Below are 113875 nucleotides of genomic sequence, written 5' to 3' on the forward strand. Positions count from 1 at the left end.
CGACGGCGACGGTCTCGTGCGTCAGGTCGAGGTACGCGGGACAGGGCAGCCCGTCCCGATGGCGGCGGGCGAGGGACTCCCACACCGGGGCCCACTCGGACCCCGACGAGCAGAAGAGGTGGTCGGCGCCGGCGGCGGCGAAGGCGGTGACGAGAGCGTCTCCGCCGTCGGCTCCCGGGGGACCGGTCGTGCCGGTCTTCTCCGAGGGCGCCTCTGAAGGCGTCTTCGAAGGCGTCTCTGATGACATCTCCGGTGGCATCTCTGACATCTCTGGTGACATCTCCGGTGGTTCCTCAGCCCTCGATCGGCCAGTTCAGGACCTCGGAGATACCTCGACCCATGATCCATTCGAGCTCTTCGGGCGTGAAGTCCCAGTGCTTGGTGAACTGCTCGATGGTGTCGGTGTAGGTGATGCCGTGGCCGAGCAGCCGCGTGATGTCGGTGCCGTAGAAGCAGCGCTGCGGCCCCATCCTGTCGACCATCTCGCGTACGTACTTCTGGATGTTGTTGTTCGGGAAGGGCTGCGTGGAGTAGCCCGGGAGCGCCGAGAGCTTCACGTGGATGTTCGGGTGGGCGGCGAGGTCGGCGGTCTCCTGGACCCAGTAGCCGATCGCGTCGTCGACGCAGCGGGCCATGATGCCCATGTGATCGATGATGATCTTCAACTCGGGGTGCTTGGCGGCGATCTCGCCGAGTTCGCGCTTCCAGATCGGGGCGTGGACCATCGTCGGGATGCGCAGCTCCTCGGCGATCGGCCAGTACCAGTCGTTGGTGCCGTCGATCATCCAGTTGCGGTCGATCGGCCGGTGGAAGGTGAGCCGGGTGCCCTTCACATGCGGGTTCTGCGCGAAGTCGGCCAGCAGCGCCTTGCCCTCCTCGGGCTTGTTCTGCGGGATGCGGGCCATGATGCCGAAGCGGTCCGGGTGCGCCTCGCACGCCTCCAGCGCGTAGTCGATGCGGTCGCCCTCCCAGGACGGCGGCAGGATCAGCGCCCGGTTGACGCCGGCCTCGTCCATCAGCTCCAGGGCCTCCTCGTACGAGAAGGGGTCCTCGCGGTGGCCGTTGAGGCGGATGCGCTCACGCGCGCCGGGGACCCAGGGGCGGTCCGGGGTCTCTTCCTTCCAGATGTGGATCTGTGTGTCGACGACGAACATGGCTTCAACTCCTGCGCTTGTACGGGCTGTTGACAGGCTGCCGAGCGGGTCGGCGAGGTGGTGCGGGAGGAACGCTAGGCGGGAGGTGAGGCCCTGCGGAGAGCTGGGGACGCAAGCTGTTGTTGCGCGAAAAGCCCCTCTGCGCAGGGCGTTCAGCGGTTGCTCCGGGCGTCGGTCGGACATCGGTCAAGCACTGGCGGTCAGGAATTGGTCGGCCGTCGCTCAGGCGCTGGTCCGCCATGGGTCAGGCATCGGTGTCGTCGGCGAAGACGGCGTCGGCGATGTGTCCGGCGATCGCCATGGAGGCGGTCGCGGCCGGTGAGGGGGCGTTGCGGACGGCGGTGACCCGGCCCGCCCGGTGGACGCGGAAGTCGTCGACGAGCGTGCCGTCCCGGTCCAGGGCCTGGGCGCGGACACCGGCTCCGCCGCGCACGACGTCACGGACACCGACGCCCGGGACGTACGCCTGCGCGTCCTTCATGAAGGCCGCCGTGGAGAGGGAGCCGCGGTACTCCCGGACGCCTGTCCGCCAGTGCCGGGCGGCCATCCGCCAGGCGCCGGGGTAGGCGGCGAGTCCCGCGAGGTCCCTCGCCGAGATCCTGCCGCGCGTGTATCCCTCTCTGGCCAGGGCCAGGACGGCGTTCGGGCCGACCTCGACCGAGCCGTCGACACGCGGGGTGAAGTGCACGCCGAGGAAGGGGTAACGCGGGTCGGGCACCGGGTAGATCAGGCCTCGTACGAGATCGGTCCTGTCCGGCTTCAGGAGCATGTACTCGCCGCGGAACGGGACGATCCGCGGCTCCGGCCTGCCCTGGGCCAGCCTCGCCACGGTGTCCGAGTGCAGCCCCGCGCACAGGACCAGCCGGTCGACGCGGATCGGGCCCCGACCCAACCGTTCCTTGTCCTGCTCCTGGGCTGAGGTCACCTCGATACCGCCCGGGACGCCGGTGATCGAGGTGACGGGGTAACCCAGCCGGATCTCGCCGCCCGAGGACTCGATGTCCTCGGCGAACCTCCGGGCGATCGCCCGGTAGTCGGTGATCGCGGTGCGCGGGGAGTACAGGGCCGCGATGCCGCCCGCGTTGGGCTCGATCTCCCTGATCTCCTTCTCGGAGACCTTCCGCAGCTCGGGCACGTGGTTGTTCCCGGCCCGCTCGTAGAGGTTCTCCATCCGGCCCAGCTCGTCCTCGCGCACGGCCAGGACGAGCTTGCCGATCTCCTCGTACGGGAGCCTGTGCTCCTGGCAGTACTCGCGCAGCAGGGAGACACCGCGCACGCACAGTTCGGCCTTGAGACTGCCCGGTGCGTAGTAGATCCCGGCGTGTACGACGCCCGAGTTGTGCCCGGTCTGGTGGGCGGCGACCTCGGGCTCCTTCTCCAGTACGACCACCCGGGTGCCGGGGCGGCGCAGGGCGATCTCGCGGCCCGTGGCCAGGCCCACGATGCCGGCCCCGACGACGCCGACGGTCTCGTCAGCCACGGGACTCACGGATCCGCTCCGCGGCATCGGGCGCGCCGATGTGGACGGCGACCGTCTTCACGCGCGTCGAGAAGCGCAGGACCTCCTCGCCCTGCTCCTTGTAGGCCGTTCCGGAGTCGTGGAAGCCGCCGAAGGGCAGATGGACGTCCCAGCCGGTGGTCGTGGTGTTGACCGCGATCTGCCCGCACTCGGCCTCGTCCGCGAAGCGGTACGCCGAGGCGAGGTCACGGGTGAAGACGGCCGCGGCGAGGCCGAGGTCCGAGTCGTTGACCGCGTCGACGGCCTGCGTGAAGTCGTCGACCGCGAGGACCACGAGGACCGGTCCGAAGACCTCCTCGCGCCAGATCGCCGTGCCGGGGGTGACGTCGGTGAGCACGGTCGGCTGTACGTAGCAGCCGTGCGCCCGCTCCCCCGCGGTGTCGGGCCCGCCGCCCGTGAGGACCGCGGCGCCCTCCTCGACGGCCCTGCCCAGGTCCGCGAGGACGCTGTCGCGCCGTTCGGGGCTCGACAGCGGGCACAGGGTGGTGGCGGGGTCGCCGCCCGGCCCGATCCTGAGTTGCTCCACCTCGACGACCAGCAGCCGGGTGAACTCCTCGTACACGGGCCGTTCGACGACGACCCGGCTGGTCGCGGTGCAACGCTGCCCGGCCTGTCCGAAGGAGGCGGCGACGACCGTCTTCGCGGCGGCCGGCAGGTCGGCGTCCCGCAGGACCACGGAGGCGTTCTTGCCGCCCAGCTCACCCTGGAAGCGGACGTTGCGGTCGGCGAGCCTGTGGCGGATGCGGGCCCCGACGGCGTTGGAGCCGGTGAAGGTGATGCCGACGATCCGCGGGTCGTCGAGGAGCGCCTCCTCGATCTCGGCCGTTCGGCCCGTGACCACGTTCAGGACACCGGCGGGCAGCCCCGCCTCGTGCAGGGCGCGGGCGAAGTGCAGTCCCGCCAGCGGGGTTTCGGTGGCCGGTTTGAACACGGCCGTGTTGCCGGCCGCGAGCAGCGGGGCGAGCTTGCGGGCCGGGGTGATCAGCGGGTCGTTCCAGGGACTGATCACGAGGATCACGCCGATGGGTTCGCGCTGGGTGTGGGTGCGGTGGTTCGGCCGTGCGTCGTGCAGGAGGGTGCCGTAGCCCTGGCGGGCGAGCCCGGCGTAGTACTCCAGGAAGTCGGCGGACTTGAGGGTCTCGCCGGTCGCCTCGGCCAGGGTCTTGCCGTTCTCGGCGGTGACGTCGGCGGCGATCTCCTCGACCCGGTCGCGGATCAGCCGGGCCGCGCCGGTGAGGATCCGGGCCCGTTCGAAGGGGCTGGTGCGCTTCCAGCCGGCGAAGGCCCGTTCGGCGTGGTCGTAGGCCCGGGTGACGTCCTTGGCGGCGAGGGCGGGGACGCGGGCGATCGGCGCTCGGACGTCGGCCGGGTCGTGGACGTCGATCCACTCGCCGGTCGCCACCCACTCCCCGCCGGAGAGGACTTCGACAGTACGCATGAGGTTCACTTCCTTGGTCGCGGGCCGGATGCGACAACACACCATGGCGGGAGGTGCCACCAGTCCCGTGGCGGCAGTCATTGCTTGCGCCTCGCGCGGGTCGGCGGGCGGTTGATCCATGCTGGAATCAGCAGGCCGGAGGGCATGCGTGACGCCCTCCGGCCGCCGTGACACACCGAGGAGAGAGACCGACATGGCCTACGCAGTCATCGCCCGCTACCGCTGCGAGCCCGCCGACGAGGCCGCGGTGCGTGCCGCCCTGTTGCAGGTGCGCGGGCTCACGCGTGCGGAACCCGCCAACGAGGTGTACGAGGTGCACTCCGTGGTGGACGAGCCCGGCGGCCTTCTGTTGTACGAGAGGTACGCCGACCGGGACGGGTTCGAGGCGCACAAGGCGGCGGACCACTTCCAGGAGCTGATCGTCCGGACGGTGTGGCCGCTGCTGACGGACCGGTCGGTCACCTTTGCGGAGGTGCTGTAGCGGCTGCTGCAGCGACCGGCCGGGGGCGCCCGGGGCTGCTAGAACTCGTTGCCCCAGCAGTAACGGGCCAGGGTTTCCACCAGGACCAGTTTTCGGCGCTGTTCCTCGGCGCTGAGCAGTGGCCTGCTCGCCACGTCCGCGAAGCCCCGGGACGGGGACAGGGCCGCGTCCTCAAGGTCCTTCACCTCGGCCGCCGCGTCGATGCGGGCCAGCACCGTGTCGAGGTCCTCCAGTTCGGGCACGGTCGCGTCCACCACTCCCAGGCAGACGTCCCGGTCCTCCGGCAGCGCCCTGAGCAGGTCGAGTTCGGCCGCGGTCCCCTGGTCGAACGGCAGGATCCAGCGGTCGGCCGCGACCTCGCCGTACAGGCGCTCGGCGCGGGCCCGGTCCACCGCCGCGGGTGCGGTCCAGCCGGGTGCCACACCGATGCGTACGCCTTCGGGGCGCTCGTCCAGCCGTACCGCCGACGCCTCCACCGCGAGGGCGTCCTCGAAGGACAGGGCTCCGGGGTCGGCGGGTTCTGTCGCCAACTGGGTCAGCAGGAGTGGGTTGTTGAGCTGGATCAGGCGGACGCCCCGGGAGACCAGCAGGGCAATCTCCGCCCGGATGATCTCAGCGAGCGCCTCGCCCAACTCACGGGCGGAGGAGGGGCCGAGGCCCGGCCGGTACGTGGTGGCGGCGAGGTACGCCGCAGAGGGCAGCGTCACCTTCGGCGCGATAACCGTCAGCCCGGCGAGCCGTCCGGCCCAGTCCGCGACCAGCGGACCGTTCGGCTTGGGGAGGGATTCGGCGACCCAGCGGACCAGACCGTCGGAGCCCGTCCCGTCCGTACGCCGGAATCCTGAGACGGTGTCAAGAACCGCGCTGCGGAAGTCCTCCCGCGGGAAGTCGCCGTCGGTCACGACGGTGGAGCGCAGCCGGCGCTGGAGGGCGACCACGTCCTCGACCGCCTGCTGTACGCCGATCGCGGCGAGGTCGGGCGGCCGGACCAGGCTGCCGTGGTGGTCGATGCGGTAGTTGTACGTGTCGGCCATGGTTCACGCCTCCTTTCCGGACGGCGCGGGCGTGCCCGCGACGCCCCAGGCGGCGAACTCCAGCTCGTAGCCGAGGGATCGGAGGACCTCCTCGGCGATCCGCTGGTCCTCGTCCGCCGTACCGCCCGCGATGCCGAGGCCGCCGATGATCTCGCCGGCCCTCTTGATGGCGAGGCTGCCCTCGGTGGCCATGATCGGCAGGGCGGCACCCGGGAGTTGGGAGAGCTGGGCGAAGAAGACCGGCTGGCTCTCCTGCCATTTCTTCAGCATCGTGCCGGGGCGCTGCATGATCGCCGCGGTGTAGGCCTTGGCGCGTGCGATGTCCGGGGTGAGGGGGCGGGCGCCGTCCGGGCGGCGGATGGCGATGGGGAATCCGCCCGCGTCCACCACGGCGACACTCACCGCTTTCCCGATCGCCTGGGCGCGCTGGTGGGCGGCGTCGATGATCTCCTCGGCGGCGTCCAGGGTCAGGGGGTTCATTCGGCTTCTTTCTGTGTGGCGGGGGCCTGTGCGGTGAGGGTGCGGCGCAGGCGGGCGACGGCCGCGTTGTACGTGTCGGGCGCCTCCCAGTACATGGAGTGCGGGGCTCCCTCGACGATCTCCAGGTGGGAGCCGGGCAGCAGTTCATGGGCGCGGGTCACGGTCTTCACGCCGAGCACCGCGTCCTGCTCGCCGGCCAGGAAGGCGACCTTGACGCCCGAGTTCTGGATGTCCTCCAGCGACGGGCCGTCGGTGTCGAGGTTGCGCAGGTCCTGCATCCTGGCGATGTTGAAGGTGCCCATCTGCTGGAACAGGAAGGTCAGATCGGCGCGCTCCCGCTGGAAGCGCCGGGTGAGCAGACGGTCGATGACCGGCAGCTTGACGGCCTCGGCGCGGTCGGCGGCGGCCAGCTCCTTCAGCTCGGGGTGCGCGATGCCGCCGAGGGAGTGGCCGAGAACGACCGAGCCGACCCGCCCGGGGCGCAGCAGCGCCGCCCGCAACGCGGCGACGGAGCCGATGGACTGGCCCACGAGCATCACGTCGGTGAGGTCCTCCTGGTCGAGGACCGCGACGACGTCACCGGGAAAGTCCTGGCCGTCGAACTCGCGCCTCGCTGAGCCGGTGCCTGAGCCGGAGCCGGTGCCGGTGCCGCTGTCGGAGCCGGTGCCGCTGTCGGAGCCCGAGCCGGTGTCCAGGCGGGGGCGGTCACGGGGGTCGGACGAGCCGAAGCCGCGCAGATCCACGGTGAGCACCGTGAACTCGGCGCGCAGCGCGGCCACTTGCTGCCACCAGGCGGCGTGGTGTCCGCCGCTGCCGTGGACGAACAGGATCGCCGGGCCGCTGCCGTGGCGCTCGTAGAAGACGGCGGTGCCGTCGGAGTCCGCAAAGGGCATAGGGGTCAACTCTCTTGTCTACAACGCTAGTTGGGGCGCTTGCCGTGCCAGACCAGCTCGATCATCGTGTGGTCGGGGTCGTGGATGTAGCAGAACTTCGACTGGTTCTCGGGGCGCTGGATCGGGCGGGTGTGGCGGATGCCCAACTCCCCCAGGTGCTCAAGGAAGTCGTCCCAGTCGTCGACCTCGACGGCGAAGTGGTAGGGCGCCATGCGCTCCATCTCCTCGACCGGGGTGAAGTGCAGGTCGAAGTTGCCGCGTGTCATCAGCACCACTCGGGTGTTGGACTTGGGCATGATCCGCTTCATCCCGAAGACCTTGGTGTACCAGTCGGCGGTCCGGTCGGGGTCCGTGGTGGGGAAGTTGACGTGGTGGATGTACCGGGGTTCCTTGCTCATGGTCGATTCCCTTCGGCGCTCACTCGGTTCCTTGCGGCGGCGCTCATGCGCGATTCCCTTCGAGGTGTACGGGGTTGGACAGCACACCGATGCCGCTGATCTCGATGTCCACGGTGTCGCCCGGCTCGATCCGGCAGGCCGACTCGGCGCCCATCCACAGCACGTCGCCCGGGTGCAGGGTGATGTGCCTGGTGATCTCGACGATGTGGTCGAAGGGGTCGAAGACCATGTCGCCGGTGGGGAACTCCGCGCGGACCTCGCCGTTCACGCGCAGGGTGGTGGTCTGGGCGAGCGCGTCGACGTCCGTCTCGATCCACGGGCCCATCGGCTTGAACGTGTCGCTGTTCTTGGCGCGCCAGAACGTGCGGTCCTGGTGCTGCCAGGTGCGGGCGCTGACGTCGTTGCCGATGGTCCAGCCGAAGACGGACTTGCGCGCCTCCTCCCGGGTGGCGCGGCGGACCGTACGGCCGATGACGGCGACGAGTTCGGGTTCCGCCTCGAAGCGGCCCTCGACCTCGGCCGGTCTCACGATGGCCGAACCGTGCCCGGTCAGCGCGTTGTTGGCGCGGTAGCCGACTTCGGGACGGTCCGGGGTGGTGGCCCCGGCGTGTGCGATGTGCCGTGCGTAGTTCATGCCGACGGCGTAGAAGACCGGGGGCACGACCGGGGGCAGCCACACGGCGGTCGCCCGCGGGATCGTGCCGATGGCATCGGGAGGGTTCTCGCCGGGCGTCTGCCCGTTCTCGCTGTGCGGCTGCCGCCGCGTGGCCTCGATCGGCGAGTCCGACAGCAGCGCGATGTCCTGCTCCCCCACCACGCCCCACACCGCCCGGCCGCCGACCGACACCCGTGCGTACCTCATGGCACCAGCAGGTGGGAGACGCGCTTGGTGATCAGGTAGGCGTCGAGGGCCTCGGGTCCGCCCTCCCGGCCGTATCCGCTGTCCTTCACCCCGCCGGACGGGGCCTCGGGGACCGAGCCGCCGCAGTGGTTGACCGACAGGATCCCGGCCTCCAGCTCGTCGGAGAGCCGTTCGGCGGTGGCGGCGGACCGCGTGAAGCCGTAGGCGGCGAGGCCGTACGGGAGGGCGTTCGCGGTGGCGAGCGCCTCGTCGAGGCCGGTGAAGGCGGTGATGGGGGCGAGCGGTCCGAACGGTTCCTCGTGCATCAGGTCCGCGTCCGCCGGTACGCCGGTCAGGACGGTCGGCGCGAAGAAGTACCCGGCGCGGTCGAGCCGTTCGCCACCGGTCAGCACCTTGGCGCCGCGGGCGACGGCGTCCGCGGTGAGGCGCTCCATCGCTTCGAGCCGGCGTTCGTTGGCGAGCGGGCCCATCGTGGTGCCCTCGCTCAGACCGTCCCCGACGACGACCGCCTCGGCGGCCTTCACGAACTCGGCGGTGAAGTCCTCGGCCAGGCTCTCGTGGACCAGGAAGCGGCTCGGCGAGGTGCACACCTGGCCGGCGTTGGCGAACTTGGCCTGCGCGGCCCTGCGGGCGGCCTGTACGGGATCGGCGTCGGCGCAGACGATCACCGGGGCATGGCCGCCCAGTTCCATCAGGGACGGCTTCATGGCCCTGCCCGCCTCGGCGGCGAGCAGTCTGCCCACGGGGACCGAGCCGGTGAAGGCGATCAGACGGGTCACGGGCGAGGCGATGAGGTGCGCGGACACCTCGGCGGGCTCGCCGAAGACGAGGTTGAGGACACCGGGCGGCAGGCCCGCGTCCAGGTAGCACCGGACCAGCGCGGCGGCCGTCGCGGGGGTCTCCTCCGAGGCCTTGATGACGAGGGAGCAGCCGGCCGAGAGCGCCGAGGAGATCTTGCGATTGGGGCCGCCGACCGGGAAGTTCCACGGAACGAAGGCGGCGACCGGTCCGACGGGCTCACGTCGTACGGTCAGCACGGTGCCGGGGGCCGAGGGGATGACGCGGCCGTACGCGCGGCGGGCGTCGTCGGCGTGCCAGCGCAGGGTGTCGGCGGTGCGGTGGGCCTCGCCGGTCGACTCAGCGAGCGGCTTGCCCTGCTCCCGTGTCATGACGCGGCCGATCTCGGCGGCTCGCTCGTCGATCAGGCCCGCGGCGGCGTGCAGGATGGCGGTGCGCCGGGCGACGGGCGTCCCGCGCCAGACACGGAAGCCTTCGTCGGCGGCGCCGAGGGCGCGGTCGAGGTCGGCGGTCGTGGCCAGCGGTACCTCTCCGATCACCTCCTCGGTGGCCGGGTTCACGATCGGGGCGGTACGTCCGGTGCCGCCCTGGCACCACTCGCCCGCGATGTGCATGCGGACGGCGGGGTGGCCGTGCTCGGTGGTCATGGGTGGATGCCTCTCGGGCTGGAGCTCGGGCGAGCGAGCGGAGCGAGACGGGAGTGGCGAGGAGGGGTCGCGGAAGTGACGGGGGTCGGTTCAGGAGGCCGGGAGCTCAGGAGGCTGGGGCGTCCTGGTCGCGGTTGGAGCGCAGCGCCCAGATGTGGTGGGGCGGGGTGGTCTCGTGGACGCGGGTCTCGTAGGAGTCGTCGACCCGGTCCATGTCGGCGGCGTACTCGACGCGGCCTCCGCACGGGGCGTGCACGAAGCGGAAGACGTTGGAGCCGACCGTGTGCCGGCCGAGCCGACGGGCCTCCCGCCAGCCCCGCTCGATCATGTGGTTGCCGCCCTCGATCACGTCGTCGAAGCCCGGCACCTCGTACGCGATGTGGTTGACCCCGGCCTTGTCCGGGCGGTGGCACAGCAGCATGGTGTGCTGGTCGTCGTCGCCCGGGGCCTGCATGAACACCCCCATGGGCTCGACCACGTCGGTGGGCCGGAAGCCGAGGCGCCGCGTGTAGAACGCGACCGCCGCCTCCTTGCCCGGCTTCGGGATGTTGAGGGCCACGTGGCACATGCGCAGCGGGCGGACCCGCTCGATCGGCTCCAGAGGCGTGTTCCAGCGGCGCAGGCTGCCGAGCGCGTTGACGGGGCGCGGGGTGACGACGGCGGGCCTGGGCCGGGCCAGGGACAGCCCCACTCCGAAACCCGTCTCGTCCACGGTGTGGTGGACGCCGTCGGCGCTCGCGCGGACCGCCCGGTCCTGGCCGGCCGCGGCCACCAGCCGCTCCAACTCCTCGCGGGTGTCGACGCCCCACACCACTTCACGCAGGGTCGGGCCCGCCTCCACGGGGGCGGGCAGCCGCGGGTCGGCCCCGGTGTCCAGGTGCAGGGTCTGGCCGGTGAGCGTCTCGAACACGGCGTGCTCGCGGGTCTTCTCCACCAGGAAAAGCCCGAAGTCCTCGAAGAACCGGACGCATTCGCCGAGATCATCGATGCTGTAGGTGACCGATTCGATTCGCTGAATTCCCATGGATACCTCGTTTCCGGGTCGCCTGGCGAGCGTAGATTCCGGGCCACGAATTCCTCAACGGCCCGACCCCCGCGGAATGCGCAATCGTTTCTTGCGGCTCGGTCGGTCTTCGGCTGCGCGCAGTCCTTATGGCCGGATCGCGCGCATGGGGTTCTGCGAGAACCACTGGGCGAGGAACTCCAGGAACACGCTGACCTTGCGCGGGGTGTCGTGGCCCGGGCCGTAGATCGCGTACAGGGGGCGGTCAGGTACCGCCAGTTCCGGCAGCAGGACCTGGAGGGCGCCGGAGACGAGATCGTCGTACGCCGGACGCTGTGGGAGCAGGGCGATGCCCCGGCCGTGGACGGCCGCCTTCTGCAGGGCGATGTAGGAGTTGGACGAGAAGGCGATGTTGCGGATCTTGTGCAGGGTGCTCGCGTGTCCGTGGCCGATGCGCCAGACGGGGTCGTTCGTGTGCACCAGGCAGTCGTGGCCCGCCAGGTCGTTCGGGTGGGCGAGGGCACCGTGCCGGTCGATGTACGCCTTCGACGCGCACAGGACGAACGGCAGCGACGATATCTTCTTGAGCCGCACGCTGGAGTCGCGCAGATCCCGGGTGTGGAAAGCGATGTCGAATCCACTGTCCAGGAAGTCGTAGGTCCGGTCGGACATTCCGCCGAGTTCGAAGCGGATCTGGATTTTCGGATGGGCCGCGGAGAAGGCCGCGATGGCGTCACCGAGGTCGAGACTGCCTATCCACTTGGGGCAGATGATGCTCAGCGCTCCCTCGGCGCGGTCGTGGAGCTGGGCTATGCCGGCGTCCTCGGCGTCGATCTCGTCCAGAATGCGTGCGGCGAATTCCGCGTACCGCTGCCCCGGTTCGGTGAGGCTGACGGAACGGGCGGTGCGGTTGACCAGGCGGACGCCCACCTGCCGTTCCAGTTCGGCGACGTGCCGTGACACCAGCGAGCCCGAGGAGCCCAGCTTCTTGGCGGCTCCGCTGAAGCTGCCGACCTGTGCGACGGTGACGAAGCTGTGCATGAGGAGCAAGCGATCCATGGTTCCCTCCGGGGGCTCCCGCCCGCTCGCTACTCGGGGCAGTACTGGGGTGCTTCGCTCACGTTTTCCTTGGTGACCAAGACAAGAGGAATGTTGGCAATTTTGTCAACGGTCTTGTCCTTGTCGAGCAGACCGATCGTGTTCTTCACCGCGGTCCGCCCGATCACCATGGCCGAGTTCGCCACGGTGGCGGACAGTTGGCCGCTCTTGACGGCGGCCACCCCGTCCTCGGTGCCGTTCACGGAGACGATCTTGACGTTCTCGGCGCCGGCCGCGTCGAAGGCCTTGCGTACGGAGAAGGCCATCTCCTCGTTGGCGACGAAGGCGTAGTCCAGGTCCGGGTGGGCCTGGATCATGTTCTCGGCGACTTCCTGCGCCTTGGCGGGGTTGAACATGCCGGGTTGATCGGCCACGACCTTCGCGGTCGCGGGCAGGCCGCTCTTGAAGCCGCCGACCAGCAGATCGGAGGCGGCGCCCGGCGCGCCCGCGACGATGCCGACCTGCACGTCCTTGCCCGCGGCGTCCTTCTCGATCCAGCCGGCGTCCAGGCTGCCGACCTTCTTCAGGTCGACCTTGGCGACACCGAGGACGTCCGACATGTCCGAGGTGGCGACGGAGGTCAGATAGATCGGGATGCCCGCGCGCTCGGCCTTGGCTATGTCGCCTTCGAGGGCGTCGACGTTCACGGTCTGGACGATCAGCGCGTCCACATTGCGGGAGATCATGTCCTCGATGTTGGACAGCTCGGTCCCGGCGTCCTGCTTGGAGTTGGCCGAGTAGATCTCGGCCCCCTCCGCCTCGGCCGTCCGCTCGACGGCCTTGAGGAGACAGGTGTGGAAATGCGTATTGGACCCGTTCACGAACCCGAGACTGACGGAGCCGGAACTCCCCGCCTCGTCCTCGGCCCCGCACCCGGCGAGCACGAGGGCGGCAACACCGACCATCGAAACGGCGGCAACTCCACGACGACGACTGATGAGCATGACGATCAGACCTTTCCTGCACCGTTGAAGAAAAGAAGGGCGCCACGAGGGCATGCGCGCGCCCTGAGCAGGGCGCCCCGGAGGGGCCGCCCTCAAGGGGCGCGGGGAACTGCGCGACCAGCCCCCACCGGCCCGCGGAAAAACGAACTACACCCCCGCGGAGCGACTTCGCTGAACCTCGTTCACCACAGCGGCGACCAGCAGCACACCTCCGGTCACCACGAACTGGTAATTACTGTTGACCTGCAACAGATTGAGCGCGTTGGCCACAACACCCAGCAGCACGACCCCCAACACGGTGCCCACCACACTCCCGTGGCCCCCGGCCAGAGAGGTCCCGCCGATGACCACCGCGGCCACAGCCGTCAACTGGGTCAGCAGACCGGCGGTGTTGGGCGCCGCGGCCCCGACACGGGACAGCAGCATCAGCCCCGCAAGCCCGGCAAGGGCCCCCGCGAGCGCGTACAACGTGAGCTTGCGCCCGGCCACACTGATCCCGCTGAGCCGCGCGACGTGCTCGTTGCCGCCCATGGCGAAGGCGTCCCGGCCGAAGGTCGTGAACCGCATGGTCAGGCCGATCGCGACGAGCACCAGCACGGCGACGACGGTCAGGTAGGGGATGCCGAGGAGGTCGGAGTTGCCGAGCGCGGACATCTTGTCGCCGATGGTGACGCTCATGCCGTCGATGACGAGCAGGGCCACCCCGTCCAGCAGCATCGCGGTGGCCAGGGTGGCGACGAACGGGGCGACCCTGGTGAAGGTCACCACCACCCCGTTCACCAGCCCGATCAGGGTGGCGAGGAACAGGGCGACGGCCACCGTGGCGGGCGTGGACCAGCCGTCGTGCAGCAGCTGCGCGGCCACCGACAGGGTGACGGCGGCGTTGCTGCCCATGGAGAAGTCCATGCCGCCGGAGGTCATCAGCAGGGTCAGCCCGGCCGCGAGGACGGCGTTCACGCTGATCTGCCGCAGCACGTTGAGCAGGTTCTGCGAGGTGGTGAACGAGTCGGCCTGGACGGCGGTGAACACCGCGACCAGCACGAGGACCAGGATCAGTCCGCCGTGCGGCGCCCGCACCAGGGACCGGACGGAAAGGCGGGAGGAGGTGCGCTCGGACGGGCCGGCCGCGACGTCGGGCGAGGCGGAGGGGGTCTTGAGGCTCACTGCGGCTGACCTCCGAGTGCGGTGGCGACGAGCTCGTCGCGGGTGATGTCGGTGATGTCGTGGTGGGCGACCGTGCGGCCGGCGCTGACGACGACGACCCGGTCGGCGAGGCGCATGACCTCTTCGGCGGAGGAGGAGGCGAGCAGTACGGCCACGCCGTTCGAGGCGAGGTCGTCGACCAGGGTGTGGATGTCGGCCATGGCCGCCACGTCCACACCGTTGGTGGGGTCTTCGAGAAAGCAGGCGACAGGCTCGGTCTCCAGCCACTTGCCCAGCAGGACCTTCTGCTGGTTGCCGCCGGACAGTTGGCCCACCGGCGGATTGCCGGTCAGGGCGACCACGCCGTATGCGCTGCGCAACGGCGCGGCGCGGCGGGCCAGTTCGCCGCGCCGGTGGAGCCGGCGGCGGGCGAGACGGTCGCCGGCGAGCAGCAGATTCTCGTCCAGGGCCATTCCCTGGACCAGTCCGAGGGTCCGGCGGTCGCCCGTGACGCAGCGCAGACCGCCGGCGAGGGAGGCGGAGACCCGGCCGAGGGGTACGGTCCGGCCGTCGACGAGCAGTTCCCCGCTGTCGGGGCGCCGCCGCCCGGACAGCAGGTCGAAGAGTCTCGACTGGGCGTCGCCCGCGGGTCCGAGCACGGCGACGATCTCGCCCTTGCGCACCTCGACGGTGAAGTCCCGGACGGCCCGGCCGTGACTCAGGCCGCGTACGGTCAGGCCGCTCTCGTGCTTGGGCGCGGGGCGCTCGGGTCGCCGCGAGACCACGTCCCGGCCGACCATGCCGCGGACCAGCGAGGCGGTGTCCATCTCGGTGGCCGGGGCGCTGGTCACCACCTTCCCGTCGCGCAGGACGGTGAGCCGGTCGGCGACGGACATGACCTCGTCGATGTAGTGCGAGATGTAGACGACGGCGACACCGTCGTCCCGCAGGGTCCGCACCAACTCCCGTATCCGGCCCGCGTCCTTGGCGCTCAGACAGGCGGTCGGTTCGTCGAGGACCAGGATCCGGCCGCCTCGGCGGACCTCCCGGGCCACCTCGACCATGGTCTGCTCGGCGACGGTGAGCGTACCGGCGACGCGTTGGACGTCGATGTCGATCCCGAGTGCGTACAGAGCCTCGCGCGCCCGGTCGCGTACGGCAGCCCAGTCGACCACGGGACCACGGGTGGGCAGGTCGCCGAGCAGTACGTTCTCGGCGACGGTCAGTCCCATCGCCAGTTCACGGCGCTGCGGCACACAGGCGATCCCGAGCCGGCGGGCCCTGCGCACGCTCAGTCCGGAGTGCGACCGGCCGCCCACCTCGATGGTGCCGCCGTCGGCCTGGTGGACCCCGGACAGGACCTGTACGAGCGTCGACTTGCCGGCTCCGTTCATGCCCATCAACGCGTGGATCTCACCGGGGTACAGGTCGAGATCGACGCCTTTCAGCGCGGCTGCTCCGCCGAAGCTCTTGGTGACGCCTCGCACGCGGACCACGGGTGTCACGGCCGCGGCCCGTCGCCGGCGAGGTCCGCGTCCTCGGGGTGTACGGCGTCGGGGTGTACGCGCCCGTAGCCGCGGATGTCCGGGAACGGTGGCGCCTTGTCGGCCTGCAGGTCCACCTGGAAGGTGTTCAGGCACATGCCGAGCATGGTGAAGTTGCCGAGGGCTCCGACGGTGTCGACCAGGCCCTTGGACCCGAAGTGCGCGAGGGCGCGGGCGAAGGTCTCGTCGGTGACGAAGTGCTCGTCGAGGATCTCGCGGCAGAACTGGTAGAAGGCCTGGTCCGCCTCGTCGTCGAAGCGGGCCTCCCGCTTCTCGGCGACGGCCTTGACGGCGGCCTCCGGGATGCCTGCCTCGACCGCCTGGCGCACATGCGCGTTCCAGGAGTACTGGGCGTCCCAGTTCCGGGCGGCCAGCAGCAGCGCGAGTTCGCGCAGATGCTCGGGCAGGCCGCAGTCGAAGCGGGCGAACGCGCCCAGGGACTCGGCCCGTTCGCACATGTCCGGGCTGTGCAGCCAGACCCTGAACGGTCCACGGACGGCACCACGGCGGCCGGCGATACGGGCGGCCAACTCCTGCTGCCGCGGATTCATTTCCTCATCGCTGAGAACGGGGAGCCTCATCTGGCCGATACCTGCCTTTTCTTTCCGGCGCGTCTCGTACGCGGATCGACAAGCCGTGCGATGGCAGCCGACGGTACAGCCGGGTCCGAGAAGCTCACCCCTCCTGGAACGCAAGGTAAAACTGCACGCCGGAGGGCACCCATTCGCGGAAACGCGACCTAACGTCGGTCGACGCAGCATCGGAGGAAGCGAGAGAACGGTGAGGTGGAATCCCGGATGACCACGATCATCAAGGCCGCGTCGGTACCCCTGCTCGACCGCGGCGGCGCCGTGGTGACGACCCCGCTGATCACGACGCCGTCGGCGGGCGGGGAGAACAGGATCACCAGCGGGATGAGCGTGTATCCGGTCGGCTCCGGGGCGCCGCTGCACTCACACAACTGCGACGAGCACGTGACGGTCCTTGAGGGCGAGGCGGAGGTGTGGGTCGACGGGGAGGTGACCAGGCTGGAGCGGTTCGACACCACCTACGTCCCGGCCCCCGTCCCCCACCTGTTCCGCAACGTCGGGGACACCCCGCTGCGCATCCTGTGGGTCTACTCCTCGGGCCACGTCACCCGCACGTTCACCGAGACGGGCCGGACGGTGGAACACCTGTCGGCGGAGGACCTGATGGGCAGGGACTGACTCCTGCCGACCCGTTCCGGCCCGCGGAGCCGCGCCTACCCGTTGTGCAGCCGCTGGTACTCGTCGAGCAGGCGCCGCAACTCCCGCACCATGAAGTCGTAATAGGTGTGCATGTCCCGCAGTCGCGCCCGCTGAGCCTCCGGCAGGTGTGGTCCCCGCTCCTGCGCGTTCCGCGCGAGTTCGAACAATTCCTCGGTCTGGTGGAGCTGGTGCTGGAGGCAGCCGCTCCACGCGTCGTCGCGCCACACGTAACCGGCCTGGCGCACGCCCGGCACCTTGACCCGTTCGACCGTGCCGTTCGTGATGAGCAGGCGGGTCATCTCCGACGCCGAGCCCTTGCTGGCCCCCAGGGCCGCCTGCAGTTCCGACAGCGTCATGGGGGCCGGGCTGAGCATCAGGACGCCCGCGAGCCGCCCCGCCATCGGCGGCCATCCCATCGCGCGCCCGATCCGCTGCCCGAAGTCCTCGATCAGCGGCCCGTCGCCCATGGCCGGGCTGCCGTCACCCATGACTGAGCCGTTGTCGGCGGCTGGCGACACCGATCCCCCTGTATGGAAAAAAATGAATATTCATTCTTGACTGAACTTTCCCGGTACGTCAGATTACCAGCATCCGCGCAGGAGTCACCGGCACGGGACGCTCCCACATCAAGGATGTAGAGATGGCACAGCACGATCATGACCTGATCGTCGTCGGCGCGGGCTCCGCGGGTGCGGCGATCGCCGCCCGCGCCGCCGCTCGCGGCCGACGGGTCCTCCTGCTGGAGGCGGGCCCCGACTACCGCTCGGCGCAGCTGCCGGAGGTGTGGCGCTCGCCCAATCCCGTGGTGGCCCTCATGGACCCCACCGCCTCGGAACACCTCGTGTGGACCGGCCTGAACTCCTCGCGCACCGAGAAGCAGCAGCAGGCGCCGTACTGGCGCGGCCGGGGCGTGGGCGGCAGCTCGTCCGTCAACGGCCAGATCGCGATCCGGCCGCCGGTGGAGGACTTCGAGGAGTGGGCCCGGCTCGGCTGTACCGGCTGGGCGCCCGAGGACGTGCTGCCGTACTTCGCCAAGCTGGAGGACGACGACGAGTTCGGCGACCTGCCCTATCACGGCCGCGGCGGACCGACCCCGATCCACCGGACCCCGAAGGACGCCTGGGGAGGCGCCGACCGGGCCCTGGCCGACTCGGCCCTGGCGGCGGGGTTCGGCTGGGCGCCCGACGTCAACGCGCCCGGCGCCACCGGGGTCTCGCCCTACCCGATCAACTCCCGTGGCTCCCGCCGCGTCAGCGTCAACGACGCCTATCTCGAACCCGCACGTGGGTTGACCGGCCTCACCGTCCGCGGCGACGCGCTGGTGGACAGCGTCGTCTTCGAGAACGACCGCGCGGTCGGTGTCCGGGTGGTGATCGACGGATCCGTCGTCACCGAGTACGCGGACGAGGTGATCCTCAGCGCGGGTGTGATCCACTCCCCGGCGATCCTGCTGCGCTCGGGCATCGGCCCCGCCGCCGGGCTGCGGGCGCTGGGGATCGAGGTCCGCCAGGACCTGCCGGTCGGGCTCGGCATGCAGGACCACGCGATGGCTGTGCTCTCGCTGCCGTTGCGGGCCGAGGCCGCCATCAAGTCACCGCACGACCGGCACACCAACGTCTGTGTGCGCTGGTCCAGCGGGACGGGCACGCACTCCGACGACCTCATGTTCGTCTCGCTCAACCAGAACGTGCTGGCCATGGCCACGGCGAACGCCGAGTCGCACGCCGGTGGTTTCGGTGTCTGGCTGAACCGGACCCACTCGCGCGGTGAGCTGACCCTGGTCTCCACCGACCCCACGGCACACCCGTACGTCGCCCAGCGGATGCTGTCCGCCGAGCGTGATCTCGCCCCGATGCGGGAGGGCGTGCGTGCCCTCGTCGAGTTGAGCGGCCGCGCCGAGACGGCCGCCGTCCTCGGCGGATCGGTCGAAGAGGCGAACCGTCCGCTGTTTCGAGGCCCTCGCGAACGACGGCGACCTCGACGACCACCTGCTGTCCACGGTCCTCGACGCCCAGCACGGCACGAGCACCTGCCGGATGGGCGCTCCCGGGGCCGCCGGAACGGTCGTCGACCCGGCCTGCCGAGTACAGGGTGTCCGGGGTCTGCGGGTCGTGGACGCCTCGATCTTCCCTTCCGTGCCCCGGGCCAACACCAACCTCGCCGCCATCATGACCGGCGAACTCATGGCCGACCGCCTCGACGCCTGATCCCGTCCCGTATCGCGACGCCCGGGCCCGCCCCGTACCGAAGAGAAACGGTCACCACCATGGAAACCCTCCAGAACCTCATCGGCGGCCGGTGGGTAGAGCCGGCCGGCGAGAACATCGTCGCCGTGGTCAACCCCGCCACCGAGGAGGCCTTCGCATCCTTCCGCGCGGGCGACGCCGACGACGTGGACCGCGCCGTCACCGCGGCGGTCGCGGCACAGCCCGCGTGGGCCGCGCTCACCGTGGCGCGGCGCGTGGAACTGATCCACGCCTGGTCCGACACGATCGCCGCGCACGCCGTGGAACTGGCCGAACTGGAATGCCGGGAGATGGGCAAACCGGTCGGTATCGGCAGCTCGTTCATAGCGGGGGCCGTGGCCGGACTGAAGGCCGCCGCGGACCAGGCACTCACCTACCCGTTCAGCGAAACGGTGACCGGTCCGGGTTCGGGAGCAGCTACGGGTACGGGCCCGGCGGCAGCCCGGACCGACATCGTCCGCCACCCGCTCGGCGCGACCGCCGTGATCACTCCCTGGAACTTCCCCGTCGTCATGGTCCTCGGCGCACTCGGCCCGCTGCTCGCCGCCGGGAACACCGTCGTGGCCAAGCCCTCCGAGCACTCCCCGGTCTCCGCGGTGCGGCTGTTCGAGCTGGCAGTCTCCAGCGGGCTGCCGCCGGGCGTACTGAACCTGGTCCTCGGCGACGCCCGCACCGGCGCGGCGCTGACGGAACACGAAGACGTACAGCTCGTCCACTTCACCGGCTCGGTCGGGGCCGGCCGCGCCGTGGGGGCGGCGACCGGGCGCCGCCTGAGGCGCTGCGTGCTGGAACTCGGCGGAAAGGACCCCGTCGTGATCGACGCCGGGGTCGATCCGGTGGCCACCGCGCAGGCCGTCGCGTTCGGCGCGTTCGTCAACACCGGCCAGATCTGCACCTCCATGGAGCGGATCTACGTCCATGAGCGGATCGCGGACGAGTTCGTCGAGGCGCTCGTCGCCGCGGCCCGGACCTTCACCGTCGGCGACGGTCTCGCCCCCGCCACGATGCTGGGACCGCTGGTGGACGCGCGGCAACGCGACACCGTACGACGCCATGTCGAGGACGCCGTCCACAAGGGCGCCACCGTGCGCGCGGGCGGAGCCGTACCGGAACGTCCCGGCTACTTCTACCCGGCGACCGTGCTCACCGGGGTCGACGACTCCATGCTCGTGATGACCGAGGAGACGTTCGGCCCCGTGGCGCCCGTCACCGTCGTGCCGAGCTTCGAGGAGGGCCTCACCCGCGCGGCCGCCTCCCGCTACGGCCTCGCCGCCACCGTCTACACCGACGACCCCGATCACATCGCGGCGGCCGCACAGCTGCCGGTGGGGGTCGTCTGGGTCAACCAGTGGCAGGGCGGCGGCCCCGAGCGCCTGTACGAACCCGCTCGCGACAGCGGTATGGGAGCCACCGGGGCCCGTGCCGCGTTGGACGCGGCGACCCGGCCCGCCGCCGTGCACATCGCCGCCGGCGTCCCGGCGGCCGGCCGGTGACCACCGCGAAGGAAGCCGCGGCACGGCACATCCGTGCCGGGGCGGACGACCTGATCGCCCTGTCCCGCCGGATCCACGCCCACCCCGAATTGGCCTTCGAGGAGCATCTCGCCAGCCGATGGGTCGCCGACGCCCTCAGCGACGCGGGGTTCGAGGTCCGGCACGGGTACTGCGGACTGCCGACCGCCGTGGAGGCGACGGTCGGCACCGGGCCGACCCACATCGCGATCTGCGCGGAGTACGACGCCCTGCCCGACATCGGGCACGCCTGCGGCCACAACGTCATCGCCGCCGCGGCTGTCGGCGCCGGTATCGGCCTGGCCCCCTTGGCGGACGAACTCGGCCTGACCGTACGGGTGCTCGGCACCCCCGCCGAGGAAGGCGGCGGCGGCAAGGCGCTGATGCTGGAACGGGGCGCCTTCGACGGCGTGCACGCGGCCATGATGGTCCATCCGGCCGCGGTCGAGATGGCGGCGATGCCCGGCCTGGCCGTCACCCAGTTCGACGTGACCTACCAAGGCAGGGCGGCCCATGCCGGTGCCTACCCCGAGCTGGGCGTCAACGCGGCGGACGCCATGACCGTCGCCCAGGTGGCCATCGGGCTGCTGCGCCAGCAGACGACCGCCTCCGACCGCGTCCACGGCATCGTCACCCAGGCCGGCTCCGCAGCCAACATCGTCCCCGACGTCAGCAGGGGCCGCTGGATCGTGCGCAGCGACAGCCTGGACGCCCTGCGGCCGTTGTCCGAGCGGGTGCACCGCTGCTTCGAGGCGGGCGCGCTGGCCACCGGCTGCGAGCTGTCCACCACGCCGGTCGGCCCGGACTACGCCGACCTGCGACCGGACCGGGACCTGCTGGAGCTGTGGGTCGCCAACGCGACGGCACTCGGCCGCCGCTTCCCCGAACTGCCGAAGAGCGTCGTGGGCGCCGCCACCGACATGGGGAACGTCTCCCACGCCGTGCCCACCATCCACCCCATGCTCGGCCTCGACTGCGGCCCCGCGGTCAACCACCAACCGGAGTTCACCGCCGCGTGCCGCACCCCGGCAGCGGACCGGGCCGTACTCGACGGGGCGACCGGCATGGCCTGGACGGCCATCGACGTGGCCCTCGCGGCCGACCGGCACTCGGACAAGGCACACACCGGGTGACATGCCCGAACACGAAGTAGGGGCCATCCGAAGATGGCCCCTACCTGCGACGTTCCCGTCGGGACGACAGGATTTGAACCTGCGACCCCTTGACCCCCAGTCAAGTGCGCTACCAAGCTGCGCCACGTCCCGATGCCCGCGGTGACCTGGGGTTTCCCCTGGCCGAACGGACATCGAAACAATACCGCACTCGGGTCGGTGGTCGCGCACTCCTTTTGTCCCGCGGCCTCCGCTTGACCTCAATCTTGCTTGAGGTTGCACGATCGTCCGTATGACGACAACAGCGACGGAACACCGGCACGAACACCGACACGAGCAGGGGTACGAGCACGAGTACGACAGGTACGAGGCGCTGCCCGGCCTGATGGGGCTGATGAGCGGGGACGAGAAGCACGGACCGGCGGCGACGTCCACGCTCGACGTGCTCTGGGTCCTCTACGACCGCGTGCTGCGGGTCGGGCCCGAGCGGGCGGACGACCCCGGGCGGGACAGGTTCCTGCTGTCCAAGGGGCACGGGCCGATGGCGTACTACGCGGTGCTCGCCGCCAAGGGATTCGTCCCGGTCGACCTGCTTCCGGGATTCGGCTCGTACGACTCGCCGCTCGGCCATCATCCGGACCGGGTGCTGGTGGCGGGCGCCGAGATCGGCAGCGGCTCGCTGGGGCACGGGCTGCCGATCGCGGTCGGCACGGCTCTGGGGCTGCGGGCCCAGGGGCTCGACGACCCGCAGGTGTGGGTGCTCGTGGGGGACGCCGAGCTGGACGAGGGCAGCAACCACGAGGCCATCGCCTACGCGGGTCCGGCCGGGCTCGACCGCCTCCACACCGTCGTGATCGACAACTCCTCCGCGAGCTACGCCCGGCCCGGCGGGATCGCGGCACGCTTCGAGGCCGCGGGCTGGTCCGCCACGACCGTCGACGGCCGGGACCACGAGGCCCTGTACGCCGCGTTCACGGCACCTCACCCGGGCCGTCCGCACGTGGTCGTCGCCCAGGTCGAACCGAAGGACGACTGAGACCGACCTCGCCGGACCCGCCGACCTCGGCTCTCCCGCACGCCTGACCCGCACTGCTGACCCGCACTCCTGACCCGTACTCCCGAAAGGTCCCCCCATGGACACCATGCGTGATCGGTTCGCTCCCGTCGTGGCACGGCTGCTCGACGAGGATCCGCGCGTCGCCGTCGTACTCGCCGAGATCGGTGTGGCCGGTTTCGAGGAGGCGCTGCGCCGGCATCCGGACCGGGTGATCAACGTCGGCATCCGCGAGCAACTGCTGGTCGGGGCGGCCGCGGGCCTGGCCCTGACCGGTCTGCGGCCCGTGGTGCACACGTTCGCCAGCTTCCTCGTGGAGCGGCCCTTCGAGCAGATCAAACTGGATCTCGGCCACCAGGACGTGGGCGCGGTCCTGGTCAGCGCGGCCGCGTCGTTCGACTGGCCCGCGGGCGGCTACACCCACATGTCCCCCGGCGACGTGGCCCTCCTCGACACCCTGGACGGCTGGACCGTGCACGTGCCGGGACATCCGGACGAGGCCGAGACGCTGCTGCGGCACGCCGTCGCGGCGGGCGACGACAAGGTGTACGTACGACTGTCCGCGCAGTCGAACGGTCAGGCTCTGGCCGTCGACGGCGCCCGGTTCCACACCGTCCGCGAAGGGCGGGCCGGTGTGGTCGTCGCGGTCGGTCCGATGCTCGACCCGGTGCTCGACGCGACAGAGGGGCTCGATGTCACCGTGCTGTACGCGACGACCGTGCGGCCCTTCGACTCACCGGCGCTGCGCCGCGCCACGGAAGGGGCCGGCGCCGACGTGGTCCTCGTCGAGCCGTATCTGGCCGGGACCTCGGTCTCCGCCGTGAACGACGCCCTGGCAGATCTGCCGCACCGCGTGCTCGGCCTCGGCGTGGGCCGCCGGGAGCTGCGCCGCTACGGTCTCTTCGAGGAGCATGCGGCCGCGCACGGGCTGGACGCGAAGTCCCTGCGGGAGCGGATCGACGGGTTCCTGGGCGGACGGGCGCCGGGTATCCGGGCGCTGGGTGTGCGGGCGCAAGTCTGACCGGCGCCACTTGCCCGGATCCGCCTGACCGGCGCCGCCCGGACCCGCTTCTCAGCCGTCCGCCACGGCCCCCAACTCCGGGTAGGACTCCAGCAGTCGGGGCGGCGCCGCCTGCCGCCAGGAGTCCGCGAGGATGTCACGCAACTCGTCCGCGTCGTCGAGGGCGGCCAGCCGCACACGCACCCACGCGGACCCGGCCTCGTGAGCGGCGATCCAGAACTTCCCGGGCTCGGCGAGGACGAGTTCGTCACGCTCCGGCTTCGGACAGCGCACGGCCATGGAGGTCTCCTCCTCGGGCAGGGTGACGAACATCTTCCCCGCCACCCTGAAGGTGGGCATGCTCCAGGCGATCTTCTCCACCGTGTCGGGCAGAGAGAGACAGATTCGGCGTACGTCATCGGCATCCTGCATGGAACGCACCGTAGCCAATGGCACTGACAACGGCGGTCGGCCCGGTCCGGACAGTGCGGGGCGGCACGGTGACGCCACCCGGTCCGGCGCCGCAACACCACCCCGAGCTCCCGTAGTTCACCGCCTGGAGACAGCTTCCGACGCAACACCAACTACTCTGGCCACAGCTGTACGACCCGCGCCCCCCGCATACCGGGTCGTACCCCGCCCAGACAACAGTTTCCTCTCTTCCCCGTCGGCCCAGAGGAAAGGTATGGAAGTACATGTCCGACCAGCAGCAGGCCTCGGGAGAGTCCTCCGCCCGCTCAGCGGCATCCACCACACCCGACGCCGAGTCCGTCGCGGCCCAGCTCACCGGAACCGGCACCGGCGCCGGGAAGCCCCCGACCGCCTCCACGTCCGAAGGCACCGACGCGGAAAAGGCCACCGCGAGCGAGCCGGAGGCCGGTGCCGACACCACCACCGCCACCGGGGAGGCCGGGGGCACCACGACCGCCGAGGTGACCGCCGGGAAGGCCGAGAAAGCCGCGAGCGACCCCGCGGAGCCCGGCGAGGCGAAGGCAGAAGCAGAAGCAGAAGCAGGCGAGAACGCGAAGGGCACTTCCGGGAGTTCCCCCGCCGAGGAGACCCCGGACCGGAACAGCGCGCGAGCGCTCTCCGCCGCGGCGACCAGGGAGCAGCACGAGGCCATCGCGATCGCCGCCGCCGCCAACGGCGGCACGGCCGTCTCCACCCAGAGCGCGGTCGGGCGGCCCAAGAAGCCGGTGCTCGCCGGTGCCGCCCTGGCGGGCGCCCTCCTGATAGCCGTGCCGCTGCTGATCACGGCGACGGGCAAGGACGACGAGAAGAAGACCGTCGACACGGCGGCCGCCGACACCGTGCTGAACGAGGGCAACGGCCCGGCCGGTGTCTTCGCGACCCAGACGCCCTCCCCCACGAAGACGAAGCCCGAGAAGAAGAAGGCGGAGAAGAAGGCCGCCGCGCCGCCGGTCGCGGAGGAGGCCGCCGCACCCGCCCCGAAACCCAGTCCTTCGCCGAGCAAGAAGGCGAAGAAGAAGGCCGTCACGAAGAAGGCGCCGAGCACTCTGCCGGCCGTCCTGACCAGGGTGCTGATCAAGAACAACACCAACGGCACCTGCGTGGACGTCCCCGGCTTCAGCAGTGGCAAGGCGGACGGGCCGGTGACGCACGCGACGTGCAACAGCAACACCGACGACAACCAGCTGTGGAATGTCGAGAAGCGTTACGACAAGGCCGGACCCGGCGGGGCACCGCTCTTCCAGATCCGCAACGTCATGGACAGCATGTGCCTGGACCTGCCCGGCTACCGGGGCGTCGGAGGTGCCACCAAGGTCACGGAGTTTCCGTGCAACGGCACCACGAACGACAACCAGTTGTGGTGGCTGGACAAGCAGTCCGACGGCAGGTTCTGGATACGCAACGCCGCCAGCAACAACCAGTGCCTGGACTCCTACGCCAACAACGACTCCACGCGCAGCCTGATCATCTGGCCCTGCGCCCCGGAGGGCCAGAACAACCACGAGTGGTTCTTCACCCGTTCATGAACGGGCCGGGGCCCGGTCCCGCACAGCAGGCACGTACTTGTAGAGGATCGTGGTCGGGCGCAGCTCCCCCGAGGGAGTCCTCGCGTAGTCGGGGATGACGCCCGCCCTGGTCCACCCGGCCGACCGGTAGAGCGACTCGGCCGGGCTGTCGGTCTCGGTGTCCAGGCTGAGCAGGGTCACCCCTGCCTCGGCCGCGGCGCGTTCGGCCGTGGCCAGCAGCGCGCGGCCGAGCCCGCGCCCCCGCCCCGCCCTGTGCACCATGAGCTTCACCACCTCGGCCCGGTGACGGCTGTTGGGCTTGTCCGGGAAGACGAGGCTCACCGTGCCGACGATCTCGCCGTCCAGGTACGCGGCCCATACGGCGAGGGAGCCGTCCGCGAGCGAGGGCGCCAGCCTTCGCCACCAGTCGACGGCCGCGGCGCGGTCGAGCGGGGCGAGGAAGCCGATCGACGCGCCTCCGTCGACGGTGTCGGCCAGCAGATCCCCCAACTCGCCGACAGCGGCCAGCAACTGATCAGCCGTCAGCCTTCCGCACGTAACGGTGTCCCTGGCGGTCACGGCAGCACCACCGCCAGTGCGTAGCGCGCGTCCTGCGGTCCGGGGCAGCGGAACCGCGTGGGCCCCCACACCCGCAGCCGCAGGCAGTCGCCGGTGTCGAGCCGGTGTTCGGCGTCCTGGGCGGTGACCTCCAGCCGCCCGTCCAGCACCCAGATGTGCTGTTCGAGGCCGGGTACGGGAGGCCGGTCGTAGGCGATGTCGGCGCCGGCGGCGAGCCGTCCCTCGACGAGTTCGCCGCGCAGCCCCGCGTGCGGCGGGGACACCGAGCGGCGTACGAAACCGGAAGCCCTGTCCTCCCATACGGCCTGGTCGGCGGCGCGCACCAGCGGGACCGGTTCGGCCTCGGCCTCGACCTCGCTGAGCAGTCGCGACATCGTGCGCCCATGGACGGCGCACAAGCGGTTGAGAAGTGCGGCCGTGGGGCTGATCTCGGCGCGTTCGGCCCGTGACAGGGTCGAGCGGCTCACCCCGCTGCGTTCCGCCAACTCGCCCAGTGACCAGCCTCGTTCGGCCCGCAGCTCGGCCAGCCGGGCGCCGAGCCGGACGTCCATGGGGTCGGGCTGGGCGTCTGCGGGGGTCATGCCTCCGTCATCGCGTCTCACATTCGGGATCCTATCCCAAATGCGGGACGCCTGGTGCCACCTCCGCCAGCGCCTCCAGCACCGGCGAGATCAGTGGGTGGGCCTCGGCTCCCCGGCGTACCGCGGCGAAGACCCGGCGGGTGGGGGCGACGCCGTCGACAGGACGCACGACCACTCCCGCGAGGTCCATGCCGTGCAGCGCCGAGCGCGGTACGAGGGCGACCCCCGCGTCCGCCGACGCGAGCGCGACCACCGCCCGGAAGTCGTCCGAGGAGTGTTCGAGCCGGGGCTGGAAACCGGCGTGCTCGCAGGCCAGGACCACCACGTCGTGGCAGGGGTTGCCCGGGTACGGGCCGATCCACGGGTCCTTGGCCAGCTCGGCGAGCGGCACCTCCGTACGGTCGGCGAGGCGGTGGGTCTCCGGCACGACGGCGTCGAACGGTTCGGCGTACAGGGGGATGTGCGCGAGGCGCGGGTCGTCGGCGTCCGGGGCGCCGCGGTACTCGACGGCGACCGCCACGTCGACCTGGCGGTCGAGCACCATCGGCAGGCTGGCGTCGCCCTCGGCGTCCTGGACGCGGATGCGGATGCCGGGGGCCGTGCGCGCGAGCCGGGCCAGCGCGGGCGCGACGACCAGGCCGATACCGGTCGCGAAGGAGGCGACGCTGACCGTACCGGCCGACCCCGAGCTGTACGCGGCGAGTTCGGCCTCGGCCCGCTCCAGCTGCGCGAGGACGGCGTTGGTGTGGCTGAGCAGGATCTCGCCCGCGGGGGTGAGCCGCACGCCCCGGGCGCCGCGCTCGACCAGGCGGTGTCCCGTCTCCTGCTCCAGGGCCGTCAGCTGCTGGGAGACCGCGGAGGGGGTGAGGTAGAGCGCGGCGGCGGCGGCCGTCACCGTACGGTGGTCCGCCACCGCCCGCAGGATGTGCAGCCGCCGTGCTTCGATCATGCGGCTGATTCTCTCAAAGGTTCACAGCACTCGGCCTCCCGCTCGGGCCTCCGCCCCGTCTGCCCTGCGCCGGCGCCTCCACCCCTCCGCGCCGCGCTTGCGCCTACTCCCCCGCCAGCTCCGCGCGGGCGGCCACGAACGCGTCCACGGCGCGGTTCACGTCGTCGGTGGAGTGGGCGGCGGACAGCTGTACGCGGATGCGGGCCTTGTCCTGCGGGACCACGGGGTAGGAGAAGCCGATCACGTACACACCGCGTTCAAGGAGCAGCTCCGCCATCCGCCCGGCGACGGTCGCGTTCCCGATCATCACCGGGGCGATGGCGTGGTCGCCGGGGAGGATGTCGAAGCCCTCCTCGGCCATCCGGGAGCGGAACAGCGCGGTGTTCGCGGCGAGCCGCTCGCGCAGGTCGTCCGCCGCCTCCAGCAGGTCGAGGACCTTGAGCGAGGCGGCGGCGATCACCGGGGCCAGGGTGTTCGAGAAGAGGTACGGGCGGGACCGCTGGCGCAGCAGCGCGACGATCTCGGCGCGGGCGGCGACGTAACCGCCCGAGGCGCCGCCGAGGGCCTTGCCGAGGGTGCCGGTGATGATGTCGACGCGGTCCATGACCCCGTGGAGTTCGGGGGTGCCCCGGCCGCCGGGGCCGACGAAGCCGACGGCGTGCGAGTCGTCGACCATGACCATCGCGTCGTAGCGGTCGGCGAGGTCGCAGATCTCGCGCAGCGGGGCCACGTACCCGTCCATGGAGAAGACGCCGTCGGTGACGATCAGCCTGCGGCGGGCGCCCGAGGCCTCCTTCAACTGCTGTTCCAGATCGGCGAGATCACGGTTCGCGTAGCGGAACCGGCGGGCCTTCGACAGCCGGATGCCGTCGATGATCGACGCGTGGTTGAGGGCGTCGGAGATCACCGCGTCCTCCGCGCCGAGCAGCGTCTCGAACACTCCGCCGTTGGCGTCGAAGCACGACGAGTAGAGGATCGTGTCCTCCTGGCCGAGGAACGCGGACAGGCGCCCCTCCAGTTCCTTGTGCACCTCCTGCGTGCCGCAGATGAAGCGCACGGACGCCATGCCGTAGCCCCAGCGGGCGAGCGCCTCGTGGGCGGCGGCCACGACCTCCGGGTGGTCGGCGAGGCCGAGGTAGTTGTTGGCGCAGAAGTTCAGCACCTCACCGGGGCGGCCGCCCGCGGTGACGGTGACGGTCGCGGACTGCGGGGTGCCGATGACCCGCTCGGGCTTGTGCAGGCCCGCGGCGCGGATCTCGTCGAGGGTGGTGCGGAGGTCGTCGCGTACGGAGTCGAACATCATCAGTCCTTGGAGAGTCCGGAAGACGGTGGAAGCGGTCCGGAGCCCTTAGAGGGTCCAGTCGAGGATGACCTTGCCACCGCGGCCGCTGGCCGCGTCCGCGAAGGCCGCCTCGAAGTCGCGGTGGCCGTAGCGGCCGGTGATCACGGGCGCGAGGTCGAGGCCGCCTTCGAGGAGGACCGACATCGCGTACCAGGTCTCGAACATCTCGCGGCCGTAGATGCCCTTGATCGTGATCATGGAGGTGACGATCCGGGACCAGTCGACGGCGAACTCCTCGGACGGCAGCCCGAGCATGGCGATCTTTCCGCCGTGCGTCATGTTGGCGAGCATGTCCCGCATCGCGACCGGGTTGCCGGACATCTCCAGGCCCACGTCGAAGCCCTCGCGCAGGCCGAGGGCGCGCTGGCCGTCCGCGATGCCGGACTCCGCGACGTTCAGCGCGAGAGTGACACCGATCTTGCGGGCCAGCTCCAGGCGGTCCTCGCTCACGTCGGTGACGACGACGTGCCGGGCGCCGGCGTGCTTGGCGACGGCTGCCGCCATCAGGCCGATGGGGCCCGCGCCGGTGATCAGTACGTCCTCTCCGACCAGCGGGAACGACAGCGCGGTGTGCACGGCGTTGCCGAACGGGTCGAAGATCGCCGCGATGTCGAGGTCGACGGGGACACGGTGCACCCAGACGTTGGTCGCGGGCAGCGCCACGTATTCGGCGAACGCGCCGTCGCGGCCCACGCCGAGTCCCACCGTCGCGCGGCACAGGTGGCGCCGTCCGGCCTGGCAGTTGCGGCACTTCCCGCAGACGAGGTGGCCCTCGCCGCTGACCCGGTCGCCCACCGCGATGTCGCCGACGTCACGGCCCGTCTCCACGACCTCGCCGACGAACTCGTGGCCGAGCACCAGCGGCGCCTTGACGGTCTGCCGCGCCCAGCCGTCCCAGTTGCGGATGTGCAGGTCGGTGCCGCAGATCCCGGTCCGCAGGACCTTGATCAGCACCTCGCCGGGGCCGACGGCCGGCTCCGGTACGTCCATGAGCCGAAGCCCTGGCTCCGCCTTCTCCTTGACCAGCGCCTTCAACGGGGCTCCCGTGCGTGAGGTCCCGGATGCGGGCATGCCGAAGGACACCCGCACCGGGGAGAGGAGTGGATTCGATCAGCAATCTGCCGTACGTCGGCCCTCCGGGTCCATCGAGGTTTTCTTAACCTGTGCCGCAGCTTTCCTTCACACCGGCACCGCGGGGGCCCTCAGGTCACGTCTTCGCGTACGCGTACGGCTCGATTGATCCCTCGGTGGCCACCAGCCGTATCCCTCTTCGGAAAGCTGGATCAGACAGCCGGACCAGCGCTGGATCGGAGAGTCGCGAACGCGCCCGGCGACCGAGGAGTCGGAACCCCGCCATGCCCGCACCGTATGTGTCCCTGCCGCCCGCCGATCACGTCCTGTCACCGCACACCGGCTGGACGCGGGCGCACTGGGAGACGCTCGCCGACCGGCAGTTGGAGGCCCTGGTGCCGTACGCGACGCCGGGGTACGCGCAGTACCGGCTGCCCGGCCGGGCCTCCTCGTCGGGCGTGGTGCCGGACGGGCTCGCAGGGTTCGCGCGGTCATTTCTGCTGGCCTCCTTCCGGATCGCCGGGGCGCAGGGCGATGTCGATCCCCGTCTTGTGGAACGCTACGCGCGGGGTCTGACAACGGGCACCGACCGCGACAGCGGCGAGGCCTGGCCCGAACTCACCGACCTGTCCCGGCAGATGGCGGAGGCCGCCGCGATCTCCGTCGGACTGCACGAGAGCCGCCGCTGGATCTGGGACCGCCTTGACACCGGGACGCGCGAGCGGGTCGTGGACTGGCTGTGGGGAGTCGTGGGCCGCCGCACCCCGGACGACCACAGGCGCCTCCACCAGGTGGTGACCGAGCAGTTCCTCGCCTCGGTCGGCGCGCCGTACCGGCAGGACGACATCGACGCCGGACTCGACCGGCTGGAGGACTGGTACGCGGGCGACGGCTGGTACAGCGACGGTGAGGGCCGGACCTTCGACCACTCCAACGGCTGGGCCCTGCACCTGTATCCGCTGCTGTGGAGCCGGATGACCGGCGGCGGGGGCGGCGGTCGCGGCCAGGTCCACCGCGAACGGCTCGCCCGGTTCCTCACCGTGCACCCGCGGTTCTTCGGCGGTGACGGCGCTCCCGTGCACCACGGCGGCTCCCTGACGTACCGTTTCGCCACCACCGCCCCCGTGTGGCTGGGCGCCCTCGCGGGCTGTACGCCGCTGGCCCCGGGCCTCACCAGACGGCTGGCGTCCGGCGCGGTACGGCACTTCGTCGAGCGCGGGGTGCCCGACGAGCGGGGTCTGCTGCCGCTCGGCTGGTACGACACGTTCCTGCCGGTGGCGCGGGCGCACTCGGGGCCGGCCTCGCCGTACTGGGCGAGCACGGCGTTCCTGGGTCTGCTGCTTCCGCCGGAGCATCCGGTGTGGACGGCACGCGAACTGCCTCTGCCGGTCGAGGAGTCGGACCACTGCACCGCGCTCCCGGCGCCGGGCTGGCTGCTGCACGGCACGAAGCACGACGGCATCGTGCGGCTGATCAACCACGGCAGCGACCGCACCTCGCCGTCCGGGCCCGCCGAGGACGATCCGCACTCCTCGAAGTTCGGCTATTCGACGGCGACGGCACCCGAGGCCGCGGCGCACGCGTGGCGGCGGAACGTCGACGGGCACATCGCACTGGTGGCCCCGGACGGCACCGCGTCACGCAGACGGGCCGTCGTGCCGCTGCACTGCTCCGGGCGGACGGCGGCCTCCCGCCAGGAGGGCGTGCTGCCCGGCGGCGAGGAACGGTTCACGATCGACACCACCAGCGTGCTGCGCGGCCCCTGGGAGATCCGCGTGCACCGGGTGCTCGCCCCGTCCGGCACGACGGTCCGGGAGGGCGGTTACGCGGTCGCGGCCCCGGCCCGGCCCACCGCGGAACGGGGGTACGGCTGGGCGCTGGCCCGCACCGGCGACGGGCTGACCAGCGTGGTCGTCGCGCTGCACGGCTGGGACGAGGACACGGGCATCGCGCGCGAGGCCGAGGCCAACGCCTTCGGGCCCCACTCGGCGACGCCGTACCTCCGGTGCGCCGCGGGCCACCCGGGCGACGGCGGCGTGTACGTCACGCTGCTCGCGCTGACCCGCGACTCCGTGCACCCCCAGGCGTTACGGGAGTCGGTGTCCTGCGAGGTCGAGGGACACGAGGTCCGGATCACCTTCCCGGAGGGCGACACGGTCTCGGTCTGACCCGTCTCGGTCCGACCCGTCTCGGTCCGACTCACGCCCCGACCCATGTCCCAGGGGCCACGGATCGCGTACGAACCATGTGGCGCCGACACACACGAGCGGGCCGGTTCCCGGTCAGAACCCGCCCTCCCGCAGCTCGATCTGCTCGACCAGCTCCGCCGCCATCGCCTTGATGGTGTCCAGACCGGACCTTCCCCACGGCCTGGGCTCGACATCGGTGACGCACACCGTGCCGAGCGCGATGCCCGTGCGGTCGAGGAGCGGGGCGCCGAGGTAGGAGCGGATGCCGAACTCGTCGACGACCGGGTTGCCCGCGAAGCGCGGATAGTCCCGGACGTCCTCCAGGACCAGCGCCTTGCGGCGGACCACCACGTGGGGGCAGAACCCGTAGTCGCGGGCCATGTGGCGGTGGAGTCCGATCGACGGCGGCGCCGAGCCGCGGAGGTCGGCGTCGCCATGGGACTTGGCGCTGCCATTGCCACTCCCACCGACGCCGACGTCGTCGCCTCCACCACCGCCGTGCCGGGTGGCCACGGGCCGGGTGTGCAGGCCCGCGAAGAACTGCCGTTCCTCGCCGATGAAGTTGACCATCGCGTACGGCGCCCCGGCCAGCTCGGCGAGCCGCCGCGCGAACGCGTCGAGAGCCGGTTCCGCGCGTTCGCCCAGGCCCAGCACACGCAGTCGGCGCGTCCGGGCGGGTGCCTCCTTGTCCTCGGGCGTGAGCAGCAGCCGACCGGCCGGACGCGACGGGTCGTAACTCATGTGTGTGCTCCGTGGCTCGGGGCGCGTGTGGGTGCGTGTGCGAGCAGGTGGCGGACGAGGGTGAGCAGGGTCTGCACGCCCGAACTGGAGATCCGCGCGTCGCAGCGCACGACCGGTACGCCCGGGTCGAGGTCGATGGCCGCCCGCACCTCCTCCGGGTCGTAGCGGAAGCCGCCGTCGAACTCGTTGACGGCCACGATGAAGCCGAGGCCACGCTGTTCGAAGAAGTCGACCGCGGCGAAGCAGTCCTCGAGGCGCCGGGTGTCGGCGAGGATCACCGCGCCGAGCGCGCCTTCGGAAAGCTCGTCCCACATGAACCAGAACCGTTCCTGTCCGGGCGTGCCGAACAGGTACAGCACATGTTCCGGGTCGAGGGTGATGCGCCCGAAGTCCATCGCGACGGTCGTCTCGACCTTGTTCTCGATGCCGTCGAGACTGTCGGTCGCGGCGCTGACCGTGGTCAGCAGTTCCTCCGTGCTGAGCGGCGCGATCTCGCTCACCGCGCCGACGAAGGTGGTCTTGCCCACCCCGAAGCCTCCCGCCACCAGGATCTTCAACGCGGTGGGGAAAGGGTCAGAGCTGTCGTCGTAGTCCATCGAGCACTGCCTCCAGAAGAGACCGGTCAGTGGGGTTGTGGTGGAACGTCGGGGCCTTCATGGACAGCGCCCCGCAGTCGACGAGGTCGGACAGCAACACCTTGGTCACTGCTGCCGGCAGCTTCAGATGCGCGGCGACCTCGGCCACCGACACGGGGTCCCGGCACAGTTCGAGTGCCTGGGCGTGCTCGGGGCCGAGGTAACCGAGGGGGGTGACGCCGGTGGACAGCACCTGGGACAGCAGGTCGAGCGCGGTGCTCGGCCGGGTCCGGCCGTTGCTGACCTGATAGGGCCGCACCAGGCGGCCGGCCGCGCCGTCGAGCCAGGGCCCGTCGCCGGCCGCGGCCACGTTCAAGGCCTCATCGCCGACGGTTCGACGCTGTGCTGCCTCGGCGCGGTCATCAGGTACGGGCGGACGCTCTTGACCAGCATCGCCATCTCGTAGCCGAGCACGGCCGCGTCCGCGTCGCGCCCGGCGAGCACGGCCAGACAGGTGCCGGAGCCCGCGGTGGACACGAACAGCAGGGTGGAGTCCAGTTCGACGACGACCTGCCGCACATCGCCGCCGTCGCCGAAACGGACGCCCGCGCTGCGCCCCAGGGAGTACAGCCCGGACGCCAGGGCGGCCATGTGGTCGGCGCTGTCGGGATCGAGCCCGTGCACCGACTTCACGAGGCCGTCGCAGGAGAGCAGCACGGCGCTTCTGGTGTGCGGCACGCGTTGCACCAGGCCGCTCATCAGCCAGTCGAGATCGGATGCGTGGCCGGTCGGCGCATCGCTCACCATGGGGGATCGACTCCTTGAAATACGAAGGTCTTCGGGAGCGGAAGTGTGGGTGGCGGAAGTGTGGGCGGGGGTGGCGTGGTTCATCCGGCCGGTGTGCTCCCGTCGTGCCGGGCGGACGCCTCTGCCGCCTCTGGCACCCCTGCCGGTTCGGGTCGTTCACGCATGGGATGCGCTGTGTGCGTGTCGCCGAAGAGGGATCCGTCCAGGTGGTCGGGCGCCGGGTGAGCGCCCTCGGCAGGGGCGGGTTCCATGGGCGTCGGCTCCATACGGGGCGCCGGGCTCATGGGGTCCGACTCCCTGCACTGGGCCTCGGCGAGTCCGATGCCACGCTGGAACGCCGCCATCAGATTCGGATCGTGCTCCACGTGGAACTCGGACTCGGGCCGGGGCGCGGGCCCGCCGCGCAGTTCGGGCACGATGTGCTCCTGGGCCCGCCGCCTGGGCAGTTGGGGCCGGGTCATGCTGCCGCGCACCGCGCCGTTGCGCGGGGTGGGCGGCGCGGCCATGTTCTCGGCGACGGCCCGCCTGTCGTCGGGGCGGATTCCGGGGACGGCCTCCGAGGGGTTGGCCCTCGTCTCGGCGCCGCGCACCGGGAGCGGGGCGGGGTCGCCGCCACCGCCGTTGACGACCGTCAGCCCGACCGGCGTACCCGTACCGTCCGGCTGCGGGTCCACGGCGGCCCAGTTCATGTGCGCCGGAATGCCCTGCGCCGAGGCTCCATGTCCCGGGGCCCCGTGTGCCGGGGTGCCATGCGCCGACGTGTCCTGACCCGCCACGCCGTGGCCGCGCATGCCCTGCGCATACGTTCCCTGTGCCGACACGCCATGAGGGCCAGGACTCCCGTGAGCGGAGGTCCCACGCGCCGGAGCCGTCCCGCGGGCCGAAACCGGATGAGCCGGAGCCCCTTGAAGCGCAGCCCCCGGAACCGGAGTCCCATGAGCCGAAGTTCCATGTGTCGAAGTCCCATGAGCCGGAGTCCCGTACCCAGGCCCAGGCCCCCCGCGTGCGGCTCCCCCGGGCCCGGCCACCCCCTGGGCAGGCGTCCCGTGTGCGGGCGTCCCGTGTGCGGGCGTGCCCTGGACCGGGGCCCCGGTGCCGGGCGGAGCACCGAGCGCCATGGCACCGCGTACCGGGGAACCGTTCGCCCCGGCCTGCGGCCCCTCCTCGGCCCCCAGCAACGCCTGCGGCACGACCAGTACGGCCTGCACGCCGCCGTAGATGTTGGTCTGCAGCCGGACGGCGATCCCGTGCCGGCGCGCGAGCTGGGAGACCACGAACAGCCCGATCCGGCCGTCCGCCAGCAGGCTCGCCACGTTCACCTGGTCCGGGTCGGCGAGCAGCGCGTTCATCTTGTGCTGCTCGGCCAGCGGCATGCCGAGACCGCGGTCCTCGACCTCGACGGCGAGCCCCGACGTCACCACGTTGGCCCGCAGCAGCACCTGGGTGTGCGGCGCCGAGAACACCGTGGCGTTCTCGACGAGTTCGGCCAGCAGATGGATCACGTCGGCCACGGCGTGCCCGCGCACGGTGCCGTCGATGGGCGGTACGAGCTTGACCCGGGAGTACTGCTCGACCTCCGCGGTCGCGGAGCGCAGCACCTCGGTCATGGAGACCGGATTGCTCCACTGGCGGCGCGAGACGGCGCCGCCGAGCACCGCGAGGTTCTCGGCATGGCGGCGGATACGGGTGGCGAGGTGGTCGACGTGGAAGAGGCCCTTGAGAAGGTCGGGGTCCTCGATCTCGTTCTCCAGCTCGTCGAGGATCGAGATCTCGCGGTGCACGAGGGACTGGAGCCGCCGGGCCAGATTGACGAAGACCTCGACCTTCTGCTCGCTGCCCGCGTGGCTGGAGAGCTGGGAGGCCTGGACGACCGCGCCGACCGCGCCGTCGTGGGCGGACGCCAGGTCCTCGGCGAGCAGGTCGAAGTCGTCGGCGTCCGGGGCGGGCCGGCTGCGCGGCCGGCGGACGGGCGGCCCGTCGCCGCGGCGCAGCGTCTCGACGAGGGTGACCAGATCGGCCTGTCCCCGGGCAGTGGTGCGGCGCAGCGATCCGACGCGGTCGTGCACGGACCGGGCGGCCCGCTCGGCGGCCACGGCGGCGATCACGATGCCGGCGACGGCGACCGCGAGGGCTCCGGAGAGCACGATCCACAGGGTGAGGTCGGGACGTGCGGCGGTCGTGCGGACGGTGAAGAGCACGGCGGCACTCGCGCTGAGCGCCACCGCGATGGGTGGCAGGACGGCGAGGCGGATCAGCTGGGGCCGTATGTGGGTCTCGGGCAGCGTGGGGGTGGTGCGGGCGACCGGTCGCCCGTGCCGTCCGCCCTCGCGGCGGTCTGCGCGTGCGGCCGGTGCGCGAAGGTGAGACATCGACGTCCTCGGACTGGTATGTCGGGGCTGTGGGGATCCCCCGGTCTGCGACCACGGCGTGCGCCGAACGGGGCGTACGCCATCGCTGCGCCGGTCGAGAGAGCCGACGAATTCGGCCCTGCGTCGCTCAGCGGCCACTCACAGTAGTCGCCACCGCATCATGTGCGGTGGGCAGTTGACAAAGTCCGACGGCTGAGGTCCCGCTCTGGTATGAGCGCTCGTACGACAGACCGATAAACCCCTCGAGCACAGGCTGCCGCGCTCCACCGAATCGATCAGACCTGGTCAGAAGTGGTCAGCGAAAAACGGCGAGGGCCGAGGAGCAGTTCGCTCCTCGGCCCTCGCCGACCGCCTTCGGGCACCTTCAGGTCATCCGGTCGGCACCGATTCCGGGTCTCCGGCGCCCTCCGCCTTGTCACGCGGAGTGTCACGGACCGTTTCCGCCGCGGCTGATCCCTCACCGGCCGTCTTCTCGTCGGCCGTCCCCTCGACGGCGGGCCAGCCGCCCTTCGGCTCCATGGCCACACCCCGCCACCAGGGCTCGGAGGGAACGGTCTCGGCCGTGGGTTCGAACGGCTCACCGGGCCGGGGCAGCGCGATCCGGGCGCCGAGCGCGCGGGCGGCGGTGACGGTGCCCTCGCCCGGCTCGGCCCACGGGTGGGTCGCGAGATTGAACGTGGCCCAGTGGATCGGCATCATCACGCCGGTGGGCTTGCCGCCCTGGAGGTCGAGGTGGGCGCGCATGCCCTCCTCCGGCGTCATGTGGATGTCGGGCCAGAACTCGCTGTAGGCGCCGATCTGGATCATCGTCGCGTCGAAGGGGCCGTACTCGGCGCCGATGTCCTTGAAACCGGTGAAGTAGCCGGTGTCCCCGCTGTGGTAGATCCGGTGCTCGTCGCCCGCCACCACCCAGGACGCCCAGAGGGTGTGCTGCGTGTTGCGCAGACCGCGGCCGCAGAAGTGCCGGGCGGGTGTGGCGGTCAGGGAGATGCCCCCGACCTTCGTCGTCTCGTGCCAGTCCAGCTCGCGCAGCCGGTCCGCCGGGACGCCCCAGTGCTCCAGGTGGGCGCCGACGCCGAGGGGCACCGCGAACAGCGTGTCCGTGCCCGCCAGAGCCTTGATCGTGGGCAGGTCGAGGTGGTCGTAGTGGTCGTGCGAGATGACCACCACGTCGACCGGGCCGAGCGTCGCCAGCGGCACGGGCACCGGATGCAGCCGCTTGGGTCCGGCGAAGGCGAACGGCGAGCACCTCTCGCCCCAGACGGGGTCGAAGAGCACCCGGTGTCCGTCGATCTCGGCGAGGACGCTGGAGTGGCCCATCCACGTGAGCCGCAGCCCCGAGGCCGGGGGCGCCGCGAGGTCGGCGAGGGTGGTGGCGTGCACGGGAACGACGCCCGCCGGAGCCGCGCGGGCACGCTCCTCCTTACGGAAGAAGCTGCGCGCGAATTCGAGCATGGCTCCGTCCGGGCGGGGGGCGCCCTCGGGGTTGCGGAAGACACCGTCCGCGTAGTTCGGAGATCTGCGGATGCGTGCCATGCGCTCGCCACTCGGATCCGCGCCGAACGCGGCGGGGCGCAGAGCACGGAGCCCGGAACTCAGGGAACGGGAGCCGGTCACGGCACCTCCAGGTGGGTCGGTCTGAATTTCCATTATGGTCGCCGCCTCTGACAGCGCCGGGTCGGGCGCGTGACAGGGCGGTGTCCGTGCCGAGCACGGCAAGGTCCCACCTCGTACGACGTCGCCCTCACCCAAGGTCCGTCCAGCCGCGTTGACAGATTCGCCCCGCAGTTTCGATACTGACCGATCATTCAGTAGCGAGGGTGCGGGACCGGCACCGGGACGCACTGTGCGCCCGGCTCCCAGCCGGTGAAACGTTCCGAAGCCGATCCCTGTTCCCGAGGAGCCCCCTGTGAACGACCCGGACAGCGCCCCCCTGATGACGCTCACCTGGACCGACCACGTCACCGGCCGTCAGGGCCATCTGGTCGTGGACCGTCTGGTGCGCGGCGTCTCCAGCGGCGGGCTGCGGATGCGGGCGGGGTGCACGCTGGACGAGGTCGCGGGGCTGGCCCGGGGAATGACCATGAAGGAGGCGCTGCACTACAACCCGGAGGGCCGTTACGTCCCGCTGGGCGGCGCCAAGGGCGGCATCGACTGCGACCCCCGGGACCCGGAGGCGTACGGCCTGCTCGTGCGCTATCTACGGGCCATGCGCCCGTACATCGAGAGCCACTGGACCACCGGGGAGGACCTCGGTCTGACCCAGGACCTCGTCGACCGGGCCGCGGCGGAGGCGGGCCTCGTGTCGTCGATCCAGGCGGTGTATCCGCTGCTCGACGACGAGGCGTCGGCGCGTCGGCGGCTGGCGGACGCGTTCGCGGTCGAGGTGGACGGCATCGGTCTGGACGAGCTGGTCGGCGGCTGCGGGGTGGCCGAGTCGGTGCTGGCGACGCTCGACCGGGCCGGGGCGGCGTACGGCGGGACCCGGGTCGCCGTACAGGGTCTTGGCACCATGGGCGGGGCCACGGCGCGGTTCCTCACGCGCGCGGGGCTGAGCGTCGTGGCGGTCGCCGACGTGAAGGGCACGATCGCGAATCCCGAGGGGCTGGACGTCGACGCGCTGCTCGCCGCGCGCGACACGTACGGCACGGTCGACCGCTCGGTGCTGCGCCCCGGCGACCGCGAACTGCCCGGTGACGCCTGGCTGTCCGCCGGGGCCGACGTGCTGGTGCCGGCCGCGGTCTCGTACGCCATCGACACCTTCAACCAGGAGCGGATCACCGCCCGCTGGATCGTGGAGGCGGCCAACATGCCCGTCGTGCCGGAGGCGGAGGAACTGCTCGCCGCGCGCGGGGTCACCGTCCTGCCGGACGTCGTGGTCAACTCCGGGACCAACGCCTGGTGGTGGTGGACGCTGTTCGGTGACATCGGGGCCGACCCGGACGAGGCGTTCGCGTACACGCGGCGCTCGATGCGCGCCCTGATGGACCGGACGCTCGCCCGGGCGGAGGCCGACGGGTCGACGCCGCGGGCGGCCGCGCACGCCATCGTCGCGGAACGGCTGCCGGCGATCGCGGAGCGGTTCGGCTGGTACCGGTGACGGTCCTGGCGCGGCCGGACCTGCGACGGGCCCGGCAAGGCCGCGCCGTTCGGGGTGCCCGCACGGCCGCGCCGGCGGAGGTGTCCGCACGACCGGACCGGTGACGGTTCCGGCAGGGCCGCGCCGGTGGCGGCCCGCACGGCCGGTATCCGACCCTCCGACCGCGTCGTCCCCGGCCAGGCAATAGGGTTGCCCGGTGGCGAGAGTGCGGTTGAGTGTGACGGAGCGGCGCCAGGAATTACTGCTGGCCGCCATCCATCAGATCGAGGAACGCGGTGTGTCCGCGGTACGGATCGCCGATGTGGCGAACGCGCTCGGGGTGAGCAACGCCCTGGTGCTCTATCACTTCTCCACGAAGGAGAAACTGGTCGCCGCCGCGTTCACGTACGCGGCCGGGGACGACCTCGCCCATCTGCGCAAGCTGCTCGGCCGCCGGACGACGGCGCTGCGCCGGCTGCGGGCCGCCGTGAGGTGGTACGCGCCGACCGGGCAGGCCAAGGGCTGGCGGCTGTGGATCGAGGGCTGGGCGGTGGCGCTGCGCGAGCCCGCCCTGCGGGACGTCACCCGTGACCTGGACCGGCAGTGGAAGGCCGCGCTCACCGAGGTCATCGCCGAGGGCGTGGCCGCGGGCGAGTTCCGGTGCCCCGACCCGACGGCCACGGCGCTGCGCCTCACCGCCCTGCTGGACGGGCTTGCCGTGCAGATGACGGCGTACCCGGGCGCGGTGTCGCGCGCCCGCACCCAGCGGTGGGTGGACGAGGCCTTGGCCCGGGAACTGGGGCTCGACCGCGTCGAGCCCCGGACGTCGGTCGAGCCCCAGAATCCAGACGCCTGAGGCAACCATCCCCCCGGCGTCCAGCCCCGCTTCCCTTCGGACCCTCAGCCTCTCGGCCCGTCAGCCGCTCGGACCCTCGACCGTTCAGGCCACGGCGTCGATCCACGTCTTGAGGTCGTCCAGGGACAGGCTCCCCTTCGCCTCCACGCGGTCGCCCGAGGACTCCCCGCGCAGCCGCCGGCCGATCCACGGCACCAGGTACTCGCGCGCCCAGTGGATGTTGTCGCGCCGCATCTCCAGCGTGCCGCGCGGCGGCAGCGGGGGCCACGGCTGGTCCGGGTCCGCGGGCACCTCAAGACCGAGGACCTGCCCGGCGCGCAGGGCGACCCGGGTGTGCCCCTCGGGCGACAGGTGGAGCCGGTCGCCGTCCCAGGCCCGCCGGTCCTGGATGGTCTTGAGGGACCACAGGTCGAGCACCGGACAGTTGTACCGGTCGGCGATGGCCCGCAGATGCAGGTTGTACGTGGCGATCTTGCCGCGCATGTGCCTGAGCACGGGTACGTCACGGGTGTCGAAGCCGGTGGTCACGAGGACCGTGCCGACGGCCGAGGTGAGGTCGGCGACGGCACGCTCGTAGCGTTCCGCGACCTCGTCGGGGTCGGTGCCCGGCCGGATGATGTCGTTGCCGCCCGCACAGAAGGAGACCAGGTCGGGCGCGAGCTCCCTGGCCCGCGTCAACTGGCGCTCGACGATCTGGTCGAGCAGTTTCCCGCGCACCGCGAGGTTGGTGTACTCGAAGTCGCCCTCGGGCCGCCGGTCCGCGAGAAGTACCGCGAACCGGTCGGCCCAGCCTACGTATGCCCCGTCCGGGCCAGGGTCGCCGACGCCCTCGGTGAAGCTGTCCCCCACCGCCACGTACGACCCGATCAGTGATCTGTTGTCGTCTTTCGAATCGTCTGCCACGTCGACCCATGATTCACCTTGAGGTGTGAGCTACGCGACCGTAGGAAGGGGTTGACGCGCGGTGAGATAAGCCACGCGTCAAGTGTTGGTCAATCCCGGAATAAGGGGCGCGTTCAGTGACGTCGCCGCAGCTCCCGGACCTGGAAGTCCTGAATCGCGAAGTGGCTCCAGGTGGTCCGGAAGGCGAAGTGCCCCCGTGTGTACGGCTCCGGGTCGGTGTAGTCGAAGACCAGCCGCCCGTTGTTCCACCACCGGACGGTCGAGCCGTTCGAGACGATCCGGACCCGGTTGGGGCGGTTGGCCGTGAGCAGGGGTTCGGTGTAGTCGAAGATCAGCGGCCGTACGCCCGCCTCGCCGACATAGCGGCGCAGCCTGGTCGTGGTGTTGGTGTTCGCGCCGTATCCGACGTAGTACGTCCTGAGGTGGTCGTACTCGGCGAGCGCGCCGCCGCGGGGCGTGGCGAAGAGGTCGTCGGGTGAGCGGGCGTCGGTGGCGTTCCAGAAGTTGTTGAGGTCGGAGACGCGGTCGTTGGCGCCGCCCGCGGAGATCGGTGTGGCGGTGTACTCGATGACGTACGGCCCGCGGAGCGCGCGCTTGAACCAGACCGTCGCGCCGCTGGGCACGTCGATGTCCAGGACACCCCGGGAGGCGGTGACGCTGCCGCCGTCCTGCAGCTCGGTCACCCACCGGCCGAGGCCGTGCCGGAAGTCGTCGCGGGCGACGACGCGGCCCCCGCCGTGGCGGGCCGTCGCGCCCGCCTGCTGTCCGGGGACGAGCGCGGCGAGGCCGGCACCCGCGGCCAGGGCTCCGAACGCCCTGCGTGTGGTCGTCATGATGCGGTTCCTTCGAAGGTCGTGGCGCTGGGAGACGCGGAACGGGCGGTCGTGATCGACGGCTTCGGCACCCGCCTGGTCTCGAAGCCGAGGTGGTGGTCCGTGTACGTGGGCGCCGGACTCCCGGGACCGGCCAAGGTCGCAGAAAGCGCTTGTGGGGATCACTGTGCCGCCCTCCCGCACCCCTGTCGACGCTTCCCCGGGCCACGCCACGAGACCGCAATACGCCGAACACGTTCCGCCCGACGGCGGGTTGCGCGGGGCGGGTAACGCAGGGTGGGGCACCCGGACATGCCGAAGGCCGGACCCCGGGGATCACAGGGTCCGGCCTTCGGAGACGAGCCGGGCGTACGGCCCGCGGAATGCGGGCGCGGCGCCGGACGGCACAGTTGGATCAGATGGAGACGCCCTTGGCGCGCAGGTACGCCAGCGGGTCCACGTCCGAGCCGTAGTCCGGGGTGGTGCGGATCTCGAAGTGCAGGTGCGGGCCGGTGACGTTGCCCGTCGCGCCGGAGAGACCGACCTGCTGTCCGCCGGTCACGCTCTGGCCGGCCGAGACGGAGAGGGAGGACAGGTGGGCGTACTGGGCGTAGTGGCCGTCGGCGAGCCGGATGACGACCTGGTTGCCGTACGCGCCGCCCCATCCGGCGGAGACGACGGTGCCCGCGCCGACGGACTTGAGCGCGGTGCCGGTGGGCACGGCGAAGTCGACACCGGTGTGGTAGCCGCTCGACCACATGCTGCCCGACATCTTGTACGGGGTGCCGATGGTGGCGCTCCCGACCGGCAGTGAGAAGCCGGTCGCGGTGGCCGCCGCCTTGGACGCCGTGGTCGTCTTCTTGGCGGACGACTTCGCGGCGGAGGACCTGTCCGCCTTGGAGGCACCGGAGTCGGAGCTCGGGGCCGCGGCGGCCTTGCCGCCGATCGTGAGTTTCAGGCCCGGGTGGATGAGCGCCGGGTCGCCGCCGATGGACTTGCGGTTGTCCGAGTACAGCTTCTTCCAGCCGCCGCTGACGTCCTGCGTGTCGGCGATCTTCGAGAGGGAGTCGCCCGAACGCACGGCGTAGGTCTTGGTCGTGACCTTCTTCGCCTCGGCCTTCTTCTCGGCGACCGGGGCGGACGCCGCGCTCTTGCTCGCGACGTTCGAGGCGCTCGACACGGAATCGGCGGCGGACTGCGGAGTCGCGGCGTGCGCTCCGGCCGCGCCGAGCAGCGGGATGGCGAGGGCCGCGCCCCCGGTTCCGGCGACGGCCATGGAGCGCGAGAAACGCTGGGACTTGGGACGGCGGTGCTTACCCTTCGCGGGCATGACGAATTCCTCTCCGGCGCCTGCGAGGTGAGCTGTCGGGTGCGAGCTGGAGATGCCCGGCCGTGCTTTCGCACGACTTAACCCCAAGCCGTTCCGGAGACCGGAACAGGCGTCTTACCTGTGGGTCCCCCGCTCCTGCCACGTACGGGTGAGTGCGGATTCCGGGCGGCGGCAGGATTGGGCGTCCGTCCGGATTTGAGGTGAACGTAAGCGACATGAAGACGCGGGAACAAGCTTGGGGGTTTCCTGTGTGCCCCGTTTTCTTGATCCTCGATCGAAATACCGGTCACCCTGCGTGAATAAGCGCTGCCCCCCGGGTGTTAAACCCCTGAAAACAAAGCGGAATTGCGTGAGCATGGCGACAGCGGACCGTCACGAATATGACGCTGCTCACGGACCACTGCCCCAGGAGCCTTTATTCCAGAGCGAGTTCCAATAAAGGCTCCATTACGGACACAACAGTCACATGCGACGCAGTCGGATAACTGCCGCATCGAGGTCACCGCGCAGCCCCGTCCGCATCCCGTGATGCAGCAGCACCGCACCTCGGTGCACTTCGCCCGTTTCGAGGCATTCGTACGACGCCGACGGGTCGAGGCCCCGCAGCCGCACCGGCGGAACCGGCTCTCCGTAGTGCTGGGCCTGGAGCCAGGCGAGGACGACGACCTCGCCGTCGCGGACGTACTGGACGGCGCTCAGCCCGCCCTCCGGCGCCCGCAGCCGATGGAGCTCACCGCCCTGCACGACGGGCCTGATCTCCTTGTAGAGCTCCACCCAGGTCCGCGCCTCGGCCAGCTCCTCCTCGCTCCAGCGGGTGAGGTCGCCGCCGACGCCGAGCACCCCGGCCATCGCGCTCACGAACCGGAAGCGCAGCGAGCTGACGCGTCCGTTGAGCTGCGTGTTCGGGCTGTCGGTGACCCAGGCGGCCATGGCCCGCGCGGGATGCACCTGGCTGAAGCCGTGCTGGATGGCGAGCCGGTCGAGCGGGTCCGTGTTGTCCGAGGTCCACACCTGGTCCGTACGGGCCATGATCCCGAGGTCGATCCGGCCGCCGCCGCCCGAGCAGGACTCGAAGGCGACGGCCGGGTGGGCCGCCCGCAACCGGTCCAACAGCTTGTACAGGGCGTGCACATGGTCCACCCACAGCCGCTGCGGGTACGCCTCGCCGGGCCAGCCCGCGTCGGTGAAGCAGCGGTTGAAGTCCCACTTCACGTAGTCGATCGGCGCGCTGGAGAGGAGCGCGTCGAGCTGCTCCCACAGGTATTCCTGGACGTCCTCGCGGGCGAGGTTCAGCACGAGCTGATTGCGCAGTTCCGTCCGCTTGCGCCCCGGCTGGAACTGCACCCAGTCCGGGTGCGCGCGGTACAGCTCGCTGTCCGGGTTGACCATCTCGGGCTCGACCCAGATGCCGAACTGCATGCCGAGCCCGTGCACGTAGTCGCTCAGCGGCTTCAGGCCGCCCGGGAAGCGGTCCCGGTTGACCGTCCAGTCGCCGAGTCCCGCCCGGTCGCTGGTGCGCGCCCCGAACCAGCCGTCGTCGACCACGAACAGCTCGACGCCCGCCTCGGCGGCGCGGCGGGCGAGCGCCCGCTGCTGCTCCTCGGAGATGTCGAACTCCGTGGCCTCCCAGGAGTTGTAGAGCACGGGCCGGTCCTGGTCCGCGTCCGGGATCACGTACGCGCGCTGGTACGCGTGCCAGGCGCGGCTCGCCCCGCCGAAGCCGCCGTCGCTCCACAGTCCCGCGAAGACGGGAGTGACGAAGGTCTCCCCCGGTTCCAGGCGCAGCAGACCGGAGTCGTCGTACCCGGCCCCGCCGGTGATCTGCACGCGGGCGTCCGGCAGTTGGGCCACCGCGATCCGCCAGGTCCCCGACCAGGCGAGCGCGCATCCGTAGACCTCGCCCAGCTCCTCGGTCGCCGTGCCGTCCGCGTCCAGGGCCACCCACGGCAGGTGCTGATGCCCGGTGTGCCCGCGCCGACTGCCGATGATCTTCTCGCCGTAGGTCAGCTCGGAGCGCACGAGCCGGGACTCGGCCGCCCACCGCCCGTGCAGCTGGGACAGCCGCCAGCCGTCGCGCCGCGGCAGCGTCCAGGTCGCGGAGTCGGCGCGCAGCACCTCCAGAGCGGGTCCGTCGTTGGCGAGGGTCACCCACCGCTCGACGACGTCGGTACCGGCGCGCATCCGGTAGTGCAGCGTGATGCCGAGCCCGGAGTCGGAGAACCGCAGCCGCAGCTCGTCACCGTCGGCCTCGTACGTCTCGAAGCGCCATTCGGTGCCGCGCCGGTCCGGCGTGCGCACGGACAGCGCGGGCCGTACGAAGCGGGGGCCGCCCTCGACCGGGTACTCCTCGTGGCCGTCGAGGGTGGCCTCGAACGCCCAGTACTCGGGGCCGGGGCCCGCGGCGAGCGCCTCGGCGTCGGCGAGCGCGATCCTCGCGCCCCAGTGCAGATGAAGCAGCTCGTCCTCGTCACCGAGCCGCAGGCCGTAGCTGCTCGTGGCCCCCGAAAGAAGCCACGTACGGCCGTCTGCGCCGATCTCTACCATCAAGCCCTCACATATTCGAACAGGCACGCTCAAGCACCAACATCATCAGGGGCCGCGTGCCCTTCCGGCAACGCCTGTGGACAACTCATTGGCCCACGAACCGATGTCGTATCGTCGGATGCGCACCTCGCCGACGAGCCGCGTCGGCGGCGGATGGGAGGAGCCCCCGTGACGCAGCAGGTCCCGTCGACCGAGCCCGAACTGGCCGGAGTGCGCAACTTCCGCGACGTGGGCGGTCTGCCGACGGTGGACGGACGGCGGGTGGCGTACGGACGGCTGTTCCGCAGCGGCCACCTCGCGCACGCGACGGCGTCGGACGCCGCGTTCCTCGCCTCGCTGGGCCTGCACACGATCTTCGACTTCCGCAACGCTGCGGACCAGAAGCTGGAGGGCGCCGACGTCGAGCTGCCCGGCGTGCGGAACGTGAACCTGCCGCTGACGGACCCCGCCGACGGCGCCGAGTTCTGGAAGATGGTCCGCGACGGGAACCTGGACGAGCTGCGGGTGCTGCTCGCGGACGGCCAGGCGGCGAACCGCATGATCAGGTCCTACCGCACGATCGTCAAGGAGCGCACGGCCGAGCACCGTCAGGTGCTGCACGCGCTGGCCGAGGACAGTGTCCCGGCCCTGATGCACTGCGCGGCCGGCAAGGACCGGGCGGGCCTCTCCGTCGCCGTCACGCTTCTCGCGGTCGGCGTCGAGCGCGAGGCCATCGTGGCGGACTACCTGGAGTCGAACGCGGCGCACCGCCGCTACAAGGTCCACCGCAGCAGCTCCGCCGCCTCGGCCTACACCCCCGAGGTGATGGAGCTGCTCAGCCCGCTCTTCGACGCACGCGCGGAGTACCTGGCGGCGGCGTTCGACACGATCGAGGAGACCTGGGGTGGGGTCGACGCGTATCTGGAGCAGGGTCTCGGCGTGACACCCGAGATACGGGAGCGGCTGCGGGAGCGGTTCCTCGACTGACCGGTCCGGGCGCCGGGCTACTGGTTCTGGGCCCCGAGCGAGAACAGCAGGTAGATGAAGGCGGCGAAGATGTGCCCGACCGCCACGTAGATGATGAGCCGCACCCACAGCGCGCGCGGGAACCGCTCCTCCAAGTCCTTCATGAGCCTTCTCCTGGAATCGTCGTCGGTCCGAGGCACAGGGCGGCCGTCGGACTCTGCAGCAGGGTGTGTACGAACAGGAGCTCGGCCCCGTCCCGGTCCGCGGCGGCGATCCGGTGGGGGGTCAGCGAGTCGAAGTGGGCGCTGTCACCGGGCGCGAGCACGTGGGCGGTGTCCCCGAGGCGCAGCCGCAGCCGCCTCTGGAGGACGTACAGCCACTCCTCGCCGGGGTGGACCCGCACGATGTCACCCTGCGCGCCGTACGGCACGTGCACGCGCAGGGACTGCATACCGCGTCCGGCGGCGCCGGCCTGCCAGTACGTCCAGCCGCCGGCCGTCGTGGGCTCCATGTCGGCGGAGCGCAGGACCGCGTCCCGCTCGGTGACCGTCTCGCCGAGCAGGTCGGAGACGGTGGTGCCGTAGATCCGGGCCAGCGCGAGCAGCATCGGCAGCGAGGGCTGGCGTTGGCCGGTCTCCAGCCGGGAGAGATGGGCGGGCGAGAGTCCGGCGGCGCCGGCCGCGGACTCCAGGGTCAGTGCCGCGCGGCGGCGCAGCGCGCGCAGCGCGGGGGCGACGGCGGGGAGCCGAGGGTCTGCCTCCGGCCCGGGCTCGGGTCTCGTACCCTTGTCAGGGTTCATGTGTCCATTGAGCCGCAGACTTGCCTCAGAGACAAATAACTTGCCTGAGAGGCAAAAGCCGGGCCCCGTCGTGGCCCAGCGCGCCATTCCCCGCGCACCTGAAGACAAAAGATTGCGTCGTTCCCCGCGCCCCTCAAGGCAAAAGACTGCGCCGTTCCCCGCGCCCCTGAGGGGGCGATGGCGCAGCCGAGCCCTCAGGGGCGCGGGGAACGGCGCAGTCTCTCAGGGGCGCGGGGAACTGCGCGAACGGCCCCCACCGGCCCCCAGGGACCCCGGTTCGGCAGGGCCCGGGTTCGGCGGAACGCGACCCGCCCTACCGGTTGGCAACCGCCTGCTTGACCAGCGTCTTGCCGAAGTCCCACATCAGCCCACCCCCACCGTGCGCATCATCCATCACGGCAGTGAACGCGTCCACGAACCGATCCACATCCCCCTCCGTGACCACCAGCGGCGGAATCAGCTTGATCACCTCCAGATGGTCGCCGGAGACCTGCGTGAGAATCCGGTGCCGCTGCAACAGCGGCACGACCACCATCTGCGCGAACAACCCCTTGCGCGCGGCCTGCAGCATCGTCCAGCGACTGCGCAGCTTCAGCGAGGTGGGCCGCCCGAACTCGATGCCGATCATCAGCCCCCGGCCGCGTACGTCGCTCAACAGCTCGTACCTGTCGACGAGCGCCGCCAGCCGGGACTTCAGCCGCTCCCCCGTGGCGCGGGCGTTCGCCACGATCTGCTCGTTCTCCATGACCGACAGCACGGCGAGACCGGCCGCCATGGCCTGCGCGTTGGATCCGAAGCTCGCGGAGTGCACGAGGACCCGGTCCATGGACGAGTAGACCTTCTTGAAGATCCAGTCCTTGCCGAGAGTGGCGCTCACGGGCACATAGCCGCCCGACAGCGCCTTCGCCACACAGACGAGGTCCGGCTCGACCCCGTCCTCGTGCTGGTAGGCGTAGAAGTCCCCGGTCCGGCCGAGCCCGGTCTGCACCTCGTCCGCGATGAGCAGCGCCTTGTGCTTGTGCAGCAGGTCCTGGGCGGCGCGCAGATATCCGGGCGGCGACTCGTGCACGCCCTTGCCCTGGATCGGTTCGACGATCAGCGCGGCGACGTCACCCTTCTTCAGTTCGGCCGCCAGTGCGTCGAGATCGCCGAGCGGGACCGCCGTGTCGGGCAGCAGCGGGGCGAAGCCGTCCCGGAAGCCGTCCTCGCCGTTGACGGACAGGGACCCGGTGGTCAGTCCGTGGAAGGCGTGCGCGCAGTACAGGACGCGCGGCTTCCCGGTGGCGTACCGGGCGAACTTCAGCGCGGTCTCGACGGCCTCCGTACCGCTGTTGCCGAAGAACACCCGGTCCAGGTGCGGGCTGTGCGCGAGCAGCCTCTCCGCCAGCAGTCCGGGCAGTGGCTGGCAGTCGAAGCGGGTGAGGTCGGCGAGGTCTGCGTCGAGTACGTCGTGCAGCGCCTTGCGGACGACGGGGTGATGGCGGCCGAGGCCCATCACCCCGAACCCGGCGAGCATGTCCAGGTACTCGTTGCCGTCCGCGTCCCAGAAGTGGGCGCCCTCGGCCCGCTCGTAGACCTTGTCGAAACCGATGGTGCGCAGCATGCGCGGCAGCTGGTGGTTCAGGTACTTCGCATGCAACTCGTAGCGCTCGGCTCCGCGCTCGGCGAGGAGAGTGCCGAGGTCGAACTCCTGGGACTTGCTGGTCGTCATTCCTGTTTCTCCTTGGACGCGTGCGTCTTCGCGGCCGGCTTGCCGGCGGCACCCTGTTTCCCGGCGACCCCCCGCTTCCCGGCTGCCCGCTTCCCGCCGGCCGTGTCCCGGGACGGCGCGGCCTCCCGGACGGCCAGGCTCGCGCTGATCCGGCTCGCGACCTCCACAGGGGTCAGACCGATGTCGGCCAGTACCTCGCCCCGCTTGGCGTGCGCGAGGAACTGCTCGGGGATGCCGAACCGCCGTACGGGCACGTCGACTTCGGCGTCCGACAGGGCGAGCGCGACCGCCGCGCCGACTCCGGCGGCCCGGCTGTTGTCCTCGACGACCGCGACCATGCGGTGGCCGGCGGCGAGGCCGGGCAGCACGGGATCGACGGGCTTGACCCAGCGCGGGTCCACCACGGTGCAGCCGATACCGCGGGCCTCCAGCAGCTCGGCGGCGTGCAGACAGACCGGTGCCATCACGCCGACGGCGACGAGCAGCACGTCGGACCGCTCGCCCCGGTGCAGTACGTCCACGCCGCCCACCCGGTCGACCGCCGGGATCTCGGGTCCCACCGACTCCTTGGGGAAGCGGATCAGCGTGGGGGCGTCGTCCACGGCGACGGCCTCGCGCAGCTGGGCCCGGAGCTGGTCGGCGTCGCGCGGCGCGGCGATCCGGAGGCCGGGCACGACCTGGAGGATGGACATGTCCCACATGCCGTTGTGCGACGCCCCGTCAACTCCCGTGATTCCGGCGCGGTCCAGTACGAAGGTCACTCCGCAGCGGTGCAGGGCGACATCCATGAGCAGCTGGTCGAAGGCGCGGTTGAGGAAGGTCGCGTACACGGCGACGACCGGGTGCAGCCCGCCGGTGGCGAGACCGGCCGCGGACACCGCGGCATGCTGCTCGGCGATGCCGACGTCCCACACCCGGTCGGGGAACCTCTCGGCGAACTTCGCGAGTCCCACCGGGTGCAGCATGGCCGCCGTGATCGCAACGACGTCCTCGCGTTCCTCGCCGATGCGCACGATCTCCTCGCCGAACACCGAGGTCCAGGAGGGGCCGTTGGAGGGCGCGAGGGGCTCGCAGGTGAGCGGGTCCATCACACCGACCGTGTGGAAGCGGTCCTCCTCGTGCGCGAGCGCGGGCTCGTAACCGCGGCCCTTCTCCGTCAGGCAGTGGATGAGTACGGGGCCGTGGAAGCGTTTCGCCCGGCGCAGGGCCGACTCGACCGCGCCCACGTCGTGGCCGTCGATCGGCCCGACGTACTTCAGCCCCAGGTCCTCGAACATGCCCTGCGGGGCGAAGGCGTCCTTGAACCCCTTCTTGGCGCCGTGCAGCGACTCGTAGAGCGTGCCGCCGACGACGGGGGTGCGCAGCAGGACGTCCTTGCCCCAGGCCAGGACCTTCTCGTAGCTGTCGGTCGTGCGCAGGGTCGCCAGGTGGTTGGCGAGTCCGCCGATGGTCGGCGAGTACGAGCGCTCGTTGTCGTTGACGACGATGATCAGTGGACGGTCCTTGGCGGCGGCGATGTTGTTCAGCGCCTCCCACGCCATGCCGCCGGTGAGCGCGCCGTCGCCGATGACCGCGACGACGTGCCCCTTCTCCCCCTGCACCTGCCGCGCCTTGGCGAGCCCGTCGGCCCAGCCGAGCGCGGTGGACGCGTGGCTGTTCTCGATGACGTCGTGCTCGGACTCCTCCCGCGACGGGTAGCCGGAGAGGCCTCCCTTGCCGCGCAGCTTCGAGAAGTCCTGACGCCCCGTCAGCATCTTGTGCACGTAGCTCTGGTGGCCGGTGTCCCACAGGATGCGGTCGACGGGCGACTCGAACACCCGGTGGAGCGCGATGGACAGTTCCACCACTCCCAGGTTGGGTCCCAGATGCCCGCCGGTCCTGGCCACCGCGTGGACCAGGAACTCCCGGATCTCTTCGGCCACTTGGCCTATCTCGGCCTCGGACAGCGCCTTCAGGTCTCGTGGTCCCCGGATGGTCTCCAGAATCGTCACGCTCGGCCCCCTCTCGGTCCGTTCTGCAGTCAACTCGTGGTGCCGGTGGGTTGCCCCGGCACCGTGACCTCCGGCTCGCCCGACGCGACGCCGTCCGCCTCCATCTGCTCGGCGATCTTCATCGCCTCGTCGATGAGGGTCTCCACGATCTTCGACTCGGGTACGGTCCTGATGACCTCGCCCCTGACGAAGATCTGTCCCTTGCCGTTGCCGGAGGCGACCCCCAGGTCCGCCTCCCGCGCCTCTCCCGGCCCGTTGACGACGCAGCCCATGACCGCGACGCGCAGCGGCACCTCCATGCCCTCCAGACCGGCCGTGACCTCGTCGGCGAGCTTGTACACGTCGACCTGGGCCCGCCCGCAGGACGGGCAGGACACGATCTCCAGCCGCCGCTGCCGCAGCCCCAGCGACTCCAGGATCTGGATGCCGACCTTGCACTCCTCGGCGGGCGGGGCGCTCAGGGACACCCGGATGGTGTCGCCGATGCCCTGGCTGAGCAGCGCCCCGAAAGCCACCGCGGACTTGATGGTCCCCTGGAAGGCGGGCCCCGCCTCGGTCACGCCGAGGTGCAGCGGATAGTCGCACCGGGCCGCCAGCTGCCGGTAGGCGTTGACCATCACGACCGGGTCGTTGTGCTTGACCGAGATCTTGATGTCCCGGAAGCCGTGCTCCTCGAAGAGCGACGCCTCCCACAGCGCCGACTCGACGAGCGCCTCCGGGGTCGCCTTCCCGTACTTCCGGAGCAGCCGCCGGTCCAGTGAGCCGGCGTTGACCCCGATCCGGATCGGCGTGCCGTGGTCCTTCGCGGCCCGCGCGATCTCCTTCACCTTGTCGTCGAACTGCTTGATGTTCCCGGGGTTCACACGCACCGCCGCGCAGCCCGCCTCGATCGCGGCGAACACGTACTTCGGCTGGAAGTGGATGTCCGCGATCACCGGGATCTGCGACTTGCTCGCGATGGTGGCCAGCGCGTCCGCGTCGTCCTGCGTGGGGCAGGCGACGCGGACGATCTGGCAGCCGGACGCGGTGAGTTCGGCGATCTGCTGGAGCGTGGCACCGATGTCCGACGTACGCGTCGTCGTCATCGACTGGACCGAAACGGGCGCGCCGCCTCCGACCGCCACCGGCCCGACCTGGATCCGCCGCGAGACACGGCGCTCCGCGATCGGCCGGACCGGCACCTCGGGGAGGCCCAAGGAGATGGCGGTCATCACGTCACCCGCGGTTTCCCGAGACGGTCTCGCGGGCGGCCCGCAGGGACTCCTTGAGGGAGCCCATGGTGGCCATGACCGCCGTCGGCTCGTAGCCGCAGTGCGCCATGCAGTTGGCGCAGCGCGGGTCCTTGCCGCGGCCGTAGGCGTCCCAGTCGGTCTTCTCGATGAGGTCCTTGTACGTCGTGACGTACCCGTCGCTCATCAGGTAGCAGGGCTTCTGCCAGCCGAAGAGCGAGTAGTTGGGGATCGCCCACGCCGTGCAGGGGAAGTCGACCTTGCCCTCCAGGAAGTCCAGGAAGAGCGGGGAGTGGTTGAGCCGCCAGCGCAGGCGGTTGCCGCCCGCGAAGGCCTTCTTGAACAGTTCGCGGGTCTGTTCCACGCCCAGGAAGTGCTCCTGGTCGGGCGCCTTCTCGTAGGCGTACGCGGGCGAGATCATCATCTCGTCCACCTTCAGGTCGTCATTGAGGTAGTTGAGCACCTCGATGATCGTCTGCGGGGTGTCGGTGTTGAAGAAGGTCGAGTTGGTGGTCACCCGGAAGCCGCGCTTCTTGGCCTCCTTGATGGCCGCGACCGCCTCGTCGAACACCCCTTCCTTGGCGACGGACTCGTCGTGCCGCTCCCGCAGGCCGTCGATGTGCACGGCGAACGCGAAGTACGGCGAGGGCGTGAACTTGTCCATCTTCTTGCGCAGCAGCATGGCGTTGGTGCACAGGAAGATGTACTTCTTCTTGGCCACCAACTGCCGCACGATCTCGTCGATATGAGGGTGCATCAACGGTTCGCCACCGGCGATGGACACCATCGGCGCGCCCGATTCGAGCACCGCGCCCACGGCCTGCGCCACCGGCATGCGCTGCTTGAGCACTCCGGCGGGGTGCTGGATCTTGCCGCAGCCCTCGCACGCGAGATTGCAGGCGTAGAGCGGTTCCAGCTCGACGATCAGCGGGAACTTGTCCCGCCTGCGGAGTTTCTGTTCCATGAGATACGTCGCGACCTTGATGGTCTGGCGGAGCGGCATGGCCATCTGGCTCACCTCCTGGGGAGCAACAAAGAACGGTGCCATTCGAAAAAAACAGGAAGGACGGCACGAAGAACACGGAAGGCTGATATTCCACCGCGTACCGTGCCGATCCGGACGAGTTCATGTTCCGGGGCGTCCACGACCACCCGTACGGCGGCAACCGGGCGCTCACCCGCCCGGACCGCGCTGTGCAGCGTGGCGGCCGACTCCATGTCGACCGCGATCGCGCCGGTCGCGAACAGATCCTGCCGTTCGTGACCGCGGACCACGTGATCGGAACCGGCGAGCGGTCCCGTGTGGACGGCGCGCCCGGGCAGGACCCGTCTCAGTTCCCCGACGAGCAGGCCGGTGCCCACGCACGGCGTGGTGCCGCGCGGGTCCCGGGTCTCCTCGGCGACGACCAGGTCCCCCGGATGCATACCGGGGGCGAGCCCGGCACAGAAACCCGTGGCCAGGACGGCCGCCCCGCTCAGCGCAGGTCCGGCCAGCGCCCTGCCGACCGCCCGTTCGGCGGCCAGCGGTCCCATGCCCGTACGCAGCACGGTGACCGGTCCTCCGGCGCCGCCCCGGTCCCCGCCGGTGCGCAGGGCGAGTTGCTCGATGCCCAGCGCGCAGGCGATGAGCAGCGGGGAGGCGTCCGGTTTCGCGCTCATCAGCTCGCCCTGCCGAAGGAGCCCTGGGAACTCTGGGAACTCTGCAGGTCGGCGAACGGTTCGCCGTTGACGTACCGGCCGAGTGCGGTGAGCGGGAACACCTGCCGGTAGAGGTGGTAGTTGATGGAGAAGTCCCACGGGAACCCGGTGCCGGTGAAGTACGGCTCGTCCCAGGAGCCGTCCGCGAGCTGGGTCTGGGCGAGCCAGGCGATCCCGCGCTCGACGGCCTTGGAGTCCCGCTCCCCGGCCGCGAGCAGCGCCAGCAGCGCCCACGCGGTCTGGGAGGCGGTCGAGGCGCCCCGTCCGCTCCACTCCGCGACGTCGTGGTAGGAGCGCAGGTCCTCGCCCCAGCCTCCGTCCTCGTTCTGTACGGTCTCCAGCCAGGCCACCGCCCGGCGGATCGCGGGATGTGAGCCGGGCAGTCCGGCGGCTACCAGCGCGGGCACCACCGACCCTGTCCCGTATACGTAGTTGACACCCCAGCGGCCGAACCAGGAGCCGTTCGCCTCCTGTTCGGCGAGCAGCCACTCGATGCCCCTGCGGGTGCGCGGGTCGTGGGCCAGGCCCTCGACGGCGAGCATCTCCACGACGTGCGCGGTGACGTCGGCGGACGGCGGGTCGATGACCTCGCCGAAGTCGCAGAACGGCAGCCGGTTGGGGAAGGGACTGGTGTTGTCGACGTCGAAGGCGCCCCACGCGCCGTTCTTCGACTGCATGCCGAGGTTCCAGCGCACCCCGCGCCCGATGGCCTTCTCCACCCGCTCCGGGTCGTGGTGCCTGACCCGGCGCAGCGCGAGGACCACCTCGGCGGTGTCGTCGATGTCGGGGTAGTTGTCGTTGTGGAACTCGAACGCCCAGCCGCCGGGCTGGAGTCCGGGCCTCTTGACCGCCCAGTCGCCGGGGCGGACGATCTCCTCTCCGAGCATCCAGTCCGCGGCCCGCACCATCTGCGGGTGGTCGGCGGGTACGCCCGCGTCGGCGAGCGCGATGGTGGCGAGGCAGGTGTCCCACACCGGGGACTGACAGGCCTCGATCATCCGGGCCCCGTCCTCGCGCCACAGGGCGAAGCGGTCCAGGGAGGCCAGTCCCTCACGCATCACGGGGTGTTCGAGGTCGTAGCCGAGCAGGTAGAGGGCGATGACCGAGTAGACGGCCGGCGGCTGAATGCCTCCCCAGCATCCGTCGTTCTCCTGGCGCTCGATGATCCAGCGGGCCGCGGTGTTCATCGCGGCCCGGCGGAGCCGGCGCGGCGCGACCTTGCGGTAGGAGTGCAGGGCCTTGTCGAGCCGCTGGAACGCTCCGTCCCAACTCGCCACCGGCGCGAAGGGCTTGACCGGGTTGGGATTATGGGGGTCGGCGTGCAGCTCGTCCAGTGCGAAGGGCGCGGGCCGTACCGGGCGCTTCGCGGAGACGACGGTGAGCGGCACGATGGTCTGCCGGGCCCAGCAGCCGAAGTCGTAGATGTTGAGCGGCATCCACTTCGGGAACCAGATGAGCTCCGGCGGGAGTTCGGGGAGGTCGTCCCACTTCCACCAGCCGAACAGGGCCAGCCAGATCCGGGTGAAGACACGGGCCGCGGCGATGCCGCCCCGCTCACGGATCCACGCGGACGCCCTCGCCATGTGCGGATCGTCCGGCGCGTCACCGGCCAGCCGCAGGGCAACGTACGCCTCGATGGTGGTGGAGAGTTCGCCCGGTCCGCCGTAGAAGGAGGCCCAGGTGCCGTCCTCGCGCTGCTCGCCGCGGATGAACAGCGCGGCGGCGTGGGTGGTCTTCTCGTCGTCGATGCCGAGGAACTGACGGAGCAGCAGGTCTTCGGCGTCCATGGTGACGTTGGTCTCCAGGTCGCCCTTCCACCAGCCCTCGGCGTCCTGCGTGCTCAGCAGGAAGTCGGTGGCACGCTGTATCGCGTGCGAGGCGGCGTCTCGAATATCGGCTGTCCCGGCCGCCGCGGGAGTCGATTCTGTCCGGATGTCGCTGGCCGAGGCAGCGCGGGGCGGGAGGGCCCCGGTGCTTCCGTCGGTCGTCGCTGTCATGGCTTCCCCTTCGTGCAGTGGCATGTCTCTGCTGGGTCCGCCGTCGGCCGGTGCTCGTGCTTCCGCAGCACCGGCCGGCGACTACGCGAGGGTTATTCGACCGATAGTGATCATCTCTTCCGTACGACGACGAAGTCTGCGAGCTCCACGAACTGCGCCCGCACCCGGTCCGGCATGTCGATCGTGTCGAGCGCCTCGATGGCTACGGTGTGCTGGCGGCGCGCCTCCTGGGCGGTCCACTCGCGGCCGCCGGCCTCCTCGATGAGCGCGGCGCGCACGGCGAACTCCTCCTCGGAGAAGTTCTCGAAGTCGCTGCTCTTGGCGTCCGCGGCGAGCAGTTCGCCCAGCCGCTCGGAGGCCGGGCCGCCGGCCGCGAGCGCGGCCACGACGGGCAGGGACTTCTTGCGCTGACGCAGGTCGCTCCAGGTCTGCTTGCCGGTGGCCACCGGGTCGCCCCAGATGCCGAGGAGGTCGTCGACGGCCTGGAAGGCGAGGCCGAGGTGGTAGCCGTACTTCTCCAGCGTGTCGGCCGTGCGGTCGTCGGCGCCGCCGAGGACCGCGCCGATGGAGCAGGCGCAGGCGAGCAGGGCGCCGGTCTTGTTGCCCTCCATTTCCAGGCACTCCTCGACGCTGACGCGGTCGCGGTGCTCGTAGGAGATGTCCTGGGCCTGGCCGTCGATCAGCGCGCGGGTGGCGGTGGTGAGGCGGCGGGTGGCGCGGCCCGCCTCGACCGTGCCGAGCTCCAGGAGCAGTTCGTTGGCCAGCGCGAACAGGGCGTCGCCGACGAGGATCGCCTGGGCGGGTCCGTGCACCTTCCAGACGGTGTCACGGTGGCGGCGCTGCTCGTCGCCGTCCATCAGGTCGTCGTGCAGGAGTGAGAAGTTGTGCACCAGTTCAACCGCGACCGCGCCCGGCACGCCCACCTCGGGGGCGGCGCCCGCGGCCTCGGCGGACAGCACGGCGAGGGCGGGGCGCACGGCCTTGCCGCCGTCGCCCTCGGCGGGGTTGCCCTCGGCGTCGATCCAGCCGAAGTGGTAGGCGGCGACGGTGTCCATGGGAGGTGCGAGGCGGTCGATGGCCGCCCGCAGTACCGGTGAGGCCAGGGTCCGGCCGCGCTCCAGGAGCGCGGTCACGTCCACCGCGTCGGCAGCCTTCGATGCCGGGGGCACAGTGGGCACAGTCTCTCCTCTATTTGCGATACGGGGGGTGCGGGAGCCAGTGCCGCGGCGGGCAGCCGCGCTCTGATCGAGCGTCACGCCGCCTCCTCGAAGAGCTCGAAGAGGTGGTCGCGGGGCCGGCCCAGAGCGCCGAGGGCGGCGTCGGCCGCGCTCACGCCGCTGCGGACCGCACTCTCCATGGTCGCGGGCCACCCGGTGGCGGTCCACGCGCCGGCCAGGTACAGGCCGGGTGCCTTGGTGCGGGCGCCGGGCCGCAGCCGTCCGACGCCGGGGGTCGGGGCGAACGTCGCCGTGCGCTCCCTGGTCACGAAGAAGTCGCGGACCCGCGCGTCCCTGGTGTGCGGCAGCAACCGCTCCAGCTCCGGCAGGTAGCGCTTGCGCAGCGCCGCGACGGGTGTGTCGATCTCGTCCTGCGCGGCCGACTGGGACAGCGCGAGGTACTGGCCCTCCTTGAGCCCGGACGCCTCGGTGCGGTCGAAGACCCACTGCACCGGGGAGCCGAGCGCGGCGAAGAACGGTGTGCTCAGCACCTTGCGGTCGTACACGACGTGGATGTTGAGGATGGGCGCCGTACCGATCTCCAGCAGCCGTTCCGGGGCGTCGAGTGCGCCCTCGGGCAGCAGATCGTGGGCCTCGCGCTGCGGCACCGCGAGCACGACCGTGTCGGCGTCGAGCGTCTCACCGGGAACCGATACGCTCCAACGGCCGTTCTCGTGTTGGGAGATGGAGGTGACTCGTGTACGGACTTCGGTACGGACTCCCGCGGAGTCGAGCGCCTTGCGGGCCAGCCGGTCGTGCAGTTCACCCAGCGGGACGCGCGCCCAGCCGATGTCGGCGGCGCCCGGGTCGGACAGCAGACCGGTCTTGAACACCATCGCGGCGAGCCCGAGCGACGTGTCGCCGGCCACCGCGTTGAGGGTGGCGACCCCCACCAGGTCCCACAGTGCCTCGATGGCCCGGTCCGACTGACCGTGCGCGGTCAGCCAGCCGCCGAAGCTCCGCGTGTCGAGCGCCGGATCGGCGAGATCGAGTCCTTTGAGCGCCAGTGCGGCACGGCCGACCTTGGCGCGCTCCGCGAGCGACAGGTGCGGGTAGGTCGCGAGGCTGCGCGCCAGATGCAGCGGGACGGGCAGCGCCGTTCGGCCGATTCTGCCGAGCCGTCGTCCGGGTGGCGCGTCGGCGTCGAGGACGGGCACGTCGAGACGGTCCTGCAGCGGTGCGAGGCGGGCTCCGTCGACGCGGTCGAGGAACCAGCGGTATGCCGTGCAGCAGCGCAGGTACACATGCTGGCCGTTGTCCACGGTGAGTCCGTCGCGCTGGAAGGAGAAGGCGAGGCCGCCCAGCCGGGGCCTGCCTTCGAGCAGCGTCACCCGGAGTCCCGCGTCGGCCAGCGCGAGCGCCGCGGTCGTCCCCGCGAGCCCCCCGCCGACCACTACGGCCGTCGCGGGGCGGCTCGACGCGTCGGCATCGAGCCCCTCGTCCTGCGTCGTGTCGTTCATCGTGCACCTTCCCCCGCGGCCCCGCCGTGCCGGTGGAGCGGGGCACGGGCGGCCGTTGCAGTCAGGGACGCCGCCCTTGACCGGAGGGTTGCGCGCCGTTTCCAGGTACGTGCGTCATCTTGGCCCGGAATGTCCATCAAGCGCGCCTCCTGATGGTCCGGCGGGAGACGTGCCGGGCGTCGAGACCGGAGAGGCCGCGCACGGCGACGTACGCCTTCTCGCGTCCGGGGAGCGAGACCCGGCCGCGCAGGACGGCCTCCGGCTCGCGCTCGATGCGGTCCAGGAGGCGGCGGTAGATGCCGGCCATCGCGGCGACGCAGGCGCCGCTGCGGCGGTCCAGCATGGGCAGCAGCCGGTAGCCCTCCGCGAAGAGCGCGCGGGCCCGGCGCACTTCGAAGTGCACGAGGCCCGCGAAATCGGAGCCCTCGGGTGGCCGCGGCCCGTTGAACCCGGCCGAGCAGCCGAACTTCGCCAGGTCGTCCGCCGGCAGATACGTCCGCCCGTCCTCGGCGTCCTCGCGAACGTCCCTGAGGATGTTGGTCAGTTGCAGCGCGAGCCCGAGGGTGTCCGCGTACTCCGGCGCCCGCTCGGCTCCGCGCGCCCCCGGTTCCGTACCGAAGACGCCGAGCGAGAGCCGGCCGATGGCGCCGGCGACGCAGCGGCAGTAGACCTTCAGGTCGTCCCAGGTCTCGTACGTCTCGCCGCGGACGTCCATGAGCACGCCGTCGATGAGTTCGTCGAGGCCGTCGAGCGGGACCGGGAAGTGGTCCGCCGTGTGGCGCAGGGCGACGGCGACCGGATCGGTGTCGTCCTCGTCCACCGAGCGGTCGCGGACCCGGGCGAGCAGCGCCCGGGTGTCCTCCAGCCGCTTCGCCTTGACCTCGGGCGCGAGCGCGCCGTCACCGATGTCGTCGACGCGCCGTGAGAACGCGTACAGCGCCGACATCGCACGGCGCTTGGGCGTCGGCAGCAGCCGGATGCCGTACGCGAAATTCCGGGCCTGCTGCCCGGTGACCGCCTCGCAGTAGCCGTAAGCGGCGAGTACCGGTGCGGACATGTGTGGTTCCGACTCCACGGTCCGGATCACCCCTCTCCTCGCAGAGTCACTCCCACCTCGCGCAGCAACTGGATCTTGCCGGGCTTCGGCGGGCCGGGAAGTACGTCGTATTCGGCGGCGGCGATCGCACGGATTGCCGCCCTTCCTCCTGCCACGAACCCCGCGAGCAGCAGCTTCAGCCTGCCGTGGACGCTACCCACGAGGGGGGTGCCTTCATTCAGGAGGTTCCGGGCGCGTTCTGCTTCGTATGCAACCAGTGCGCGCGCCGATGCGCCTGCCGTGGGCGCGGCGAGATCCGCCTCCTGGACGTGAAAGCGCTTCATGTCCTCGGCGGGAAGGTAGATGCGGTCGCGGCCGAGGTCCTCGGCGACGTCCTGGAGGTGCTCGACGACCTGCAGGGCCGTGCAGACGGCGTCGGAGCGGCGGACCCGCTCGGGGGTCGAGGTGCCGGTGACGGACAGGACCAGTCGGCCGACCGGGTTGGCGGACAGCTCGCAGTAGGCGAGGAGGTCGTCCCAGGTCTCGTACCGCTTGACGAGCTGGTCCTGGCGGTTCGCCGCGATCAGGCCGAGGAAGGGCTCCGGGGTCAGTCCGGTGCGGCGGACCGTCGGCTGCAGGCGGCGCAGGAGCGGGTGGCCCGGCGTCGAGTCGAAGACCTTGCGCAGATCCGCCTCGAAGGCGTCGAGCAGGACGAGCCGGTCCTTCGCCTCCTCGGGGGACACGCCCAGGAGGCGGGCGTCGGCGCCGCCGGGGGCGAGGTCCCCGTCGCCGATGTCGTCGACGAGCCGGGCGAAGCCGTAGACGGCCATGAGGTCGGCCCGCCAGGCCTTGGGCAGGAAGAACGGCGCCACGGGAAAGTTCTCGTCCGCGGCCTTGTCGAGGGTGCTGCGCTCCGGGTCACCGGCGCGCGCGGTTCCGACTGGCGTCATCACTCGCCGCCCGGGCCGGGAACGGCATACGCGCAGACGGCACACGCACAGCGGAGCTGGAGAGATTCCGTAGCCATTGCCGTCACATCACCCGTTCTACACTGCTGACCCAATGGTGCCTATTTCGGACACGCCGCCCGGCCGTCCGCGCAGCAGACCCTCTGTGGGGGTGTCGCGCTTTTCGCCCCACTTGCCGCGAATCAGCACCGGTACAGCTTACGTTGTACAACCCGCCATGCCCCGCCGGGGTGTCCTGCACATCACAAGAACACACCGATTGGCGTCAAGATTCCTACGGGCGCCCGGAGTTGGCGTTTCCTTTGCAGACGCAGGGCCCCACCGAACCGTTCCGGCGGGGCCCTGCGTGGTTCTTCTACGACTCGGGCTACTTGCCCGTGAACTTCTCGTACTCCCGAAGGACCTCGTCGGTCGGGCCGTCCAGGCGCAGCTCGCCGCGCTCCAGCCACAGGACGCGGTCGCACGTGTCACGGATGGACTTGTTGTTGTGGCTGACGAGGAACACCGTGCCGGCCTCCTTGCGGAGCTCCCGGATCCGGGCCTCGGAGCGCTTCTGGAACTTGCGGTCGCCGGTCGCGAGGGCCTCGTCGATCATGAGGACGTCGTGGTCCTTGGCGGCGGCGATGGAGAAGCGCAGCCGGGCGGCCATGCCGGAGGAGTAGGTGCGCATGGGCAGGGTGATGAAGTCGCCCTTCTCGTTGATCCCCGAGAAGTCGACGATGTCCTGGTAGCGCTCCCTGATCTGCTCGCGGGTCATGCCCATGGCCAGTCCGCCGAGGATGACGTTCCGCTCGCCCGTGAGGTCGTTCATCAGGGCCGCGTTGACGCCGAGGAGCGAGGGCTGGCCGTCGGTGTAGACGTGGCCCTTCTCCGCGGGGAGCAGACCGGCGATGGCCCGCAGCAGGGTGGACTTGCCGGAGCCGTTGGAGCCGATGAGGCCGATGGCCTCACCGCGGTAGGACTTGAAGGAGACACCGCGGACGGCGTGCACCTTGCGCACGCCCCGCTCCTCGCCGCGCTTGATTATGCGGCTGAGGGCGGAGGTCGCGCTGCCCTTGCCGGTCTTGGCACCGTTGACCCGGTAGACGATGTGCAGCTCGTCCGCGATGACGGTCGGGATCAGGGGGGTCCTGTCGTTCTGCTCAGCCACGGCCGTAACGCTCCTCAGCCTTCCAGAAGTACACGAATCCGCCCACGGCGACGAGGACGGCCCAGCCGGCCGCGACCGCCCACACGTGCGGCGGCAGGACCTTCGACGCGGGACCGTAGCCGTCGATCAGCGCGAAGCGCATCAGGTCCATGTAGATGGCGGCCGGGTTCCACTGGAGGACGTCGGCGATCCACTTGGGGTGCTTTTCGAGCATCAGGGGGATCGAGAACATGACACCGGACGCGTACATCCACGTACGCATCACGAACGGCATGAGCTGGGCCAGGTCGGGGGTCTTGGAGCCCATCCTCGCCATGATCATCGCGAGGCCGGTGTTGAAGAGGAACTGCAGCACCAGGATCGGGATGATCAGCAGCCAGGACAGCCGGGGGTAGCTGCCGAAGCCGACCGCCACGACGAACAGCACGATCATCGAGAAGAGCAGCTGCTGGAGCTGCTGCAGCGAGAACGAGATCGGCAGCGCGGCGCGCGGGAAGTGCAGCGCCCGGACCAGTCCCAGGTTCCCGGAGATCGCGCGCACGCCCGCCATCACCGAGCTCTGGGTGAAGGTGAAGACGAAGACGCCCGTCACCAGGAACGGGATGTAGACCTCCCGCTCCATGCCGCGGTCGGCCTCCAGGATCAGGCCGAAGATCAGGAAGTACACGGCCGCGTTCAGCAGCGGTGTGGCCACCTGCCACAGCTGGCCGAGCTTGGCCTGGCTGTACTGGGCGGTGAGCTTCGCCTGCGAGAAGGCGAGGATGAAGTGACGTCGTCCCCAGAGCTGGCTGACGTACTCGACGAGTCCGGGCCGGGCGCCGCTGACGGCCAGCCCGTACTTGGCGGCGAGGTCCGCCGCGGAGAGCCCTTCATCGGGGGACGGAGGGGCGCTCACCGCGACGCCGCCGTCATGCGTTGTCTCACTCACAGTGGAAACTTTCGTCCTCAGGATGCGCGGCCTGGTGGGGCGTAGGCCAAAGACAGGGACCGGGGTACGGCCCGAATGCTCTCAGATATCGAGCTTGTCAGATGACGGGTGGTCGGCCCAGTCGGGTCAGGCGCCACACCGTACGCCACTTCATGGGGCGCCGGGGCCCGCACGGGCTGGTCCAGCCCTCCTTGAAACCGCCGAACCAGGCCTTCAGGGCCGGGCGCGAGGGGCGGCGGGCGAGCGTGAGCAGCATCCACACGCCGAGGTACACCGGGACCAGCGGGGCGGGCAGGTTGCGGCGGGCGAGCCAGACGCGGTTGCGGGCGACCATCCGGTGGTAGACCGCGTGCCGCGAGGGTGCGGTCGTGGGGTGGTTGAGCACCATGTCCGAGCGGTAGTCGATCATCCAGCCCGCGTCGAGGGCCCGCCATGCGAGGTCGGTCTCCTCGTGGGCGTAGAAGAACTCGTCGGGAAGCCCGCCGACCTCGGCGAGCACCTTCGTACGGACGGCGTTGGCACCGCCGAGGAAGGTGGTCACGCGGGAGTTGCGCATCGGGTCGGAGGCGCGCAGCCGTGGCACGTGGCGGCGCTGGGTGATCCCGGTCTCGGGGTCGGCGATGCGGAAGCTGACGATGCCCAGCTCCGGGTCGGCCGCGAAGGCCTGCCGGCAGAGCTCGGCGGTGTCGTGGCGGGCCAGGAGGCCGTCGTCGTCCAGGAAGAGCAGGACGTCCACGTCGGTGCCGCCGGGGCCGAACGCCTCGATGCCGACGTTGCGGCCGCCGGGGATGCCGAGGTTCTCGGGCAGTTCGACCGTGCGGACGCCTGGTATGGAACCGGTGACGTCCGGGACGGGCGAGCCGTTGCCGACCACGACCACCTCGACCGGGTCGCCGTCCTGCTTGGCGACCGAGTCGAGGAGGGCACGGAGCTCGTCGGGTCGGTTGCCCATGGTGATGATCACCGCGCCGACCTTCGTGGCCGTGCTCACTTCAGCCTGCTCGAAGCGAGGATGGACACCAGGTGCAGCACGGTCTGCAGCATGGCGATGCCGGCCAGCACCGCGACGCCGAGCCGCGAGAAGAACAGGTCGTCCCTGACCGTGTCCAGGACCGCGAGGACCAGGATCAGCAGAGAGGCCTCGATACCGAGGACGAGCCGGTGGAACTTCAGCGCGCCCGCGGCCCGACGGGCCAGCGCCATGCCGGAGGAGCGCGGCTCGGACGCCGACTCCTGGACCGGCTCCTTGCCGGTCTGGTGCCGGGCGACACCGACGAGGTCGGTCTCGGACTTGATCAGGACCGCGCCGAGGGCGGCCAGGGTGCCGAGGAACGCCCACAGCCAGTCGATCCGCCCGGTGCCCCACAGGTCCGCGGCACGCAGGCCGAAGCCGACCAGCACCGCGGCGTCGCACAGGTAGGCGGCGACGCGGTCGACGTACACCCCGGTCATCGAGTACTGCTTGCGCCAGCGGGCGATCTCGCCGTCGACGCAGTCGAACAGCAGGTACAGCTGGACCATCAGTACGCCGAGCAGGGCACCCGGGATGCCGGGCACCAGCAGGGCCGGGGCGGCGAGCACGCCGAAGACGGTCATCACGTAGGTCAGCTGGTTGGGCGTGACCTTGGTGTTCACCAGGTGCCGGTCGATGCGCAGCGAGATCTCGCGCATGTAGAGCCGGCCTCCCCAGTGCTCGCCGCTCCGCCGGTCCTTCACACCCGGGGGGTGCACGACCGGGCGGAGTTCAGCTACCGATGGCTTTTGCATAGTCGGCGTATGCGTCCCTGATCTGGTCGGTGGAGAGAGCGAGGTGTTCGAGGATGGTGTAGCGGCCCGGCCTGGTCGACGGAGCGAACTCCACGACCTGGACGAACTCGTCCGGGGTGAAGCCGATCTCCTCCGGCAGCACGGGCAGTCCGTGGCGCTGCAGGACCTCGGCCATGTACGCCGACTCCTCACGGGCACCGCGCAGGTGCATCGCGAAGGCCGCGCCCAGACCGCACTGCTCGCCGTGGCTGGCGGCGCGCTTGGGGAAGAGCAGGTCGAAGGCGTGGTTGATCTCGTGGCAGGCGCCGGACGCCGGACGCGAGTCGCCCGCCACCGACATGGAGATGCCGGTGAGGACCAGGCCCTCGGCGAGCACCTGGAGGAAGGCGTCGTCGCCGACGCCGCCCGGGTGCCGCAGCACGGCCTCGCCGGCCTGGCGGGCCATCGCGGCGGCGAGGCCGTCGATCTGCTCGCCCTTCTCCCGGTTTGCCAGCTCCCAGTCCGCGACCGCGGAGATGTTGGACAGGGCGTCGCCGATGCCGGAGCGCACGAAGCGGACCGGGGCCTCACGGATCACGTCGAGGTCGATGACGACGGCGATCGGGTTCGGCACACCGTACGAGCCGCGGCCCGCGTCGTTGTCGAGGGTCGCGACCGGGGAGCACAGACCGTCGTGCGAGAGGTTCGTCGCGACGGCGACCAGCGGGAGGCCGATCCTGGCCGCGGCGAACTTCGCGCAGTCGATGATCTTGCCGCCGCCGAGGCCCACGACAGCGTCGTAGCGCCCCTTCTTCATGGCGTCGGCGAGCTTGATCGCCTCGTCCAGGGTGCCGCCGCCGACCTCGAACCAGTCGGCGCCCGGCATCGCCGGGGTCAGCCGCTCGCGCAGCTTGGCGCCCGAGCCGCCGCTGATCGCGACGGCCAGCTTGCCGGAGTGCGAGATGCGCTGGTCGGCGAGGACCGCCGACAGGTCGTCCAGGGCACCCGGACGGATGTCGACGACGACCGGCGAGGGGATGAGCCTCGTCAGTACTGGCACGCGATCTCACGTCCCTTGGCGAGGTCTTCGTGGTTGTCGATCTCGACCCACTTGACGTCGCCGATGGGGGCCACGTCGATACGGAAGCCGCGGTTCACGAGCTCCTGGTAGCCGTGCTCGTAGAACTGCTGCGGGTCCGTCTCGAAGACCGTCTTGAGGGCGTCGGCCAGCTCGTCGGCCGCGTCGCCCTCGATGAGGGTCACGCCGATGTACTCACCGGTCGCCTCGGCGGGGTCCATCAGCTTGGTGATCTTCGTCATGTCGCCCTCGGGGCCGACGACGACCTTCATCTCCTCGTCGGCGAGGGACTTCACCGTGTCGAGGGCGAGGATGATCTTCTTGCCGTCGCCGCGGGCGGCGAGCAGGGTCTTCTCGACGGAGACCGGGTGCACGGTGTCGCCGTTGGCGAGGATCACCGAGTGCTTGATCGCGTCACGGCCGCACCACAGGGAGTAGGCGTTGTTCCACTCCTCGGCCTTGTCGTTGTCGATCAGCGTGATCTTGACGCCGTACTTCTGCTCCAGCGCCTCGCGGCGCTCGTAGACGGCTTCCTTGCGGTAACCGACGATGACGGCGACCTCGGTCAGGCCGATCTCGGCGAAGTTGCCGAGGGTGAGGTCGAGAACCGTGATGCTGTCCTCGTCGCCTTCGGGTCCCACCGGCACCAGAGCCTTGGGCAGGGTGTCGGTGTAGGGGCGCAGACGCCGTCCGGCGCCGGCAGCCAGCACGAGGCCGATCATGCGGGTTCTCCTTCATCGTGTACGGCGGGTGCGCCGCGCTTATGGGCGGTCACCCAGTAGCGGATGCTCTCGAAGAGCACCACCAGTGCCACGGCCACGGCGAGAGCCGTGAGCGCGACCTTGAAATCTGAGGCGGTGAGCAGCGCGGCCAGGACGGTGACCAGCAGCGTCCTGCCTTCGTGCCCGCCGATCGCCCGCACCAGCCAGTGCGGGGGCGCGCCGGCGTTGCCGCGGATGCGGTACACCGTGTCGTAGTGATGGTAGGCGACCGCGGCCACCAGCCCGAAAGCTGCCGGAAGGGCGCCGTTCACATCGGCTTTCGCCGCCAGGATCAGTACGGTGCCGTATTCGGCGGCGCGCAGCAGCGGCGGGACCAGCCAGTCCAGGGCCCCTCCCAGGGGCTGCGCGACGGCGGCACCCGAGGTCAGCACGTACAGCGCGGCGGCGAGGACGGGCCACCAGCTGCCGTAGCCGGCGGTCCAGGCCGCGGCGACGAGGAGGGCGGCGCCGGGCAGCACGATCAGCAGACGCGAGCCGGCCGGCGGCCGGGCGGGCAGCTTGCGCAGCACGGTGGCGCACACCTCGGCGAGCGGGCCCGAGTCGGTGAGGTCCGCGAGCGCCCGGGTGGCCCGCTCCGTGCGGGTGGCCCTGCGGGTCAGCGAGCGCAGCACGCGGCCCGCGGTGGTGTAGCACGCGGCGAACGCGCAGCCGATCAGCAGCACGTAGAAGGTGATCCGGGGCGTGGTGAGCGCAGTAAGTACCGCGATCATCGCCCAGCGCTCGCCGATGGGCAGGACGATCATCCGGCGCAGCCACACCGTCCACCCGACACTGTCGAGCTTGCCCGAAAGGGCCGCGGTGGGGCTGGTGTTGGCGGCCGTGCTGTCGACGTTCGCCTCGTTGAAGGAGAAGTCGACGACGTGCCGGCAGGTCTGCAGGACCATCGCGCCGAGGGCCAGCGCCCAGACGTCGTCGCCACCGCGGGCGGCGCCGAGGGCGAGGCCCGCGTAGTAGGCGTACTCCTTGGCGCGGTCGAAGGTCGCGTCGAGCCAGGCGCCGAGCGTGGAGTACTGCAGGGAGTAGCGGGCGAGCTGGCCGTCCGTGCAGTCGAGGACGAAGGAGAGGAGGAGGAGCAGTCCCGCGGCGACGAAGCCGCCCCGGGTGCCCGTCGCCGCGCAGCCGGCCGCGATCAGCGCGGTGACCAGCGACGCCGTGGTGACCTGGTTCGGGGTCATGCCGCGGCGGGCACACCAGCGGGCGAGGTAGCGGGAGTACGGGCTGACGCAGTACGTGGTGAAGAACCCGTCACGGGACTTCACGGCGGTACGCAGCCGGATCGCCTCGTCGTCCACGGAGGCGACGGACTGCCGCGCCTCGTTGCGGGCCTGCGGGTCCCTGGGGACCTCGGCGACGAGTTCGCCCAGCTCGGGGCGGTGCAGATCGGTGTCGAGGGTCTCCGCGACCCGGTCGGCGACGATGCCGACCACCACGGAGCCGTTCGACGCCTCCGAGGAGGCGGTGCGCAGCGCCCGGGCCAGCGCCGGACGCGCCGCGGACTTGGCGGTGACGGCGCCGGGGATCGCGGCGGCGTCGAAGCGGGGGTCGGTCAGGCCGAGTCGCAGCGCGTGGACGTGCCCCACGAAGCGGGCGTCGACGACCGCCACCCGCTGGTCCGCGGGGACGGCGGCGAGGAGCGTCTCGGCGTCGGCCGCGTCGGTGGCGGCCCGCACGTCGAAGCCGAGGGACCGCAGATCGCCTTCGAGCGACGACCCGGGGACCGGCTGACCGGTGAGGATGGCGGTCGACAGACGAACTCACTCCTCTGGGTTCCGGCGTGCACGACGCCGGGCAGGTGCGTGGTGGGGGTGCGGCCCTGGGACGGCCGGGCGGCATGTCGGCAGAGGCTATCGGATGATGGGAAGCGGCCGTTCACCGCCCGTTCACGGTCCGATCAACACGTTCTGATCGGCGCGTCCGCCGCGATCATCATCGTGGATCCGGGCCCCGGCCCACAAACCACGGCCTATTCCGGCGCAATTCAGGGCACGGCCCGCGTCCTGTGTGCGGAGCACATGTGCGTTCCGGCCGGAGCGGACCGGCATAGGGTGGGCGTCCATGACATGGCTGATCACAGGTGGGGCCGGATACATCGGGGCGCATGTGGCGCGCGCCATGGCCGAGGCAGGGGAGCGCGTGCTCGCGCTGGACGACCTCTCGGCCGGGGTTCCCGCGCGGCTGCCCGACGGTATTCCGCTGGTCCAGGGCTCGTCGCTGGACGGGGAGTTGCTCAAGCGGGTCTTCGCCGAGCACGCGGTGACGGGTGTGGTGCACCTGGCCGCGCGCAAGCAGGTCGGTGAGTCGGTGGCCCAGCCCACGCGCTACTACCAGGAGAACCTCGGAGGGCTCGCGACTCTCCTGGACGCGGTCGCCGGGGCGGGGGTGCGGCGGTTCCTCTTCTCCTCGTCCGCGGCCGTGTACGGCAACCCGGATGTGGACCTCATCACGGAGGACACCCCGTGCGCCCCGATGAGTCCCTACGGCGAGACGAAGCTCGCGGGTGAGTGGCTGGTGCGGGCCGCCGGCCGGGCGCACGGCATCGACACGGTGTGCCTGCGCTACTTCAACGTGGCGGGCGCCGCCGCGCCGGAGCTGGCGGACACCGGTGTCTTCAACGTGGTCCCGATGGTCTTCGACCGGCTCACGCGCGACGAGGCGCCCCGGATCTTCGGCGACGACTATCCGACGCCGGACGGCACCTGCGTACGCGACTACATCCATGTCGCCGATCTCGCCGAGGCGCATCTCGCGGCGGCCCGGCGGCTGGCCGCCTCGGACGCCCCGGGCGGGCCGGGCGGGCCGGGCGACGCGGCCGATCTGACGGTGAACATCGGCCGTGGCGAAGGTGTCTCGGTGCGTGAACTGCTGACGCTCATCGGGGAGGTCACCGGCGACACCCGTGAGGTGCTCGTCGAGCCGCGCCGCCCGGGTGACGCGCCGCGCGCGGTCGCCTCGGCCGCGCTGGCCGCCGAGGAACTGGGCTGGAGCGCGCGGCGCGGGGTGCGCGAGATGGTCGAATCGGCATGGCAGGGCTGGCAGCTGCACCACTCGTGACGGTCCTGGCGGCTCCCCGGCCCGGGGAGCTCCGGTACCGGCACGGGCACAGGCGCCTTGGACGGACCGGCGTACGCCCGGTGGCGGAGGCGCCCCGTACGGGTGAGGGCCGGTCGGCGGGCCCGGCGCACCGATGTCGGGCTACGGCGTACGGCCCGGTTTCCCACAGCGGGTGAACAGGCGGGTGAAGTGGCGATGGATCCCGTTCTGGACGGTTCCATGCCGGTAGCGGCGGGAACGATCAGGTGTCCGGCCCCTTTCGGCGTCCGGCCGGTTCGGGGCGCGATGTCCGGTTCGGCCGCGCGGCGGAACCGGACGTGCGGGACCCCGCGTGGTGCCGGGAGTGCCGGTTCGGTACGGCAGACTTGGGGCTTGAAGACCGATGCGAAGGATGGGTATGCCGATCACTCCTGCCACCGCGACGAACAGTTCGTCGAACGGCACCGCTGAAGCCATCTTGCTCGAACTGGTCGACGAGGACGGCACCACGATCGGCACGGCGGAGAAGCTCACGGCCCATCAGCCACCCGGGCAACTGCACCGGGCGTTCTCCGTCTTCCTCTTCGACGAGCGGGGCCGGCTGCTGCTGCAGCAGCGGGCGCTGGGCAAGTACCACTCCCCCGGTGTCTGGTCCAACACGTGCTGTGGCCACCCGTATCCCGGTGAGGCGCCCTTCGCGGCGGCCGCGCGCCGGACGTACGAGGAGCTGGGGGTCTCGCCGTCGCTCCTCGCCGAGGCGGGCACGGTCCGCTACAACCACCCGGACCCGGAGTCGGGTCTCGTGGAGCAGGAGTTCAACCACCTGTTCGTCGGGATGGTGCAGTCGGCTCTGCGGCCGGACCCCGAGGAGGTCGGGTCGACGGTGTTCGTGAGTGCGGGCGAGCTGGCCGAGCGGCATGCGAAGGACCCGTTCTCGGCGTGGTTCATGACCGTGCTGGACTCGGCCCGGCCGGCGATCCGGGAACTGACCGGGGATTCCGCGGGCTGGTGAGAGCCGGTCCGTGATCTCCGGGTGGTGTGGTCCGCGGGTCCGTCGGGACCGGTCGCGCGGTTCCCCGCGCCCCTCCACGGGGCGCGGCTCATTTCCCCGTGGCCGCTCAGAACACTCGCGCGACGGTGAGCGGCAGCGCCGACCAGATCACCTTGCCTCCCGTCGCCGTGTGCTCCACGTCGCACACCCCGCCCGCCTCGCGTGTGATCTCGCGTACGAGGAGGAGGCCACGGCCGCCCGTCTGGCCGTGGTCGGCCTCCAGCGCAGTGGGGCGGTAGGGGTGGTTGTCCTCGACGGAGACCCGCACCCATTCGGCGCCGACGGCGACCTCGACGGCGAGCATCGGGGAGAGCAGGGCCGCGTGCCGGACCGCGTTGGTCACCAGCTCGGAGACGATCAGCAGCAGCCCCTGGACGGTGTCGTCCGAGACCGGTACGCCCTGGCGGGCCAGCAGATCACGGACCGCGTGCCGCGCCTGCGGTACGGAGGCGTCGACGGCCGGAGCGGTGAACCGCCAGACTCCCTCGTAAGGCAGCGGGCCGGGTGGTCTCCCTTCGGGGGGCGCCTCCCCGCTGTCTTCAGGACGTGGGCCGGACCCCCGCCCCTGGTCGTCCATCGTCCGGTCGCCACCCTTGCGCTCGATTGTCACCACACGTCGAGTGTTGGTAACACGCTGGTCCGTACCGGATAACTGAACAGAAGTCAGCGAGTATCGTCCTTTTCTGATCACCTCCGCATGACACGGTCAGCTGCGTGATCGATCCTGTCCGCCCTGTGCCGAATTCGGAACTCTTCGGGTTGTACGGGTTAGGCCCGGGACAAGACCGCCCGGACCGACGACATAGCATCCGGCCATGGAGCCGCAGCTGCTGCACAGCATCGCCGACGGGGTCGCCACCGTCGTGATCCACCACCCCGCCAAGCGCAACGCCATGACGGCGGACATGTGGCGGGCGCTGCCGCCCCTGCTCGACACCCTGGCCCACGACCCTGCCGTACGCGTGCTCGTGCTCACCGGGGAGGGCGGGACGTTCTGCGCCGGGGCCGACATCTCCTCGCTGCGGGGTTCGACCGGGCAGGCGCAGGGCCTCGCCGTGCGGGCGGAGGAAGCACTCGCCGCGTTCCCGAAACCGACACTGGCCGCCGTACGCGGCTACTGCGTGGGCGGCGGATGCCAGCTCGCCGCGGCGTGCGATCTGCGGTTCACGGACGAGCAGGCCGCGTTCGGTATCACTCCGGCGAAGCTGGGGATCGTCTACGCGGCCTCCTCCACCCGGCGGTTGGTGTCCCTGGTGGGGCCGGCGACGGCCAAGTACCTGCTGTTCTCCGGCGAGTTGATCGACGCGGGGCGGGCGCTGCGCACCGGTCTGGTGGACGAGGTGCTGCCCGCCGGCGAACTGGACGCGCGCGTGGCGGAGTTCGCCCGGATCCTCGTGTCCCGTTCGCAGCTGACGCAGGCCGCGGCGAAGGAGTTCGCCGACGGGCGCAGCGACCGGGACGGGTACTGGGCTCGGCAGGCGCGGGAGGGCGACGACACCGCGGAGGGGATCGCCGCCTTCCTGGAGCGCCGCCCGCCGGACTTCACGTGGACCACGTCGGACCGCTGGGCACCGCCGGAGAACGCCGGAAATCGCTAGCCCCGGAGATCGCCGGCCCCGGCGATCACTAGGAGAGGATGAAGCGGCTGCGTGAGCGGAGGCGCTCGACGAGGTGCGCGGGTGCCTTCCGCGGGGAGCCCGCGTCGTAGGGCGGCCGGGGGTCGTACTCCACCGCCAGCTGCACGGTCTGGGCATGTTCGTCGCCCGCGATCCTGCCGAGCAGCGTGAGGCCCATGTCGATGCCGGCCGAGACCCCGGCGGCCGTGACGTACTTGCCGTCGGTCACGACCCGCTCCCCCGTCGGCTCGGCGCCGAAGCGCTTCAGGTGGTCGAGGGCCAGCCAGTGGGAGGTCGCGCGGCGGCCCTCCAGCAGTCCCGCCGCCGCCAGCAGCAGTGAACCGGTGCACACGGAGGTCGTCCAGGTGCTGGTGGCGTCGGCCGTGCGCAGCCAGTCGAGGAGTGCCTCGTTCTCCATCTGCGGGGTCTGCCCGGGGCCTCCCGCGACCACCACGATGTCCGGGCGCGGGACCTCGGCGAGGGTCTTGTCGGCGGTGATGGCGAGGTTGCCGGTGTCGGTGCGGACGGGGCCCCGCTGCTCGGCGACGAAGACCGTCTCCGCGTCGGGGAGGCGGCCCAGGGTCTCGTAGGGGCCGACGGCGTCCAGGGCCGTGAAGCGGTCGAAGATGACGATGGCGATCTGCATGGATGCCCTTCGTTCGTGCGGGTTTTTTGGGGGCTCAGGTTCTTGGCGACGTGCGGGTCCGGTGGGGCTGGTCGCGCCGTTCCCAGCGCCCCTGACGGGGCGCTCGCCTCACCGGGCGGGTGCCGGGCGGAAGCGGCGGCGGTATTCCGCCGGGGCGGTGCCCAAAGCCTTCACGAAGGCTCGGCGCATGGCCTCGGGGGTGCCGTAGCCGCTGGCCCGGGCGATCTCCTCGACCCCGTCGGCGGTGTCCTCCAGGAGGCGGCGGGCGTGTTCCAGGCGGACCGAGTCGACGTAACGCCCTGGGGTCGTGCCCGTCTCGGACTGGAAGGCGCGGGCGAAGTGGCGGGGCGACAGCCGGGCGCGGGCCGCGAGCGTCTCGACGCACAGGTCCTCGCCGGGATGCTCGGTGATCCACTGCTGGACGTCCCGCAGCGGCGCCCGCCGGGCCGTCTGCGCGGACAGCTGGGCGCTGAACTGGGCCTGGTTGCCCGGACGTCTGAGGAAGACGACGAGGTGGCGCGCCACGTCGAGCGCCGCCTCCCGGCCGACGTCCTCCTCGACGAGCGCGAGGGCGAGATCGATCCCGGCGGTGACGCCTGCCGAGGTGGCGACCCGGCCGTCGCGTACGTAGATGGGGTCGGGGTCCACCTCGACGGCCGGGTGGTCGCGGGCGAGCCGCTCGCAGTACGCCCAGTGGGTCGTCACCCGGTGCCCGTCCAGGAGGCCTGCCTCGGCGAGCAGGATCGCCCCGGTGCAGACGGAGACCAGGCGCTCGGCGCGCGGACCGTGCTCGCGCAGCCAGTCCAGCACCCGCGGATGGTGGCCGCGGGTGCCCTGCCCGCCCGGGACGATCAGGGTGTGCGGTGCCGGGGCGTCGACGAGCGCGTGGTCCGGGACCAGGGTCAGACCGCTGGAGGTACGGACCGGCCAGCCGTCCAGGGAGGCCGTGCGGATGCGGTACCTCTCTCCGGGGCCGCCCGCCCGGAGGTCCGCGCCCGCGAAGACCTCCACGGGGCCCGTGACGTCGAGGCTCTGGACGCCGTCGAAGAGGACGACGAGGACTGTTCGGTGCGCCATGTGTCCGATTCTTCGCGGGTGCGCGGATGGCCGCAATGACGAGTACCCCACCTTTTCTGCCATGCGCCCGCCCCGGCCCACGGTGCCGTCCTGCCGCACGGGGACCGGCCCCGCCTCCCGCCGGAACTCCCGTGGGGCCGGATGGACGCCCCGCCATTCCCTGCGTACCAACCAGTCGGTAACGTGCGAGGCATGACGACAGCCCTGCCGGAGCGTGCCGGACGCCGATGCCACAACGTCCTCAACCCGCTGCACTCGTGCCAGTACTTCTCGCCCGAACTGGGTACGGAGCTGGCCGCGGTCGGGGTGACGGACCGCAGCGCCGCCTACTTCGCGGTACGTGCCGCGGCCATGGGGGCGGTGGGCGCGGGCACCGTCACGGCGACGTTCTACAACTTCCGTCATGAACTGGTCGCGCGGCATGTGCCCGAGGTGTGGCGGACCGTCTCTCCGGAGGTGGTGCTCGCCGCACGCCTGCGTATCGCGGACGCCCTGCTGCGACGGCTGCTCGGCGACGAGGTGATCGCCTCCAAGGAGGTCGCCGAGGCGGCGGGGCTCGCACTGCGTGCCGCGGAGGCGTGCACCAGGACCGCCCGCCCGCTGTACGCGGCCCACGCGGACCTGCCGGTGCCCGAGGAGCCGCACCTCGCGCTCTGGCACGCGGCCACACTGCTGCGGGAGCACCGGGGCGACGGGCACCTCGCGGTGCTGCTCGGCGCGGAACTGGACCCCGTGGAGGCGCTGGTCAGCCACACCGCCACCGGCAAGGGCATGGCACCGAAGTGGGTCCTGTCCAGCCGCGGCTGGCACCGTGAGGACTGGAACGCGGCCCGTGAACGGCTGCGGGAGCGGGGACTGCTCACCGCCGAGGGCGAGTTGACGGAGAGCGGTGTCGCCCTCCGCAAGGAGATCGAGGCGAGCACGGACCGCCTCGACGCGGCTCCGTACGAGCATCTGGGCGCCGCCGGTGTCGAGCGCCTCACGGAGCTGGGTACGGGTCTGACGACGACGGCGCTGGCCGCCGGCGCCTTCCCCGAGAGCGCGTTCGGCAAGGGCTGAACCCCTCGTGCCGGACATCCCCCGCCCTTGATCCCCCGTTGTCGGTGCCACCTGCCACAATTGCCGCGCAACCTCAGTCAAGAAGGCGGTACGGGATCGTGACGACACCCCTCGTAGGGTCCATCGAAGGCAGGATCGCCGAGGAACTCGGCGTACGGGAGCGGCAGGTCAAGGCAGCCGTCGACTTGCTCGACGGCGGCTCGACGGTGCCCTTCATCGCCCGCTACCGCAAGGAAGCGACCGAGATGCTCGACGACGCGCAGCTGCGCACGCTCGAAGAGCGGCTGCGCTACCTGCGGGAGCTGGAGGAGCGGCGCTCGGCGATCCTCGACTCGGTGCGTGAGCAGGGCAAGCTCACCGAGGAGCTGGCGGCCCGGATCCAGGGCGCGGAGACCAAGGCGCGGCTGGAGGACATCTACCTGCCGTTCAAGCCGAAGCGGCGCACGAAGGCGCAGATCGCCCGCGAGGCGGGCCTGGAGCCGCTCGCCGAAGGACTCCTCAAGGACCCGTCCGTCGACCCGGTCGCCGCGGCCTCGGCCTTCGTCGACGCCGACAAGGGCGTCGCCGACCCGCAGGCCGCCCTGGACGGCGCCCGCTCGATCCTCACCGAGCGCTTCTCGGAGGACGCCGACCTGATCGGCGAGCTGCGCGAGCGCATGTGGGCGCGGGGCCGGCTGGCCGCCAAGGTGAAGGAGGGCAAGGAGGAGGCGGGCGCCAAGTTCGCCGACTACTTCGACTTCACCGAGCCCTTCAAGGCGCTGCCCTCGCACCGCGTCCTCGCCATGCTCCGCGGTGAGAAGGAGGAGGTCCTCGACCTCGTCCTGGAGCCCGAGGAGCCGTCCGAGCAGCCCGGCCCGTCCTCGTACGAGGGGATCGTCGCGCAGCGCTTCGGGATCGCCGAGCGCGGCCGGCCCGGCGACAAGTGGCTTACGGACACGGTCCGCTGGGCCTGGCGCACCCGGCTGCTCGTCCATCTCGGCATCGACCTGCGGCTGCGGCTGCGCACGGCCGCCGAGGACGAGGCGGTCGACGTCTTCGCGACGAACCTGCGCGACCTGCTGCTGGCCGCCCCGGCGGGCACGCGCTCGACACTGGGCCTCGACCCGGGCTTCCGTACGGGGGTGAAGGTGGCCGTGGTCGACGCGACCGGCAAGGCCGTCGCCACGGACGTCATCCACCCCCACGTCCCGGCGAACCGGTGGGACGAGGCCATCGCCAAGCTCGCCCGCCTCGCCAAGGAGCACGCGGTCGAGCTGGTCGCGATCGGCAACGGCACGGCGTCCCGCGAGACGGACAAGCTCGCCGCTGAACTCATCGCCAAGCACCCGGAGCTGAACCTCACCAAGGTGATGGTGTCCGAGGCGGGGGCGTCCGTGTACTCGGCGTCGGCGTTCGCTTCGCAGGAGCTGCCCGGCATGGACGTGTCGCTGCGCGGCGCCGTCTCCATCGCGCGCCGTCTGCAGGACCCGCTCGCCGAGCTGGTGAAGATCGACCCGAAGTCGATCGGTGTCGGCCAGTACCAGCACGACCTGTCCGAGGTGAAGCTCTCGCGCTCCCTCGACGCGGTCGTCGAGGACTGTGTGAACGGCGTCGGCGTGGACGTGAACACGGCGTCCACTCCCCTGCTCACGCGTGTCTCCGGCATCACGTCCGGGCTCGCCGAGAACATCGTGGCGCACCGCGACGCGAACGGCCCGTTCACGTCACGCACCGCGCTGAAAAAGGTCGCCAGGCTCGGCCCCAAGGCGTACGAGCAGTGTGCGGGCTTCCTGCGGATCCGCGACGGTGAGGACCCGCTGGACGCGTCCAGCGTGCACCCGGAGGCGTACCCCGTGGTGCGCAGGATGGTGAAGACGGCGGGGAACGAGGTCGGCTCGCTGATCGGCAACACGGGGGCGCTGCGCTCGCTGCGGCCGACTGATTTCGTGGACGAGAAGTTCGGTCTGCCGACCGTGACGGACATCCTACGGGAGCTGGAGAAGCCGGGGCGCGACCCGCGGCCCGCCTTCAAGACGGCGACCTTCAAGGACGGCGTCGAGAAGATCGCCGACCTGGAGCCGGGGATGGTGCTTGAGGGCGTCGTCACGAATGTGGCCGCGTTCGGGGCGTTCGTGGATGTGGGCGTGCACCAGGACGGGCTTGTGCATGTCTCCGCGATGTCCAAGACGTTCGTCAAGGACCCGCGGGACGTGGTGAAGTCCGGGGACATCGTCAAGGTGAAGGTGCTTGAGGTCGACATTCCGCGCAAGCGGATCTCTTTGACCCTGCGGTTGGACGACGACGCGTCGGCGGCGGGGCAGGAGGGTGGCTCCGGGCGGCCTCAGCGGGGTGGCGGGCGGGCGCCTCAGCAGCGGGGGCGTGCCGGCGGCGGGGGGTCGCGTCAGGCGGGGTCCGCGTCCGCGCCCGCGCCTGGGAACAGTGCGATGGCTGATGCCTTGCGGCGGGCGGGGCTCGGTGACCCGAAGGGTCGTAAGGGACGGGGCTGAGTCGGCCTGTCGGCCCGGTCTTCGGATCGCACCGGAGACCGGGCCGGACCGGGCCGTTGTGACGTGCGGGTCCGGTGGGGGCTGGGTGCGCCGTTCCCCGCGCCCCTAAAGGCAACAGATTGCGCCGTTCCCCGCGCCCCTAAAGACAAAGGATTGCGCCGTTCCCCGCGCCCCTGAAGACAAAAGACTGCGCCGTTCCCCGCGCCCCTGGCGGGGCTAGAGTTCGGCCACCTTTCCCGCTGTGACCTCCAGGCGGCGGGTGGTGCGGACCGCGCTCAGCATGCGGCGGTCGTGGGTCACCAGCAGGAGCGTGCCCTCGTAGGTGTCCAGAGCCGATTCGAGCTGCTCGATCGCCGGGAGGTCCAGGTGGTTGGTGGGCTCGTCGAGGACCAGGAGGTTCACGCCCCGGCCCTGGAGCAGGGCCAGGGCCGAGCGGGTGCGTTCGCCCGGGGACAGGCTGGCGGCCGGGCGCAGGACGTGTTCCGCCTTGAGGCCGAACTTGGCCAGCAGCGTGCGGACCTCGGCCGGCTCGGTGTCGGGGACGGCCGCGCAGAACGCGTCGAGCAGGGCTTCCGTGCCGTGGAACAGCTTGCGGGCCTGGTCGACCTCGCCGACGATCACACCTGAGCCGAGCGTGGCGTGGCCCGAGTCCAGGGGCACCCGGCCGAGCAGGGCGCCGAGGAGCGTCGACTTGCCCGCGCCGTTCACGCCGGTGACGGCCACCCGGTCCGCCCAGTCGATCTGGAGCGTGGCGGGGCCGAAGGCGAAGTCGCCCCGCCGGACCTCGGCGTCGCGCAGGGTGGCGACCACAGAACCGGATCGCGGGGCCGCCGCGATCTCCATCCGCAGCTCCCACTCCTTGCGGGGCTCGTCCACCACGTCGAGCCGCTCGATCATGCGCTGGGTCTGCCGGGCCTTCGCGGCCTGCTTCTCACTGGCCTCGCTGCGGAACTTGCGGCCGATCTTGTCGTTGTCGTTGTTCGCCTTGCGCCGGGCGTTCTTGACGCCCTTGTCCATCCAGGAGCGCTGCATCTGGGCGCGGCCCTCAAGGGCAGACCGTTTGTCGGCGTACTCCTCGAAGCCCTCGCGGGCGTGCCTGCGGGCCACGTCCCGCTCTTCCAGATAGGCCTCGTAGCCGCCGCCGTACAGGGTGATCTGCTGCTGGGCCAGGTCGAGTTCGAGGACCTTGGTGACCGTGCGGGTGAGGAACTCGCGGTCGTGGCTGACGACGACCGTGCCCGCGCGCAGGCCGGAGACGAAGCGTTCGAGGCGCTCCAGCCCGTCCAGGTCGAGGTCGTTGGTCGGCTCGTCGAGCAGGAACACGTCGTAGCGGGACAGCAGCAGCGAGGCGAGTCCAGCGCGGGCCGCCTGGCCGCCGGAGAGCGAGGTCATCGGCTGGTCCAGGCCGACGGCGAGGCCGAGCGAGTCGGCGACCTCCTCGGCCCGCTCGTCCAGGTCGGCGCCGCCGAGCGCGAGCCACCGCTCCAGGCTGTCCGCGTACGCGTCGTCCGCGCCCGGTGACCCGTCGACGAGCGCCTGCGTGGCCTCGTCCATCACCCGCTGGGCCTCGGCCACACCGGTGCGGCGCGCCAGGAACTCCCGCACCGACTCGCCGGGCCTGCGCTCCGGCTCCTGCGGCAGATGGCCGACGGCCGCGGCGGGCGGGGAGAGCCTCAGCTCGCCCTCGTCGGGCTTGTCGAGACCGGCGAGCATCCGGAGCAGGGTGGATTTGCCCGCGCCGTTGGCACCGACGAGACCGATCACGTCGCCGGGCGCGACGACGAGGTCGAGTTCGGCGAAGAGGGTGCGGTCGCCGTGGCCGGCGGCGAGGTTCTTGGCGACGAGGGTGGCAGTCATCAGGAGGCCGATCCTAATCGCCGGGCCCGCGCGCCCGCGCCAGGGTTTCCCGCGCGCCCGGCCCGAGCCCTTCACGCGGCCGGGCGGACGCCCGGGACGGTCAGCGGATCATCGCCTCCACCAGCACGCTCCCGGACGTCCGCGCCACGATGAACGACTCCCCTCTGGTCGCCCTGGTGTCCAGCGCGAGCCGGTGGCGGCCCGCTTCCAGGACGCCGTCGAACACCTCGTACATGTGGGTGCGGTAGAGGCGGTCCAGCCGGTACGCGGTCAGGCGGACCCGGCAGGGAGAGGTGACCTCGACGCCCGCCTCGCCGTCGGCGGCGACCAGCCGCGTCAGCCGGCGCTGTTCCCGGGGGCTGCGGTCCAGGGCGTTCTCTATCTGGGCGACCAGGAGCGGGACGATCGGGGCCAGCCCCTCGACGTACGCGACGTCGACCCCGGCCCGGTCGAAGGACTCCCGGACGGCGGCACGTTCCTCCTCGGTGACGCCTCGGCCGAAGGCGACGGCGCCGTAGGTGCGCAGTTCGTCGGCGGGCACGCCGGCGGCGTCCGCGGTGATGTCGGCGCCGATGCCGATGATGCGCAGGGCGGCGGCGAGCTTGGCCAGGACGGCTGCCCGGGTGCCGATGAGCAGGACCCGGCGGCGGTCGCCCCCGAGGCCCGTGAGTCCCGTGGGGCCTGCGAGCAGGGAGTTCAGGGCAGCACGGTATTCGTCGCCGTGGAAGCGGAAGGGGCCGATGCCGTGGTAGCCGTTCTGCTCCAGATCGGCGAGTTCGGTGGTCTGCCAGGCGAAGTCGCGCCACACGAAGTCGTCGCCGTGCCGGTCGATCACGGCGGTCACGGCACCGCACGCGAGGTCCTCGCACTCCGGGCAGCCGTATATGACGTAACGGCCGCCCTCCAGCGGAGGCTCGGCTTCCAGCAGCAGGCTGCGCACCTGGGCGACGAAGATCGCCGGTGGTACGTCGGAGGCGAGGGGGGACACGGCGTCGAGGTCGGAGAGCTGGTACAGCAGCGGGCGTCCGTCGACGATGAAGTCCACGAAGTCCCGGTGCGCTTGGTAGTCACCGTTGGCAAGGACTCCACCGGCACGCATCGCCGGTGCCAGGCCGAAGGTCGCGTACTCGGCAGACATGCTGTGAGTATCCCCAGAGTGGGCGGACTCTGAGCACGGCATGACATATTCCGCTAACGTCCCCGCGTGGCGGAAGATCGAAGCGGTGACGTGATCGTGGTCGGCAGCGGGGTCATAGGGCTCACGACGGCCCTCGTTCTTGCCGAGAGCGGCAGACGCGTACGGATCTGGACGCGGGAGCCCGCCGAGCGGACCACCTCGGCGGTTGCGGGCGCGCTGTGGTGGCCCTACGCCATCGAACCGCGGGAGCTGGCCCGTGAGTGGGCCCTGCAATCACTCTCCGTGTACGAGGAGTTGGCGGCGCGGCCCGGGGAGACGGGCGTACGCATGGTCGAGGGCGTAATGGGCGAGGCGCGGCTGGACGAGCAGGGGCCGTGGGCCGCGGCGCGGCTGCCGGGGCTGCGGGCGTCCACGGCCGAGGAGTACGCGGGCTCGGGGCTGTGGGCGCGGCTGCCGCTGATCGACATGCCGGTGCATCTGGGGTGGCTGCGGGCGCGGTTCCTGCGGGCGGGCGGGACGGTCGAGTCACGGGTGGTGACGGACCTCTCCGAGGCTCGGGCGGAGGCTCCGGTGGTCGTCAACTGCACGGGGCTGGGGGCGCGGGAGCTGGTGGCGGATCCGGCGGTCCGGCCTGTGCGGGGGCAGTTGGTGATCGTGGAGAACCCGGGGATCCGGACGTGGCTGGTGTCCACGGATGCGGTGGCGGGGACCACGACGTATCTCTTTCCGCAGCCGGGGCGGTTGGTTCTCGGCGGGACCACCGATGACGGTGACTGGTCCCTGGAGCCTGATCCCGTAATGGCGGCGGAGATCGTCGCGCGGTGTGCGGTGCTCCGGCCGGAGGTGGCGGGGGCGCGGGTGCTGGGGCATCGGGTGGGGTTGCGGCCTGTGCGGTCCGCTGTGCGGCTTGAGCGGGGTGCCTGGGCCGGCGGGGGTGGGGGCGGGGTGCTGGTGCACAACTATGGGCATGGTGGGGGTGGGGTGACTGTGGCGTGGGGGTGTGCGGGGGTTGTTCTGGGGCTTGTCGCCGCCTGAGCGCGGGTGGCTCCGCCGGGGGGGGCGTGTGTGAGTGCGGGTTGGGTGTGGCTGGGGTTGTGCGCCGTTCCCCGCGCCCCTGACGAGCCGTGGCTGAGCCTGCGCCGTTCCTCGCGCCCCTCAGAGACAAAAGATTGCGCCGTTCCCCGCGCCCCTAAAGGCAGAAGACCGCGCGGTTTCCTCCGCCCGCAAAGGCAAAAGACTGCGCCGTTCCCCGCGCCCCTAAAGGCGAAAGACTGCGGCGTTCCCCGCGCCCCTGAAAGCGAAAGACTGCGCCGTCCCCGCGCCCCTGGTGGGGGTGCCCCTTTGGGGGGCGCGGGGAACGGCGCAATCTTTTGGGGGCGCGGGGAACGGCGCGGTCTCGGTCTCGGGGCGCCCGCAGGGGGTGCTCGGTCAGGTGGGGGCGTCCCGGCTCACGGCTACGTGTGGTCGTGGCCCAAGGGGTCGCCCTCCCTCTCGGTGCCCGCACCCGGCCCGACCCGGATCTCGAAGTCCCCGTCGTACTTCTTGTGGCCCTCGATCACGGCCAGTTCGACCGCCTCGGACCCCATCTCGTTGCGGACGATGACCGGATCCCGGCGCAGGTCCCGCATGAGCGCGACACACATGCCGATCATCACGAGGACAAAGGGCGCGGCGGCCAGAATCGTGAGGTTCTGCAGGCCGGTGAGCGCGTCACCGTTACCGCTGCCGACGAGCAGCATGATGGCGGCCACGGCACCGGTCACCACACCCCAGAAGATCACGACGAAACGGCCGGGTTCGAGCGCGCCCTTCTGGGAGAGCGTGCCCATGACGATGGACGCGGCGTCGGCGCCCGAGACGAAGAAGATGCCGACGAGGATCATCACGAGCAGGCTGGCCACCGTCGCGATGGGGAACTCCTGCAGGACACCGAAGAGCTGACCCTCGGGGGTGGACTCGCCCGCGAGCGCGCCGCCCTCCTTCAGCTTCATCGCCGTACCGCCGAAGATCGCGAACCAGACGAGGCTGACGGTGCTGGGCACGAGGATGACTCCGCCGACGAACTGCCGGATGGTGCGGCCGCGGCTGATGCGGGCGATGAACATGCCGACGAAGGGCGTCCAGGAGATCCACCACGCCCAGTAGAAGACGGTCCAGCTGCCGAGCCAGTCGGCTACGCCCTTGCCGCCGCTGGCCTCGGTGCGGCCGGCGAGCTGCGGCAGGTCACCGAGGTAGGAGAAGATCGAGGTGGGCAGCAGGTCGAGCACGATGATCGTGGGGCCCGCGATGAACACGAACACCGCGAGCACCAGGGCCAGCACCATGTTGATGTTGGACAGCCACTGGATGCCCTTCTCGATGCCGGAGACGGCCGAGGCGACGAACGCCACGGTCAGCACGGCGATGATCGAGACGAGCAGGCCGTTGCTCACCTTGTCCATCCAGTCCAGCTCGGTGAAGCCGGAGCCGATCTGAAGGGCGCCGAGGCCCAGCGAGGCCGCCGATCCGAAGACCGTGGCGATGATGGCGAGGATGTCGATCGCCCGGCCGACGGATCCGTTCGCGTGCTTCTCGCCGATGAGCGGGGTGAAGACGGCGCTGATGGTCTGGCGCCGGCGCTTGCGGTAGGTGCTGTAGGCGATGGCGAGGCCGACCACCGCGTAGATCGCCCACGGGTGCAGGGTCCAGTGGAAGAGGGTGGTGGCCATCGCCGTCTCCATGCGTTCCGCGGAGTCGGCGGGCGTGGTGCCCGGCGGGGGTGTCGTGTAGTGCGAGAGGGGCTCGCTCACGCCGTAGAACATCAGGCCGATGCCCATGCCGGCGCTGAACATCATCGCCACCCACGAGACGGTGCGGAACTCGGGCTCCTCGCCCTCGGCACCGAGGTGGATCCTTCCGTAGCGGCTGACCGCGAGCCACAGCGCGAAGACCACGAAACAGGAGGCGGCGAGCATGAACGCCCAGCCGCCGTTGTGGATCAGGCCGTTGAGCATGCTGGTGGAGGCGCTCTCCAGGGAGTCGGTGGCCACCGACCCCCAGATCACGAACGCCACGGTGAGCGCGGCCGTGACGCCGAACACCACCCGGTCGGTCTGGGGGCCGGAGCCCCGGTCCTTCTGGGGGTCCGGCCCGCCGGGGACGCCCGACGGTTCGTCCCGGCCTCCCCTGTCCTTCAGATCTTCGGTCATCGGCGGCACCTTCCCTGAAAAGCGTTCGGCACACATTTCCTGATCGTGTGCCTACGACCTACCACAGGTACCGCCGATCCCAACCGACTCAGCAGCTGGTGTCGGGCTCCGCGACCGTCAGGTGGTACGGCGCACGCTCGTCGAGCAGCAACGGGACGAGGGCACGCAGGGACTGGCGCAGCGGCACGCGGGCGCCCTCGGCGTCGGGTCGCGCCCGGACACCGTGGAGCGCCAGCTCGTCCTTGACCTCCGCGTACTGATCCGCCGTCAGCCGGTAGGCGCAGGGCGGGTCGGCGATGATCTCGGACGGTTCGGCCGGGTCGTTGTCCGCGCCTCCCGTGTAGACGGGTCCGGTGTCCCGGTAACCGGCCAGCCGGGCCGCCGACGTGGCCGCCCCGAGCCGGCCACGCCGTTCGTCCGTGAAGTCGGCGAGACCGCCCAGTGCCGCCAGTTGGGAGTGGACGCGGCGCCGGTTGTTGAGCGCCTCGTCGGCCTTCTCGGCCTCGGTGAGGGGGTCGACCCGGCTCTCGATGAGCAGTCCGACGCCGTGCTTGACGCCGGACATGTTCCGCAGGATCCGCTCCTGCCCGTCACCGGCCACCTGCTGGATCGGGTCGCCGGTCACCGGGTCGGTCCAGATGCCGTAGGTCCCGGTCGAGTAGCCGGCGGCCTGTGCGGCGGGCCGTACGTACGCCTGCGAGAGGGTCTGTGCCTCGTCGTGCACGGCAGGGTCGGTGTTGAGGTTGCGCGGCCAGAGGTCGAAGAGGTCCTTCTCGTAGTACTGGGGGGTGGCCCCGTATTCGTGCAGGTCGTAGACCACGTCGGGCTTCCGGTCGCGGACCACGGCGGCCATGGCGCGCGCCTCGGCCGTCCGCAGTGCGAGGTGGTCGCGGTTGATGTCGACGCCGTCGCTGTTGCCGCGGGTGTCGGCGGCCCGGCCGTCCGGGTTGGCGGTGGGCACGACGAGCAGCGTGGTGCGGTCGAGGAACCTGCGGGTGCTCGCGTCCTTGGCGTACGCCAGGTCGCGGACGGTGGTGAGGCAGGCCTCGCGCCCGGACGGTTCGTCACCGTGCTGGCTGCAGACGAGCAGCACGGTGGTGGCCGCGTGCGGGTTTCCGACGCGTACGAGCTGGACGGGCCGGTTCTGTTTCGTGGTGCCTATGCGGCTGAGCGAGACCCGGTCGCTCGCCCGGTCCACGGCCGTGAGGAAGCTCTGCTCCTCGGGCTGGGTGGTCCAGCGTGCTCCGGCGGTCTGCTCGAATCCGGTGCGCGGCGGGCGTTCGGCCGCGTGGGCCGGCGCCGTCAGGAGAGGTGCGGTGAGGAGGGGTGCGGTGAGCGCCGCCGTCGCCAGGGCGAGGGCGGCGGTCCGGCGGGGTCCTGTCGGCCGGTTCCGTGTCGTGGGTCGCTGCCGTGTCGTCGGTCGCTGCCGTGTCGTCGGTCGGTGCGGTGTCATCCTTCGCTGCCTCCGGGAACGTCTCCGGGAACGCGGTGGGTGGCGCGGGGCTCGCCGACTCCGTCGAGGATCGCGTCCGGCGTGATGTACGAGGATCCGGAGGTGGCGCGGGCGAAGGCGGCGGCGCCTCCGACGAACGGCACGCGGGCCGACGTACGGGACAGGTCGAGCGTGAGCGTCGGGGTGGTCGACGGCGGGTCGATGAGGCCCTGGTCGGTGCCGGCGACGATCAGCGCGAGACGGTGGCCCGCGGGGACGACGTGGTCGCTCGCGTGCAGGTCGAGGGTGATGGTGTAGGCCTTGCCCGGGGTGAGCGGCTCGCCCTTCGTGGCGGAGGCGTGATTGCCGAGGTCGGCCCAGCCGCGGCTGAACACGGTGTACTCGACGTCGGTCGTCCTGGCCGCGGTCTCCCTGAAGCAGGAGCTGTCGCCCGTGGTGCTCGGTCCCCAGCAGGTGCGCTCGGTGAGCGTCGTGATGCCCTCGCCGGAGGCGGCGTAGTCACGGATCGTGTCGGGGCCTAGGTCGACGAGGACCGCGGACAGATGGGCGCTCGTCGTGGTCGGCGTGGCGGTGACGGTCACCTCGGAGGAGCCGGACAGGCGGACGTCACGGGTGAGCGGCTTGGTGGTGAAGCCGGCCTTGGCGGACGTGGACCGGTCGATCTCGGCGGCCCAGTCGGTCTCGTCCTGGCCCGGGTCGTCGGTGAAGGTCTCGGTGCCCGATCCGGTACGCAGTGAGAGGGTGCCGACGCCCGCCTGCTCGCCCTTGCCCGGGCGCAGCTTCACGGTGTCGGTGCTCCGCGGCGGCCAGACGTCCGAGGTGGCCCACTGGTCGGGGGCGCGCTCGATGTCGGCCATGGGCTCGTCGTCGACGCCGTTGTCGTAGCCGAGGAGTTCGTGGTCGAACCAGCGGTGCAGGGTGTCGGCCCACGCGGCGCGGCGGAAGTCGAAGGGGTCGACGTGGCCGGTCTGGGAGAGCCAGATCTTGCGGTCGACGCCGTTGGCGGCGAGGCCGTCCCACCACTGGCCGAAGTGCTTCGGGCGGACGTTGAGGTCCTGCATGCCGTGGATGACGAAGACGCTGGCGTCGACCTTGCGGACGTCCTTCACGTAGTCGCGCTCGGTCCAGAACTTCGTCCAGTCGCCGGTGCGCGGGGCCCCGTCGACGATCTTCTGCTGGACGGCGGCGCACCTGGCGCGGGCGTCGGGGCTCTCGACGTAGTCGGACAGCCATTCGGGGCCGGAGTCGTAGAGCGGGGCGCCCTTGGCGAAGTAGTAGTCGTACCAGGAGGAGATGGCGGCGATGGGGACGATGGTCTCCAGGCCCTCGACCCCGGTGGCGGCGACGCCGTTGGCGATGGTGCCGTCGTAGCTCTTGCCGATCATGCCGGTCCTGCCGTTGGTCCAGCCGGCCTTGGTCTTCGTGGTCCCCGTGCGGGAGGTGTAGCCCTTGCCGCGGCCGTTCAGCCAGTCGACGACGGCCTTCGCGGACTGGACGTCGGAACGGCCGCCGACGTCCACGCAGCCGTCGGAGCGGTTGGTGCCGGCGAGGTCGACGGCGACGAAGGCGTAGCCGCGCGGTACGAAGAAGTTGTCGTAGTACAGCGGCATCTGGACGACGTTGCCGTCCGCGTCGTACGTCTTGCGCTGGCTCTCGTTGCCCCGGCCGCAGCAGGAGTAGTACGGGCTGGCGTCCATGATCACGGGCACCTTGCGGCCCTGCTGGGCGGGCTCCCGCGGACGGACGATGTCGACGGCGACGCGGTCGGTCCTCCCGTCGTTGTCGCCGTCGAGACCGGTGTCCACCCAGACGGACTCACGGACGGCGTTGTCGTACGAGTAGACGGGGGTGCTCTCCCGCGGAGCGCTCTGGGCGGCGGCCGGGGTGAGGAGCGTGGCCATCAGGGCGGCGGTGGCCGCCGTCGCGAGCGATCTCCAGGTGATGAGGCGCATGTAGCGCGCAGGTGTCCGCATGCGCGGAAGGTACTCCGGTCAACTCCCGTGCAAAAGGGGGCTCATCGGGGTGAGCGGACTTCGGCCCGGGTGTGGCTTGAAAGGTGCGTGGGGTGAAGTCGCTCATGTCGGCCGAATGGCGATCGTGTGACGGGAGCGGTCATGGACAGGAGTGGGGCCACAGCGGATGAATAGGCTCCGAACAGAACCCGTGCCCCAACGACTTGGAGCTTGACGTGCATCGCAGACTCATCGCCCCGGGCGCGCTCGCGGCCTCCCTGCTGCTGGCGATCCCGGCATCCGCCGCGAGCTGGTCGCCCGGGGCGCCGGGCATCGGCGACTCCTACTACCCGGCGTACGGCAACGGCGGATACGACGTGTCCCACTACGATCTGCGGCTCACGTACCAGCCGCGGACGGACCGTCTTGAGGGCACGGCGACCCTGCTGGCGAAGACCACCCAGGATCTCTCGCGGTTCGATCTGGACTTCCTGCTCGATGTGAGCGAGGTGCGGGTCAACGGCGCGAAGGCGTCGTTCACGACGTCGGGCGAGCACGAGCTGGAGATCACGCCGAAGAGCCCGCTGGCCGCCGGTACGGCCGTCACGGTCGTGGTGCGCTACAGCGGGGTGCCGTCCACGAAGACGGCGTACGGGTTCACCAGCTGGCACCGCACACCGGACGGCGGGGTCGGCGCGAACGAGCCCGAGGCGGCTTGGTGGTGGTTCCCCAGCAACGACCATCCGCTGGACAAGGCCACGTACGACGTGTCGGTCGCCGTGCCGGACGGCACCCAGGCCATCTCCAACGGCACGCTGCAGTCGACGAGTTCGCGGGCCGGCTGGACGCGCTACAGCTGGCGCTCCGACAAGCCGCAGGCCACCTACCTCGCCACGCTGGCCGTCGGGAGGTTCGACGTCACGACCGGGACCTCGGAGAGCGGCATCCCGATCGTCAACGCGTACAGCAAGGATCTGGACGACAACTACGGGGCCGCGCGGGCGAGCGTCGAGCGGACCGGGGAGGTCGCCGACTGGCTCGCGGAATACTTCGGTCCGTATCCGTTCAACGCTTTGGGCGGCTACGTGCCGAACACGAACACCGGGTACGCGCTGGAGACGCAGACCCGGCCGTTCTACAGCCCGCGGCAGTTCGCGAGCGGGACGAACGTGTCCGTGGTCGTCCACGAGCTGGCCCACCAGTGGTACGGCGACTCCGTCTCGGTCGCCGGCTGGAAGGACATCTGGATCAACGAGGGTTTCGCCCGGTACGCGCAGTGGCTGTGGTCGGAGCACGAGGGCGAGGGGACGGCGCAGGAGATCGCCGACTACGTGTACGCGTCGCGGCCCGCCGACGATCCGTTCTGGACGGTCGAGCCCGGGGACCCGGGGCCGGAGAACCAGTTCCACATCGCGGTGTACGACCGTGGGGCGCTGGCCCTGCAGGCGCTGCGGAACGAGGTCGGGGACGAGGCGTTCTTCGCCGTCCTGAAGGGCTGGCCGACGCGGTACGCGTACGGCAACGCGACCGTCGGTGACTTCGTGAAGTACGCCGAGTCGGTGTCGGGGCAGTCGCTCGGCGCACTGTTCGACACGTGGCTGTACCAGCCCTCGAAGCCGGGGGTGCCCGCTGCGCGGGCCGCTGCCATCGGGCCGGGGGCACAGGGGGCTTCGGGGGCGCAGAAGGCTCCCGTGCGGCCGAAGTCGTGGAAGAAGATCGCCGCGACCAATTCCGTGCACGATCACTGAGTGTCCCGGTGCCGTGCGGCTCCGCCGGGCGAGGGGTGGAGGGCTCCTGCCGGTGGGGCCGTGCGGGTTCGTGTGTGGCCGAGCGCGCAGTTCCTCACGCCCCTGCGGGGGCTTACGGGGCTCGCCTCGCTGTTCTGGGGCCGTCCGCCGCCAGGTTCGAGGCCAGTTCCGAGACCGAGATGCGCAGTTCGGTCTCGGCGGCGGCGCAGTGGGCCTCGATACGGGCCCGGCCCTCGGCCAGGATGGCGTCACGTGCGCGGTGGCCCTCGGCGCGGGTGGCCGCGAGCGCCGCGGCGTCCTCCTCCGGGGACCGACGCCCGAGCACTGCCTCGTCACGTGCCTCGTCGGGTGCCTCCGGCATGTGCGGTATCCGGGGCTGTACCCGGCGAAAGAGCAGGAACGCCACGACGAACAGCGGCGACGCCACGAGGACGGCCTGGATCTTCGGACTGGGCGCGCGGACACGGTAAGGGCTGAGATCCATGGCCATGACTTACCCGATCATGCGTGCGCAGCAACGCACATCTGCGCCACTGTTGACCGAGAATCCCCGTTTGGCGAACTCCGCTCAGTTCCCGTGGTCGTAGACCGTCACCGCGACCCCTTTCCCGATGAGCCGCTCGGCTATCAGCGGCTCCACGCGTGACCACTTCCCGCCCGCGAGTCCGCATCCGATGCGCGGCATGTGCACGGACGCGCCCAGCGCGACCGCGCGGTCGGCCAGCAGGACCAGCGCCGCGTCGATCGCCTCGTACCGGACGGGGACGCCCTTGCTCCCGGTGCGGGTTCCCCGCTGGCCGATCATGTTGGCCACCCACACATACCGGTCGACCTCGACGAACTGGGCCGCGCCCAGGCCGAAGTCGTTGCCCGCGCGCTCGCGGTGCCAGCGGCGGTAGGCCGCCTCCGGTTCCGGCCAGCGGTTCGACAGGGCCAGGACGAAGCCCTTGCCCCAGCCGCCCATGTCGTTGCAGACGTGGGCGATCAGCTTGACGCCCTTGCCCAGCGGGACCGTGGCGTCGCCGCGGACATACGTGATCTCCGACATGACTCCACCGTAGGGACCACCACTGACAACGGGCCCTCGCCGTCCGGCCGGGGATCTTTCACAAGTCAGGTGAGACAGCAATACTGTTTCACCGCGCCAGGTGGTGGACGCGGTACGCGAGGGAGCAGGCATGGCGACGGACATCGGGGAGCCGACACTCACCGTCGACGAGCTGGCCGCGCGGGCGGGTGTGACGGTGCGGACGGTGCGGTTCTACAGCACCAGGGGGCTGTTGCCGCCGCCCGTCATCGGGCCGCGTCGCGTGGGGCACTACAGCCAGGAGCATCTGGCGCGGCTCGCGCTCATCGAGGAGCTGCAGCGGCAAGGGATGACGCTGGCCGGGATCGAGCGCTATCTGCAGCAGTTGCCGGACGGGCTCAGCGCTCAGGACCTGGCCATCCACCGGGCCGTGGTGGCCTCCTGGGCGCCCGACGCGGCGGAGGCGGTGAGCCGGGCCGAGCTCGAACGCCGGGCGGGGCGGTCGCTCGGTCAGGAGGATCTGGACCGGCTCGCCGCGATGAGTGTCCTGCGGGAGACGGCGGGGCCGGACGCGTACCGGGTGGATCTCGGGCTGCTGCGGCTCGGGGTGCAGCTGCTCGACGTACCGATGGCGCACGAGACGATCCTCGCCGCGCGCACGGTCCTCGTGAAGCACACGCGCGCCGCGGCCCACGAACTCTCCGTGCTGTTCCGGGACGAGGTGTCCGAGCACGAGTCCGTCGAGGCCGTGCGGGACCTGTCGGCGCACATGCAACCCCTGGTGGTGCAGGCCCTGCTGACGACCTTTCAGCGCTCGCTCAACGAGGAGCTGCGGGAGTGGCTCAGGAACTCCTGAACCTCACAGGTAGGCGGAGCCGCCGGCCACGTTCAGGGTCTGGCCGGTCAGGAAGCCGCTGCCCTCGTCGACCACGTACAGCAGGGTGGAGACGAGATCGGACGGCTCCTGGGTTCTGGGGACGGCCTGCTGGGCGCGGACGTGCTCGAAACCGCCGTCCGCGCCGACCGTGCGCTCGGCGGTCTCCGTACGGACCATGCTCGGCGCGATCGCGTTGACGGTGATGTCGTACGGCCCGAGCGCCGAGGCGAGCGCGCGGGTGAAGCCGATCAGCCCGGCCTTCGAGGCGGTGTACGCCACCATCGTCGGCGGGGCGGTGAGGACGGCGGCCGAGGCGATGTTCACGACGCGGCCCCAGCCCGCCGCCTTGAGGTACGGCAGTACCGCGCGGGTCATCAGGAACGGCGCCTCCAGGTTGACGCGCATCACCCGCCGCCACTCCTCGGGCGTGATGTCCTCGAAGGCCGACTCGGGGTAGACCCCCGCGTTGTTGACCAGGACGTGCAGGGTGCCGAACTGTTCGAGCACCTGCTCCAGGGCCCCGCCGATCTGCGTCTCGTCCGTGACGTCGGCGACCAGCTCCACATAGTCCAGGATGCGGTCGGCCGTCTCCCGCTGCGGGACCAGGTCGAGTCCCGCGACCCGGTAGCCGCGGCACGCGAGTGCGACGGCGAACTCCTGCCCGAGGCCCTGTGCCGCGCCGGTCACCAAGGCGGTTCGCGTCTCCATGCGGCGAGTGTGATGACCCGTCAGGCGAGCGGCAAGGGTGCGTTTCCGGTCTCCGGAACGGCCCCGGGGAGGCGGGCCTGTTCCATTCGCCGGAACGTCCGTGTTGCCGCGTACGCCGGGTGGCCCGACGCTGCGGGGCGGACCCAGCCGCCAGCGTTCGGGAGCCGTGCCCGATGACCGAGACCGACCGTGCCGTGGACGACGCCGAGCGCGCCCGCGCACAGGGCGGAGACGGAGGAGGAGGCGGACGGCGGTTCGGGCTGCCGGCCGTGCGCGGGCGGGCGGGCCGGCTCGCGCACCGGCTCCCCGACGAACTCGGCGTCCTGGTCGTCCTCGCGCTTCTCGTCGCCGCCATCGGCATCCCGTACCCGGACTTCCTCGACAGCGACAACCTGCTCACCACCGCGCACAACTCCGTCTACATCTCGCTGATGGCGTGCGGCATGGTCTTCGCGCTGGCCATGCGCGAGGTCGACCTGTCGGTGGGCGGCAGTTACGCGATGTGCCTGGTCGTCGGTGCGCTGCTGGTGCGGGAGGGTGTGCCGCCCTGGCTGGCGGTGCCGGTGGTGCTGCTCACCGGGACCGCGCTGGGTGTCTTCAACGCGCTGGTCACCACCCTGCTGGCGCTGCCCTCGTTCATCGTCACGCTCGGCACCCTGATGCTGTTCCGGGGCGTCGGGCTCGCGCTCGCCGACGGCAAGCAGATCACCGATCTGCCGCTCGACGACTCGTTCTTCACTTTCGCGGGCGGCGACGCGGGCGGCGTGCCGTTCGCGCTCTGGGTGCTGCTCGCGGTGACGGCCGTACTGACGGTGGTGCTCGCCCGCACCCGTTTCGGGGCCCGGGTGCGGGCCATCGGGTCCAATCCGGACGCCGCCACGTTCAGCGGAATCCCCGTCGTCCGTACGCGTGTTCAGGCACTCGCGCTGTCCGGGCTCACCACGGCCTGCGCGTCGACGCTCGCGCTCGCCTACTACGGCGCCGGGGACCCGACCCTCGGCCAGGGGTACGAGCTGCAGGCCATCGCCGCGTGCATCATCGGCGGCACACCGCTGGCGGGCGGTCGCGGCTCGGTCGTCGGGGCGGTGGCCGGCGCGCTGATCCTGTCCGTCGTCGCGTCCGGCCTCGTCTTCTTCGAAGTACCCATCAACTGGACGTCGTTCGCCACCGGCGCGGTGATCCTCGTCGCGGTCGCGGCGGACAGCGCCCTGCGTCGCCGTGGCCGCCGTGGCCGCTGACGTCACCGCACCTTGGAGGCCGTGATGCACCCCCGATTCCGTACCCTGTCCGGCGCCCTCGGCGCGCTGGTGCTGCTCTGCGCCACCGGATGCGGCAACGACGACGAATCCGGAGGAAAGGGCGGCGGCGAACTCGACATGGGCATCGCGGTGGCCAACATCAGTCTCAACTTCGCGCACGAGATGGTGCTCGGCGCCGAGAGCGCCGCCGACCACGCGGGGAAGGTGAACTTCAAGGCCGTCGGGCCGCCCAACACGGACGGTCCGGCCGAGGTGCAGCTCTTCCAGAACCTCACCACCGTCGCGGAGGACGGCATCGTCCTGGAGAACCTCGACCCGCCGATCTTCACCCGGCCCGCCGCCCGCGCCGTCGACCAGGGCGTTCCGATCGTCGCCCTGGACACCTCCCCCACCGAGGGCAGCAAGGTCACCTTCTACGTGGGCAACGACAACTACGCGCTGGGCGAGCTGATGGCCCAGGAGGCGCTGAAGCGGCTGGGCGACGACCCGAAGGGGGAGATCGTCGTCGGGGTGCCCAACCCCGGGACACCGGTGCTCGACAACCGGGCCAAGGGCATCGCGGACACGTTCGAGAAGGAGGCGCCGGGCGTGAAGGTGCTGGGCCCCTTCCAGACGTACAGCGATCCGGGCCAGAACCACAGTTCGTGGGCCTCGCAGGTCGCCGCGCATCCCGAGGCGCTCGCCTTCCTCGGGGTCGGGGACGCCGACAGCTACAACCTCGCGAAGATCAAGAAGGAGAAGGGCGGGAAGTGGCTGACGGCCGGCTTCGACGTCGACCCCAAGACCCTCGACGCGGTGAAGGACGGCTCGAACTTCGTCACCATCGACCCCCAGCACTTCCTCAAGGGCTACCTCTCCACGGCGATACTGATCGAGTCGGTGCGCGAGAAGGACGGCAAGCTGCCCGACGGCTGGTTCCTGTCCCCCGGCGGTGTCGTGGACTCCTCCGACATCGACGAGGTCATCGCACGGCAGAAGTCCCCGGAGGCGGCGTACGACTGGTACAAGCCGGTGATCGACAAGCTGCTCGGTGACCAGGAGGCGCAGCTCAAGCCGTTGAAGGACGCGCGCTGAGATGAGTCGCGGGGACATGCTGGACGCACGGGCCCTCGTCAAGTCGTACGGCGGGGTGAAGGCCCTGGACGGGGCGGACATCCTGCTGCGGGGCGGCGAGGTGCACGCGCTGGTCGGGGAGAACGGTGCGGGCAAGTCGACTCTCGTGCGGATCCTGTCGGGGACCCTGGCGGCGGACGAGGGATCGGTGCGGCTCGCCGAGGAGGCCCGGAAGGGCGGGATCGCCGTCGTCTCGCAGGAGTTGAGTCTCTTTCCCGATCTGACGGTCCGGGAGAATCTGTTCCCCCACCGGCCGCCGCGCCGCTTCGGGCTGCTCGACCGGGGCGCGATGGACCGCACGGCCCGGCCGGTCCTCGCCGAACTGGGCCTCGCCGTCGACGCCGACACGCTCCTCGGCGAACTCCCGCTCGCCGACCAGCAGTTGACGGAGATCGCCCGGGCGCTGCTGCGCCGGCCGCGCGTACTGGTCCTCGACGAGCCGACCTCCGCGCTGCCGGCCCCCGCCGTGGACCGCCTCGAACAGGTCCTGCGCACCCTCACGGGACGGGGCATGGCGATCCTGTACGTCACCCACTTCCTGGAGGAGGTGATGCGCTTCGCCCAGCGCGTGACGGTACTGCGGGACGGCCGGGTCACCCTGGCCGGCGTGCGGGCGGAGAAGGTCGGCGTGCCGGACCTGGTGAAGGCGATGCTGGGCGCCACCCCACCGCTTCCGGTACGCCGTACACGTGCCCCGGCCGACGGGCCGCCGCCGGTGGTGCTCTCCGAGGTGTGTGTCCCGGGGCGGCTCACGGACGTGACGTTCACCGTGCGCGCGGGCGAGGTGGTGGGAGTCGCGGGGCTGCAAGGGGCGGGCCATCTGGACGCGTTGGCTGTGGTGTGCGGGCGCACGGCCGTCTCGGCGGGCCGGGTCGGTGTCGGCGACCGGGGGCTCCCGCGGTCCCTGCGCGACGCGATCCGGGCGGGGGTGGCCTTCGTGCCGAGCGACCGGAAACGGTTCGGGCTGATGACCGACCGCACGGTGTGGGAGAACACCACGGCGGTGAGCTGGCTGGCGCTCGGCCGGGGCGGTGTCATGCCGTCCCGTGCCGAACTGGTGCGCCGGGCAGACGACTTGACCGCGCGACTGCGCCTGCGCGGCGGTCCGCACGATGTGGTGGCCCGGCTGTCCGGCGGCAACCAGCAGAAGATCGTCTTCGCCAAGTGGCTGGCCACTGACCCTCGTATCGTCGTCTTGGACGATCCCACGCGAGGTGTCGACGTGGGGGTGCGGGCCGAGATGCACGCGATCGTCGGGGAGTTGGCGGCGGGCGGCGCGGCCGTCCTGGTCGCGTCGACCGACCTGGCCGAACTGACGGAGGTCTGCGACCGTGTACTGGTCTTCGTGCGGGGGCGGATCACCGCGGAGGTGAGCGGCGGGCGGCTCACCGAGCACGAGCTGGCGGCGGCGATGCAGTCCGGGACGAACACCAAGGCGGGCCCGGAGGCAGACCTGAAGACGGACGCGCGGGGCGACGGGCCTGTGGCGCCAGGGAGTTGACGCTCTCGCGTCCGACCGAACCGTTCGTCAACCGGCCCGCTCGCCAACCGGCCCGTCCGTCAAGCGGACAGCTCCCGTGTCAGCGCGCGGGCCGCCGCGCACACCCGTGCGCCGACGCGGTCCACGTCGAGGCGGCGGGTGCCGCCGGTCACGGAGAGGGCGGCGACGGGACGGGCGTCCTGGGCGTAGACCGGGGCCGCCACGGCCGAGATACCGACCTCCGCCTCCTCCAGGTTGACGCCGAAACCGCGGGCCCGGGTGCGTGCCAGGTCACGGGCGAGCTGGCCGGGCAGGACAAGGGTGCGCGGCGTGAGGCGCAACAGGGACGGGCCGGGCGGCCGGGGGTCGTGGGCCAGGAAGACCTTCCCCGTGGCGGTGCAGTGGGCGGGCAGCCGGCCTCCGGTGCGCGACACGATCGGCGTGGCGCGGCGGCCGGTGAGCTTCTCCAGGAAGAGCGTGTCGGGCCCGTCGGGGACGGCCAGGTGCACGTTCTCCCCCGTCGCCGCGTACAGGTCGCCCAGGAACGGCAGTGCGACGTCCCGCAGTTCGCGCGCGGACGGCGCCGACTGACCGAGGACGAAGAGCGCGAGCCCGATGCGGTAACGGCCGTCCGGGGCACGCTCCACGAGTCCCAGCCGGACCAGCTCGGCCAGCAGCCGGTGTGCGGTCGGCTTGGCGAGACCCGTGCGCAGCGACAGCTCGGCCAGGCTATGCGAGCCCTCCGACTCGCCGCAGGCACGCAGCAGCGCCGCACCGCGCGCGAGCACCGACTTCGGCACCTGACCGTCCGTCATGGACCGATGGTCGGGCCCCGGCAGGCAGGTGACAAGGTGCGCGTCCCTGTGAGTAGTCGGCGGCCCGGATCGGGACGAGGGGTGCGGTGTCACGCGGCGGTCTTGCCGACTCGCCCGCATCTACCGCAGGGGTACGTCGACGAGCATCGGACGGGTCAATTCACCGGCGGCCGCGACGAGTTCACGCAGTTGTTCGGCGCTCCCCGCGCGCACGGCGTCGACTCCGAAGAACCGGGCCGCCCGGGTGAAGTCGAGCGGCCCCAGTTCGGTGCCCGGGCAGATCCCGGTGCCGCCTCTCGCCTCGTAGGTGTCCTGGAGGGTGCGGTAGGCGCCGTTGCTCATCACGACGAACAGCACGGGGGCCGCGTACCGTGCCGCGCTCCACAGGCCCTGGAGGCCGAAGAGGGCGCAGCCGTCGCCGAGGACGGCGACCACGGGCCGGCCCGGTTCGGCCAGGGCCCGGCCGACCGCCGCGCCGATCCCCCAGCCGAGACCGCCGCCGACGGTGTGCGTATAGCTGCCCGGCTGTTCCAGGCGGACGAGTCTGCGGAGCAACAGGCCCACGGTGATGGCCTCTTCGACCACGGCCGTGCCGGGCGGCAGGCCGCGCGCCACCGCGTGGGCGGCGGCCCAGGGAGCCAGGGGCGCCGGGGAGTACGCGGCGCGCGCGGCGGCCTCCGTACGGTCGCGTTCGGCCGTGTGACGGTCGCCGGCGCGCAGCACTCTGGTCTTCGCCGTGTGCGCGGGTATCCGCTCGGGCAGCAGCTCGGCGAGCCGGTCGAGGGAGGGCCCGAGCGCGCCCACGAGCCCGTGGTCCGCGGGGAAGTTCCGGCCGGTCTCGTCCGGGTCCGAGTCGAGCTGGACGACGGTGACGCCGGGCGGCAGCGCGGGGCCCGGAGTGTAGTGGTGGGGAGTGAAGGCGTGCGCTCCCACGATGAACACGGTGTCGTACGGGTCGAGGGCGGCCCGGATCGCGTCGTGGCGCGGGGGCAGCATCCCCGCGTACAGGGGGTGCGTGGTCGGGAAGTTCAGGAAGTCCGCCATCGGCTGGTGGTGCACGGGCGCCCCGCAGGCCTCGGCGGTGCGGACGAGCGCGGCCGTGGCGTCCTCGCGGCCCACGCCGTCCCCCGCGACGATCACGGGCCGCGCCCCGCCGCCGAGCAGGACGGCGGCCCGGTCGATCCCACCGGCCGGCGCGGGTCTGGGCGATGGCGTACGGGCCGGGACCTCGACCTCCGTGTCCTCGGTGAGCAGGTCCATGGGCACGGACACGAACACGGGCCCGGCGGGCGGCCGTACGGCGAGCGCGAAGGCGCGGCGCAGCGCGAGCGGCAGGTCGCGGGCGTGCTGGATGTCGTACGCGGCCTTCACGGCGGGCGTGGCGAGCGCGACGAGGTCGCCGCTGAGCATGGGGTCCTGCTGGAGGTGGCGGCGGTCCTGCTGTCCGGCCATCACCACGAGCGGGGTGCGCGAGCGGCGGGCGTTGAGCAGGCCGATGAGTCCGTTGGCGAGACCCGCCGCGATGTGCAGGGTGACGAAGGCGGGCCTGCGGGTGGCGCGGGCGTATCCGTCCGCCATGGAGACGACCGCGCCCTCGTGGACACCGAGGACGTACTCCGGGGCCTGTTCGGTGTCCGCGAGGGCTGCCAGGAACGGCAGTTCGGTGGTGCCGGGGTTGCCGAAGACGCGGTCCACGCCCTCGCCGCGCAGGATGTCGAGCAGGGCGGGGGCGGGGCGGCGACCCATCGTTGGCTCCTCGTGGGGACGGGGACCGGTCGCCGGTCAGCGTCGGGGAACCGCCCCACGGGGGCAAGAGTGGCGTACCACTGAGCGGTACTCGGCCCATGTTCGTCCGCGGCGCCGCAGACGACAACGCCCCTCCCTGAGGGCCCGTCAGCGGTCGCTGAACCGCTCGCCCTCCTCCGCCTTCGCGACAAGCAGCGCCGGCGGCGCGAACCGCTCCCCGTACCGCTCGGAGAGCTCCCGCGCGCGGGCCACGAACGCGGCCGGCCCGGCGCTCGACCCGTCACGGGCCTCGTATCCGTTGATGTACTGCAGGACACCGCCCGTCCAGCCGGGGAAGCCGATCCCGAAGACGGACCCGATGTTGGCGTCGGCGACCGAGGTCAGGACGCCCTCCTCCAGGAGGCGGACGGTGTCCAGCGCCTCGGAGAAGAGCATGCGCTCCTGCATGTCTTCGAACGGGATCTCCGTCCCCTCGCGGGTGAAGTGCTCCCGCAGTCCGGGCCACAGCGCGGCGCGCTTGCCGTCGACGTACTCGTAGAAGCCCGCACCGCCGCTGCGTCCGGTGCGGCCGAACTCGTCGACCATGCGGTCGATGACGACATCGGCGGGGTGCGTCACCCAGGTGCCGCCCGCCTCCTCGACAGCCCGCTTCGACTCGGCGCGGATCTTGCGGGGCAGGGTGAGCGTCAGCTCGTCCATCAGGGAGAGGACCTTGGCCGGGTAGCCGGCCTGGGCGGCGGCCTGCTCGACGGAGGCGGGCTCGATGCCCTCGCCGACCATCGCCACGCCCTCGTTGATGAAGTGCCCGATGACCCGGGAGGTGAAGAACCCGCGCGAGTCGTTGACGACGATCGGGGTCTTCCTGATCTGCCGTACGAGGTCGAAGGCGCGCGCGAGGGCCTCGTCGCCGGTGCCCTCGCCCTTGATGATCTCGACGAGCGGCATCTTGTCGACGGGTGAGAAGAAGTGCAGTCCCACGAAGTCGGCCTGCCGCTCGACGCCTTCGGCGAGCGCGGTGATCGGCAGGGTAGAGGTGTTGGAGCAGAGCAGCGCGTCCGGCTCGACGAGGTGCTGGATCTCCTGGAACACCTTGTGCTTGAGCGCCGGGTCCTCGAAGACGGCCTCGATGACGGCGTCGCAGCCCGCCACGTCCTGCGGGTCCGCGGTGGGCGTGATGCGGGCGAGCAGCTCGTCCGCCTTCTCCTGGCTCGTACGGCCGCGGGCGACGGCCTTGGCGCAGAGCTTCTCGGAGTAGTTCTTGCCCTTGGCCGCGGCTTCGGCGGACACGTCCTTGAGGACGACGTCGATGCCCGCGCGGGCGCAGGAGTACGCGATGCCCGCGCCCATCATCCCGGCGCCGAGAACGGCGACCTTGCGGACCTGGCGGGGCTCTACGCCCTTGGGGCGGTTGGCGCCGGAGTTGACGGCCTGAAGGTCGAAGAAGAAGGCCTGGATCATGTTCTTGGAGGTCTGACCGGCGGCCAGTTCCACGAAGTAGCGCGCCTCGATGACCTGCGCGGTCTCGAAGTCGACCTGGGAGCCCTCGACGGCGGCGGCGAGGATGTTGCGCGGCGCCGGGTAGGGCGCGCCGCCGGTCTGCTTGCGCAGGTTGGCGGGGAAGGCGGGCAGGTTCGCCGCGAACTTCGGGCTGGACGGGGTGCCGCCCGGGATGCGGTAGCCGGGCTTGTCCCAGGGCTGGCTCGACTCGGGGTTGGCGTCGATGAAGGCGCGGGCCTTGGCGAGCATCTCCTCCCGGGTGGCCGCCACTTCGTGGACGAGGCCGTTCTCCAGGGCGCGCCGCGGGCTGTACTGGGTGCCCTGGAGAAGCACCTTGAGGAGCGCGTCGGCGATGCCGAGGAGGCGTACGGTCCTGACGACGCCGCCGCCTCCGGGCAGCAGACCGAGTGTGACCTCGGGGCAGCCGATCTTGGAGCCGGGCGCGTCGAGGGCGACCCGGTGGTGACAGGCGAGCGCGATCTCGTAACCGCCGCCCAGGGCCGCGCCGTTCATGGCGGCGACGACGGGCTTGCCGAGGGTCTCGATGCGGCGCAGGTCGCGCTTGATGGCGAGGCCGCCGTCGAGGAGCTGCTGGGCGGTCCCGGGCGTGACCCGGATGAGGTCCCGCAGGTCGCCGCCCGCGAAGAAGGTCTTCTTGGCGGAGGTGAAGACGATGCCGCGGACGGACGCGGGGTCGGCCCGCACCTCGGCTTCCAGGCGGTCGGCGATCGCGGTGAGCGACGCGCGGAACGCCTGGTTCATGGTGTTCGCGGACTGGCTGGGGTCGTCGAGGACCAGGGTGACGACACCGGTCTCGTCCTGTTCCCAGCGGATGGTGGTGCTCTCGGTCATCTGGAGGTCTCCGTAGATGTCAAAGTCTTGTCCGCCGCGACGGCGAGAAGCCCGAAGGGGTGGTCCGGTGGGTGCCGAACCGGCCTGCGTCCGGCGAGGGAAGGACGGGCTCGCGTGCCTACAGGCGCTCGACGATCGTCGCGATGCCCATGCCGCCGCCGACGCAGAGCGTGGCGAGGCCGAACCGCTTGTCCTGGCGCTCCAGTTCGTCGACGAGCGTGCCGAGGATCATCGCGCCGGTCGCGCCGAGCGGGTGACCGAGGGCGATCGCGCCGCCGTTGACGTTGACCTTGTCCAGGGACAGGCCCATGTCGCGGGCGAACCGCAGGACGACCGCGGCGAAGGCCTCGTTGATCTCGACGAGGTCGATGTCGTCGATGGTCAGCCCGGCCTTGGCGAGGGCCTTGCGGGTGGCGGGGGCGGGCCCGGTCAGCATGATGGTCGGCTCGGAGCCGGAGACGGCCGCGGAGACGATCCGCGCGCGCGGGGTGATCCCGTACCGCTCGCCGACCTCCTTGGAGCCGACGGCGACCAGTGAGGCGCCGTCCACGATCCCGGAGGAGTTGCCGGCGTGGTGGACGTGGTCGATCTTCTCCACCCAGTGGTACTTCTGCAGCGCCACGGCGTCGAAGCCGCCCAGGTCGCCGATGTCGGCGAACGACGGCTTCAGCCTGCCCAGCGAGTCGGCGGTGGTGCCGGGGCGCGGGTGCTCGTCGTGGTCGAGGACGACGAGTCCGTTGCGGTCCTTCACGGGGACGACCGAGCGACCGAAGCGGCCGTCCTTCGCGGCCTCCGCGGCACGCTCCTGGGACAGCGCCGCGTACTCGTCGACGTCCCGGCGGGAGAAGCCCTCGATGGTGGCGATGAGGTCGGCGCCGATGCCCTGGGGTACGAAGTCGGTGGCGATGTTGGTCATGGGGTCGGCGAACCAGGCGCCGCCGTCGGAGGCCATCGGCACCCGGGACATCGACTCGACACCGCCCGCGAGGACGAGGTCCTCCCAGCCCGAACGGACCTTCATGGCGGCCGTGTTGACGGCTTCCAGGCCCGACGCACAGAAGCGGTTCTCCTGGACGCCGGCCACGGTGTCCGGCAGTCCGGCGGCGATGGCCGAGATGCGGGCGATGTCGGAGCCCTGGTCGCCGACCGGTCCGACGACACCGAGCACGATGTCGTCGATGGCGGCCGGGTCGAGTCCGGGGAAGCGGGCCCGGATCTCGTGGATGAGTCCGACGACCAGGTCGACGGGCTTGGTGCCGTGCAGGGCGCCGTTCGCCTTGCCGCGGCCGCGCGGGGTGCGGATCGCGTCGTACACGTACGCTTCGGTGGTCACTCTTGAGCCTTTCGGGAGGAGCCCGGGGGGACTGGGAAGGTCAGCCGAGCAGGGAACGGCCGATGATCTCCTTCATGATCTCGGTCGTCCCGCCGTAGATGGTCTGGATGCGGCCGTCGGTGAAAGCCCTGGCGACGCGGTACTCCGTCATATAGCCGTAGCCGCCGTGCAGTTGGAGGCAGCGGTCCGCGACGCGCTTCTGCAGTTCGGTGGCCCACCACTTGGCCATCGAGGCGTGCACCGCGTCGAGTTCGCCCGCCGTGTGGTCGACGATGCACCGGTCGACGAACGTCCGGGTGACGGCGCACTCGGTGGCCATCTCGGCTATCTCGAAGCGGATGTGCTGGAGCTTGGCCAGCGGCCGTCCGAAGGCCTCGCGCTCCTTGACGTACTCGGTGGTGATCTCCAGCAGGTATTCGGCGGCGGCGATCCCGGCGACGGCGATCCCCATCCGCTCCTGCGCGAGGTTCGTCATCAGGTGCACGAAGGCGCCGTTGAGCTCGCCGAGGAGGTTCTCCTTCGGGACGCGTACGTCGTGGAAGAACAGCTCGGCGGTGTCCTGGGCCTTCTGGCCGATCTTGTCGAGGTTGCGGCCGCGCTCGAAGCCCTCCGTACCGCGCTCGACGACCAGCAGGGAGAGGCCCTTCGCACCTCCCTCGGGGGTCGTCCTCGCGACGACGATCACGAGGTCGGCCAGGATCCCGTTGGAGATGAAGGTCTTCGAGCCGTTGAGCAGCCAGTGGTCGCCGCGGTCCTCAGCGTGCGTCCTGATGCCCTGGAGGTCCGAACCGGCGCCGGGCTCGGTCATCGCGATGGCGGTGATCAGGGAGCCGTCGCAGAAGCCGGGCAGCCAGCGCCGCTTCTGCTCCTCGGTGCCGAGGCCGGTCAGATAGGGCCCGATGATGTCGTTGTGCAGTCCAAGGGCCAGCCCGGCGGCTCCGGCGCGGGTGAACTCCTCGGCGAGCGCCGCGCTGTAGCGGAAGTCGGCGTTGCCGCCGCCCCCGTACTCCTCTGGGACGGCGAGACCGAGCAGCCCCTGCCGGCCGGCCGCGAGCCACGCCTCGCGCGAGACGATGCCGTCCTTCTCCCACTGCTCGTAGTGCGGGAGCACCTCCTTCGCGAGGAAGGTGCGGACGGTCTCGCGGAACGCCTCGTGGTCGGGCGTGAAGATCTGCCGCTTCATGCGGGGGTGCCCTTCGGTTCGGGGGAGCCCGTCGGTTTCGGTTCGGGGGTGCGCGTCGGTTCGGGTGAGTCCTTCAGGAGGTCCGGTACGTCCCAGTCGCGGGCCACGTCCGCGGTGTCGGTGCCCGGGAGGGCGGGCCCGCCGCGGACGGTGGTCGGGGTGGCGGAGAACCGGGGCGCGGGGGCGGGCTGGGTGATGCCGCCGTGGTCGGTGAAGGTGCCGCGGGCCGCGAGATGCGGGTGGTCCGGCGCCTCGCGCAGCGACAGAACGGGCGCCACGCACGCGTCGGAGCCCGCGAAGACCGCGGTCCACTCGTCGCGCGTACGGGTTCTGAAGCGGGCCGCGACCGCCTCGCGCAGCTCGCCCCAGCGGGACAGGTCCTTGCGCGCGGAGGCGTACTCCCCGAGGCCCAGCAGCCCGGTGAACTCCTCGTAGAACTGCCCTTCCAGCGCGCCGACCGCCATGTACCCGCCGTCGGCCGTCTCGTACGTGCCGTAGTACGGGCAGCCGCCGTCGAGGAGGTTGGCACCGCGCCGGTCCTGCCAGCCGCCCGCGGCAAGCATGCCGTGGATCATGGCGGAGAGGTGGGCGGTGCCGTCCACGATCGCCGCGTCCACGACCTGTCCCGCGCCGGTGGCGCGCGCGTGGTGGAGGGCGGCGAGAACACCGACGACGAGGTACAGCGAGCCGCCCGCGTAGTCCCCGAGGAGGTTCGCGGGGACGGCCGGCGGCCCGTCCGGGGCACCGATCATGCCGAGGGTCCCGGTCAGCGCGATGTACGCGATGTCGTGCCCGGCGCGCGGGGCGAGCGGCCCTTCCTGGCCCCAGCCGGTCATCCGCCCGTAGACGAGTCCCGGATTGCGGGCGTGGCAGGCCTCGGGCCCGATGCCGAGGCGCTCGGCGACGCCCGGGCGGAAGCCCTCGACGAGGATGTCGGCCCGCTCGGCCAGGGCGAGGACACGCTCCGCGCCGTCGGACGCCTTGAGGTCGACGATCACCGAGCGCTTGTTGCGGTTGGTGACGTCGTACGCGGGGTCGATCCCGAGTCCCCCGCCGCCCGGCCGGTCCACGCGGACGACGTCCGCGCCCAGATCGGCCAGGAGCATGGCGGCGAACGGGCCGGGCCCGATGCCCGCCAGCTCGACCACGCGCACCCCGGCCAGCGGGCCGTGCCCCGCCGTTCCTGCCGCTGCCGCCGCTGTCATCAAGCCCCCAGCACTGTGACACAACTGATGTAACATCAGTGATGTTAAGAACACGTTCCACTTCGCACAAGCCCCTGGCGAGCAAGCGCTCAGTCAATTTGGAAGCCCCTGTGGAAGCCCGGCGACGGGGCCCTGGTCCGTTTCCTCCTGTCGCACGCTAGCCTCGGCCACCGACAACGGCGCGGGCTGGACGGCTGAGAGGTGCCATGAGCGGGCAGGACAGGACCGAGCGCGCGTACGACATCGTGCTCTTCGGGGCCACGGGGTTCGTCGGAAGGCTCACCGCGGAGTACCTCGCCGCGCACGCCCCCCAGGGACTGCGCTGGGCGATCGCGGCCCGCGACACCACGAAGCTGGACCGGCTGCGGGACCGTCTGGCGGCCATCGATCCCGCCTGCGCGGAGCTGCCCGTGCTGCGGGCCGATGTCACCGATCCGGCCTCCCTGCGGGAACTCGCGGAGCACGCGCGCGTGGTGGCCACGACCGTCGGCCCCTACGTGGAGTACGGCGAGGGCCTGGTCGCCGCCTGCGCGGACGCCGGCACCGACTACCTGGACCTCTGCGGAGAGCCCGAGTTCGTGGACCTCATGTACGTACGGCACGACGCACGCGCGCGTGAGACCGGCGCCCGGCTGGTCCACGCCGCCGGCTTCGACTCGGTCCCGCACGACCTGGGCGCCTATTTCACCGTGCGGCAGCTGCCCGAAGGGGTGCCGTTGACGGTGGACGGCTTCGTGCGGGTCGAGGCGATGTTCTCGGGCGGCACCTTCGCCTCCGCCCTCGGCCAGTTCGCTCGCGGACGGCACATGATCGCCGCCGCGCGCGACCGCAGGCGGCACGAGCCGCGCCTGGTCGGGCGCCGGGCGTACGCGCCTTCGGGCGCCCCGCGCTACGCGAAGGAACTCGGAGCGTGGGCGCTGCCGCTTCCGACCATCGACGCGCAGATCGTGCAGCGGTCCGCGCGGGCGCTGGAGCGGTACGGGCCCGACTTCCGTTACCGGCACTACGCGGCGGTCGAGACGCTGCCGTCGGCCGTGGGCGGGGTGGCCGGGGCCGGGGCGCTCTTCGTGGCGGCGCAGGTGCCGCCCGTGCGGCGCTGGCTGTCGGGGCGGTTCGCGCCGGGCGAGGGTCCTGGCGAGGAGAAGCGGGCCGCCAGCTGGTTCTCGGTGCGGTTCGTCGGTGAGGGCGGTGGGAAGAGGGTCTTCACCGAGGTGGCCGGCGGGGATCCCGGGTACGGGGACACCGCGAAGATGCTGGCCGAGTCCGCGATGTGTCTCGTCTTCGACGAGCTCCCTGTGACCTCGGGGCAGGTGACGACGGCTGTCGCCATGGGGGATGCGCTGATTCCGCGGCTGCGGCGGGCGGGGATCATGTTCCGGGTCGCCGCCACGCGGTGACGCTCCGCTGTCGGTGCGGTGCGGTGCGGTGTGGGCGGGGGCGGGGGCGGGGGCGGGGGCGGGGGCGGGGGCGGATGGATGGTGCGGCTCAGTCGGGGGCTGGGTGCGCCGTTCCCCGCGCCCCTAAAAAGCAAGCGTGGTCCGGGGCCGATGAATCGTGCGGCAGCGTCGGGGCTGGGTGCGCCGTTCCCCGCGCCCGCAAGAAGCGCGGGTCCTCGTGCCCTGAAGGCGAAGGTCTCTGAAGGCCGAGAAAGCAGGAGCAGTTGTGAGTTCTGCCATCGACGTGCTTGTCCTCGGGGGTGCCGGGGTCGACACCATCGTGTACGTGCCCGCGTTGCCGGTGCCCTGTGCCGACAGTCATATGGTGCCCGCGATCGAGGCGCGGGCCGGGCAGACCGGGGACTTCGTGGCGCTCGGGGTGCACGGACTGGGGCTGCGTACGCACCATCTCGACATGCTCGGCGCCGATCATCACGGTGATCTGGTCCGGGCCCTGCACCGCGACCGGGGCGTCCCGCTCACCGAGGTCCCCCAGCCGGCCGGCACCAAGCGTGCCGTGAACCTCGTGGGGCCGGACGGACGGCGGCTGTCGCTCTACGACAGCACGCGCGGACACGACGACGACCGGCTGCCCCCGGAGACCGTACGGGCCCTCGCCGCGGTGAGCCGCCACGTCCATGTCTCCATCACCCAGCCCTGCGCGCACGCCCTCCCCGTGCTGCGGGAGACGGGGGTGACCGTCTCGACCGACCTGCACAACTGGGACGGCACGCAGGCCTACCAGGAACAGTTCGCGTACGAGGCCGACATCGTCTTCCTGTCGACGGCTGCGCTGGCGGACCCCGAGAAGACCATGCGGCGGATCGCCGGGCGGGGCCGGGCCGAGGTGGTCGTCGCGACGGGCGGCGCCGAGGGCGCGTACCAGCTGCTCGACGGCGAGCTGACGCACATCCCGCCCGTCACACCGTCCGCGCCGGTCGTCGACTCGAACGGGGCCGGGGACGCCTTCGCGGCGGGCTATCTCTTCGGGCGGCTGACGGGTGAACCGCCCGAGCGGTGCGGGCTCTTCGGCGCGATCGCCGGGGCCTACGCCTGCACGGTGCCGGCCACGAGGGCCGATGTCATCGGGCGCGAGGAACTGCTCAGAACGGCCACTCCATGACCGTGTAGATCATCCCGGCTGTCCAGGCGACCCCGGCCAGGACCGCCAGGGCGAGCCCGGCCAGCACGGCACGCTCTACGGGCCGGCCGGGGCCTGCGGCGGGCTTGGGAGCACGGTGTGTCGTCATGCGGCCAAGCCTGCCGATCACGGCATGACCCCGGCATCCGTACGGATACTCAGAACAGGTACTCAGAAGCCGTACTCAGGACCCCGGTTCGAGCGCCCCGCGCAGGGGCCGGGGCCGCCGTGCGGGGCGCGTTCACGCCGTCGTCGCCTTCAACGCCCGGCGGCACAGCGCGTCCGAGTGCCGGGTCGTCTCCGGCAGGCGGAAGCGCGGCGCGAGGTGGAGGGTGTGGGCGCAGGCGGTCTCCGGCGTCACCCGGTGGCCGACCGAGACGAACACCGGCTTGACCCCCGCCTGGGTGCGCAGCGCCCGGCCGACCTCCTCCTCGCCCGCGAGCAGCGGGGACGAGGATCCGCGCGGGGTGCCCGGTTCCTCGTACGTGAACGTGAACGGGTTCTTGGCGACCCCGATCGTCGGGAGGCCGGTGAGGACGCCGAGGTGGCTGGCCAGGCCGAAGCGGCGGGGGTGGGCGAGACCGTAGCCGTCGCAGACCACCAGGCCCGGTGCGCACGGCAGTGCTTCGAGGGCGGCCAGCACGGCCGGGATCTCCCGGAAGGCGAGCAGGCCGGGAACGTACGGGAAGGGCACCCGGCCGACGGCCGTGGACTCGGCGACCACGTCGAGGGTCGCCGAGTCCAGCACCACGGCCGCGGCCACGACGACGTCGCGCTCGTCGTCGTAGGCCACGTCGACCCCGGTGACCCGGCCGGTTCCCGGCGGCGGGCCCGGCTCGTCGAGGACCACCCGCCCCCGCAACTCGTCCTGCACGGCCCGGGCCCGCTCCTCGGTGGTGGGCCAGCCCGCGGGGATGCGTACGGTCGTCGTCATCGTCATGGTGCCGTCGAGCCTAGACGGGGCCCCGGGAGCCCCGGCCCGCGCGTCAGCGTTCCAGCCGTGCCACCCGGCCCTTCTCGCCGGACGCCCAGCAGGCCAGGTCGGGGGTGCAGTCCACGGTGTCGTACGAGCCGGTGTCCAGCGTGCGCCAGGTGCGGCCGCCGTTCGTGGTGAGGTCGGTGCCGGTGGGGCCGACCGCTAGTGCGGAGGTGCGGCTGTGCGGGAGCCAGGTGACACCCGAACGGTAGGCCGGCGGCGGTGCGGCGGCCGTGGCCCAGGTGCGGCCGCCGTCGCCGCTGACCGCCGCCGCCTTCGGCGAGGCCTGGTCGGCGCGGTAGTCGCCGCCGACCGCGATGCCGTGCGTCCGGTCGCGGAAGGCGAGGGCGAAGACTCCGCGGGCCGGGTCGCCCGCCGGGATCGGGGTGTCGGTGGCCGTCCAGGTGCGGCCGCGGTCGGAGGAGTGCAGCACGCGCGCGCGTGCCGCCCCACCAGTGGCCAGCCACACGTCACGCGGACCCGAGCTGACCAGGCACTGCCCACTGGCCGCGAAGCCCGCCTCGCCCGCCTGGGCCGCGGGCATTCCCGCACTGGGCAGTACCTTCCAGGAGCGGCCGCCGTCGCCGGTCGACAGGATGCGGAACTTCCCGTCCACCGGGTCGCTCATCGCCAGGCCGTGGCGCTTGTCGAAGAAGGTCATGCAGTCGTAGAAGGCCTTGGCGTCGGTGTTGCGGAAGGACTCGGTCCAGGTCGCGCCGCCGTCCTCGGTCCGCAGGACCCTGGACGCCTCGCCCTCCCCGATGGCCAGCACCACGGCACGCCTGCCGTCGAAGGCCTCGACGTCGCGGAACTCCAGGTCCGCGGCCCCGGGTGGCGATACGTTCCGCCAGTTCGCTCCGCCGTCGGTGGTGCGCAGCACGGTGCCCTTGGAGCCGGCCAGCCAGGCGGTGTTCCGGCTGACGGCGGAGAGCCCGCGGAAGCGCGCGTCCGTTCCGCTGTCCTGGACCTCCCAGTGCGGCGGTTTCGCGCCGTTCGACCCGTGGTCGGCCGGTCCGTCCGCCTGCGCCGGCGCCGTGAGTGCGGCGGCGAGCGCCGCGCCGCACACCCCCACGGTCAACAGGCGCCCTGTGAATCCCTTGTTACTCGTGCGTCGCGTCTTGCCCAAGCCCCTCATGGCGGGCGAAGCTAGCCCACTCCGACGATCACGTCCAGATGCCCCCGGAGGCATCAGTGGTCACTCCGGAAATCAACGATCACTCCCGTGATTGAAGGCGGTGACGGAGGTCACTAGGACTTCATCCGTTTTCGCAGGCACGGATTGGCCGATTCCGACGTCCTTACAAGTGCCCGGCTCATCCGTCCGCAGTTCGTCCGCACGTCACAAGGGAGCAAGGCGTTGTCCACCGTTATCGAGCAGCCCGTAGAGGCCCGCCTCGTCGCCGCCGCGCCGCGGATGCCGAGCATTCCCGCGACGCTCAGCTACGACCCGCACGATCCCTTCGCCGTCCGCATGTCCTTCCCCGCCCCGTCCACGCTCGAAGGCGTGGAGGTGTGCTGGACCTTCGCCCGCGAGCTGCTCGCCTCGGGCCTGGAGGAGGAGGTCGGCCACGGCGACGTGCGCGTGCGGCCGTACGGATACGACCGCATCGTCCTGGAGTTCCACGCCCCGGAGGGCACCGCCGTGATCCACGTGCGCGCCGGCGAGCTGCGGCACTTCCTGCAGAGTTCGACGGAGCTGGTGCCCGTCGGTCTTGAGCACCTGCACCAGGATCTGGACCACGACCTCGCCGAACTGCTGCGCGACTCCTACTGACTTCCTGCCGAGTCCTGACGGCTGCTGAGCCCTGACGGCCCGGCAGACGCCTTTCGGCGGGCACTCCCGGTCGGCCCCTCCCTGCCGGCCGCCCGCGACTCGTACGTCCCCGTGTCCAGCAGCTCCCGCGCGGCACGGCGGACGAGAATGGGCGCTGCCCGCTCAGTGCCCCGGGACTCCCGGTGTCGCCATCGCCACGGCCACCGCCGACCGCACCTCCTGGACCGCCTGCCTCAGAGCCGGAGTCGCCGTTCCGCTGCGTTCGGTCAGGGCCCCGATCCTCGCGTCGTACAGCCGCCGCTCCCTGCCCGACACGAGCGTGCGCAGCTCGGCCGCGGCGGCGAGGGCGACGAGCGCCGCGTCCCGCTCGGACACCTCGTGGACGGGTACCGGGCCCTCAAGGATCTGCCGGGCCTCCGCGCGCAGCCTGTCCACGACGGCGACGCGGCCGATCTCGTACTCCACGGACGGGAAGACGCCGAGCACCCGTGTCTTCTCGGCACGCAGATATCCGTCCGCGGCGAGCTGCGCCTGTACGGCGTCCAGCGTGATGCGCGCCCGGAGGCTGACCCAGGTCTTCCACTTGTGCGGCCGGGACTCCTCGATGAGTTCCATGAGCCCGTCGAGAGCCGCGTCCCCGGTCCGGCCGTCCGGGGTCGTGGGCGTGGCCACGCCTTCCGCGTCGGCCAGCAGCCCGCGCTGCGCCAGCTCGGTGAGGGCACCGGCCCGGACCAGATGCGGGAGCTGGGAAGCGCTGGTGACCTTGAGTTTCGAGGTGTCCCAGGCCAGCAGACAGAGACGGGCGGGCAGCGAGAGCGGGCCGTTGGGCACGGAGTCTCCTTCGGGCGGTCGGGATCGGGATCAGAGGCGGGGGCGATTCAAGATCGCGATCAGGGTCGGGAGCACGTTAATTCGTTGACAGCCGCACAGCCCCCTCCTACGGTGTAAACGGTCCTGTTGTCGCCGAACGGAGAAGGACGTTGCTCGTCTGAGGTCACGAGACACCGCGTCACCCACGTATTCGTGTGTGCGCAGCGTGCGACCTCGGCTCCGAGCCGTCCCGCGGAACAGGGCTTTTCCCGTGTTCCGCGAATGCCCCGGAGGACTCCGTCCTTCCGGCCGTCGCCGCCTCCCGGTGTCTCGATACGTGTCGCCCTGACCGCATCCAGCACCGCGAGGCCTGTATGTCCAGTACCCCCACTTCCATCACCTGCACCTCCCTCTCCTTCTCCTGGCCCGACGGCACGCCCGTCTTCGAGGACCTCCAGGTGGCCTTCGGGCCCGGCAGAACCGGGCTCGTCGGCGTCAACGGATCAGGCAAGTCGACCCTGTTGAAGCTCGTCTCGGGAGAACTCGCGCCGGCCGACGGAACCGTCCGGGTCGCGGGCGAGGTCGGCCTGCTTCCGCAGAACGTCACCCTCGACACCGGGCTGCGGGTCGACGAGGTGCTCGACATCGCGGCGAAGCGCGCCGCGCTGCACGCCATCGAGTCGGGCGACGTGTCCGAGGCCCACTTCGACGCCGTGGGCGACGACTGGGACGTCGAGGAGCGCGCCGTGGCGACACTCGGCGAACTCGGCCTCGGCCACGTCGGGCTCGACCGCACCATCGGCGAGGTCTCGGGCGGCGAGTCGGTCCTGCTGCGCCTGGCCGCGCTGCTGCTGCGCCGGCCCGACGTCCTCCTCCTCGACGAGCCGACCAACAACCTCGACCTGTACGCGCGCCGACGGCTGTACGCGGCCGTCGAGGCCTACTCCGGGGTCATGATCGTGGTCAGCCACGACCGTGAACTCCTGGACCTGGTCGACCAGATCGCCGATCTGCGCTCCGGTGAGGTCACCTGGTACGGCGGCAACTACTCGGCGTACGAGGAGGCCCTCGCCACCGAGCAGGAGGCGGCCGAGCGCATGGTGCGTGCCGCCGAGTCGGATCTGAAGAAGCAGAAGCGCGAACTGGTCGACGCGCAGGTCAAACTGGCCCGCCGCAAGCGGTACGGCCAGAAGATGTTCGAGCAGAAACGCGAGCCCAAGATCGTGATGGGGGCGCGCAAACGCTCGGCCCAGGAGTCCGCGGGAAAGCACCGCATCATGCACGAGGAGAAGCTCGCCGAGGCCAAGGAGCGGCTCGACGACGCCGTGGACGCCGTGCGGGACGACGACGAGATCCGCGTCGACCTCCCGTACACGGCCGTGCCGCCGGGCCGTACCGTCCTCACGCTCCTGGACCTGGAGCTGGCGTACGGGGCGAGCGCGGGCTCGTTCGATCTGCGCGGGCCCGAGCGGGTCGCGCTGGTCGGGCGCAACGGCGCCGGCAAGACGACGTTGCTGCGGACGATCGCCGGGGAGCTGGCGCCCGTCTCCGGGGAGGCGCGGGCCCATGTGCCGCTGCGGTTCCTGCCCCAGCGTCTCGACGTCCTCGACGACGAGCTGACGGTCGCCGAGAACGTGGCCCGGTTCTCGCCGGGCGCCACCAACAACCGGGTCCGGGCGCGGCTGGCCCGCTTCCTGTTCCGGGGCGCCCGGGCCGACCAGCGGGCGGCGACGCTCTCCGGCGGCGAGCGCTTCCGGGCGGCACTTGCCGCGCTGATGCTCGCCGAGCCCGCACCGCAGCTGCTGATGCTCGACGAGCCGACGAACAACCTCGACATGGCGAGCGTGCGGCAGCTCACCACTGCCCTGGAGTCGTACGAAGGGGCGCTGATCGTGGCCAGTCACGACGTGCCGTTCCTGGAGTCGATCGGGATCACACGGTGGCTGCTGCTGGAAGGGGAGCTGACGGAGACGACGTCCGAGGCGGTGGCGCAGCCCCGCTGAGGGGCGCGGGGGCTGTTGCGCGGTCGGTGTGGGCTGCATGATGTGCGGGGACACACCCTGCCGAGACGGAGTCCGTACGTGCCCAGCCAGAAGGCCCTCATCCGCCGTCCCAGCCCCCGCCTGGCCGAAGGTCTCGTCACGCACCTGGAACGCACGCCGGTCGACATCGACCTGGCGGCCGAACAGTGGGAGGCGTACGCCTCGGCGCTGCGTACGCACGGCTGGGAGACCGTCGAGGCGGAGCCCGCCGACGACTGCCCGGACTCCGTGTTCGTGGAGGACGCGGTGGTCGTCTTCCGCAACGTGGCGCTGATCGGCCGCCCGGGAGCGGAGTCCCGGCGCGGCGAGACCGCCGGTGTCGAGGAGGCGGTGGCGCGGCTCGGCTGCTCGGTGAACTGGGTGTGGGAGCCGGGCACGCTGGACGGCGGCGACGTCCTGAAGGTCGGCGACACGGTCTACGTGGGCCAGGGCGGACGCACCAACGGAGCCGGCATCCAGCAGCTGCGGGCCACCTTCGAGCCGCTCGGCGCCCGTGTCGTCGCCGTACCGGTGAGCAAGGTGCTGCACCTGAAGTCGGCCGTCACCGCGCTGCCGGACGGCACGATCGTCGGGTACGAGCCGCTGGTGGACTCCCCGTCGCTGTTCCCGCGCTTCCTGGCGGTACCGGAGGAGTCCGGCTCGCACGTCGTCCTGCTGGGCGGCGGGAAGCTGCTGATGGCGGCGAGCGCGCCCAAGACCGCCGACCTGTTCGCCGGACTCGGCCACGAACCCGTCCTCGTCGACATCAGCGAGTTCGAGAAGCTCGAAGGCTGTGTGACGTGCCTCTCGGTCCGGCTGCGGGAGCTGTACGCCTGAGAACCCGCAGGGCCGCTCGTACGGCCCCGGGACCTGCGCATCCGCCGGACGGGTGGCCTCCGGATGCCTACGGAACCGATCTTCACAGAGATCGTTGCTGATCAGGGCTCTTTACGGCGCGCTTAACCTACGGCATCGTAACCTACGGATACGTAGCCTACGATGCCGTAGGTTGTGTGAACGCTCAGCATTTTCGTCCCCCCTGGAGCCCCCGTGACGATCACTTCTCCCCATCTCGGCAGCCCGTCCTCCGACTGGACCGACGCCCGGCTGCTGTTCGCACTGGAAGAAGTGGTGGAGACCGAACTCAACCGTCATCTGAAGGTCGCCAAGGACTGGATGCCGCACGAGTACGTGCCCTGGTCCGACGGTCGCAACTTCCCCGGAATCTTCGAGGACGGCGAGGCCTGGGGCAAGGAACAGTCCAAGGTCACCGAGCTCGGCCGGATCGCGCTGGT

The 113875-nt window shown here is 71.3% G+C and carries 102 protein-coding genes, 1 tRNA gene and 1 riboswitch (2 of these 104 only partly in view); of the genes, 28 read left to right on the plus strand and 75 right to left on the minus strand.

Annotated features, from left to right (window positions below):
• The 4 genes from OHS59_RS08200 to OHS59_RS08215 form a co-directional block, all read right to left on the minus strand.
• A protein-coding gene (locus OHS59_RS08200; RefSeq protein WP_328492716.1) for a thiamine pyrophosphate-dependent enzyme crosses the window boundary here: on the minus strand, window positions 1-247 show its 5' portion. Its footprint begins 1556 nt before the window's first position; the window shows 247 of its 1803 coding nt (coding positions 1-247); it begins with the start codon at window positions 245-247; its stop codon lies off the left edge, out of view.
• A 46-nt stretch (window positions 248-293) separates the two neighbouring features.
• Window positions 294-1154 carry an amidohydrolase family protein gene (locus OHS59_RS08205; protein ID WP_328492717.1) on the minus strand — a complete coding sequence of 287 codons (861 nt, stop codon included), beginning with the start codon at window positions 1152-1154 and terminating at the stop codon, window positions 294-296.
• Window positions 1155-1398: 244 nt separating this feature from the next.
• Entirely contained in the window at window positions 1399-2634 is a 1236-nt protein-coding gene (lhgO, locus tag OHS59_RS08210; protein ID WP_328499114.1) for an L-2-hydroxyglutarate oxidase, read from the minus strand.
• Window positions 2627-4111 (minus strand): aldehyde dehydrogenase family protein, encoded by a 1485-nt coding sequence (locus tag OHS59_RS08215; protein ID WP_328492718.1) that lies wholly within the window; start codon window positions 4109-4111, stop codon window positions 2627-2629. The genes lhgO and OHS59_RS08215 overlap by 8 nt, the downstream gene beginning before the upstream one ends.
• Before the next feature lie 193 nt (window positions 4112-4304).
• Here OHS59_RS08215 and OHS59_RS08220 point away from each other — a divergent pair, with 193 nt between their 5' ends.
• Window positions 4305-4592 (plus strand): putative quinol monooxygenase, encoded by a 288-nt coding sequence (locus tag OHS59_RS08220; RefSeq protein WP_328492719.1) that lies wholly within the window; start codon window positions 4305-4307, stop codon window positions 4590-4592.
• Between the two features lie 38 nt (window positions 4593-4630).
• On the opposite strand, the gene OHS59_RS08225 is transcribed toward OHS59_RS08220, so the two are convergent.
• The 12 genes from OHS59_RS08225 to OHS59_RS08280 form a co-directional block, all read right to left on the minus strand.
• Window positions 4631-5626 carry a methionine synthase II (cobalamin-independent)-like protein gene (locus tag OHS59_RS08225; RefSeq protein ID WP_328492720.1) on the minus strand — a complete coding sequence of 332 codons (996 nt, stop codon included), beginning with the start codon at window positions 5624-5626 and terminating at the stop codon, window positions 4631-4633.
• A gap of 3 nt (window positions 5627-5629) precedes the next feature.
• Entirely contained in the window at window positions 5630-6106 is a 477-nt protein-coding gene (locus tag OHS59_RS08230; protein WP_328492721.1) for a GlcG/HbpS family heme-binding protein, read from the minus strand.
• Window positions 6103-6999, minus strand: a complete 897-nt coding sequence (locus tag OHS59_RS08235; RefSeq protein WP_328492722.1) for an alpha/beta fold hydrolase — start codon at window positions 6997-6999, stop codon at window positions 6103-6105. The genes OHS59_RS08230 and OHS59_RS08235 overlap by 4 nt, the downstream gene beginning before the upstream one ends.
• Before the next feature lie 26 nt (window positions 7000-7025).
• Complete coding sequence (locus tag OHS59_RS08240; RefSeq protein ID WP_328492723.1) at window positions 7026-7397, minus strand: VOC family protein; 372 nt, start codon at window positions 7395-7397, stop codon at window positions 7026-7028.
• A 43-nt stretch (window positions 7398-7440) separates the two neighbouring features.
• Window positions 7441-8259, minus strand: coding sequence for a fumarylacetoacetate hydrolase family protein (locus OHS59_RS08245; protein WP_328492724.1), 819 nt, complete (start codon window positions 8257-8259; stop codon window positions 7441-7443).
• Window positions 8256-9704: an NAD-dependent succinate-semialdehyde dehydrogenase gene (locus tag OHS59_RS08250; protein WP_328492725.1), complete on the minus strand. Its 1449-nt coding sequence runs from the start codon at window positions 9702-9704 to the stop codon at window positions 8256-8258. Before OHS59_RS08250 ends, OHS59_RS08245 begins: the two co-directional genes overlap by 4 nt.
• A 106-nt stretch (window positions 9705-9810) precedes the next feature.
• Window positions 9811-10728, minus strand: coding sequence for a VOC family protein (locus tag OHS59_RS08255; protein ID WP_328492726.1), 918 nt, complete (start codon window positions 10726-10728; stop codon window positions 9811-9813).
• 126 nt (window positions 10729-10854) lie between these two features.
• Entirely contained in the window at window positions 10855-11766 is a 912-nt protein-coding gene (locus tag OHS59_RS08260) for a LysR family transcriptional regulator (RefSeq protein WP_328492727.1), read from the minus strand.
• A gap of 29 nt (window positions 11767-11795) precedes the next feature.
• Entirely contained in the window at window positions 11796-12710 is a 915-nt protein-coding gene (locus tag OHS59_RS08265) for a sugar ABC transporter substrate-binding protein (protein WP_328492728.1), read from the minus strand.
• Window positions 12711-12896: 186 nt separating this feature from the next.
• Window positions 12897-13913 (minus strand): ABC transporter permease, encoded by a 1017-nt coding sequence (locus OHS59_RS08270; RefSeq protein ID WP_328492729.1) that lies wholly within the window; start codon window positions 13911-13913, stop codon window positions 12897-12899.
• Window positions 13910-15388: a sugar ABC transporter ATP-binding protein gene (locus OHS59_RS08275; protein WP_328492730.1), complete on the minus strand. Its 1479-nt coding sequence runs from the start codon at window positions 15386-15388 to the stop codon at window positions 13910-13912. Before OHS59_RS08275 ends, OHS59_RS08270 begins: the two co-directional genes overlap by 4 nt.
• A gap of 5 nt (window positions 15389-15393) precedes the next feature.
• Complete coding sequence (locus tag OHS59_RS08280) at window positions 15394-15987, minus strand: carboxymuconolactone decarboxylase family protein (RefSeq protein ID WP_328492731.1); 594 nt, start codon at window positions 15985-15987, stop codon at window positions 15394-15396.
• Between the two features lie 246 nt (window positions 15988-16233).
• Here OHS59_RS08280 and OHS59_RS08285 point away from each other — a divergent pair, with 246 nt between their 5' ends.
• Window positions 16234-16644 (plus strand): cupin domain-containing protein, encoded by a 411-nt coding sequence (locus tag OHS59_RS08285; protein ID WP_328492732.1) that lies wholly within the window; start codon window positions 16234-16236, stop codon window positions 16642-16644.
• Window positions 16645-16679: 35 nt separating this feature from the next.
• On the opposite strand, the gene OHS59_RS08290 is transcribed toward OHS59_RS08285, so the two are convergent.
• Complete coding sequence (locus tag OHS59_RS08290; protein WP_328492733.1) at window positions 16680-17153, minus strand: GbsR/MarR family transcriptional regulator; 474 nt, start codon at window positions 17151-17153, stop codon at window positions 16680-16682.
• A gap of 152 nt (window positions 17154-17305) precedes the next feature.
• Here OHS59_RS08290 and OHS59_RS44515 point away from each other — a divergent pair, with 152 nt between their 5' ends.
• Together OHS59_RS44515 and OHS59_RS08310 are read left to right on the plus strand one after the other, a co-directional pair.
• Complete coding sequence (locus OHS59_RS44515) at window positions 17306-20404, plus strand: aldehyde dehydrogenase family protein (protein WP_443061402.1); 3099 nt, start codon at window positions 17306-17308, stop codon at window positions 20402-20404.
• Window positions 20401-21555 carry a M20 family metallopeptidase gene (locus OHS59_RS08310; RefSeq protein WP_328492734.1) on the plus strand — a complete coding sequence of 385 codons (1155 nt, stop codon included), beginning with the start codon at window positions 20401-20403 and terminating at the stop codon, window positions 21553-21555. Before OHS59_RS44515 ends, OHS59_RS08310 begins: the two co-directional genes overlap by 4 nt.
• 58 nt (window positions 21556-21613) lie before the next feature.
• On the opposite strand, the gene OHS59_RS08315 is transcribed toward OHS59_RS08310, so the two are convergent.
• A tRNA-Pro gene (locus tag OHS59_RS08315) sits at window positions 21614-21687 on the minus strand.
• A 232-nt stretch (window positions 21688-21919) separates the two neighbouring features.
• Between OHS59_RS08315 and OHS59_RS08320 the strand changes: the two genes are divergently transcribed.
• Window positions 21920-22570, plus strand: coding sequence for a transketolase (locus OHS59_RS08320; RefSeq protein ID WP_328499117.1), 651 nt, complete (start codon window positions 21920-21922; stop codon window positions 22568-22570).
• A gap of 97 nt (window positions 22571-22667) precedes the next feature.
• Complete coding sequence (locus tag OHS59_RS08325) at window positions 22668-23609, plus strand: transketolase family protein (protein ID WP_328492735.1); 942 nt, start codon at window positions 22668-22670, stop codon at window positions 23607-23609.
• 51 nt (window positions 23610-23660) lie between these two features.
• Here OHS59_RS08325 and OHS59_RS08330 read toward each other — a convergent pair whose 3' ends face one another.
• Window positions 23661-24020 carry an MmcQ/YjbR family DNA-binding protein gene (locus tag OHS59_RS08330; protein ID WP_328492736.1) on the minus strand — a complete coding sequence of 120 codons (360 nt, stop codon included), beginning with the start codon at window positions 24018-24020 and terminating at the stop codon, window positions 23661-23663.
• Between the two features lie 263 nt (window positions 24021-24283).
• Between OHS59_RS08330 and OHS59_RS08335 the strand changes: the two genes are divergently transcribed.
• Entirely contained in the window at window positions 24284-25585 is a 1302-nt protein-coding gene (locus OHS59_RS08335) for a ricin-type beta-trefoil lectin domain protein (RefSeq protein ID WP_328492737.1), read from the plus strand.
• Here OHS59_RS08335 and OHS59_RS08340 read toward each other — a convergent pair.
• The 5 genes from OHS59_RS08340 to tdh all read right to left on the minus strand — a co-directional run bounded on the left by OHS59_RS08340 (window position 25580) and on the right by tdh (window position 30050).
• Window positions 25580-26143, minus strand: coding sequence for a GNAT family N-acetyltransferase (locus OHS59_RS08340; RefSeq protein ID WP_443061403.1), 564 nt, complete (start codon window positions 26141-26143; stop codon window positions 25580-25582). The two genes, OHS59_RS08335 and OHS59_RS08340, sit on opposite strands and share 6 nt — an antisense overlap.
• Entirely contained in the window at window positions 26140-26724 is a 585-nt protein-coding gene (locus tag OHS59_RS08345) for a helix-turn-helix domain-containing protein (RefSeq protein WP_328492738.1), read from the minus strand. The genes OHS59_RS08340 and OHS59_RS08345 overlap by 4 nt, the downstream gene beginning before the upstream one ends.
• A gap of 31 nt (window positions 26725-26755) precedes the next feature.
• Window positions 26756-27673, minus strand: coding sequence for a LysR family transcriptional regulator (locus tag OHS59_RS08350; RefSeq protein WP_328492739.1), 918 nt, complete (start codon window positions 27671-27673; stop codon window positions 26756-26758).
• 103 nt (window positions 27674-27776) lie between these two features.
• On the minus strand, window positions 27777-28973 hold the full coding sequence (locus OHS59_RS08355) for a glycine C-acetyltransferase (RefSeq protein ID WP_328499119.1): 1197 nt from the start codon (window positions 28971-28973) through the stop codon (window positions 27777-27779).
• Window positions 28974-29021: 48 nt separating this feature from the next.
• On the minus strand, window positions 29022-30050 hold the full coding sequence (gene tdh, locus OHS59_RS08360; RefSeq protein WP_328499120.1) for an L-threonine 3-dehydrogenase: 1029 nt from the start codon (window positions 30048-30050) through the stop codon (window positions 29022-29024).
• A gap of 320 nt (window positions 30051-30370) precedes the next feature.
• Between tdh and OHS59_RS08365 the strand changes: the two genes are divergently transcribed.
• A complete protein-coding gene (locus OHS59_RS08365) occupies window positions 30371-32254 on the plus strand; it encodes a DUF2264 domain-containing protein (protein ID WP_328492740.1) in 1884 nt (627 codons plus the stop codon).
• 114 nt (window positions 32255-32368) lie between these two features.
• On the opposite strand, the gene OHS59_RS08370 is transcribed toward OHS59_RS08365, so the two are convergent.
• From OHS59_RS08370 to OHS59_RS08395, 6 genes are all read right to left on the minus strand, one after another.
• Entirely contained in the window at window positions 32369-33016 is a 648-nt protein-coding gene (locus OHS59_RS08370) for a GAF domain-containing protein (RefSeq protein ID WP_328492741.1), read from the minus strand.
• Window positions 33013-33612 carry a GTP-binding protein gene (locus OHS59_RS08375; protein ID WP_328492742.1) on the minus strand — a complete coding sequence of 200 codons (600 nt, stop codon included), beginning with the start codon at window positions 33610-33612 and terminating at the stop codon, window positions 33013-33015. Before OHS59_RS08375 ends, OHS59_RS08370 begins: the two co-directional genes overlap by 4 nt.
• On the minus strand, window positions 33590-33961 hold the full coding sequence (locus tag OHS59_RS08380; RefSeq protein ID WP_328492743.1) for a DUF742 domain-containing protein: 372 nt from the start codon (window positions 33959-33961) through the stop codon (window positions 33590-33592). The genes OHS59_RS08375 and OHS59_RS08380 overlap by 23 nt, the downstream gene beginning before the upstream one ends.
• 2 nt (window positions 33962-33963) lie before the next feature.
• Entirely contained in the window at window positions 33964-34398 is a 435-nt protein-coding gene (locus OHS59_RS08385; RefSeq protein WP_328492744.1) for a roadblock/LC7 domain-containing protein, read from the minus strand.
• Between the two features lie 80 nt (window positions 34399-34478).
• A complete protein-coding gene (locus OHS59_RS08390; RefSeq protein ID WP_328492745.1) occupies window positions 34479-36767 on the minus strand; it encodes an ATP-binding protein in 2289 nt (762 codons plus the stop codon).
• A gap of 369 nt (window positions 36768-37136) precedes the next feature.
• Window positions 37137-38384, minus strand: coding sequence for an MBL fold metallo-hydrolase (locus OHS59_RS08395; protein ID WP_328492746.1), 1248 nt, complete (start codon window positions 38382-38384; stop codon window positions 37137-37139).
• Between the two features lie 319 nt (window positions 38385-38703).
• On the opposite strand from OHS59_RS08395, the gene OHS59_RS08400 reads away from it, so the two are divergent.
• Window positions 38704-39867 carry a glutamate dehydrogenase gene (locus tag OHS59_RS08400; RefSeq protein ID WP_328499121.1) on the plus strand — a complete coding sequence of 388 codons (1164 nt, stop codon included), beginning with the start codon at window positions 38704-38706 and terminating at the stop codon, window positions 39865-39867.
• Between the two features lie 196 nt (window positions 39868-40063).
• Window positions 40064-40702 (plus strand): TetR/AcrR family transcriptional regulator, encoded by a 639-nt coding sequence (locus tag OHS59_RS08405; RefSeq protein ID WP_328492747.1) that lies wholly within the window; start codon window positions 40064-40066, stop codon window positions 40700-40702.
• An 84-nt stretch (window positions 40703-40786) separates the two neighbouring features.
• On the opposite strand, the gene OHS59_RS08410 is transcribed toward OHS59_RS08405, so the two are convergent.
• The 4 genes from OHS59_RS08410 to OHS59_RS08425 form a co-directional block, all read right to left on the minus strand.
• Window positions 40787-41572 (minus strand): SGNH/GDSL hydrolase family protein, encoded by a 786-nt coding sequence (locus OHS59_RS08410; RefSeq protein ID WP_328499122.1) that lies wholly within the window; start codon window positions 41570-41572, stop codon window positions 40787-40789.
• A 146-nt stretch (window positions 41573-41718) separates the two neighbouring features.
• Window positions 41719-42438, minus strand: coding sequence for a DUF6250 domain-containing protein (locus tag OHS59_RS08415; protein WP_328492748.1), 720 nt, complete (start codon window positions 42436-42438; stop codon window positions 41719-41721).
• A gap of 394 nt (window positions 42439-42832) precedes the next feature.
• Window positions 42833-43747, minus strand: a complete 915-nt coding sequence (locus tag OHS59_RS08420; RefSeq protein ID WP_328492749.1) for a M23 family metallopeptidase — start codon at window positions 43745-43747, stop codon at window positions 42833-42835.
• Between the two features lie 2 nt (window positions 43748-43749).
• Window positions 43750-43925: riboswitch (cyclic di-AMP (ydaO/yuaA leader) on the minus strand.
• A 284-nt stretch (window positions 43926-44209) separates the two neighbouring features.
• Complete coding sequence (locus tag OHS59_RS08425; RefSeq protein ID WP_328499123.1) at window positions 44210-46291, minus strand: alpha-galactosidase; 2082 nt, start codon at window positions 46289-46291, stop codon at window positions 44210-44212.
• 168 nt (window positions 46292-46459) lie between these two features.
• On the opposite strand from OHS59_RS08425, the gene OHS59_RS08430 reads away from it, so the two are divergent.
• A complete protein-coding gene (locus tag OHS59_RS08430; protein WP_328492750.1) occupies window positions 46460-47257 on the plus strand; it encodes a tyrosine-protein phosphatase in 798 nt (265 codons plus the stop codon).
• Window positions 47258-47274: 17 nt separating this feature from the next.
• On the opposite strand, the gene OHS59_RS08435 is transcribed toward OHS59_RS08430, so the two are convergent.
• The 20 genes from OHS59_RS08435 to OHS59_RS08525 all read right to left on the minus strand — a co-directional run bounded on the left by OHS59_RS08435 (window position 47275) and on the right by OHS59_RS08525 (window position 68774).
• The gene (locus tag OHS59_RS08435) at window positions 47275-47400 is read right to left on the minus strand and encodes a DUF6126 family protein (RefSeq protein WP_328492751.1); all 126 of its coding nucleotides are present in this window, start codon (window positions 47398-47400) and stop codon (window positions 47275-47277) included.
• Window positions 47397-48035, minus strand: a complete 639-nt coding sequence (locus OHS59_RS08440) for a helix-turn-helix domain-containing protein (protein WP_328492752.1) — start codon at window positions 48033-48035, stop codon at window positions 47397-47399. Before OHS59_RS08440 ends, OHS59_RS08435 begins: the two co-directional genes overlap by 4 nt.
• 313 nt (window positions 48036-48348) lie before the next feature.
• A complete protein-coding gene (locus OHS59_RS08445) occupies window positions 48349-49746 on the minus strand; it encodes an aspartate aminotransferase family protein (protein WP_328492753.1) in 1398 nt (465 codons plus the stop codon).
• Window positions 49743-51737, minus strand: a complete 1995-nt coding sequence (gene dxs, locus OHS59_RS08450; RefSeq protein WP_328492754.1) for a 1-deoxy-D-xylulose-5-phosphate synthase — start codon at window positions 51735-51737, stop codon at window positions 49743-49745. Before dxs ends, OHS59_RS08445 begins: the two co-directional genes overlap by 4 nt.
• A 29-nt stretch (window positions 51738-51766) precedes the next feature.
• A complete protein-coding gene (ispG, locus tag OHS59_RS08455) occupies window positions 51767-52948 on the minus strand; it encodes a flavodoxin-dependent (E)-4-hydroxy-3-methylbut-2-enyl-diphosphate synthase (RefSeq protein ID WP_328492755.1) in 1182 nt (393 codons plus the stop codon).
• A 4-nt stretch (window positions 52949-52952) separates the two neighbouring features.
• Window positions 52953-53975: an adenosyl-hopene transferase HpnH gene (gene hpnH, locus OHS59_RS08460; protein WP_328492756.1), complete on the minus strand. Its 1023-nt coding sequence runs from the start codon at window positions 53973-53975 to the stop codon at window positions 52953-52955.
• A gap of 5 nt (window positions 53976-53980) precedes the next feature.
• The gene (locus OHS59_RS08465) at window positions 53981-54625 is read right to left on the minus strand and encodes a phosphorylase family protein (protein WP_328492757.1); all 645 of its coding nucleotides are present in this window, start codon (window positions 54623-54625) and stop codon (window positions 53981-53983) included.
• A complete protein-coding gene (gene shc / locus OHS59_RS08470; RefSeq protein WP_328492758.1) occupies window positions 54625-56661 on the minus strand; it encodes a squalene--hopene cyclase in 2037 nt (678 codons plus the stop codon). The genes OHS59_RS08465 and shc overlap by 1 nt, the downstream gene beginning before the upstream one ends.
• Before the next feature lie 110 nt (window positions 56662-56771).
• The gene (locus OHS59_RS08475) at window positions 56772-57917 is read right to left on the minus strand and encodes a polyprenyl synthetase family protein (protein ID WP_443061404.1); all 1146 of its coding nucleotides are present in this window, start codon (window positions 57915-57917) and stop codon (window positions 56772-56774) included.
• A complete protein-coding gene (gene hpnE / locus OHS59_RS08480) occupies window positions 57914-59338 on the minus strand; it encodes a hydroxysqualene dehydroxylase HpnE (RefSeq protein ID WP_328492759.1) in 1425 nt (474 codons plus the stop codon). Before hpnE ends, OHS59_RS08475 begins: the two co-directional genes overlap by 4 nt.
• The gene (locus OHS59_RS44520) at window positions 59335-59475 is read right to left on the minus strand and encodes a DUF6380 family protein (RefSeq protein WP_443061618.1); all 141 of its coding nucleotides are present in this window, start codon (window positions 59473-59475) and stop codon (window positions 59335-59337) included. Before OHS59_RS44520 ends, hpnE begins: the two co-directional genes overlap by 4 nt.
• The gene (gene hpnD / locus OHS59_RS08485; RefSeq protein WP_328492760.1) at window positions 59475-60425 is read right to left on the minus strand and encodes a presqualene diphosphate synthase HpnD; all 951 of its coding nucleotides are present in this window, start codon (window positions 60423-60425) and stop codon (window positions 59475-59477) included. The genes OHS59_RS44520 and hpnD overlap by 1 nt, the downstream gene beginning before the upstream one ends.
• Window positions 60422-61324 (minus strand): squalene synthase HpnC, encoded by a 903-nt coding sequence (gene hpnC, locus OHS59_RS08490; protein ID WP_328492761.1) that lies wholly within the window; start codon window positions 61322-61324, stop codon window positions 60422-60424. The genes hpnD and hpnC overlap by 4 nt, the downstream gene beginning before the upstream one ends.
• A 385-nt stretch (window positions 61325-61709) precedes the next feature.
• A complete protein-coding gene (locus OHS59_RS08495; protein ID WP_328492762.1) occupies window positions 61710-62492 on the minus strand; it encodes an ABC transporter ATP-binding protein in 783 nt (260 codons plus the stop codon).
• Window positions 62485-63420, minus strand: a complete 936-nt coding sequence (locus tag OHS59_RS08500; protein WP_328492763.1) for an ABC transporter permease — start codon at window positions 63418-63420, stop codon at window positions 62485-62487. The genes OHS59_RS08495 and OHS59_RS08500 overlap by 8 nt, the downstream gene beginning before the upstream one ends.
• A gap of 97 nt (window positions 63421-63517) precedes the next feature.
• The gene (locus OHS59_RS08505) at window positions 63518-64372 is read right to left on the minus strand and encodes a glycosyltransferase family 2 protein (RefSeq protein WP_443061619.1); all 855 of its coding nucleotides are present in this window, start codon (window positions 64370-64372) and stop codon (window positions 63518-63520) included.
• 35 nt (window positions 64373-64407) lie between these two features.
• Window positions 64408-65187 (minus strand): CDP-alcohol phosphatidyltransferase family protein, encoded by a 780-nt coding sequence (locus OHS59_RS08510; protein WP_328492765.1) that lies wholly within the window; start codon window positions 65185-65187, stop codon window positions 64408-64410.
• Window positions 65165-66226 (minus strand): iron-containing alcohol dehydrogenase family protein, encoded by a 1062-nt coding sequence (locus OHS59_RS08515; protein WP_328492766.1) that lies wholly within the window; start codon window positions 66224-66226, stop codon window positions 65165-65167. The genes OHS59_RS08510 and OHS59_RS08515 overlap by 23 nt, the downstream gene beginning before the upstream one ends.
• Window positions 66214-66966, minus strand: coding sequence for a phosphocholine cytidylyltransferase family protein (locus OHS59_RS08520; protein ID WP_328492767.1), 753 nt, complete (start codon window positions 66964-66966; stop codon window positions 66214-66216). Before OHS59_RS08520 ends, OHS59_RS08515 begins: the two co-directional genes overlap by 13 nt.
• Complete coding sequence (locus OHS59_RS08525; protein WP_328499125.1) at window positions 66963-68774, minus strand: DUF5941 domain-containing protein; 1812 nt, start codon at window positions 68772-68774, stop codon at window positions 66963-66965. The genes OHS59_RS08520 and OHS59_RS08525 overlap by 4 nt, the downstream gene beginning before the upstream one ends.
• Window positions 68775-69081: 307 nt before the next feature.
• Between OHS59_RS08525 and galE the strand changes: the two genes are divergently transcribed.
• Both galE and idi read left to right on the plus strand, forming a co-directional pair.
• A complete protein-coding gene (gene galE, locus OHS59_RS08530; RefSeq protein ID WP_328492768.1) occupies window positions 69082-70077 on the plus strand; it encodes a UDP-glucose 4-epimerase GalE in 996 nt (331 codons plus the stop codon).
• A 397-nt stretch (window positions 70078-70474) separates the two neighbouring features.
• Entirely contained in the window at window positions 70475-71068 is a 594-nt protein-coding gene (idi, locus tag OHS59_RS08535) for an isopentenyl-diphosphate Delta-isomerase (RefSeq protein ID WP_328492769.1), read from the plus strand.
• 106 nt (window positions 71069-71174) lie between these two features.
• Here idi and OHS59_RS08540 read toward each other — a convergent pair whose 3' ends face one another.
• The gene (locus tag OHS59_RS08540) at window positions 71175-71684 is read right to left on the minus strand and encodes an ATP-binding protein (RefSeq protein WP_328499126.1); all 510 of its coding nucleotides are present in this window, start codon (window positions 71682-71684) and stop codon (window positions 71175-71177) included.
• A 238-nt stretch (window positions 71685-71922) separates the two neighbouring features.
• Between OHS59_RS08540 and OHS59_RS08545 the strand changes: the two genes are divergently transcribed.
• Complete coding sequence (locus OHS59_RS08545) at window positions 71923-72705, plus strand: enoyl-CoA hydratase/isomerase family protein (RefSeq protein ID WP_328492770.1); 783 nt, start codon at window positions 71923-71925, stop codon at window positions 72703-72705.
• A gap of 28 nt (window positions 72706-72733) precedes the next feature.
• Here OHS59_RS08545 and OHS59_RS08550 read toward each other — a convergent pair whose 3' ends face one another.
• Entirely contained in the window at window positions 72734-73369 is a 636-nt protein-coding gene (locus OHS59_RS08550) for a DJ-1/PfpI family protein (RefSeq protein ID WP_328492771.1), read from the minus strand.
• A gap of 108 nt (window positions 73370-73477) precedes the next feature.
• Window positions 73478-74446 (minus strand): GlxA family transcriptional regulator, encoded by a 969-nt coding sequence (locus OHS59_RS08555; protein WP_328492772.1) that lies wholly within the window; start codon window positions 74444-74446, stop codon window positions 73478-73480.
• A gap of 192 nt (window positions 74447-74638) precedes the next feature.
• Here OHS59_RS08555 and OHS59_RS08560 point away from each other — a divergent pair, with 192 nt between their 5' ends.
• Both OHS59_RS08560 and OHS59_RS08565 read left to right on the plus strand, forming a co-directional pair.
• Window positions 74639-75505 (plus strand): SCO6745 family protein, encoded by an 867-nt coding sequence (locus OHS59_RS08560; RefSeq protein WP_328492773.1) that lies wholly within the window; start codon window positions 74639-74641, stop codon window positions 75503-75505.
• A gap of 98 nt (window positions 75506-75603) precedes the next feature.
• Complete coding sequence (locus OHS59_RS08565; protein WP_328492774.1) at window positions 75604-77991, plus strand: Tex family protein; 2388 nt, start codon at window positions 75604-75606, stop codon at window positions 77989-77991.
• Window positions 77992-78207: 216 nt separating this feature from the next.
• On the opposite strand, the gene OHS59_RS08570 is transcribed toward OHS59_RS08565, so the two are convergent.
• Both OHS59_RS08570 and OHS59_RS08575 read right to left on the minus strand, forming a co-directional pair.
• The gene (locus tag OHS59_RS08570; RefSeq protein WP_328492775.1) at window positions 78208-79848 is read right to left on the minus strand and encodes an ABC-F family ATP-binding cassette domain-containing protein; all 1641 of its coding nucleotides are present in this window, start codon (window positions 79846-79848) and stop codon (window positions 78208-78210) included.
• A gap of 100 nt (window positions 79849-79948) precedes the next feature.
• Window positions 79949-80986, minus strand: a complete 1038-nt coding sequence (locus OHS59_RS08575) for an oxidoreductase (RefSeq protein ID WP_328492776.1) — start codon at window positions 80984-80986, stop codon at window positions 79949-79951.
• A 66-nt stretch (window positions 80987-81052) separates the two neighbouring features.
• On the opposite strand from OHS59_RS08575, the gene OHS59_RS08580 reads away from it, so the two are divergent.
• Complete coding sequence (locus OHS59_RS08580) at window positions 81053-82021, plus strand: FAD-dependent oxidoreductase (RefSeq protein ID WP_328492777.1); 969 nt, start codon at window positions 81053-81055, stop codon at window positions 82019-82021.
• A 419-nt stretch (window positions 82022-82440) separates the two neighbouring features.
• Here the strand turns inward: OHS59_RS08580 and OHS59_RS08585 are convergent, their stop codons facing one another.
• The 3 genes from OHS59_RS08585 to OHS59_RS08595 form a co-directional block, all read right to left on the minus strand.
• A complete protein-coding gene (locus tag OHS59_RS08585; protein ID WP_328492778.1) occupies window positions 82441-84174 on the minus strand; it encodes a BCCT family transporter in 1734 nt (577 codons plus the stop codon).
• Between the two features lie 88 nt (window positions 84175-84262).
• Window positions 84263-85627, minus strand: coding sequence for a M14 family metallopeptidase (locus OHS59_RS08590; RefSeq protein WP_328492779.1), 1365 nt, complete (start codon window positions 85625-85627; stop codon window positions 84263-84265).
• Window positions 85624-87600: a Xaa-Pro dipeptidyl-peptidase gene (locus OHS59_RS08595; protein ID WP_328492780.1), complete on the minus strand. Its 1977-nt coding sequence runs from the start codon at window positions 87598-87600 to the stop codon at window positions 85624-85626. Before OHS59_RS08595 ends, OHS59_RS08590 begins: the two co-directional genes overlap by 4 nt.
• A 215-nt stretch (window positions 87601-87815) precedes the next feature.
• On the opposite strand from OHS59_RS08595, the gene OHS59_RS08600 reads away from it, so the two are divergent.
• Complete coding sequence (locus OHS59_RS08600; protein WP_328492781.1) at window positions 87816-89327, plus strand: M1 family metallopeptidase; 1512 nt, start codon at window positions 87816-87818, stop codon at window positions 89325-89327.
• 112 nt (window positions 89328-89439) lie between these two features.
• Here the strand turns inward: OHS59_RS08600 and OHS59_RS08605 are convergent, their stop codons facing one another.
• Entirely contained in the window at window positions 89440-89817 is a 378-nt protein-coding gene (locus tag OHS59_RS08605) for a hypothetical protein (protein ID WP_328492782.1), read from the minus strand.
• Window positions 89818-89895: 78 nt separating this feature from the next.
• Window positions 89896-90375 (minus strand): macro domain-containing protein, encoded by a 480-nt coding sequence (locus OHS59_RS08610; protein WP_328492783.1) that lies wholly within the window; start codon window positions 90373-90375, stop codon window positions 89896-89898.
• 130 nt (window positions 90376-90505) lie between these two features.
• Between OHS59_RS08610 and OHS59_RS08615 the strand changes: the two genes are divergently transcribed.
• On the plus strand, window positions 90506-91210 hold the full coding sequence (locus tag OHS59_RS08615; RefSeq protein ID WP_328492784.1) for a MerR family transcriptional regulator: 705 nt from the start codon (window positions 90506-90508) through the stop codon (window positions 91208-91210).
• 3 nt (window positions 91211-91213) lie between these two features.
• Here OHS59_RS08615 and OHS59_RS08620 read toward each other — a convergent pair whose 3' ends face one another.
• Window positions 91214-91939 (minus strand): SDR family NAD(P)-dependent oxidoreductase, encoded by a 726-nt coding sequence (locus OHS59_RS08620; protein WP_328492785.1) that lies wholly within the window; start codon window positions 91937-91939, stop codon window positions 91214-91216.
• Window positions 91940-92112: 173 nt separating this feature from the next.
• Here OHS59_RS08620 and OHS59_RS08625 point away from each other — a divergent pair, with 173 nt between their 5' ends.
• Genes OHS59_RS08625 through OHS59_RS08635 form a run of 3 tightly spaced genes read left to right on the plus strand, consistent with a single transcriptional unit; the run spans window position 92113 to window position 95812 of the window.
• Entirely contained in the window at window positions 92113-93177 is a 1065-nt protein-coding gene (locus OHS59_RS08625) for an ABC transporter permease (protein WP_328492786.1), read from the plus strand.
• Between the two features lie 24 nt (window positions 93178-93201).
• Entirely contained in the window at window positions 93202-94272 is a 1071-nt protein-coding gene (locus tag OHS59_RS08630; protein ID WP_328499127.1) for a sugar ABC transporter substrate-binding protein, read from the plus strand.
• A 1-nt stretch (window position 94273) separates the two neighbouring features.
• Window positions 94274-95812: a sugar ABC transporter ATP-binding protein gene (locus OHS59_RS08635; protein WP_328492787.1), complete on the plus strand. Its 1539-nt coding sequence runs from the start codon at window positions 94274-94276 to the stop codon at window positions 95810-95812.
• A gap of 59 nt (window positions 95813-95871) precedes the next feature.
• Here OHS59_RS08635 and OHS59_RS08640 read toward each other — a convergent pair whose 3' ends face one another.
• The 6 genes from OHS59_RS08640 to OHS59_RS08665 all read right to left on the minus strand — a co-directional run bounded on the left by OHS59_RS08640 (window position 95872) and on the right by OHS59_RS08665 (window position 104458).
• Window positions 95872-96606, minus strand: a complete 735-nt coding sequence (locus OHS59_RS08640) for an IclR family transcriptional regulator (protein WP_328492788.1) — start codon at window positions 96604-96606, stop codon at window positions 95872-95874.
• A gap of 120 nt (window positions 96607-96726) precedes the next feature.
• A complete protein-coding gene (locus tag OHS59_RS08645) occupies window positions 96727-98352 on the minus strand; it encodes a thiamine pyrophosphate-binding protein (RefSeq protein ID WP_328492789.1) in 1626 nt (541 codons plus the stop codon).
• A gap of 147 nt (window positions 98353-98499) precedes the next feature.
• Window positions 98500-100701: a 3-hydroxyacyl-CoA dehydrogenase NAD-binding domain-containing protein gene (locus OHS59_RS08650; protein ID WP_328492790.1), complete on the minus strand. Its 2202-nt coding sequence runs from the start codon at window positions 100699-100701 to the stop codon at window positions 98500-98502.
• A 118-nt stretch (window positions 100702-100819) separates the two neighbouring features.
• Window positions 100820-102034 (minus strand): acetyl-CoA C-acetyltransferase, encoded by a 1215-nt coding sequence (locus OHS59_RS08655; RefSeq protein ID WP_328492791.1) that lies wholly within the window; start codon window positions 102032-102034, stop codon window positions 100820-100822.
• A 40-nt stretch (window positions 102035-102074) separates the two neighbouring features.
• Window positions 102075-103217, minus strand: a complete 1143-nt coding sequence (locus OHS59_RS08660) for an acyl-CoA dehydrogenase family protein (RefSeq protein ID WP_328492792.1) — start codon at window positions 103215-103217, stop codon at window positions 102075-102077.
• A complete protein-coding gene (locus OHS59_RS08665; RefSeq protein WP_443061405.1) occupies window positions 103214-104458 on the minus strand; it encodes a CaiB/BaiF CoA transferase family protein in 1245 nt (414 codons plus the stop codon). The genes OHS59_RS08660 and OHS59_RS08665 overlap by 4 nt, the downstream gene beginning before the upstream one ends.
• Before the next feature lie 170 nt (window positions 104459-104628).
• On the opposite strand from OHS59_RS08665, the gene OHS59_RS08670 reads away from it, so the two are divergent.
• Complete coding sequence (locus tag OHS59_RS08670) at window positions 104629-105819, plus strand: saccharopine dehydrogenase family protein (RefSeq protein WP_328492794.1); 1191 nt, start codon at window positions 104629-104631, stop codon at window positions 105817-105819.
• A gap of 265 nt (window positions 105820-106084) precedes the next feature.
• Complete coding sequence (locus tag OHS59_RS08675; RefSeq protein WP_328492795.1) at window positions 106085-106981, plus strand: adenosine kinase; 897 nt, start codon at window positions 106085-106087, stop codon at window positions 106979-106981.
• Here the strand turns inward: OHS59_RS08675 and mmpA are convergent.
• The 3 genes from mmpA to OHS59_RS08690 form a co-directional block, all read right to left on the minus strand.
• Window positions 106962-107108, minus strand: a complete 147-nt coding sequence (gene mmpA / locus OHS59_RS08680) for a morphogenic membrane protein MmpA (protein WP_328492796.1) — start codon at window positions 107106-107108, stop codon at window positions 106962-106964. The genes OHS59_RS08675 and mmpA overlap by 20 nt on opposite strands.
• 132 nt (window positions 107109-107240) lie before the next feature.
• The gene (locus tag OHS59_RS08685; RefSeq protein WP_328492797.1) at window positions 107241-107939 is read right to left on the minus strand and encodes an endonuclease V; all 699 of its coding nucleotides are present in this window, start codon (window positions 107937-107939) and stop codon (window positions 107241-107243) included.
• Between the two features lie 46 nt (window positions 107940-107985).
• On the minus strand, window positions 107986-109053 hold the full coding sequence (locus tag OHS59_RS08690) for a WD40/YVTN/BNR-like repeat-containing protein (protein WP_443061406.1): 1068 nt from the start codon (window positions 109051-109053) through the stop codon (window positions 107986-107988).
• 279 nt (window positions 109054-109332) lie between these two features.
• Between OHS59_RS08690 and OHS59_RS08695 the strand changes: the two genes are divergently transcribed.
• A complete protein-coding gene (locus OHS59_RS08695) occupies window positions 109333-109749 on the plus strand; it encodes an SsgA family sporulation/cell division regulator (RefSeq protein ID WP_328492799.1) in 417 nt (138 codons plus the stop codon).
• Between the two features lie 162 nt (window positions 109750-109911).
• On the opposite strand, the gene OHS59_RS08700 is transcribed toward OHS59_RS08695, so the two are convergent.
• Window positions 109912-110580: a GOLPH3/VPS74 family protein gene (locus OHS59_RS08700; protein ID WP_328492800.1), complete on the minus strand. Its 669-nt coding sequence runs from the start codon at window positions 110578-110580 to the stop codon at window positions 109912-109914.
• A gap of 353 nt (window positions 110581-110933) precedes the next feature.
• Here OHS59_RS08700 and OHS59_RS08705 point away from each other — a divergent pair, with 353 nt between their 5' ends.
• From OHS59_RS08705 to OHS59_RS08715, 3 genes are all read left to right on the plus strand, one after another.
• The gene (locus OHS59_RS08705; RefSeq protein WP_328492801.1) at window positions 110934-112562 is read left to right on the plus strand and encodes an ABC-F family ATP-binding cassette domain-containing protein; all 1629 of its coding nucleotides are present in this window, start codon (window positions 110934-110936) and stop codon (window positions 112560-112562) included.
• 78 nt (window positions 112563-112640) lie between these two features.
• Window positions 112641-113417 carry a dimethylargininase gene (ddaH, locus tag OHS59_RS08710; RefSeq protein WP_328492802.1) on the plus strand — a complete coding sequence of 259 codons (777 nt, stop codon included), beginning with the start codon at window positions 112641-112643 and terminating at the stop codon, window positions 113415-113417.
• A 213-nt stretch (window positions 113418-113630) separates the two neighbouring features.
• Window positions 113631-113875: the start of an acyl-ACP desaturase gene (locus OHS59_RS08715; RefSeq protein ID WP_328492803.1), read on the plus strand. The gene runs 736 nt beyond the window's last position; only the first 245 of its 981 coding nucleotides appear in the window; its start codon is at window positions 113631-113633; the stop codon falls past the right edge of the window.

This window comes from Streptomyces sp. NBC_00414, assembly GCF_036038375.1.
Taxonomy (GTDB): domain Bacteria; phylum Actinomycetota; class Actinomycetes; order Streptomycetales; family Streptomycetaceae; genus Streptomyces.

Bases quoted from the DNA above. Each gene is read 5' to 3' on its own strand.
- OHS59_RS08555 (WP_328492772.1), bottom strand. From the start codon at position 74,446: ATGGCGCACCGAACAGTCCTCGTCGTCCTCTTCGACGGCGTCCAGAGC.
- OHS59_RS08670 (WP_328492794.1), top strand. From the start codon at position 104,629: ATGAGCGGGCAGGACAGGACCGAGCGCGCGTACGACATCGTGCTCTTC.
- OHS59_RS08245 (WP_328492724.1), bottom strand. From the start codon at position 8,259: ATGAGGTACGCACGGGTGTCGGTCGGCGGCCGGGCGGTGTGGGGCGTG.
- OHS59_RS08235 (WP_328492722.1), bottom strand. From the start codon at position 6,999: ATGCCCTTTGCGGACTCCGACGGCACCGCCGTCTTCTACGAGCGCCAC.
- OHS59_RS08320 (WP_328499117.1), top strand. From the start codon at position 21,920: ATGGGGCTGATGAGCGGGGACGAGAAGCACGGACCGGCGGCGACGTCC.
- OHS59_RS08280 (WP_328492731.1), bottom strand. From the start codon at position 15,987: ATGAATCCGCGGCAGCAGGAGTTGGCCGCCCGTATCGCCGGCCGCCGT.
- OHS59_RS08665 (WP_443061405.1), bottom strand. From the start codon at position 104,458: ATGTTACATCAGTTGTGTCACAGTGCTGGGGGCTTGATGACAGCGGCG.
- OHS59_RS08545 (WP_328492770.1), top strand. From the start codon at position 71,923: ATGGAGCCGCAGCTGCTGCACAGCATCGCCGACGGGGTCGCCACCGTC.
- OHS59_RS08685 (WP_328492797.1), bottom strand. From the start codon at position 107,939: ATGACGATGACGACGACCGTACGCATCCCCGCGGGCTGGCCCACCACC.
- OHS59_RS08560 (WP_328492773.1), top strand. From the start codon at position 74,639: ATGACGACAGCCCTGCCGGAGCGTGCCGGACGCCGATGCCACAACGTC.
- OHS59_RS08635 (WP_328492787.1), top strand. From the start codon at position 94,274: ATGAGTCGCGGGGACATGCTGGACGCACGGGCCCTCGTCAAGTCGTAC.
- OHS59_RS08345 (WP_328492738.1), bottom strand. From the start codon at position 26,724: ATGACCCCCGCAGACGCCCAGCCCGACCCCATGGACGTCCGGCTCGGC.
- OHS59_RS08540 (WP_328499126.1), bottom strand. From the start codon at position 71,684: ATGGACGACCAGGGGCGGGGGTCCGGCCCACGTCCTGAAGACAGCGGG.
- OHS59_RS08660 (WP_328492792.1), bottom strand. From the start codon at position 103,217: ATGAAGCGGCAGATCTTCACGCCCGACCACGAGGCGTTCCGCGAGACC.
- OHS59_RS08615 (WP_328492784.1), top strand. From the start codon at position 90,506: ATGGCGACGGACATCGGGGAGCCGACACTCACCGTCGACGAGCTGGCC.
- mmpA (WP_328492796.1), bottom strand. From the start codon at position 107,108: ATGACGACACACCGTGCTCCCAAGCCCGCCGCAGGCCCCGGCCGGCCC.
- OHS59_RS44515 (WP_443061402.1), top strand. From the start codon at position 17,306: ATGGCACAGCACGATCATGACCTGATCGTCGTCGGCGCGGGCTCCGCG.
- OHS59_RS08505 (WP_443061619.1), bottom strand. From the start codon at position 64,372: ATGGGCAACCGACCCGACGAGCTCCGTGCCCTCCTCGACTCGGTCGCC.
- OHS59_RS08370 (WP_328492741.1), bottom strand. From the start codon at position 33,016: ATGAGTTACGACCCGTCGCGTCCGGCCGGTCGGCTGCTGCTCACGCCC.
- OHS59_RS08400 (WP_328499121.1), top strand. From the start codon at position 38,704: ATGACGCTCACCTGGACCGACCACGTCACCGGCCGTCAGGGCCATCTG.
- shc (WP_328492758.1), bottom strand. From the start codon at position 56,661: ATGACAGCGACGACCGACGGAAGCACCGGGGCCCTCCCGCCCCGCGCT.
- OHS59_RS08520 (WP_328492767.1), bottom strand. From the start codon at position 66,966: ATGATCGGCCTCGTGCTGGCTGCCGGCGCCGGACGGCGTCTGCGCCCC.
- OHS59_RS08330 (WP_328492736.1), bottom strand. From the start codon at position 24,020: ATGCAGGATGCCGATGACGTACGCCGAATCTGTCTCTCTCTGCCCGAC.
- OHS59_RS08290 (WP_328492733.1), bottom strand. From the start codon at position 17,153: ATGGGTGACGGCAGCCCGGCCATGGGCGACGGGCCGCTGATCGAGGAC.
- OHS59_RS08510 (WP_328492765.1), bottom strand. From the start codon at position 65,187: ATGCAAAAGCCATCGGTAGCTGAACTCCGCCCGGTCGTGCACCCCCCG.
- OHS59_RS08585 (WP_328492778.1), bottom strand. From the start codon at position 84,174: ATGACCGAAGATCTGAAGGACAGGGGAGGCCGGGACGAACCGTCGGGC.
- hpnE (WP_328492759.1), bottom strand. From the start codon at position 59,338: ATGAACGACACGACGCAGGACGAGGGGCTCGATGCCGACGCGTCGAGC.
- OHS59_RS08335 (WP_328492737.1), top strand. From the start codon at position 24,284: ATGTCCGACCAGCAGCAGGCCTCGGGAGAGTCCTCCGCCCGCTCAGCG.
- OHS59_RS08445 (WP_328492753.1), bottom strand. From the start codon at position 49,746: ATGACGACCAGCAAGTCCCAGGAGTTCGACCTCGGCACTCTCCTCGCC.
- OHS59_RS08425 (WP_328499123.1), bottom strand. From the start codon at position 46,291: ATGGTAGAGATCGGCGCAGACGGCCGTACGTGGCTTCTTTCGGGGGCC.
- OHS59_RS08225 (WP_328492720.1), bottom strand. From the start codon at position 5,626: ATGGCCGACACGTACAACTACCGCATCGACCACCACGGCAGCCTGGTC.
- OHS59_RS08260 (WP_328492727.1), bottom strand. From the start codon at position 11,766: ATGGATCGCTTGCTCCTCATGCACAGCTTCGTCACCGTCGCACAGGTC.
- OHS59_RS08640 (WP_328492788.1), bottom strand. From the start codon at position 96,606: ATGACGGACGGTCAGGTGCCGAAGTCGGTGCTCGCGCGCGGTGCGGCG.
- OHS59_RS08620 (WP_328492785.1), bottom strand. From the start codon at position 91,939: ATGGAGACGCGAACCGCCTTGGTGACCGGCGCGGCACAGGGCCTCGGG.
- OHS59_RS08440 (WP_328492752.1), bottom strand. From the start codon at position 48,035: ATGAACCCTGACAAGGGTACGAGACCCGAGCCCGGGCCGGAGGCAGAC.
- OHS59_RS08630 (WP_328499127.1), top strand. From the start codon at position 93,202: ATGCACCCCCGATTCCGTACCCTGTCCGGCGCCCTCGGCGCGCTGGTG.
- OHS59_RS08250 (WP_328492725.1), bottom strand. From the start codon at position 9,704: ATGACCACCGAGCACGGCCACCCCGCCGTCCGCATGCACATCGCGGGC.
- OHS59_RS08705 (WP_328492801.1), top strand. From the start codon at position 110,934: ATGTCCAGTACCCCCACTTCCATCACCTGCACCTCCCTCTCCTTCTCC.
- ispG (WP_328492755.1), bottom strand. From the start codon at position 52,948: ATGACCGCCATCTCCTTGGGCCTCCCCGAGGTGCCGGTCCGGCCGATC.
- galE (WP_328492768.1), top strand. From the start codon at position 69,082: ATGACATGGCTGATCACAGGTGGGGCCGGATACATCGGGGCGCATGTG.
- OHS59_RS08230 (WP_328492721.1), bottom strand. From the start codon at position 6,106: ATGAACCCCCTGACCCTGGACGCCGCCGAGGAGATCATCGACGCCGCC.
- OHS59_RS08605 (WP_328492782.1), bottom strand. From the start codon at position 89,817: ATGGCCATGGATCTCAGCCCTTACCGTGTCCGCGCGCCCAGTCCGAAG.
- OHS59_RS08205 (WP_328492717.1), bottom strand. From the start codon at position 1,154: ATGTTCGTCGTCGACACACAGATCCACATCTGGAAGGAAGAGACCCCG.
- OHS59_RS08390 (WP_328492745.1), bottom strand. From the start codon at position 36,767: ATGTCTCACCTTCGCGCACCGGCCGCACGCGCAGACCGCCGCGAGGGC.
- OHS59_RS08385 (WP_328492744.1), bottom strand. From the start codon at position 34,398: ATGGTGAGCGATGCGCCGACCGGCCACGCATCCGATCTCGACTGGCTG.
- OHS59_RS08355 (WP_328499119.1), bottom strand. From the start codon at position 28,973: ATGTTCGACTCCGTACGCGACGACCTCCGCACCACCCTCGACGAGATC.
- OHS59_RS08365 (WP_328492740.1), top strand. From the start codon at position 30,371: ATGCCCGCACCGTATGTGTCCCTGCCGCCCGCCGATCACGTCCTGTCA.
- OHS59_RS08610 (WP_328492783.1), bottom strand. From the start codon at position 90,375: ATGTCGGAGATCACGTATGTCCGCGGCGACGCCACGGTCCCGCTGGGC.
- OHS59_RS08375 (WP_328492742.1), bottom strand. From the start codon at position 33,612: ATGGACTACGACGACAGCTCTGACCCTTTCCCCACCGCGTTGAAGATC.
- OHS59_RS08570 (WP_328492775.1), bottom strand. From the start codon at position 79,848: ATGACTGCCACCCTCGTCGCCAAGAACCTCGCCGCCGGCCACGGCGAC.
- OHS59_RS08220 (WP_328492719.1), top strand. From the start codon at position 4,305: ATGGCCTACGCAGTCATCGCCCGCTACCGCTGCGAGCCCGCCGACGAG.
- OHS59_RS08435 (WP_328492751.1), bottom strand. From the start codon at position 47,400: ATGAAGGACTTGGAGGAGCGGTTCCCGCGCGCGCTGTGGGTGCGGCTC.
- OHS59_RS08595 (WP_328492780.1), bottom strand. From the start codon at position 87,600: ATGCGGACACCTGCGCGCTACATGCGCCTCATCACCTGGAGATCGCTC.
- OHS59_RS08215 (WP_328492718.1), bottom strand. From the start codon at position 4,111: ATGCGTACTGTCGAAGTCCTCTCCGGCGGGGAGTGGGTGGCGACCGGC.
- OHS59_RS08255 (WP_328492726.1), bottom strand. From the start codon at position 10,728: ATGGGAATTCAGCGAATCGAATCGGTCACCTACAGCATCGATGATCTC.
- OHS59_RS08415 (WP_328492748.1), bottom strand. From the start codon at position 42,438: ATGACGACCACACGCAGGGCGTTCGGAGCCCTGGCCGCGGGTGCCGGC.
- OHS59_RS08645 (WP_328492789.1), bottom strand. From the start codon at position 98,352: ATGGGTCGCCGCCCCGCCCCCGCCCTGCTCGACATCCTGCGCGGCGAG.
- OHS59_RS44520 (WP_443061618.1), bottom strand. From the start codon at position 59,475: ATGGACATTCCGGGCCAAGATGACGCACGTACCTGGAAACGGCGCGCA.
- OHS59_RS08465 (WP_328492757.1), bottom strand. From the start codon at position 54,625: ATGAGCGCGAAACCGGACGCCTCCCCGCTGCTCATCGCCTGCGCGCTG.
- OHS59_RS08420 (WP_328492749.1), bottom strand. From the start codon at position 43,747: ATGCCCGCGAAGGGTAAGCACCGCCGTCCCAAGTCCCAGCGTTTCTCG.
- OHS59_RS08240 (WP_328492723.1), bottom strand. From the start codon at position 7,397: ATGAGCAAGGAACCCCGGTACATCCACCACGTCAACTTCCCCACCACG.
- OHS59_RS08625 (WP_328492786.1), top strand. From the start codon at position 92,113: ATGACCGAGACCGACCGTGCCGTGGACGACGCCGAGCGCGCCCGCGCA.
- OHS59_RS08285 (WP_328492732.1), top strand. From the start codon at position 16,234: ATGACCACGATCATCAAGGCCGCGTCGGTACCCCTGCTCGACCGCGGC.
- OHS59_RS08650 (WP_328492790.1), bottom strand. From the start codon at position 100,701: ATGACCGAGAGCACCACCATCCGCTGGGAACAGGACGAGACCGGTGTC.
- OHS59_RS08590 (WP_328492779.1), bottom strand. From the start codon at position 85,627: ATGACACCGCACCGACCGACGACACGGCAGCGACCGACGACACGGCAG.
- OHS59_RS08325 (WP_328492735.1), top strand. From the start codon at position 22,668: ATGGACACCATGCGTGATCGGTTCGCTCCCGTCGTGGCACGGCTGCTC.
- OHS59_RS08265 (WP_328492728.1), bottom strand. From the start codon at position 12,710: ATGGTCGGTGTTGCCGCCCTCGTGCTCGCCGGGTGCGGGGCCGAGGAC.
- OHS59_RS08350 (WP_328492739.1), bottom strand. From the start codon at position 27,673: ATGATCGAAGCACGGCGGCTGCACATCCTGCGGGCGGTGGCGGACCAC.
- OHS59_RS08575 (WP_328492776.1), bottom strand. From the start codon at position 80,986: ATGTCTGCCGAGTACGCGACCTTCGGCCTGGCACCGGCGATGCGTGCC.
- OHS59_RS08550 (WP_328492771.1), bottom strand. From the start codon at position 73,369: ATGCAGATCGCCATCGTCATCTTCGACCGCTTCACGGCCCTGGACGCC.
- hpnH (WP_328492756.1), bottom strand. From the start codon at position 53,975: ATGGCCATGCCGCTCCGCCAGACCATCAAGGTCGCGACGTATCTCATG.
- idi (WP_328492769.1), top strand. From the start codon at position 70,475: ATGCCGATCACTCCTGCCACCGCGACGAACAGTTCGTCGAACGGCACC.
- hpnC (WP_328492761.1), bottom strand. From the start codon at position 61,324: ATGACGCCAGTCGGAACCGCGCGCGCCGGTGACCCGGAGCGCAGCACC.